Raw genomic sequence first — 111,080 nt, forward strand, 5'->3', positions numbered from 1 at the left:
ACTCTGTAACGGCCGCGTAGCGGGCGTAGCGGCGGCGGGGCAATCTTGCCGACTCCAACGCCACCTTCCAATGAGTGCCGAGAATGGTATTATCCGCATCGAAGAACCACGATTGCTCTGATAGTGGAAATACCAGCTACTACCAGGGCATATCGTTAACCGAGACGCTTACCGGAAATGCATTGATCGACAGCCTATGAGAATGTTAGATTATCTATCTTATGGTCAGGTTTGGCTCACTTTGGCTACCGGAACCGAAGGGTGGCTGTCGTGATCGAACACGCTGACGGCACCAGCACACCGCTCATCGACGCGAGCGTGCACATCTTCTTCCCGTCCAACAAGGCGCTGCGCAAGACCCTGCGGGAGCCGTTCAAAAGCCGCGGGTTCCCCGACTACGAGATGGACTGGTATGGCGCCCCGGGCGGCGAGTACGTACCCGACGCCGAGGGCCCGGACGGTCAATACCCCGGTTCGGATCCAGAATTCGTTGGCAACGAGCTGTTTTCGAAGCGCGGCGTCGACGTCGCGGTCCTGCACCCGATGGCGCGCGGCATCATGCCGGACCGCCACCTGGGCAGCGCGCTGCACGCCGCGCACAACGAGATGATGGTGACCAACTGGCTGGAGAACAGCCAGTACGGCGAGCGGTTTCGCGGCACCGTCCGGGTCAACCCCGACGACATCGCCGGCGCGCTTCGCGAGATCGAGAAATGGCGCGGGCACCCACGCGTGGTCCAGATCGGCGTTCCCCTGCAATCCCGCGAGGTCTACGGCAAGCCGCAGTTCTGGCCCCTGTGGGAGGCCGCGGTCGACGCCGGCCTGCCCGTTGCCGCGCACATCGAGGTCGGCTCGGGCATAGCCTTTCCGCCGACGCCGTCCGGGAACACCCGCACCTACGAGCAGTACGTCAGCTTCATGGCGCTGAACTACCTCTATCACCTGATGAACATGATCGCCGAGGGCGTGTTCGAGCGCTTCGACGGCCTCAAGTTCGTCTGGGGCGACGGTGCCGCGGACTTCATCACGCCTTTCATCTGGCGGATGGACACGTTCGGCCGGCCGCACCTCGAGCAAACCCCGTGGGCGCCGCGGATCCCCAGCGATTACCTGCCCGGCCACGTCTATTTCGTGCAGGGCAGCCTCGACGGACCCGGTGACACCGAGTTCGCCGGTCAATGGTTCAGCTTCACCGGCAAGGACGACATGGTGATGTTCGGCTCGAGTTACCCGCACTGGCAATGCGGCGATGTCAAGAAGCTGCCCGTCGCGCTGTCCGCCGAACAGCGCGACAAGCTGTGCTGGCGAAACGCAGCGCAGCTCTACGGCATAGACATCCCCGCCGGCGTAGGCGCACAGTAGAAGTTGAAGCGGGCAGACCTAAAAGGGCTAGGAGACCCAGATGACGTTGACCCATTCGCAGGAGCGGGTTCCCGCTACCGAGCGCATAGCCGTGCGATGCGTCGATTCGGATGTCCACCCGGCGCCCAAGCGCGGCGAGCTGGTGCCGTACATCCCCGAGCCCTGGCGCAGCAAGTACTTCCTCACCCGCACCGTGGGTGAGCAGATCTACTACGACGCCCCCGACTACGCCCACTCCTACGCGATGCGCGTGGACGCCTTCCCTCCCAACGGTGAATTCCCCTGCAGCGACCCGGACATGGCGTTCCGCCAGCTGATCATGGAGGCCGGCTCCGACATCGCGATCCTGGAGCCCGCCGCCTACCCGGCGCGGCTGCCCGAAGCGCAGCACGCGATGTCGGCCGCGCTGAACGACTGGCAGGCCAATCACTGGCTGGACAGCCACAACAACTGGCACGAGCGGTGGCGCGGTTCGATTTGCTGCGCCATCGAGGAGCCCGAAGAGTCCGCGCGCGAGATCGAGAAGTGGGCCGGACACCCGTTCATGGCGCAGATCCTGATCAAGGCCGAGCCGCGGCCGTCCTGGGGCCACCCGAAGTACGACCCGATCTGGGCAGCCGCCACCAAGCACGACATCACCGTGAGTTGCCACCTGTCGCGCAGCCAGTTCGACGAATTGCCGATCCCGCCGGTCGGATTCCCCAGCTACAACCACGATTTCATGGTGACCTACTCGCTGCTGGCCGCTAACCAGGTGATGAGCCTGATCTTCGACGGCGTCTTCGACCGGTTCCCGAAGCTGCGGGTCGTCTTCGTCGAGCACGCGTTCACCTGGATCCTGCCGCTGATGTGGCGGATGGACGCGATCTACGAGGCGCGCAAGTCGTGGGTGGACATCAAGCGTAAGCCGTCGGAGTACGTCAAGGACCACATCAAGTTCACCACCCAGCCGCTGGACTACCCGGAAGACAAGACCGAGCTGACCCGTGCGCTGGAATGGATGGAGTGCGAGAAGATCCTGCTGTTCTCGTCGGACTACCCGCACTGGACGTTCGATGACCCGCGCTGGTTGGTCAAGCATCTGCCCAAGCACGCCCGCGACGCGATCATGTACAAGAACGGCATCGCGACCTATCACCTGCCGGAGACTGTTCCGGTGCTCGAGGGTCAGGTCCGGGTGCTCTGAATTGTCAGAAGAAACGAAACGGCCTGAGCCACGCCTCGCCCAGGGCCGCGAGCACGTCGTCGCCACCGTAGACGAGATTCCGCCGGGCAAGCACAAGCTGGTACCGATCGGGCGTCACGGTGTCGGTGTCTACAACGTCAACGGCACCTTCTACGCGATCGCGAATTACTGCCCGCACGAAGGCGGTCCGCTGTGTTCGGGACGTGCCCGGGGACGCACGATCGTCGACGAATCCGTGCCGGGCGACGCCGTGATGGTGCGCGACCTGGAGTTCATCTACTGCCCGTGGCACCAATGGGGTTTCGAGCTGGCGACCGGCACCACCGCGGTCAAGCCGGAGTGGAGTATTCGCACCTACCCGGTGCGGGTCGTCGGCAACGACGTTCTGGTTCAGGCCTAACTACAGGAGAATCGCGTGCCATCAATTGAGATCAACGGGGGAAATGTCGTCTACGAAATCCTCGGTGACTCAGGCGATCTCATTGCTCTGACCCCCGGCGGGCGGTTCAGTAAGGAAATCGAAGGTCTGCGTCCACTCGCGGATGCACTCGCCGCGGGCGGTTACCGGGTGCTGCTGTGGGACCGGCCCAACTGTGGGGCGTCCGATGTGCAGTTCTACGGCCAGAGCGAGTCGCACATGCGCGCCGAGACCCTGCACAAACTGGTGACCGGACTGGGTTTCGAACGCTGCATTCTTGCCGGAGGATCCGGCGGGGCAAGGGATTCCATGCTGACCACGATGCTCTATCCGGAGATGGTCACCAAGCTCGTGGTGTGGAACATCGTCGGCGGCATCTACGGCTCGTTCGTGCTCGGCTCCTTCTACATCATCCCCAGCATCCTCGCGGTGCGCGGCACCGGCATGGATGGCGTGATCAACGTGACCGAGTGGAAAGAGCGCATAGCGCAGAACCCGGCCAACAAGCAACGGTTCCTCGACTTCGACTCCGACGAATTCCTCAAGCTGATGCTGCGCTGGCTCAACGCGTTCGTCTCCAAGCCGGGGCAGACCATTCCCGGTGTCGAGGACGAAATGTTCGACCGGATAAAGGTTCCCACGCTGATCATCCGTGGCGGCGAGAACGACATGGATCACCCCAAGCGGACGTCGCTGGAAGTCAGCTGCCTGATCAAGGGATCGACGCTCATCGACCCGCCGTGGCCCGAGGACGCCTGGGAGCGTGCGTCCGAGGACCGCGCGGCGGGCCGGGTGAAGCACTTCAACATGTTCGACACCTGGGTGCAGGCAGCACCCCCGATCCTCGAATTTCTGGCCTCGTAATGGCGTCACACGGTACGAATGTGGACCTCGCAGTTGAGCGACGCTTCCAGCGCCGTATGGACCCGGCTTTCCGGAATCCGTTCGAGATCCGCCTCGCGCACCGTGACGTAGACGATGTCGAATCCCTCGTCGCCGGGCGTGCGCACGATGTCACCGGTGAGCCCGAACCCGGACAGTACGCCGCGGGCGTCGTCATCGGTTCCGCGGCTGACAAAGGTGACCACACCCGGGACGGGCTTATTGCTGAAAACTTTGGCGCACAACCCGATTGCGGCCTCTTTGGCCATGTCGCCGTTTTCGGCCGCGATGAGCAATTCGACTTCACGGCGACTTTCGGGCATGGCCGCGAGGTCGTTCTCGACCACGCCGGCACCGGCGTGACCCACGAGCTCCTGGAGCGCTGCCATGCCGTCACGTAATTGGGCCGGCGTCAGCTCACCTTCCGGGTCGACGTTGACACGCACCACCGCAGTTCGCATGGGCGCAAGCCTAACTAAGACGATGGCAGGCCAGCTTTGAACACCACCCAGTCCACCACGATCACTACCGCAACGTTTCCCGGCTGCACACCTCGGCTGCTGAGCGCGCAAGCCGGTCGGGAAGACCTGGCTGCATACCGACAGCTCGGCGGCTACCGTCCGCTCGCCGACGCCCAGGCATTGCTCGGTGAAATCGAAGCCAGCGGACTTGTCGGCCGCGGCGGTGCCGCCTTCCCGCTGGCGGTCAAGTTGCGCACAGTGCGCGACAACGGCCTTCTGATCACCGCTGCGCCCGTCGTCATCGCGAATGGCGAAGAGGGAGAACCGGCTTCGGTCAAGGACCGCTGGCTGCTGCGCAGCCGCCCGCATCTGGTGCTGGACGGACTGCGACTGGCCGCGGCGGTGGTGGCCGCGGACCGTGCCTACGTGTACGTGTCCGACCCCGAGTCGGCCCACAGCGTCGAAACCGCGCTCGGCGAGCTTGATTCCGGCGCCCTCGGTGTCACGGTCCACGTGTTGACCGTCCAGCCCGGATACGTGGCCGGCGAGGAGACCGCCGCGGTTCGGGTGATCAACGGGGGTCTGGCCAAGCCGACCGACAAGCCGCCACGCCCATTCGAAGCGGGCGTCGATGAGCTGCCCACGCTGGTCAGCAATGTTGAGACGCTGGCCAATCTGCCTTACGTACAGGGCAACGGATCGGCGGCGTTCCGCTCGCAGGGCACGTCGCTGTCGACCGGCACGTTCTTGGCCACGATCACCGGCGCCGGCAAGCCGCCGGTGCTGTACGAGCTGCCCCATGGTCTGGCGTTCACCGAACTGCTTGCCCTGCATGGGATTTCCCCCGAGAACGTGCGGGGTGCGCTGATGGGTGGATACTTCGCGGGTCTGCTCAACCGTGCGGTGCTGGAGACCACGCTGGACCACGAGACGATGCGGCGCCTGGGCAGCGGCCTGGGCTGCGGCGCGGTCTCGGTGATCACCGATGATTGCCCCGTCGCGGTCGCGGCCGCCGTGCTGGCCTATTTCGACCGCGAGAATGCCGGCCAATGCGGTTCCTGCTTCAACGGGACGGCGGCGATGGCGGCCGCCGCCGGGGCGCTGCGCGACGGCGCCGCAACCAAAGAGGACGTCGACCGGTTGCGCCGCTGGTCGGTGCTGCTGCGCGGGCGCGGCGCCTGCGCCACACTTGATGCCGCCACCAATGTGGCCGCGAGCCTGCTCGACCAGTTCCCCGCCGAGGTCGCCGCGCATCTCGACAAAACCTGTCCGGATTGCGCCGGCGGCGCATTCCGCGCCGAACGTCCCTACGAGGCGCAAGCTCTGAGGCAAGCATGAAAATCCGTCTGGACCGCACCATTTGCGACGGGTTCGGAGTTTGCGCCAAGTACGCGCCCGGATATTTCTCACTGGACGACTGGGGTTATGCATCGCTGATCGGTGACGGCACCGTGGCCGAAGCGGATCGCGACGCCGTGATGCGCGCACTGATGGATTGCCCGGTGCATGCCATCACCGAGATCGGTGAACGCATCTTTCCCGCCGCCTCGCTACCGCTCACCGAGGCAGACGATCCGGCCGAGCATCTCAAAACCGACGAGAACGAAGCCGAATGGGGCTTCACCCGTTGAACCTTCCCGGCTCTGACTCGTAGCCGTCCAGGTAACTCGCCTTCGACGCCGTCGGCTGCGAAGAGGACGGAATAAACTGAGGCCAGCCGAGGCCAGGACACTCCAAAGAGGAGGACCGTCATGGGGTGGTTTATTCGTCGCCTGACCGCCGTCATTGCGATCGTTTTCGGGGCAATGGCGACGGCGGTGATCGCGACGCCGGGAATCAGCTGGGCGCAGTGCGATTCGAACATGTCGTGGAATCAGGCGACCTTCGAGTGCAAACCGCCGCCGCCGGTGCCCGCGTGGTACGTGGCCCCGCCGGCGTATGCGCCGTCGTTCGCCGGGCTTGACGTGCCGCCCCCACCGCCACGGCCGTGGTGGTCACCGAACGATCCGATGTGGAGCGTCGGCTTTCACCAATGGGGTGCCTATTTCAACGGCGTCTGGGTCCCGTACTGACGCCGGCGGTCGTCGTCCCAATCCTTGACGCCTTCTGGATCACGCCCGCTTGGCAGTGATAACGTAATTCTCCGATTCGTATAACGGGCCTACCACGTTGAACCCACGGGCCGTTCGACTCGCGGAGGTGACGTGTCAGCAGCACCGGGACGCCCATTGCCCCAGGTCACGCCGGAGAACGAGTTTTTCTGGACCTCGGGCGCCGACGGCAAGCTACGGCTGCAGCAATGTCAGGCCTGCCAATCCCTGATCCACCCGCCGGCGCCGGTGTGCCGTTATTGCCGGTCGCTGGATATCGGAGTGCGCACGGTTTCCGGCAAGGCGACGCTGGCCGGCTTCACCATCAACGAGCGGTTCAGCTTGCCCGGGCTGGTGGCGCCGTATGTGATCGCGCAGGTTGCGATCGCCGAAGACCCGCGGGTGCGATTGACGACCAACATCGTGGATTGCGAGCCCGATCAGCTCGAGCTCGGCCAACAGGTCGAGGTCGTCTTCGAGCAGGTCGAGAACGTGTGGTTTCCGCTGTTTCGGCCCAGCCCGGATGCCGAGCCCGCTGCGCTGCCGGTCGACGAGATCCCACCGGAACGCTTCGGCGAATACGTGCGCCCGATGCTCACCACCGACAAGTTCGAAGACAAGGTGGCCCTGACCGGGATCGGCATGTCACCTATCGGCCGGCGGCTGATGCAACCGCCGCTGGCGCTGACGGTGCAGGCGTGCGAGGCCGCGATCGCCGACGCCGGCCTGACCTACGCCGACATCGACGGCCTGTCCACCTACCCCGGCGCGATCAATGTCGGCGGATTCGGGGAGGGCGGCACCACCGCTCTCGAGGGGGCGCTGGGTATTCGGCCGACGTGGCACAACGGCGCGATGGAGACGTTCGGCCCAGGCGGCTCGGTAATCGCGGCGATGCTCGCGGTTGCCTGCGGGCTGGCGCGTCACGTGCTCTGCTTCCGGACGCTATGGGAAGCCACCAACGGCGAGCTGATGAAGCAGGGCAAGATCGCCCCGGCCGGTGCTTCAGCGGGCCGAATGCCGGGCTGGCAGATGCCATTTGGTGCCACCTCCGCGGCACACACGTTGGCGATGAACGCGCAGCGGCACTTTCATCGATACGGCACCACCAAAGAAACGCTGGGCTGGATCGCGCTGAACCAGCGGGCGAACGCCGAACTCAACCCGACGGCCATCTACCGAACCCCGATGACCATGGATGACTATCTCAACGCGCGGCCCATCACGACGCCGTTCGGCCTGTACGACTGCGACGTACCGTGCGACGGCGCGATCGCGGTGATCGTCTCCGCCATCGACGTGGCCCGCGATATGGCCCAGCCCCCGGTCCTGGTCGAGGCGGTCGGAACGCAGATCGTCGAGCGACTCGACTGGGACCAGAGCACGCTGACCCACGAGCCGCAGGTGCTCGGCCAGTCCGCGCATGTGTGGACGCGCACCACGCTGCGGCCCGCCGACGTCGACGTCGCCGAGCTGTACGACGGCTTTTCGTTCAACTGCCTGTCGTGGATCGAGGCGCTGGGCTTCTGCGGAATCGGTGAGGCCAAGGAGTTTTTGGACGGCGGCAAGAACATCGCCCGCGACGGCCAGCTGCCGCTCAATACGCACGGCGGCCAACTATCGCACGGCCGCACCCACGGCATGGGCTTGCTGCACGAGGCCATCACCCAATTGCGGGGCACGGCGGGCGACCGTCAGGTCGCCGATGCCCGGGTCGGGGTGGTCAGCAGCGGCGGCCTCACCCCCAGCGGCGTGCTTCTGCTGCGGATCCCGGAATGAGGCGAGCATGAGCACTGCCGCGCCGACTCCGCGACCCCGGCTGGTGATCGTCGACGGGGTACCGATGTCGGCGGTGGTTTGCGAAGCCGCTGACCCCAAGGCCGTGATCGTGGCCATCCACGGCGGCGGCACCACCGCGGTCTATTTCGACTGCCCCGGCCATCCGTCGTATTCGTTCCTACGCACCGGCGCGGCAGCGGGATTCACCGTGGTGGCGCTCGACCGGCCCGGCTACGGCAGTTCGGCGCCCTACCCCGAGGCGATGGCCGAGGGCGACCAGCGCGTCAACCTGGCATACGGCGCGGTCGAACGCATCATCGGCGAACGACCAAGCGGCGCAGGTCTGTTCGTGATGGGCCATTCGGGCGGCTGCGAGCTGACGATGCGGATGGCCGCCGACGAACGCGGCGCCGAGCTGCTCGGCATCGAATTGGCCGGCACCGGCCGGCACTATCACCCGGCAGCCAAAGAAATACTCAAAACAGCGACCCGCGAACGCCGCCCGCCGGGCATGCGCGACCTGCTGTGGAGCCCGCAGGAGATGTATCCGACCGAGGTGCTCGGCGGAGCGACGGTATCCCCCTCGGCTCCCTCCTACGAGGACCAGATGGTGTCGGACTGGGCCCGTCAAACCTTCCCAACGCTAGCCCCCGCCGTGCGGGTGCCGGTGCACTTCAGTATCGCCGAGCACGAAAAGGTATGGCAGACTGACGATTCGGCGGTGCAGGAGATAGTCTCGATGTTCACCGGCGTGCCGCGTTTCGCTCTGCACCGGCAACCTGACGCCGGGCACAACATCAGCCTCGGCCACTCCGCCCCGGAATACCACGCAAAGGTTCTGGGGTTCGTCGACGAGTGCTTGGCCGTGCGTCCAACCGACGAAGAGGCCGTCGGATGAGAGTTGGATTCATCGGATTAGGCAGCCAGGGTGGCCCCATGGCCCGGCGGATCGTCGAGGGCGGATTCGCGACCACGCTGTGGGCGCGCCGGCCCGCATCGGTCGAGCAGTTCGCCGACACCCCGGCGGAAATCGCGTCCTCACCCGCTGAGCTCGCCGCCGTCAGCGATCTGGTCTGCCTCTGTGTGGTCGGCGAGGCCGACATCGAGGAAATCGCCACCGGCGACCAGGGGCTGCTCGCGGGCCTGCAGCCGGACAGTGTGATCGCGGTGCACAGCACCGTGCACCCCAACACCTGCAAATCGCTGGCGAAAAAGGTTGCCAGTAGCGGTGTTTCGGTGCTCGACGCCCCAGTCAGCGGCGGCGGTCCGGCCGCCGCGCAGGGACGCTTGATGGTGATGGTCGGCGGCGAAACCGGCGTCGTCGAGCGCTGCCGTCCCGTCTTCGAAACCTATGGCGATCCCGTCGTCCACCTCGGCGAACTGGGCACCGGCCAAACCACCAAGCTGCTCAACAACCTGTTGTTCACCGCGCACCTGGGAACCGCGGCCACCGCCCTTTCGCTGGCGCAGTCCCTCGGCGTCGCACCGGAGCGGCTCGTCGAAGTCGTCTCACGCGGCAGCGGAAACAGCTTCGCGCTCAATGTCATCGGCGGAACAGGTGGCCTGGACCGGCTGGCCGGTGTGGCGGGCACGTTGCTGCAGAAGGACGTGCGGCTGATCGTCGACCTCGCCGAGGCGGCCGCCGCTCGCGGGGGTGCCGTCCTCGACGCGGCCGACGCCGCGCTGGCAATGATGGGTAATGCCCGATGAAGGCGCAGTGAAAGTCGGGTTCGTCGGGGCCGGGCGGATGGGCCGTCCGATGGTGGCGCGCCTCGCCGCGGCCGGCCACAACGTCGCGGTCGTGGTGCGCGACGCGACGGATGACGCCCGGCGTCACGACCTCGAGCAGCTGGGCGTAGCCGTGGTGAACGCGGCGGCCGACGCCGCCTCGCGGGCCGACGTAGTGGTGCTCTGCGTGTTCACCGACGAGCAGGTGCGACAGGTCTGCCTGGGCGGCCCACTGCTGTCGGCCATGCCGACGGGTTCGACGCTGGTGGTGCACACCACCACCCGCCCCGAGACGATCGAGGCCATCGCGGCCCAGGCGGGCCATGTGGACGTCGTCGACGCCGCCGTCAGCGGCGGCCCGCACGATATCGCGGCGGGCACCCTCACGCTGTTCGTCGGCGGTCCGGATGCCACCGTGGCCCGACTGCAAACGGTATTGGGCTGCTACGGCGACCCGGTACTGCACGTCGGCCCACGCGGCGCCGGTCAGACGGTGAAGCTGGTCAACAATGCACTGTTCGCCGGCCACCTCGGGCTGCTTGCCGAGTCAATCCGGCTGGGCGAGCGCCTCGGCGTTGCGGAACCGACCCTGCTGGGCGCGTTGGCGCACGGCAGCGCCACCAGCCGGGTACTGGACATCGTGGCCGCAACGGGCTCGATCGCGGGGTTCATCGAGGTGGCCGGGGAATTCATCGGAAAAGACGTCGCGGCCGTGCGCGCCATCGCCGCGGACCTCGGTGCCCTCGACGACGTCATCGAAGTCCTCAATGTCGGCGGAAAGGTTTGACATATCGGCACTTCGGTTCTTCCCGGTTCGCGACGAAAGCGCTACCGTTAGCGTTACAGTCAGGCATTCAACCGTAACGGTTCCAGCCCGCCCTAACCCTCGCCGCTGAGGAGCATGTCAGTGACAAAGCCGAAAGTTCTCTTTGATCCGTACTCCGACGACTTTTACAACAATCCGTTCGAGATCTATGCGCGGATGCGTGAAGACGCGCCGTTGTACTACGACGAGAAAGAGGACTTCTACGCGCTGACCCGCCACGAAGACGTGTCGGCGGCTTTCAAGGACTTCGAGACGTACTCCTCGGCACGCGGGTGCGACCTGGCGATGGTGCGCCGGGGTGTCTCGCCTGAGCAGCGGTCGATCATCTTCATGGACCCGCCGGACCACCGCCACATGCGCAGCCTGCTCAACAAGGCGTTCACGCCTCGGGCCGTTCAATCGCAGCGCGAAACGATCATCGAGGTGATCGACAAGTACCTGGACGCCTGCGATCCGGAGAACTTCGACGTGGTGCAGGACTTCTCCGGGCCGTTCCCGGTGGAGGTCATCACCCGGATGGCCGGTGTGCCAGAGGAATACCGCCAGCAGGTGCGGCACTGGATCGACACCAGCCTGCATCACGAACCCGGACAGATCGAGATCAGCGAGGCCGGAATGCAGGCCAACATCGAGACCGCGATGTATTACTACGGTCTGATTCAACAGCGGCGTGCGGACCCGCAGGACGACATGATCAGCAGGTTGATCGCGGCCGAGATCCCCACCGAAGACGGTCAGCCCCGCAAACTCGACGACATCGAGATCTGCGGTTTCGCAACCCTTCTGGGCGGTGCCGGCGCCGAGACCGTCACCAAACTGATGGGCAACGCGGCGGTCATCTTCGCCCGGCACCCCGACCAGTGGCAGAAGCTACAGGACGACCGCGAGAAGATCCCGGGGGCCGTCGAAGAGTTGTTGCGCTACGAGGGGCCGGTGCAGTACAACGTCCGCTACACCCTCAAAGAGGCACACGTCAGCGGCGGCGTAATTCCCCCCTTCAAGCCGGTATTCCTATGCGGCGCAGCGGCTAACCGCGACAGCGATGCGTTCACCGACGCCGACACGTTCGACATCGAGCGCGACCAGACCGAGGCGCAACATCTCGGCCTGGGATACGGCATTCACAGCTGCCTCGGTGCCGCTCTCGCCCGCTTGGAAAGCAGGATCGCACTGGAGCGACTGCTGGACTTCATGCCTCGCTACGAGGTGGACTGGTCGAGGTGCAAGCGGGTAACCATGCAAAACGTGGCGGGTTGGAAGAGCGTGCCCGTCAAAGTGCTTCGATGAGGGGGCCACGATGACGAGGAAGATTGAGGTCGATTGGGGACTCTGCGAGAGCAACGGTGTCTGCATGGGCATCAACCCCGACATCTTCGAGCTCGGTGATGACGACATGCTGACCGTTCACACCGAAGAAGTCACCCCGGAGAACGAGGCCGACGTGCGTGAGGCCGTCCGTCAATGCCCTCGGCAGGCAATCGCGATCGTCGGAGAATAGCGGTCAGAATCCGGACAAGATGACCGCGTTGCAGTCGGCGGCCGCCTGGCGCAGTTTGGCCGCCTTCTGGTAGCCCTCGGATTCGTACCAGGCGCGGGCGGCATCGACGGATTCGAACTCCAGCAAGACAGTCTGATCGCCGTGCCAGTTGCCCTCAATGACTTCCGGCGCGGTATCCACCGCGAGAATGGTGGCCCCGCTCATCGCCGAGCCGGCAGCCTTGCCGTAAGCCTTCATGCCCTCTGGGTCCCTGATGGCCTCGGTGAGGATGACGTAGCCTTTTGGCCCGTTAGGCACTGTGGTCTCCTTATCCGCCGGTCTATTTCGTTACTTCTCGCTGATCGCCTGTTCTGGACAGCACTCGATGGCTTCCTGGGTGGCGGCTTCCAATTCCGTTGGGACATCGGAATCTATCGCCTCTGCGTAACCGTCGTCGGTCAGGCTGAACACATCCGGACAGAGCGTGAGACACATACCGTGGCCGCGACAGCGTTGGTCGTCTACCCAGACTTTCATGCCAGCGTGAACTCCAAATGCAATTCGGTCAGGCCACGCAGAATGTACGTCGGAACATATTGGTAGCGGCGGTCATTCGCCAGCCCGTGCATCTGCTCGTTGATCCTGATGTCGGTCGTGCGATCCAGCAGCCGCTCGATCGCGACACGGGTTTCGGCTCGCGCCAACGGCGCACCCGGGCAGCTGTGGATGCCGCGCCCGAACGAGATGTGCTGGCGGGCGTTCTTGCGGGCGGGATCGAACGTGGTGGGGTCTTCGAACCGGCGCGGGTCGCGGTTGGCCGCCGCCTGCACGATCATCACGGTGGTGCCGGTCGGCAGGTCGACGCCGCCGACATTGACGGGCCGCCGGTTCATCCGGAAATCGCCCTTGACCGGGCTCTCGTGGCGAAGCGACTCCTCGATGAAGTTGGGCAGCAGGCTGCGGTCCTTGCGCAACTGCGCCTGGATGTCGGGGCGCTCGCCCAGCGTCTGCAACGCCGCGCCCAGCAGCCGAACCGTGGTCTCCTGGCCTGCGGAGAAGACGTTGGCCGCAACGCGCGCGACGTCTTCGACCTCCGGTGTCGAACCGTCGGGGAAGGTTGCCGTCGCCAGGCCGGTCAGCACGTCGTCGCGGGGGTTCTGCCGTCGGTCGCGGACATAGTCGGAGAACAGGCCGTACAGGAATTCCAGCGGGCTGTGTGACAGCGATTCCTTGCCGGTGCCGCCGATCCCGCCGCCCGCGTGTTCGGCGATGCCCTTGACGAACTTGTCGCGATCTTCCATCGGCACGCCCAGCAAGTCGGCGATTACCAGCAGGGTGAACGGGCCGGCGAAGCCCTTGATCCATTCGCCGTACCCGGGTGCCAGGAAGTCGTCGAGGGCCTGGTCGGCGAGCGCCCACATCGCGTCCTCGTTCTCCTTGAGGCGCTTGGGGGTGATCAGCCGCATCAGCAGCGAGCGGTGATTGGTGTGGGTGGGCGGGTCGAGGGTGGGCAGCTGGTCGCTGAACGGCAGCTCGTCGCGATGCTGTTCGATCAGGTCGGTGATGTCACTGTCTTCCAAACCCGCGAGGCTCACCGGGAAGCCGGGAAACGGCCCGGTCACCGAAATGCACGAGGACCAGGTGTCCGCGTCGTTCAGCACGGCGCAGGCCTCGTCCCAGCCGGTCACCATCGTGACCCCGTGGTGCTCTTCGCGGGCCACCGGGCACTGCTCACGCAGCGACTCGTAGTAGGGGTATGGGTCCGCGATGAGCTCTTTGCCTCGGAAGAAGTCCATCTTGGAGAAGTCGTTCGTCATCTTGCTCCGTTCGAATCTCAGCAATGAGAATGAGCCTCTCAGAGATGAGTATTAGATTTCCACACGGCGTGATCGTCGTCAACGACGGGTGCCGCTAAGCGGTAATGACGCTCCGAATCAGCGCTGGGTCGGGACCTAGCCGGCCGGGACCAGATCGGCGGCTACCGACGGACAGGCCAGCAGCCCGCTGCGGAAGTTCTCGGTGTGACCGATCGAGTATTCGGGCATCGCCGCGGCGGCCAGCGCCTTGGCCTTGAACTTCTGGGCGGCCACGCTCAGCCGGTGTTGCACCAGGCCGACGCTGCCATCGAGCTCCGCGGGCCAGGTGTCACCCCACAGCGTGACCTCGGTGACGCCGTGATCGAGGGCCCGCAAAACGCCCTGGCGCACCCGCGAGTCGCAACCCACCAGATCGGCCGCGGCCGCCAGCGCCTGCGGACGGGGACGGTCGTCGACCGACTCCAGCGCGCGGTCGAGGTCGAGGGGGCGGGCCCCGATGATCTGCAGCGGCCGAAGATCGGAGTGGTCGGCCAGGTCGGTGAGCAGGACGGTGACGTCCCATCCGGCCATCGACCGGTCGAACAGCCACCCCCCGGCGAACCGCACCACGTCGAGGACGCTGGAGGCGACGACGTCGAGTCGGTACCGCATGTCGTGCTCAGTGGCCTTGTCGGTGGCTTTTCCTAAGGCGCGAAGTCCCGCGCGAGCGTCTCGGCGTACTGCTTGAACACCTCGGTCAGCGGTATCGAAGGATCGAGCAACCATGTGGTTTCCATTCCGTGCACGAAGGCGAGTATCTCCACTGCCTTGATGGTGGGGTCGATGTCGGCGCGGTACCGGCCGTCGGCCTGACCGGTGCGGATGAGATCGGCGACGATGTCGACGGCTTGCCGGTGCCGGTCGAGCATCCGGTCGTGTAACGGGGCGTCGGGTTGGATGTTCTCGACCAACAGCACCGTGAACGTGCCGACCAATTCGGGCGCGCGGTGGAATCGATCGGCGACGGCGGAGATCTGGGCCATCAGGTCGCCGGCGCGGTCGGCGTGCGAATCGTCGTCCTGATCGCGGGCGTCCAGGACCGCGTGCAGCAGCTGTTCCTTGGACTCGAAGTGATGCAGCAGCCCCGCGGGGGTGACGCCGGCCTCGCCGGCGATCTGGGCCAGCGTGGTGTTTCGCCAGCCGTTGCGAATCAGCAGGCTCTGGGCGACCGCGAGGATCCGCTGCTTACGGTCCTCGCCTTTGGCGAGAAGCGTGTCGTAACGCCGTGCGTCTGGCACCGGGCTCCTTTGACCGATCGGCGGCTCAACCAACCTTCTGAACACACAGTAGGTAGGTTTGCCGCCTGTGACAACCGTCTCAGGCGGACTCATAGAAAAACCGCTGGTCGGTGTCAGGCGACCAATTCGACCAGGGTGGCATTGGCCGTGCCGCCGCCCTCGCACATGGTCTGCAGCCCGTAGCGAATGCCGTTGTCGCGCATATGGTGCGCCAACCGGGTCATCAGCACCGCCCCCGACGCGCCCAGCGGGTGGCCCAGTGCGATCGCGCCGCCCAGCGGATTGACCAGGCCGGGCTGGGCGCCGGTCTCGGCGATCCAGGCCAGCGGGACCGGCGCGAAGGCCTCGTTGACCTCGAATGCACCGACCTCTGCCAGCGGAACACCCGCCTTCTTCAGCACCTTTTCGGTGGCCGGAATGGGACCGGTGAGCATCAGCACCGGGTCCGCCCCGGTGACGGCTCCGGCACGGTACCGCACGATCGGTGTCAGCCCCAGCTCGACCGCCATTTCCGATGTCGTCACCAGCAGCGCGGCGGCACCATCGGAGATCTGGGAGGAATTGCCGGCGTGAATAACGCCGTCGTCGGCAAAGGCGGGCTTGAGCGCGCCCAGCTTCTCCACCGTGCTCCCCCGCCGCACACCCTCGTCAGCGGTGACGACGGCCTCGTCGTCGGTGATGACCGGGATCATCTGATTGGTGAAGGCGCCGCTGTCCTGCGCGGCCGCGGCCCGTTCATGGGATTGGACGGAGAATTCGTCGAGTTGGGTGCGCGAGAAGCCCCACTTCTTGGCGATCATCTCCGCGGACAGACCCTGGTTGAAGGAGAAGTCGTCATAGCGGGCGAGGACTCTCGGGCCGTAGGGCATGCCGGTCGCCCGCGCCGAACCCAGCGGTACGCGGCTCATGACCTCGACCCCGCCTGCCACGACGACGTCTTGCTGGCCCGACATCACCGCCTGCACCGCGAAGTCCAGGGCCTGCTGACTGGAACCGCAGGCCCGGTTGACGGTCGTCCCGGGGATGCTCTCGGGCCAGCCGGCGGCCAGTACCGCGTAGCGCCCGATGTTGCTGGACTGGTCGCCGACCTGAGACACGCACCCCCAGATCACGTCGTCGACGATCTCTGGCCCCACTCCGGCGCGTTCCAGCACCTCGTTGAGGACGATGGCGGACAGGTCCGCGGCGTGCATGCCCGACAGCCCGCCATTGCGTTTCCCGACCGGCGTGCGCACCGCCTCGACGATGACCGTCTCCCGCATGTCTCTACTCCGATTCCTGGTCCGATTTCGATAACGCCCACCGGCCAGTAAACGACGGTTCCCGTCGCTCGCTGAAGGCGGCATAGGCCGCGGCCGCATCCGCGGTCGCGAAGTTGCCGATCTGCGCGCGTGCTTCGTTGGCCAGCGCGTCGCGCAGGGTGCGGTCGGCGCCCTCGTTCAGCAGGGCTTTGGTCTGGGCCAATGCAATCGGCGGACCAGCCGCCAGCCGCCCGGCCAAATCCTGAACGAAAGTGTCGATCTCTTCAGCCGACACGACCCAGGTGACTAGGTTCAGCGCGAAGGCTTCCGCGGCGTCGATGGTGTCGGCCAGCAGTGCCAGCCGCTTAGCCTGTTGCAGGCCAGCGAGTTTCGGCAGCAGCCAGGAGCCGCCGAGGTCGATTGACAAACCCCGTTTCGAAAAGATCTGCGAGAATGTCGAATCGGGAGTTGCGACCACCAGATCGCAGCCCAGCGCCAGGTTCCATCCGGCGCCGACCGCGACGCCCGTCACCTTGGCCACCGTCGGCTTTGGCAACTCGTGCAGCGCCAGCGCGACGTCGGTGAGCCGTTGCAGCTTGTACTTCGGGTGGATGTCGTCGGGAATACCGATGTCGGCGCCGGAGCAAAACGCTCCGCCCGCACCGGTGATCACCAGCGCACGCACGCTGGGGTCACGGCCCGCCTCGAGCAGCGCGTCGCGCAATGCGATCCACAGCTCGGGGCTGATGGCATTCTTGCGGCGCGGACGGTTGAGAGTCAGCGTGCGCACCCCATCGTCGTCCGCGGACAGCAGCACGGCTTCGTCGGTCGTGGTCATCGAGGTCGAACGTACGTCAGGTCACCATGCCGCCGTCCACCGGCAGCACCTGCCATCAATAACTCCTCGGCAGTTTCAGCACATTGGCGCCCAAGAAGTTCAGGATCATCTCCTGGCTGACCGGAGCGATCTTCATCAGCCGGGACTCACGGAAGTAGCGGGTGATGTGGTATTCCTCGGCGTAACCCATGCCGCCGTGGGTTTGCAACGCCCGGTCGGCGGCGGCGAAGCCCGCATCGGCACAGAGGTACTTTGCGGTATTCGCTTCGCGCCCACAGGGTTTGCCGTTGTCGTACAGCCAGGTGGCCTTGCGCAGCATCAGTTCGGCGGCGTCGAGACGGGCCAGCGAATCCGCGAGCGGGAATTGCAGGCCCTGGTTCATGCCGATCGGCCGGCCGAAGACCTCACGCTCGCTGCCGTACTTCACCGCTTTTTCCAGCGCCACCCGGCCGATGCCGAGTGCCTCCGCCGCGATCAGCATCCGCTCGGGATTCAGGCCATCGAGGATGTACTGAAATCCCTTGCCCTCCTCACCAACTCGGTCCTCGACTGGCACCTCTAGGTTGTCGATGAACAATTCGTTGGAGCTGACGGCATTGCGGCCCATTTTGCGGATCGGGCGGACGTCGACGCGGCTGCGATCGAGATCGGTGAGGAACAGCGTCATCCCGTCGGTCTTCTTGGTGACCTCGTCATAGCTCTGGGTTCGGGTCAGCAACAGGATCTTGGAGGATTCCATCGCCTTGGAGATCCACACCTTGCGGCCGTTGACGACGTACTTGTCTCCGTCGCGCTTGGCGAACGTGGTGATGCGTGAGGTATCAAGTCCGGCACCGGGTTCGGTCACACCGAAGCAGACGTGCACCTCGCCCGTCGCCACCGACGGCAGGGTGCGCGCCTTGAGGTCGTCCGAACCGTGCACGACGACGGGCTGCATGCCGAAGATGGACAGGTGGATCGCGCTGGCCGCGTTCATCGCACCGCCGGCCTTGGCTACCTCCTCGAGCAGGATGGTCGCCTCGGTGATTCCGAGTCCATGGCCGCCGTACTCGGTCGGGATCGTCATACCCAGCCAGCCGCCGTCGGCTATCGCCTGGTAGAACTCGGCCGGAAACTCGTGCGCGAGATCCTTTTCCATCCAGTACTGGTCGTCGAACTTGCGAGCGAGCTCTGCGACCGACCTTCGGATCAGCTCCTGGTCATCGGTCAGCTCGAAATTCATTCCACCGCCGGGCACTGCCAGATCTCCTTCAAGTCGGTTCATGCACCGGCGCACCAGCGATCCGGTGGAGCGTCAATCCTTATTGCCGGTAAGGGCTTTCGCGTTGGCCGCGAAGTCCGCGAAGGACGAGCCGCCCCTGGTGTCCTTCGCGTGGCCCGCCGCCTTGATCGACACGTCGTGTCCCTGGGCCGCCTTGCGCAATGCGCCCACGGTGGCCTGCTCGCGCGAAATGTGACTGAACGGGTCGAACGAGTACCACCGCATCGCGTTCTCGTAGGTCATCTTGTTGATCTCGTCGTCGGGAACATTGTTGAGGCTCAACACATCCCACAGCTCCTCGGGCGCACCCGGCCACATCGAGTCGCTGTGCGGGTAGTCAGCCTCCCAGCAGATGTTGTCGATGCCGATCATGTTGCGCAGCGCCACACCGACCTTGTCGCTGATGAAGCAGGTCAGGAAGTGGTCGCGGAAGACCTCGCTGGGCAGTTTGCCCTTGAAGTCCTGGTGCGTCCAGGCGGAGTGCATCTCGAAGGTCCGGTCCGCGCGCTCCAGGAAGTAGGGAATCCAGCCGGTCCCACCCTCGGAGAGGGCGACCTTGAGGTCCGGGTATTCCTTGATCGGCCGCGACCACAACAGGTCCGCGGCAGCCTGCACGATGTTCATCGGCTGCAGCGTGATCATCACGTCCATCGGCGCGTCCGGCGCCGTGATGGCCAGCCGGCCCGACGAACCGATGTGCACGTTCATCACGGTGTCGGTGTCCACCAGAGCTTTCCACAGCGGGTTCCAGTACTCGTCGTGGAAGCTGGGATAACCCATCGCGGCGGGGTTTTCGGTGAAGGTCAGCGCGTGCACGCCCTTCTTCGACACCCTTCGCACCTCGGCGGCGCACGCCTCGGCGTCCCAGATCACCGGGATCGCCATCGGGATGAAGCGCGCGGGGTAGGCGCCGCACCACTCGTCGATGTGCCAGTCGTTGTAGGCCTGCACCAGCGCGATCGAGAAGTCGTGGTCGTCGGTCGCGAACAGCCGCCCGGCGAAACCCGGGAACGACGGGAAGCAAATGGAGGCCAGGATGCCGCCGGCGTTCATGTCCTTGACGCGCTCGTCGACGTTGTAACAACCGGGCCGGATCTCGTCGAGCCCGGTCGGCTCGATGCCGTACTCCTCCTTGGGCCGGCCGGCGACGGCGTTCAGCGCGACGTTGGGGATGACCGTGTCGCGGAACTTCCACATGTCCGAACCATCATCGTTGTGCACCAGCCGCGGTGCGTCGTCCTGGTACTTCTTCGGCAGGTGGTTCTTGAACATGTCGGGCGGTTCGACGGTGTGGTCGTCGACGCTGATCAGCATCATGTCTTCTTTGTTCATGAGCTTCCCTCTCCATCGGATCCACGTGCAGTCTGCTCCAAGGGCATCGGCTGTCGTCTCGCCCCGCTACCTCTGAAAACTAGCTTCTCGCCAGGCGAGAATCAACATCCACAGGACTGGACGAGCAATCGAGGGCCTGTTCCGGCACACCCCATTCGAGCCCCGATTGACCTCTCACGTGCGACTACGCCATCACAGAAAGGCCAGCACCGGCCCTGACTCCAAAGAATGAACCAAAACTTTGTTCAGCTGCGCCCGCAGCGGTGTCGCCCGGCACTCCCGACATACCGGTGTGCGGCGGCGAGGTTCTCGGCCGGCTGCGGTGCACTACCCGTTGGCATTGACCAACCGAGCGAATCGTGCAAGTCTGTTGGTTGTAAATGAGAATATGATTCTCTTTCACCGAGAGGAAGCCGTTGATGCGCTTGTCGCCGCTGCCCGCGGATCAGTGGGACGAGGCTACCCAGCAGGCACTCTCGGCGATGCGGGGCGCGGACACCAATAACGCACTGTCCACGCTGGCCCACCACCCGCCCCTGGCCAAGGCGTTCCTCCGATTCAACGTCCATCTGCTGATGACATCGACGCTGCCGGCCCGCATCCGCGAACTGGCCATCCTGCGCGTCGCCCATCGCCGCGAGTGCGCCTACGAGTGGTCGCACCACGTCAGCATGGCCAAGGCGGAGGGCATCACCGACGAGCAGATCGACGACGTCCGCCGGGGCGAGGCCACAGATCAGTTCGACCGCACGGTGCTGACCGCGGTCGACGAACTCGAGGAACAGTCCCAGCTGTCCGACCAAACCTGGGCGGCGCTCGGTGAACGCCTCAACGACCAGCAGCGCATGGATTTCGTCTTCACTGTCGGCTGCTATGGCCTGCTGGCCATGGCTTTCAACACTTTTGGCGTAGAGCTCGAACAGGCCGCCGAATCCGGCGGCAAGACCTAGACAAGAGAGGTTGATAACGTGGCCCACTTCCCCAAGCCGGCCGCCGGCAGCTGGACAGAAAACTACCCCGAGCTGGGGACCGCGCCGGTCGACTACACCGACTCGATCGACCCGGCGTTCTTCGAAGCCGAGCGCGACGCGATCTTCAAAAAGACCTGGCTCAACGTCGGCCGGGTCGAGCGGCTGCCCAAGACGGGCAGCTACTTCACCAGGGAACTGCCGTCGGTCGGCAAGGGCACCTCGGTGATCATCACCAAGACCAAGGACGGAACGGTCAAGGCCTACCACAACGTCTGCCGGCACCGCGGAAACAAGTTGGTGTGGAACGACTTTCCCAACGAGGAGACCTCCGGCACCTGTCGGCAGTTCACCTGCAAGTACCACGCCTGGCGCTACAGCCTGGACGGCGATCTGACCTTCGTCCAACAAGAAGACGAGTTCTTCAACCTCGACAAGAGTCAGTACGGTCTGGCACCGGTTCGCTGCGAGGTGTGGGAAGGCTTCATCTTCATCAACTTCGACGACAACGCGGCGCCGCTCACCGACTACCTCGGGCCGCTGGCCAAGAGCATCGAGGGCTACCCCTTCAGCGAGATGACCGAAACGTACTCGTACCGGGCCGAGGTCGGCAGCAACTGGAAGCTGTTCATCGACGCGTTCGTCGAGTTCTACCACGCGCCGATCCTGCACCAGGGGCAGTACACCAAGGAGGAGGCCGCCAAGATCCAGAAGTACGGCTACGAGGCACTGCACTACGAAGTGGCCGGCCCGCACAGCCTGCAGTCGACCTGGGGTGGTCAGGCGCCGCCGGCGGACATGAGCATGGTCAAGCCCCTGGACCAGGTGCTGCGCAGCGGTTTGTTCGGCCCGTGGGACAAGCCCGAGCTGATGCAGAATTTCGAGCTGCCGCCGGGCGTCAACGTGAAGAGGGTCCCGCAGTGGGGCATCGACTCGTGGCTGTTCTACCCGAACTTCATGCTGCTGATCTGGGAACCTGGCTGGTATCTGACCTACCACTACTGGCCTACCGCGGTGGACAAGCACATCTTCGAGTCGTCGCTGTATTTCGTTCCGCCGCGCAATGCGCGGGAGCGCCTGGCTCAGGAGTTGGCCGCCGTAACCTTCAAGGAGTATGCGTTGCAGGACGCCAACACCTTGGAGGCAACCCAGACCATGATCGGCACCCGCGCCGTCAAGGAGTTCTTGCTGTGCGACCAGGAAGTCCTGATCCGCCACCTGCACAAGACCACCGGTGACTACGTGAAGGAGTACCAGCGCAATGGCGTTACCGTCTGAATTCGCTGCCCTGGAGCCGTTTTTGGAGTGGGATCTGGCCACCGAGCCCGAGCGCTACGCCAAGCGGCTGGCCTCGACGATGCCCGAGATGCAGGCGTTCTATGACGTCGCGTTCCCGAAGCTCAACGACGCCATCGCGTACTGCGACAAGTTCCCGCTCAACGACCTGCCCGACGACGCGAAAAGCCTGATGCACATCATGCAGTCGTTGGTCATGGTGTCCTTCCCGATCGAGGCATGGAAGCAGCCGCGCGTTCCCGACAGCGGCGCCGCGTGGGTCGAAGTCATTCGGGAACCGGTGATCTGAGCGGTGCAGACGCTCAAGGCCGCCGGACTGCTTGACGTCGACGCCGGCGAAATCGTCTCGCCCGGCATCGTGAAGATCGAGGAAGACCGGATCGTCGGCGTCGGTGGCGAACCCGAAGGCGAGATAATCGATCTCGGCGATCAGATCCTGCTGCCCGGCCTGATGGACATGGAGGTCAACCTCCTGATGGGCGGGCGCGGTGAGACGCCGGGGCTGTCCCAGGTGCAAGACGATCCCCCGACGCGAGTGCTGCGTGCGGTCGGCAACGCCCGGCGCACCCTGCGTGCGGGTTTCACCACCGTGCGCAACCTGGGCCTGTTCGTGAAAACCGGCGGCTACCTGCTCGACGTCGCGCTGAGTAAGGCCATCGACGCGGGGTGGATCGACGGACCCCGAATCGTCCCGGCCGGACACGCGATCACGCCCACCGGCGGGCACCTGGACCCGACGATGTTCGCCGCCTTCATGCCGGGTGCGTTACAGCTCACGGTCGAAGAGGGCATCGCCAACGGCGTCGACGAGATCCGCAAGGCGGTGCGCTACCAGATCAAGCACGGTGCCCAGCTGATCAAGGTTTGTGTCTCCGGCGGTGTCATGTCGTTGACCGGTGAGGCCGGCGCACAACACTATTCGGACGAAGAACTGCGCGCGATCGTCGACGAGGCGCACCGGCGCGGGTTGCGCGTCGCGGCACACACGCACGGCGCGGAGGCGGTCAAGCACGCGGTCGCGTGCGGTATCGACTGCATCGAACACGGCTTCCTGATGGACGACGAGGCGATTCAGATGCTGGTCGACAACGACCGGTTCCTGGTGACCACCCGCAGACTCGCTCAGGCGATGGATGTGTCCCGCGCTCCGAAGGAATTGCAGGACAAGGCCGCCGAGATGTTCCCCAAGGCAGAGACATCGATCAAGGCCGCCTATGAAGCCGGGGTCAAGATCGCGGTTGGCACCGATGCGCCCGCGATTCCCCACGGCCGAAACGCCGACGAACTTGTCACGCTGGTCGAATGGGGCATGCCGCCGCTGGCGGTGCTGCGGGCCGCAACCACCACCGCCGCAGAGCTGATCAACAAGACCGACCGGGGCCGGCTGGCGTCGGGTCAGCTCGCGGATATCATCGCGGTACCGGGAAACCCGTTGGAAGACATCACCGTTACCCAACGCGTCAGCTTTGTCATGAAAGGCGGCAAGGTCTATGCCAACACAGCCAACCAGAACTGACGATCTGGTCGAGATTCAGCAGCTGCTCGCCCGCTACGCCGTCACCATCACCCAAGAAGACATCGACGGCCTGATCGGCGTCTTCACCCCGGACGGGACCTACAGCGCGTTCGGCTCCACCTATCAGCTGGACAGGTTTCCCGAGCTGGTGGCCGCCGCACCAAAGGGCTTGTTCCTCACCGGAACTGCCTTGGTCGAGAATCTCGACGGCGACTCGGCGAGTGGCACCCAGCCGTTGTGCTTCATCGACGGCTCGACGCATGACATGCGGATCGGCTATTACCGCGACACCTACCTGCGGACCGCGGAAGGCTGGCGACTCAAGACCCGCGCCATGACGTTCATTCGCCGCAGCGGTGTGCACGACTCCGGACGTCCGCACGCCATCGGCCGTCCGCAGCCCTGAAAGCCGAGCCGTGAATGTCGAGGAGTTCCGGTCGGGTCTGCGTAAGTGGCTCGACGAGAACGACTTAACGCCCGGACCCGACCACTCGCTGCAGGGGCACATGCTGCAGTTCCGCCGCGTCAGCCGGGCGTTGTACGACGCCGGCTGGATGCGCTACGGCTGGGCGGAGGAGGTCGGCGGGCTGGGCGGGCCGGCGCTGCTGCGCGCGATCGTCGGCGAAGAGGTGGTGGGCCGGCGGTTGGCCGAGCCCGGCCCGTATTCGATGCTCGAGGTGTTGACACCCACTATGATCGACTACGCCCCTCCCGAACTGGCCGCGGCGATGGTGCCGCGGCTGCTGCGCGGCGAAGAACAATGGTGCCAAGGCTTTTCCGAACCCGGTTCCGGCAGCGACTTGGCCTCGCTGACCACTCGGGCTGTTCCGGACGGCGACAACTGGATCGTCAACGGGCAGAAGGTCTGGACCAGCTTCGCCCAGTTCTCCACCCGCTGCGTTCTGCTGACTCGCACCGGGCCCGGCCATGACGGCATCACCGCATTCTTCGTCGATCTCGACACCCCCGGGATCACCATCCGCCCGCTGCGCACCATGCACGGCGTCGACGAGTTCTGCGAGGTGTACTACGACGACGTGGTGATCCCGTCGAGCCGGATGCTCGGCCAGCCGGGCGACGGCTGGAAACTCGCGATGGATCTGCTCCCCTTCGAGCGGTCCACCTGCTTCTGGCAGCGCATCGCCTACCTCTACTCGCGCTTCGATGCGCTCATCGCCGAGGTCTCCGGCGGCAGCCAGCACGGCGGCCACGACGAATATGATTTGGGTGCAGCTTATCTCGCGCTGCACACGCTGCGGTGCCGCTCGCGTGCCACCCAGTACCGGCTGCGCGACGGCGCCCGCTTGGGCCCCGACACCTCCATCGACAAGGTGCTGCTGGCCTCCGCCGAACAACGGCTGTACGACACCGTGCGCGACCTGCTGCCCGGCGACCTCGAGCTCGACGACACGCCGTGGCGCGCGGAGTACCTGTACTCGCGTGCCTCGACCATTTACGGCGGGACCGCCGAGATTCAGCGCAACATCATCGCCCGCCGGCTCCTCGACCTCGGAAAGGAGTGATCATGGACCACTCCGAGGAACTGCGGTTACTGGCCGAGTCGGTGCGCACCGCGATGGGCTCGTCTTCCGGCGCCATGCTCGATGCGGCGCTGACGGACCTCGGCTGGCACGACATGTTGGACGAAATCCCAGATATCGCAATACCGTTGGTGTTCCGCCTGCTCGGCGAGACCGGCGCGCACGCGCCCGTGCTTAACGACGTGGTGCTGCGCGCGGCCGGACGGTCCCCCGGCGGCCTCACCCCGCTCCCGTTCGCCGGAGATTCCTGGGTGGTGTGGAAGCGCGACGACATCCCAAGTTCGGCTATCGACAACGACTTGCCGATACATCCTGTCGCAGAAGGTGATTCAGCTGCGCAAGCGGGGCTGGCCGCCGGCAGGCAAGCACTGGGCTGGTGGCTGGTGGGTACCAGCCGCGCGATGCTCGCACTAGCGCGCCAGCACGCCCTGGACCGAGTGCAGTTCGGCCGCCACATCAGCTCGTTTCAGGCGATCCGGCACCGGCTGGCCGAGACACTGGTCGCGATCGAAGGCGCCGAGGCGACCCTGCACGCCGCCACCGCCGCATCCGACGACCCCGACGACCTGGCCAGCTTGCTGGCCAAAGCGGCGGCCGGTCAGGCCGCGCTGACCGCGGCGCGCCACTGTCAGCAAGTGCTCGGCGGGATCGGTTTCACGGCCGAACACCGACTTCACCACCACATCAAACGGTCGCTGATTCTGGACAACCTGCTCGGCAGCGCCCGGGAACTGACCTCACAGGCCGGAGTAGCCTTGCGGGCCAAGGGATCTGCGCCGCGGCTGGTGCAGCTGTAGCGCCTGCGAGTCGCGCGCGGGCGCGCATTGCCTAGTATTAGCGCACATGCGCTATCACGTGGAACCTCGAAATCAGGCCGGCGTCGCCGCGGTGGTCCTGGGCGGGTTGGCACTCGCCACCTGCTGGTTGCTGATCGGGGTGCCGTTGGGTATCGCGGCGCTGATCACGGGCGACATCGCCCGCCGGCGGGCGGGCCGCGGTGAGGCCACCAATCCCCGGGCCGCGGTAGCCGGCATGGTGTTAGGCACGGTGGCGATCGTCGCCGGGCTCATCGCCATCGGCTACTACTCGTGGCTGGACACCCAGGATCCGGACCGTTTGCAGCGATGCCTGGACAACCCCGCCACCACTAACTGCTAGCCCCGGGGCAGTCCCAGGACTCGTTCGGCGATGATGTTGCGCTGAACTTCGGACGTGCCGCCGGCGATGGTCGCGGCGAAGGTGCGCGTGTAGCGGTCAAACCAGCTGCCGTAATGGCTGTCCAGGTTGAGTGGGGCGAATCCAGCGGTGACCCCGCGCAACACCAGCCCGTCGCCCCCCTTGGCGTTCAGGGCGTCCTCGCACGCGCGTTGCATGGCCTCCGAACCGAGCAGCTTGAGCACCGACTGCGCGGGCACATCTTCGTGGCCACGCGCGGCTTTGGCCAAGGTCGCCGACCCCAGCAATCGCATCGCGTAAAAGTCCATCACCAGCGTGGCGTAGCGATCCCGCTGCACGGGTCCGGTAGGGCTGGACTCGACGGTCAGCGCGTGCAGCATGTCGGCGTAGTCCAGCCACAGCATGGCGCGTTCGTGGCCGAGTGAACCGGTCGCGACGCGCCAGCCCGCATTGAGCTCGCCGACCAAGTTCTCGGCCGGCACTCGCACGTCGGTGAAGAAGACCTCGTTGAAGTCGACGTCTTCGATGTCGGCCACCGAGGCGAACGGACGACGCACCACACCGGGTGTGTCGGTCGGAATCAGTAAAGCGCTGATTCCCTTGTGTTTTGGCGCATCGGGGTCGGTGCGCACGAACGTCAGCAGCACGTCGGCGTGATGGGCACCCGACGTCCACACCTTCTGCCCGTTGACGACGAACTGGTCACCGTCAAGCACCGCGCGCGTCTTCAGCGAGGCGAGATCGGAGCCCGCGCCGGGCTCGCTCATTCCCAGCGATGCCGTCATCTCCGCGCGCAGAATCGGCACTGCCCAGCGCTGCTTTTGTTCCGGCGTCCCGAATGACAGCAATGACGCCGCGATGATGCCCACGCCCTGCGGATTGAAACTTTGATAGATCCGCCGCCGCGACAACTCCTCGAGGTACACGTATTGCTGCAGCAGCGTGGCATTCCGACCGCCGAACTCCGGGGGGTTCCCGGGTACCAGCCACCCGTTGTCGAACAGCAACCGCTGCCAGCGGCGGGCCCACTGCGGAATGTCCGAACTCGATTGCGGCCGTTCGCCCGTCTGCGCCGCGTCGAGCGGATTCGCGTCCAGGAAGGCCGCGAACTCCGCGCGGAAATCCTCGACGTCGCTGTCAAAGGTCAGCTGCACAGCGCTCCCTTGAGATTCGCTAGCGCGCGGATTATCGGTAGATCCGGGTTTCCGCCGATGGCGCGGTTCACTCTTGCGATTCCGCTTCTATACACACGTCTAGGAGAATAGTATTCTCGTGTCGAGAAAGTTACAATCTCCGCCATATGGTCCGAGAGGGGGTCGAGCGCAGCGATGTCACGGCGTTCTCCGGTAGAGTCCAACCATGTTCTCCCCTCGCGGCAATCGTCCGAGCCTTCCGTGACCAACCCAAGCGAAGAGCCGGCCTGGAAACAGCGCGCCGTCGAGCGATCAATCAAAACGGCGAAACTGCGTGCGGCGCAGCGCGTTCAGCGCTTCCTCGACGCGGCGCAGGCCATCATCATCGAAAAGGGCAGCACAGACTTTACCGTCCAGGAGGTCGTGGACCGCTCCCGCCAGTCACTGCGGAGCTTTTACCTGCAGTTTGACGGCAAGCACGAGCTGTTGCTCGCGTTGTTCGAGGATGCGCTGAGCCGGTCGGCCGACCAGATCCGGGCCGCTACCGAAAGCCACTCCGACCCGCTCGAGCGGCTCAAGGTAGCCGTGGAGCTGTTGTACGAGGCCTCACGTCCGGACCCCACGGCCAAACGCCCGCTGTTCACCGACTTTGCCCCGCGGTTGCTGGTAACACACCCCGCTGAGGTCAAGATCGCCCATGCACCGCTGCTGGCATTGCTGACCGAGCTCATGGAAGCGGCTTGCGACGCAGGCAAGTTGCGCGAAGGGCTCAATCCTCGCCGCATTGCTGCGATGACGATGCAGACGGTGATGTTCATCGCTCAGTCCAGCGGCGGCTCCGACGATGCGACGATTCATCCGATCACCGCTGACGAGGTCTGGGACTTCTGCTCTGCCGGATTCGTCGCCTGACACCTGCCGCGAAACGCGTCGGCCATCGCCTGACCTGAGCAAATAGCGCACCTGATTTGCTTGGCGAGAATCAGGTTCTCTAATATCTAGAACTACAAGTAGCCGAAACGGATTCGCCGTTGACACCCGTTCCCGGGTGATGACAGAGTTCAGTGGCGGCGCCCTCCCGCCCCTGGGAGCGGGTGTACGTGGTTCCTGCGAGAGGCGATTGATTACCCGTGACAGTCAGCGCGACCAGCGATGTCTACTTCGACCCGTACGACGTGGGGCTGATCGCCGCCAGGGGCGCGATCCTGGATATGGTCAAAGCCAACATCGAAATCCCGCCGGGGACGGTCATTTTCGAGGATCCGCCGATCCAGGACATTCGCCGTAAGTTGTTGTCCCGCATGTTTACTCCGCGCAAGGTCAATGCACTTGAGCGCAAGATCCGCGGATTCTGTCAAAGAAATCAATTCAGGAATTGAGGTAGTGATGACCGGACGTGTTGAAGGCAAAGTTGCTTTCGTCACCGGGGCGGCGCGTGGCCAGGGCCGTGCACATGCGGTGCGGTTGGCCCAGGAGGGCGCCGACATCATCGCGGTGGACATCTGCAAGAAGATCGATACCGTCGATCTGATCGCCGCCTCCACGCCGGAGGATCTGGCCGAGACCGCGGACCTGGTGAAGGCACAGAACCGGCGGATCTACACCGCCGAGGTCGATGTCCGGGATTACGACGCGCTGAAGTCCGCCGTGGACACCGGAGTCGAGCAGCTCGGCAAGCTCGACATCATCGTCGCCAACGCGGGCATCGGCAACGGTGGCCAGACGCTGGACAAGACCAGCGAAGCCGACTGGACCGCGATGATCGACATCAACCTCGCCGGCGTGTGGAAGACGGTGAAAGCCGGTGTGCCGCATATCCTCGCGGGCGGCAACGGTGGTTCGATCATCCTGACCAGCTCGGTCGGCGGTCTCAAGGCCTATCCGCACACCGGGCACTATGTCGCCGCCAAGCACGGTGTGGTGGGCTTGATGCGTACCTTCGCCGTCGAGCTCGGCGCGCAGAACATCCGCGTCAACTCCGTGCACCCGACCAACGTGAACACTCCGCTGTTCATGAACGAGGGCACGATGAAGCTGTTCCGTCCCGATCTGGAGAACCCGGGGCCCGACGACATGAAGGTGGTCGGCCAGCTGATGCACACCCTGCCGATCGGCTGGGTCGAGCCCGAGGACATCGCCAACGCGGTGCTGTTCCTGGCATCCGACGAGGCCCGGTACATCACCGGCGTCACGCTGCCCGTCGACGGTGGCAGCTGCCTCAAGTAGCCGCTAGAACGGGCTGCTGTTGGCCTGCCATTCGGCCTCGGCTGGCCGCGGCCCGTAACGGCGGGCGTAGTCCTCATGCATCCGGGCCTGTTTCTGACGGTTGATCACGTCGACCAGGTTCGGATCCAAACCATGGACCGCCAACCGGTGACGGCGCCAAACCTTGTTCAGCGCAAAGTTAACCACCAACGCCCACGCGTACAGGGGCACGGTCATCTCCGTGTGCACATAGAGCGAGGCCGGCAGCAGCCAGAAGGGGGCGAGCACGAGCAGGGGAGGTATCGCCCACCTGATCATGTGCCGGCGGATGGCTCCCGGGCCGGCCAGATCGTTGGCGACCCAGCTGCGCATCGAATCCGGCAGGCGCCGGCCGTAGGCATAGCCGATGCGTTGCCACAGATTGGGTTTCGTGGCGGTCATGGTGACTCCTCAGGATTGCAATGCGCCCGCCGCCACGGCGGCCGCGTTGATTCGGGTCAGGACTTGGTGCAGGTTCTCGAGTTCGGTCAATTCGACACCCAGCCGTTCGACGACGGCGGGCGGAATCTCAAGTGCGCGCTCGCGCAGGGCGATTCCGCGCTCGGTGAGCGTGACATCGGTACTGCGCTCGTCGACGACGTTCTTGGCGCGGGTGATCAAGCCAAGTCCCTCCAACCGTTTGAGCATCGGCGACAGCGTGGCCGACTCCATCTGCAAGGCGGTCGCGATCTGCTTGACCGACAGCGGGGACTCGTTCGCCGCCTTCCGATGATCCCACAGCGCCAGCATCACCAGATATTGCGGATGGGTCAGACCCAGCGGCTCCAATAGCGGTCGGTACACCGCCAGCACCGCGCGATTTGTGGTCGCCAACGCGAAGCACACCTGGTGTTCTAGGGCGAGCGGATCGATCTCGCGGGTGGTCAGCGTGGTCATGTTTACATCGTAGCCTAATAGTTAGTGCCCTATCTATATGGGGGTCCCTCACACCCTCGATGAGACCGCGGTCAGGCGGCCGGAGCGGCAGGAATACCCTCGGATTCCATGGACGGATTCGAGGGACGCGGGGCAGTGATCACCGGCGGTGCAAGCGGAATCGGCTTGGCCACCGCTACCGAGTTCGCCCGTCGCGGCGCCCGCATCGTGCTGGCCGATGTCGACAAGTCCACGCTGGAACATGCCGTGGCACACCTCAAGAGCGAGGGCGCCGACGCGCACGGCGTGGAGTGCGACGTGCGGCACGTCGAGGAGATGGTTCACCTCGCGGACGAGGCGTTCCGACTGCTCGGCCAGGTCGACATCGTCTTCAGTAATGCCGGCATCGTCGTCGCGGGCCCGCTCGCCGCCATGACCCACGAGGACTGGCGCTGGGTGATCGACATCGATTTGTGGGGTTCGATCCACGCCGTCGAGGCGTTCGTTCCGAGGCTGATCGAGCAGGGCAAGGGCGGTCACATCGCCTTCACCGCATCCTTCGCCGGGCTGGTGCCCAACGCCGGCCTCGGGGCGTACGGTGTCGCCAAGTATGGCGTTGTCGGCCTGGCCGAAACGCTGGCTCGCGAGGTCAAGGACGACGGGATCGGCGTTTCGGTGCTGTGCCCGATGGTCATCGAAACGAAGCTGGTCTCCAACTCCGAACGCATTCGCGGCGCGGACTATGGACTCGCCTCGACGCCTGATCTGACGGAGAGCTTTGGGCCGCTGCCGCCGACGCAGGATCAAGGCGTGACGGTCGGCGAAGTCGCGCGGTTGACCGCCGATGCGATTCTGGCGAACCGGTTGTACATCCTGCCGCACGAGGCGGCTCGGGCCTCGGTCAAGCGCCGGTTCGAACGCATCGACCACACCTTCGACGACCAGGCCGCCGAAGGCTGGAAGCACTAGCCCGACCGCATTGCGGGCGTTACGCCGATGACTCCGGCGGCTTCCAGGTCCGCGATATCCGTCGGGTTCAAGCCCAACTCAGCGAGCACCTCATGGTTGTGTTGCCCGAGTGTGGGTGCGGGACGAGCGTGAAACACCCGGGGCCCGTCGGAAAATCTCATCGGCACGGTGCTCAGCCTCGCCCGACCGTTCACCGGATGATCGGCTTCTTCGAAGAAACCGCGAAATGTCAGCTGTTCCAGCTCGGTCTGCCGATGTGGTTGCATGACCTTGGCCACCGGGACACCGGCGTCCCACAACGTTGCCACAATGTCGTCGCGGGTACGGTTCTCGCACCAGGCGGCCAGGTGTTCGTCGACGCAATCCTGGTGCGCCCGCCGGCCGGCCTCAGTCGATAACGCGGGATCGGTTGCCCAGGAGGGTGATCCGAGCGCCCGGGATAAACTTTCCCACTGCCCGTCGGTGGCCACCGCAACGGCGACCCAGCTGTCGAGCCGGCCGAACTCGTCGATGTCGGCACTGCGGTAGAGATTCTGGGGCACCGCCGCCGGACCGTGGTTGCCGTCGCGCTCCAGCAGCGCCCCGTACGCCGAGTACTCGATGACCTGCTCGGCGGAAATGCTCAGCGCCGCATCGACCATCGCCGCTTCCACGAACACACCCTCGCCGGTGCGGCGGCGATGCTCGAGCGCCAGCAATATCGCGTTGAGCGCGTGCACACCGGCGTTGGGATCGCCGATCGAATACGGGTCATACGGCGTGCGGTCCGGGTAGCCGGTGAGCCAGCTGACCCCGGATGCGGCTTCGATCACGTACGCGAAGGCAGGGTTGTCGCGCCACGGCCCGTCGAGGCCGAAACCGGGCATCCGCACCATCACCACATCCGGCCGAATCGATTGAACGGCAGCAAAATCCAGACCGATCTGGTCCAGCACCCGAGGCGTGAAGTTTTCCACGATCACGTCGCAGGTAGCGATCAGATCCCGCAGCAGCTCCCGGCCCCGCGAGCTCTGCAGGTCCAGCGTCAGGCTCTTCTTGTTGGTGTTCAGCGCCTCGAAGATCGGCGACTTCTCCCACCACTGCTCCTCGGTGACCGGTATGCCGGCGATCAGCCGGGTGCCATCCGGACGACGGGTGGACTCGACGTGGATGACTTCGGCACCGAGCATGGCCAGAAAGTGGGTGCCGCAGGGACCCGCCCAGAACGTCGTCATGTCCAGCACCCGAAGTCCAATGAACGGCAACGGCTTTGCCGTTCCGGTCGGCGCGGGCCGCGGTGGCAGGTTCGCGGCGCGGTAGTGCTCGGTGTGCTCCCCGAGCCGCGGCGCCGGTTGCGGGCTGCGCAGTTGTGCGGGCCGCATCCGATACGGGTGAGTCGGCTGCCAGAAGCCGCCCGGATTGCGCACGAACGAACCGCGCTCCACGAATTGATCGAACGAGGTGACATTCGCGCCGTTGGCGACCGGCGCGTTGGGAATCCGGAACGCCGAGGCCAGTTCCCGGATTTCGTCGACCGGGGTGGCGGCCACCCATTCGAAGATCTCGTCGGCGTAGACGTTGGCCAGCTCGGTGATCGACAGCGGCGACTCCTCGTCGATCCACTCCGGATGACCCACCATCGCGCACAAGTCGAACCACTGCTGCGCCGTGCCACACCCGAGATCCACCAGGCCGTCCTTCGCCTGAGCCACCCCCGGAATGGTGGGCCGCCGCGTGTCCCGCCACGGTCGGCCAAGCAGTTCGAAGTAGGTCACCGGGTAGTAGGTCAGACACAGGACCTGGGTTTCCAGCATCGACAGGTCGAGCAATTCGCCGGCACCGCCGTCGTTCCGGCGCCATCGCGACGTCAGGGTGGCCACACTCGCATAGACTCCGGCCAGGTACTCGCCGGCCTGCCCGCCGACGAAGACGGGCGCCCGCTCCTGCTCGCCACGTCCGAGCCCGACGATCCCGCCCGACCACGCCTGCAGCGTGAACTCGGTCGCGGCGCGGTCTCGCCAAGGGCCTTCCAGCCCGAACGGTGTGATCGCGGTGACGGTGAGATGCGGATGGCGGCGATGCAGGGCCTGCGGCGAAAACTCCGGGTCCTCAGCGACTTTCGAACCAGCCGACCAGATCACCGCGTCCGCCGACGCCAGCAGCCGGTTCACCAGTTCGGCGTCCTGGGCGACGTCGGCGACCACGCTGTGTTTCGCACCGGCCAGGAAACGGAACAACGCGCCGTCACCGTCGGGCGAAACGGGAGCGCCGGACGCCGACCACCCGCGCAGCGGGTCACCTTCTGGCGCTTCGACTTTGACAACGACGGCACCGCCGTCGGCCAGCAGTTTGGTGCAATAGGCACCGGCGATGCCGGTGGACAGATCGACGACGGTATACCCGGTCAGCGGCGGTTCGACGGGCGCCACTATTTCTTTTTCTTCGCTTTGGTGGCCTTTGCGGCACGTGCCTTCTTGCGGGCTTTCTTGCTCAGCGCCCAGTCGTCGGGGAACTTGGTGTCGTTGTCTCTGACCGCCTCGCCCAACCCCTGTTTGATGGCGTCATCGATCGTCAGCTCGTCGCCACTGTCCGGACGGACGCTGCCGCCCATCGATTCGAAGACGCCGCTGAGCATGCTGCCCAGGTACTCGCCCTGGAACTGCTTCATGATTTCGAAGAAGACCTTCTGCATGAAGACGGTGTCGGTGGGGCGATTGCGGGCGCACGCCTGCGCGTACTTCGCGACTTCTGCCTCGAGTTCGTCCCGGGGCACCACACTGTTGAGAAAGTTGCAGTCGTACATCTCATCCGCGGTGAAAGCCCGTCCGGTGAACACCATTTCCTGGAACTTGCGGATGCCCATCGTCTGCGCCCACCACCACATGCGGGGGCCCCAGCCGTAGTACCGGAACGACGGATGCCCGAACAACGCGTCGTCGCTGGAAATGACCAGATCGGCGTCGGCCGCCTGGTAAAAGTGCCAGCCGTAGCAGTAGCCCTTGGCCTCGAGGATGCTGATTTTCTTGAAGTCCTGCAGGCCGCGGATGCCGGAGTTCGGGTTGGCGTACCACTGGCCCAGGGTCGCGCCGTTGCGAAACGACCCTTGCGGCGGATATCTGACATCGTCGGGGCTGATCCGGTATTCGGCAAGTCGTGGGCCTTGGTCGGCCGCATCGCGGACCCGCAGCACCTCGGTCAGGTCCGCGCCCGAGCCGAGATCGTCGCCGGCTCCGCGAATCACCAGGACTTTGACGTCGTCGTCAATGCCGGCCTGGTGCAACAACTCCGCGTAGCGCAGCCGCGCGGCGATCGTCGGCGCGTTGAGATAGTCCGGCCGGTCGAACGTGATCGTCGCGATCCGCGTCGTCGCGTCTTTGCGGTACCGGACGATCTCTTCGGCCGCCGGCTCCGAGGGCTCAGGCACGGCTACGGCTGCCAGGACGGGCTCGCGGTAAGCACTTCGGGACCGTCGGCGGTGATCAGGACCGCTTCCCGCCCGAATACCGCGCCGACTCCTTCGGCCCAGACGTAGCCGGTCACTGCGAGCACCATCCCCGGCTCCAACCGCTCCTCGGCCGCGGTCGAGGGCAGGTGTTTGGAGACGACGGGTGGGTCGAAGCCCATGCCGAGGCCGCGGGCCACCGGCATCGGCGGCTCCGGCTCCCCGGCAGCCCGGTAAGCGGCCAGCAGTTCGCCGGCTCCGGCACCGGGCTGGCAGGCGGCAATCAGCCTGCCCCACAGGCCTTCCCAGCGCGCGTATAATGCGGCGGCGCCGTTGGGTGCATGCTTGCGATCAGCCGGCCAGGTCCGTCCGACCTCGCCGACATAGCCGCCGGCCAGCACTCCGGCGGAGAATGCCACCAGATCGCCGTCCTGGATACGGCCGTCACCGTCGGCCCGGCGCCACGGGTGCGTGCGCGAAGTCACCCATGCGACATCTTGATTCGAGGGCGTGCTCACTCCGCCGGCCGCCGAGGCCTCCAGCAGGACTCCGGCCAGAGCTTGTTCGCTGACCCCCGGCCGCAACTCCGATACCGCAGCCGCAAGAGCCGACTCGACGACCGCGACGGAGTGCCGCAGCGCGGCAATCTCCTCGGCCGTCTTGATCCGGCGCGCGGCCCGCATCGCCAGCTCGCCGTCCACCAGTTGCGCATTGGGGAACGCCGTCGGCAACAGTTGCGCGAAAACCGGTGAAAGCGCGTCGGTTCCGACCCGCCGAGCGGTTGCCGCACCCGGGATGCGCTCTAGCGCCGACATCGTGTTCATCGGATTCCACGAGATGCCGTAGAGGTTCTCGTGCGGGATGTCCTCGGGGATGCCCTCGTCCCACGTGCTCAGTAGGTGCACCGCACCGGTCTCGCGCACCAGCACGCAGCTCGGGCCGAACGGTCGCGTGCCCGCGACCCAGAGTTGCGGCGCGCCCGTTACATAGCGAACGTTGGCCTGCCGCCCGAGGACCAGGACATCGAGATCATGGGCGGCCATTTGGTCCAGCGCCCGCTGCCGACGGCCCGATCGCAGCGTGCGCTCGTCGGGCAGGACTTCAGTTGCCATAAGGGTCATACGGGTAGTTGGTCAAACGAATCCAGCCTTCCTCGGTAATCACCAGGACCTCCTCGCTGCGGTAGCCGCCGGTGCCGTCTTCCCACACCACGGGCTCCAGGACCAGCACCATCCCGGACTTGAGCACGAAATTCTCGTCGAACTCTTGGCCGAGATCCGTTCCGATCATTGGCATTTCGGCGGCGTTGACGCCGATGCCGTGGCCCAGATAGAAGTGCGGCAGCCACGGTTTGGTGCCACCGTTGGCCTTGATCGCGGCCCGTCCCAGGTCGGCGGCGGTGGCGCCGGCCTTGGCGACGCTCAGCACCGCGCTCATGATTTCGAACCATTTGTCGAACTGCGCCTGCTGGCGCGGCGACGGGTCGCGGCCGACGAGCCAGGTGCGTCCGAAGTCGGAGCAGTAACCCTGGTAGGTGATGCTAACGTCGGTCCACAACACGTCACCTTCGACCAGCTCGCGCTCGGTGCTCAGCAGTGGCAGCGCCAGGTCTCCGTGCGTGGTCCATACGCCCTCGGCCTTGCTCGGCGGCATCACCTGCCAGATCGGCTCCAGCATGCTGGCCGTGGCCCCCAGCTCGAACGCGCGGCGCAAAAAGCTTGCCGACAAATCGATCTGACGGATTCCGGGGGCCAGCCGTTTCTGGACTTCCACCATGGCTTCGTCGGTGATCCGTATCGCGGTGCGCATGCACGACAATTCGTCCGGGGTCTTGACCGACTTGGCCGCGCTGACGATCGCCGCTGCGTCCACGGGAGCACCACCGGGGAACAATAGGTTTGCGGCACGAGACATCGCGCCCGTGCACTCGTCGACCGCGATCACCGCGCCGGGCGGAATCAGGTCGGCAATCGTCCTCGCGAAATCGGCGACGCCTTCTTCGAATTCGAGGTAGACCGGCCCGTGCAAGTGATCGGCGGGCAGGTCGGATTCGTGCGACGCTCCCTCGCGGAAGGGCAGGAACAGATGCGGCCATTCGTCGCCGGCGACCACGACGGCCACCGGTCGCTCGACGTAGGACAGGCCGGCGTCGCCGAGTGGCCAGCTGGCGCCGGTGGCGTAGACGACGGCATTGTTGCCCAGCAGGATCATCGCGTCCACGCCGCGTTCGGCCATCGCCGACCGCAGCCGGGCCCCGGTCTCGCGACGCAGGCGGGCCAGATCGGCTGTTTCGGGAATCACCAGTCCGTTACCGGTGCTGGTGCCCAGTTGCGCGAAGGTCGTCACTACAGGCCCAGGAACTTCGTGATGTTGTCGCTGACGATCTTCTTCGCGTTCGCCGGGCCGACGGCCTCGACGACAGACTTCAGCGACTTCTCGGAATAGCCGTATGTGCTTTCGTTGTGCGGGTAGTCGCTGGACCACATCACCCTGTCCACCCCGATCTCGTCGATCAGCCGCAAGCCCAGCGGGTCGACCATGAACGACGCGGTCATGTGGGTGTCCCAGTAGTAGCGCACGTCGTGCTCGAGCGGCCGGTTGAACATGTGCTGATAGGACGCCACCAGATGCTCGGCATCTTGCAACGCCCAAGGCACCCAGGCGATCCCGCCCTCGAACCAGCCGATCCGCAGCCCGGGGTGGTCGTCGAGAATTCCGGTGAAGAGGTACTTGGCGAACTGCTCGCGGAAGCCGTCGACGTTGATCATCATGCCGACCACCACGCTGTTGAACTGGCATGGGGTTTTCGGCGGGGTTTCGCCGATGTGATGGGTCACCGGCAGGCCGGCCGCTTCGATCTCGTCCCAGACCGGCTTCATCGCGGTGCTGCCGTAGTCGATCACGTTGCCGTCATCGTCCTTGCCCGGGTTCAGCGGCAGCAGGAACGTCTTGAGTCCCAACGACTTCAATTCGGCCAGCGTGCGCTTGGCACCTTCGGGTTCCCACCAGTTGATCAGGCCCGCGCCGTAGAAGTGGCCGTTGGACCGCTCCTGCAACTCGGCGATGTACTCGTTGTAGATGCGGAAGGCCAGTTCACGAAGTTTCTTGTCCGGGTAGTGGAAGAGCGCCAAGATCGCGTTGGGGAACGCCAGTTCCTTCTCGACGCCGTCCTCGCGCAGCTCCTGGATCCGTGCCTCGATGTTGGTGCTTGCGGCGCCGGGCAGGTCGTCGTACTGCATCAGGACGGCGCTGAAGTCTCCCGGCAGGAACGACTGTCCTTTGCGCCCGACTTGGTAGGCACCGTCCTCGTACCAGATCCGCGGCGCCTTGTCCTTCAGGTCATCCGGGAAGCGGTCGAAGAAGATGTCGTCGGCCAGCGAGATGTGGTTGTCGGCCGAGAAGACGACGGTCCCCTCGGGAAGCCCGACATCGCTGCCCACGGCGTGGCCACGCCGATCCTTGGGAGCGCCGTAGCCTCCGGGCGGGTAGAGCGAGGCGGTGGTTGTCGACGTTGACATTATTGACCCTCCATTCGGATCTGCTTGGAAGTGATCATCTCGGGCTGGTGCTCAATGGATTTCGTTTACCAGGTCACCGGGAGTTCGTAGACGCCGTAGGCGAGCCGGTCGTGCTTGAACGGGATCTCGTCGAACGGCACGGCCAGTTTCATGGTCGGGATGCGACGCAAGAGCGTCTGGAACACGATCTGCAGTTCCGCCCGCGCGAGCTGCTGGCCCACGCACTGATGGCGGCCGTAACCGAAGGCGACGTTGCGGTCGGCCCCGGCACGGTGCACGTAAAGCCGATCGGGCTCGGGAAAGACGTCGGGATCCCAGTTCGCGGGAGCCAGGTCGATGATGATGCCTTCGCCGGCGCGGATTGTCTCGCCGGCGATGTGGATGTCGTCGACGGCAACGCGACGCTGCCCATTCTGGATGATGCTCAGGTACCGCAGCAGCTCCTCCACCGCGCTGGCCAGAACCTTCGGGTCCTCGGCATCGCGGACCACGGCAAGTTGATCGGGATTCTCAAGCAGCGCAAGCACTCCGAGCCCAATCATGTTCGCGGTCGTCTCGTGCCCGGCGATCAGCAATCCGGTACCGAGCTGTGCGGCCTCCTTGACGCTGAGCTCGCCGGCCTTGACGCGTTCGGCCAGATCCGAGATCGCGTCCTCCGCCGGTTTCTCCATCTTGGTTTCGACCAGCTGGGCCAGATACTTGTGCAGGCTCATCGCACCCTTGGCGGTGTCGGCGCCAGTGGCATAGCGCGCCAGCCCCATCGAGGCGTGCTCCTGGAACATCTCGGCGTCCTCGTAAGGCACGCCGAGCATCTGGCTGATCACCAGGGACGGGACCGGAAGCGCAATGGCGGCAACGACATCCGCGGGCTGCGGTCCGGCCAGCATCGTGTCGATGTGGTCATCGGTGATCTGCTGAATCGTGGGCCGCAGGCCTTCCACGCGCCGGAAGGTGAACGGTTTCGACAGCATCCGCCGGTAGCGGGTGTGCTCGTCACCGTCGGCGGTGAACACCGACCGGGGCCGCTTGTGCACGGTCGACAGCATGCCTTCGTTCCAATGCGGGAAGCCGGGCACCCGGTCGTCAACGCTGACCCGGGAATCGGAGAACAGCTCGCGCACCTGCTCGTAGCCCGTGATGAGCCACGGGGTGCTGCCGTCCCAGATCCGGACCCGCGACAGTGGCCGCTCGTGGGCCAGGGCCATGACGTCCGGGGGTGGGGCGAACGGGCAGCGCTCATCGCGGGCCATCGGGTAGTCGGGAATCTCTGACACGGCCTCGGCCGTGCTGCTCGTCAGTGCGTCTGACATGTCAATCCTCGATGTAGATTGCCTGGGCTGGGCACGCCGAGGCGGCCTGACGGGCCCCTTCGGTCTGCTCGGCGGACGGGTGCTCGTTGAGCAGGATGACCACTCCGTCCTCGTCGCGCTGGTCGAACACCTCGGGTGCATTCATCACGCAGTTTCCCGAGGACGCGCAAATGTTCTGGTCGACAGTAACTTTCATCAGCTTGCTCTTCATTCGTACGGAGTGACCGGCGCCAGCCACAGGCCCACGATTGCGTCGATGAGGCCGAACGCGGCTGCGCGCCAAGAGGGCTGAGCCATCGGGGCGCCTGCGGCAAGCGCACGCTCGCGATCGGCGCAGGTGTGCATCAAGAGGTTTCGGGCCATGACGTTGCGTTCGAAATGCACATCGGCCGGCAGGTTGGGCAAGCAGCGGTTGACACCGTCGACCACCTCGACGAGCGACGGAGAGCTGAGCGCACCCTTGACCACGATGTTGTAGTAGGCCGGATCGGTCATCGCTTGCGCCGCGAAACGCGCGTACCAGGTCGGGTTGCCGAGATCCTCGAGGTGGTCGGTGAGTGGGCGCACCAGACACGCCACCCAGGCGCGTAGCTCACCGGAGTCGCCCGACGCCCGCAGGTCGACCACCATTTGCTCGCGCAGCTCCTCGACGGGTCCGCGGTGCTTCTCCTCGATGGCACGCACCAGGTCGGCCTTGGTACCGAAGTGGTAGCCCACCGCGGCGTTGTTACCCTGCCCCGCGGCCTCGCTGACCTGGCGGTTGGACACCGCGAACATCCCGTGCTCGGCATACAGTCGCTCGGCCGCCACCAGGATCGCCTCCTGGGTGGAGCTGGCCCGTTCGGTGCGAACGGCCCTGCCTGCCGCGGTCATTGGCCCAGTCAACCGCTTGGAACGGTTTAAGTCAAGCGCTTGATTTAAATGATTTCGGGTCTGCCCGGCGGCCTTCGGCGTGACGCTGCGGTCGTGCTCGGCGCCGGACGTGACGGCACCGGCGCGCTCGGGCCGAGACCTCATCCCTCGCGCCTCTTCGAAGGCATCACCTTGCCGGCCGAGGTTCCGCCGTCCACCGGCAGCACGGTTCCGGTGACATAGAGCGAGCGATCGCCCGCGAAATACAACGCGGCCTGGGCGACGTCGTCGGTCGTTCCCTCACGCTTGAGCGGCCGGTCGTCTCGCATGCCCTGGCGGATCTTCGCCTCGAACTGGGCCAGCTGCTCCGCGTCCATCCCGGCCGCCGACTTCCCCAGGATCGGCGTGGGGATGCTGCCCGGCGCGATCGCGTTGACGCGAATCTCATAGCGCGCCAGCTCAATTGCCGCGGACTTCGTGAATTGGATGACGGCCGCTTTCGACGCCCGATAGATCATCACCCCGCCGCCGGCCTGGATCCCGCCGATCGAAGTGAGGTTGATGATCGATCCGCCGCCGCTTTCGGCCATGTGCCGGGCGGCGTCTCGGGTACCGGCCATCACGCCGAGGACGTTCACGCCCATGATCCGGTGGAAGTCCGACAGGTCGTCGTCGAGTAATCGACGCAAGGGGCTGGACACCGCCGCGTTGTTCACCATGACGTGCAGCCCGCCGAACTTCTCGACGGTGGTCGCGACCAGCGCCTGCACCTGTTCGGGATCCGAGACGTCGGTCCGGATGAACAGCGCACCGGGGCCCAGGGTGGCAGCCAGCTGCTCGCCCATCTCGGCCTCGACGTCCGCGACGACGACCCGGGCGCCCTCGGCAAGAAACCGTTCCACGATGCCGCGACCGATGCCCGACGCCCCGCCGGTGACGATGGCGACCTTGCCATCCAGTTCGTTGACCACCCGACGAGTTAATCGGGCACGCGACTGTTAAGTCAAGCAGTTGATTTAAGTCTTTCCCGGAATTGGCCTGCCACTGCTGGATTAGTGTTTGCTGCGTGAACGAACGGATCCTGGCCAACGGATTGCGGCGTCGATGAATCCCGATACTTTCTGCACCTCCGACCAATGGAGCATGATCGCGTCGGCGGCGTCGACGTCACAGCTCGCCGGTGTGCTCGGCGGATTCCTCATCACCGCAATCGCTTTGCTGTTCGACCGCAACAGCCGAGAAGGCGTGCACACCCTGGCACTGTTCGCGTCGGCGGTGCTGATCCTGATGTTGGACAGCTTTCTGTTCAGCCTCATCAGCGGCACCCACCCGCCCGACAACGGCGACCGGCAGGGCATCTGCGCGATCGCCTGGACCCAGGGCGACCTGGCGACCGGGATGCTCGCGGCCGGCACCACCGGACTGTTCGCCGGCCTGGGCTGGATGCTGGCCAGCCACGCGGTGAACAAGGTGCCCGCCGAAGATCCAGCGGACATCCGCGCCTACTGTTTCCTCGCCGACCTCGGCGGGTGGCTGACCTTCGGCGCCGCGATGGCGACGACGTTGATCATGAGCGAGACAAGCATCGACTACCTGCATTTCGTGCTCGGGCACCCGCCCGCGCTGTGGCTGACGGGGTCGATCGTGACGTTCTGCGCGCTGGCCATCCTGCTCGATTTCGTGGTGGTCTACTTCCGTACGAAGGCCCTGAACCGCTCGCTGGCCAACACCGCCGAGCCGACCCAATTGGCATTGCGGTCGATCAAGGTCGCCACGGTGGGAACGCTGTTCCTCGCCGTCGCCGGCTCATGGCTTGCCGTCAGCCTGGCGCGCCTTCCGATCGGCTGGCTGACGACCCCCAACCGCGCGTTCGTCATATTCGTCTTCGTGCTCGCGCTGATCGTGCCGACGATCATCTCGACCGCGGCCTGCTATTCGGTCGCGAGCACCGACGACGGTTTCCGTCCACGCGTGCGTTAACGGCCTCATAGGGGTTCCGGACGGGCCGCGCGCCAGCCATGCTGGGTACGGCAGTTCATCGGAAAACTGGGAGGGCGTACTCATGAAGGTTTTGGTTATCGGTGGCAGCGGGCTGATCGGATCCCAGGTTGTCACCATGCTCACCGACCTGGGCCACGAAGCCGTTCCCGCCTCGCCGCGCTCGGGTGTCAACGCCATCACCGGCGAAGGCCTCACCGAGGCCGTCGCCGGTGTCCACACCGTGGTGGACGTGTCCAATTCCCCGTCTTGGGCCGACGACGACGTGCTCGAGTTTTTCACCACCTCGACCCGCAACCTCCTCGAAGCGGAGCGAGCCGCCGGCGTACAGCACCACGTCGCGCTCTCGATCGTGGGCGCCGACCGATTGCCCGACAGCGGCTACATGCGGGCCAAGGTCGCACAGGAGAAGGTGATCGAGGACTCGGAATTCCCGAACACGATCGTGCGCGCGACGCAGTTCTTCGAATTCGTTGGCGGCATTGCGGATTCGATGGCCGACGGCGACACTGTTCGCGCGCCGCACGGAGCGTTCCAGCCCATCGCCTCCGCAGACGTCGCGACGGCCGTCACCCGCGCGGCGATCGACGATCCGGCCGGGCTGATCAACATCGCCGGCCCCGACAAGCAGGGGATGGACGACTTCATCCGGACGTGGTTCGCCGCAACCGGCGATGCGCGCGAGGTGGTCACCGACCCGCAGGCCCGCTACTACGGTGCGCTGCTCGACGACCGCGGCATCGTTCCTATCGACGGAGAGCAAGTCACGATCTACCCGACCAACTTCAGCAACTGGGCGGATTCCCGGCAGCAGGCCGGCTGATAGCGGCCGAAAAATCTTCGGCAATGGTTGCGTTCTGGCTAACTCCCTAGCACGGTATAACTCGCCGGGCCCGTATCGACCGACGACGAGGAGCGATCAATGCCGCTGCTACCCACCAGTGGGGTTACCTTCGACGGGGCGCAGCTGACCCGGCGCGGCTTCATGGCGGCCAGCATCGCGGGTGGATTGACACTGGCGGCGTGCGGCCATTCCAAGTCGCAGGACCTGAGCAGTGCCGACAAGATGGCCGCCGCGATCGCTGCTGCCGAGGCGGCACGGCCGCACAGCGGACGCACGGTCAACGTCAGCTTGACCCAGCAGCTGACCCAGATCGATTTGGGCGGACCGGTCGTGCGGACGCTGGCCTTCGGCGACACGATCCCCGGCCCGCTGATCCGGGCCAACGTCGGCGACGAACTCGTGGTCAAGGTCTCGAACAAACTCGACCACATGACCTCGGTGCATTGGCACGGTATCGCGTTGCGCAACAACATGGATGGCGCGGAACCGGCCACCCCGAACATCGAAGCCGGCCAGGAATTCACGTATCAGTTCTCCGTACCGAATTCGGGCACCTACTGGGCACATCCGCACACCGGCCTCGACGAAGACACCGGGCTGTACCTGCCGGTCATCATCGATGACCCCACCGAAAGCAACTACGACGCCGAATGGGTTGTCGTCCTTGATGACTGGACCGATGGCGTGGGAAAGAGTCCGCAGCAGCTCTACGAGGAACTCACGAACCCCAACAAACCCAGCATGTCCAACATGCCGGCCGCACCCTCGACAACCCCGACCACGTCGACAACCCCTACCACCTCGACCAGCGAGACCACTTCGACCAGCCCGACGACGTCGACCACTCCCACGTCGACGTCGACATCAGCGTCGGCAACGCCGACTGCCCGGGTCGGAAACAGCGACCTGCTTGGCGGCGACGCCGGAGACATCGCCTATCCGTACTATCTGATCAACGGGCGAATTCCCGCGGCTCCCACCACCTTCAATGCCAAGCCGGGCCAGCGCATCCGGATCCGCTTCATCAACACCGGCTCCGACACCACCTTCCGCGTCGCGCTGACCGGCCACCCCATGACGGTCACCCACACCGATGGCTACGCCGTGGTGCCCAGACAGGTCGACGCCCTGCTGATCGGGATGGCCGAACGATACGACGTCATCGTGACCGCCGCCGACGGCGTCTTCCCGCTGGTCGCCTTGGCCGAGGGCAAGGGGGCGCTGGCGCGGGCGCTGCTGTCCACCGGCAAGGGCAGCCCGCCCGATCCGCAGTTCCAACCAGCCGAATTGAACCGGCGCGTAGGAACGATCGAGATGTTCACCGCCGCAACGTCGGTCATGTTGAGCCGACCCGAACCGGGGCTCAACCTTCCCGTCGTGCTGGGCGGCAACATGGTCCAGTACGACTGGACGATCAACGGCGAGCCATACAGCAAGACCAATCCGCTGCACGTTCAGCAGGGCCAGCGGCCGACCATCACCTTCGACAACTCGACGATGATGTATCATCCAATCCACCTGCACGGGCACACATTCCAGCTGATCAACCCCGACGGATCGCTGGGCGCCCGCAAGGACACCGTGATGGTGCTGCCCAAGCAGAAGATCCTGGCCGTTCTGGTGGCCGATAATCCCGGCGTGTGGCAGATGCACTGCCACAACACCTATCACCAGGTCGCCGGAATGATGACCCGGCTGGAATACGTCTTCTAAGAAGCCAGGAATTCCAGCAGCAATTCGTTGACCGTCGACGGCTGCTCGATCTGCGGACAGTGACCGGCGCCGACGACCACCGTCGAGCGGGCGCCGTCGATCTGCTCGGCGATCTCGGCGGCCCAACCTCGCGGCAACAGCTTGTCCTCTCCCCCTTCGACCACCAGCGTCGGCACGCCGACGCGCTCGTAGGCTCGGGTGGTCGACGGGGTCGGCGGCCGCGAGGAACCGGGGCGGCGGAATCGGGCCGCGGCCACCGCTTCCCACGCCCCCGGCGCGGTGCTCGATGCGTAGCGGCGCCCCACGTATTCCTCGTCGGCCGGATAGCTGGGATCGTGAAACAGGGCTTCCACGATGCGGCGCATCGCCTCCAGGCTGGCGTCGTAGTCCTGCAGCGCCTCAAAGTGCTTGTTCTGCTGAATTTCTCCGCCGCCGCAGATGATCGTCAGGCTACGGACCGGCAACCGCGGCGCTTCGGACGTGGTGTCGTTGAGCAGGTTGATCGCGCCCATCGAGTTGCCGACGAAATGCGCGGAGTCGATACCGAGCAGCTCGCAGAAGCGAGCCACATGCCGTATCCGCATCCCCCGGCCGTCCACGAAGTCGATCACCTTCGCCGAGTTTCCATACCCCAGCATGTCCGGAGCCAGCACCCGGTAGTGTGCGGCCAGCGCGGAAACGTTGCGTTCCCAACCCAGTTCGGCGCTGGCGCCGAACTCGCCGCCGTGTAGCAGCACTATCGGATCGCCGTTGCCGGCATCCAGGTAACCCGTGGTAAGACCGTCGACCAGCATGGTCCGGCGCGCAAAGTCCATCACTTGATCGCAATCGGGTTCACGGGAGAGCCGACCGCGCCGACCACCCGCAGCGGCGGGGCGACGAGCTGGAACTCGTAGACGCCGTCCGCGGCGCAATCCTGCGCCAGCGCGGCGAGATCCCAGTATTCGCCGAAGATCATGCCCATGTCGCGCAGGCAGAGTAGATGCAGGGGGAAGGTGACGCCGTCGACTCCGGAAACCAGGTCTTCGACCTGAAGGTTATCCGCGGCCACGGCCGCGATCTCGTGATCATGCAGCCACTGGGCACATCGCCAGTCCAGGCCGGAATAGCCCTCGGTCCTGTTACCGGTCATCAGAAACCTTGTCCACCAGCCGGTCCGGATCAGCACGATGTCACCCCGCCCGACGGTCACACCCTGGGCGCGAACCACGTCGTCGAGTTCTTCCGGCGAGATCGGGTTTCCGGCCTCGAGGAATACCTCCGCTTTGCGATGGCGGACCAAGTCCAGCAGCACACCGCGGGACGTGATGCCCTTGACGTCAACCTTGTCGATGCCGCAGTGGTAGGCGCCCATGCTGGTGACCGAATCCGCCGCGAAGCCGTTGTAGAGCTGATCGTCGTAGTAGACGTGGGACAACGCATCCCACTGGCTTGCCGCCTGCAGCGGCATGATGATGATGTCGTCGTTGAAGCGGAACGGATTGTCGGGCGTCATGTAGCCGCTGAGCTGCTGAGCCACCGGGTTACGCGGCCAGCTCGGCCCGTACTTGGCCAGCGTGTTCACATCGCCGCCGTCGACGGTCATGATGTGCACCGGGTTGTGCCGAAACGCGAAGGCGCCCTGCGGACCCGAGGCGCCGAAGTCGACCCCGAGCGGAAATACCTTGCCGTGCTTGACCAGACCGGCGGCCTGCGCGACCTTGTCCGCGGTGATGAAGTTCAGAGTGCCGAGCTCGTCGGCGTCGCCCCAGCGTCCCCAATTGGAGACGTCCCTTGCCACCCGACGGAAATCAGTCAAGTCCGCTCGGCTCATCTGGCGGGGCTCCTTTCTCGAGTTCACGAGCGATCGCCGCGCCCACGTTTCCACCGTCGACCCAGATGATCTGTCCCGTGATGTAGCTGGCCGCACCACTATTCAAGAAGAGCAGCACTGCCGCCTGCTCGGCGGGGTCGCAAACGCGCCCCAGCGGCTTGGGAATGTCGTCGAGGAATGCGTGCCCGTACGCCGTTCGCAGCTGATCGAGTATCGGCGTCTCGGTGACCCCGGGGCCGGAGCAGTTGATGCGGATACCTTTGGCGCCCAGGGGCGTAGCACTGCGCATCGTGTAGAAGATGATCGCTTCCTTGGACAGTTGGTAACCGTTGCCCACCACGTCGGGATTCGCCTCGCACCAGTCGATGCCCTCTTGCATCGTCGCGGTATTCAACAATGGCGCCACCGCCGCCGCGTGCTCTCGGTAGGCGGCGGCCGCGAGCGAGGACACGCTGACGATCGACGATCCCGCGGCCATCCTCGAAACCAGCGCCTCGGTGATCTGGCGGGTGCCCAGGAAGTTGATCGTGGCGACCAGTGCCGGGTTGCCGATCCCGGAGGAGACACCGGCGACGTTGAACAGCGTGTCGACCCGCCCACCGATGGACGCTACCGCACCATCGATCGATTCCGGGTCGGCGAGGTCGACCTCATGAAACTCGTTGAGCTCGAACGACGGTCGCCGCTTATCCAGCCCGACGACTTCGGCCCCGAGTTCGGTGAGCTGGCGCACCACATGCTCGCCAATGCCCGACGCACATCCGGTGACCACCGCACGGCGGCCGTCATAGCGCCACAACCCGTCGATCTCGCCCACGGCTCGATTATCTTCCGGCGCTACTTCTTTTTCTGCTCTTCCTTCGCGCGCTGCGCCGCCTGCACCCGGCCCTCGTTGATCTCCGCCATGGCCTCGGGGATCTCGCTGGCGGTGAATTTGTCGCGCCCGGTGGGCAAGCCGCCGAACGCGTAGGTTTCGTCGAACAACGGGGCGCTCGGCTTCGGCCGCCGCGCCTCGACCTTCTCGATCACCGGTGCCAGCCGCTTGGCCTTCTCCGCCACCGCTTTCTGGTCACGTTCGATGAACTCGGGCAGTACCTCTTTGCCCATCAGCTCAATGGATTCCATGGTGCCTTCGTGGCTGCGCGGGTTGAGCAGCAGGATGATCTCGTCGACGCCGCTCTCCTCGTACCCGCGCAGGAACTCGCGCACGGTGTCCGGGGATCCGATCGCGCCGCGGCCGGGTCCGTAGGCCAGCGTCGGGTCCTTTTCCACCTCTTCGAGATAGCGCTTCCACACTCCGGTGCGGCCCGGGCTGTGCATTCCGGTCAGGTAGTAGTGCATGATCCCGAACGAGAAGAATCCACCGCCCTGCCCCAGCCGTTGCAGCGCCTCTTCTTCGGTCTTGGCGACCATCATCGACAAGTCACCGCCGATGGCCAGGATGTTCGGGTTGATCTGCGGCGTGATCGGCACGCCGTTCTCCTCGAATTCTTTGTAGTAGCCGTTGACCCGGTCGGTCAGCGGACCGGGTCCGGTGTAGGCGAAACTCAGTGCCCCAATGCACTTTTGGGCAGCCATCTGCACGCTTGCCGGCCGGGTGCAGGCGACCCAGACGGGCGGGTGCGGCTTTTGCAACGGTTTGGGGATGACGTTGCGAGGCGGCATCTGGATCTGCTCACCCTTGAAACCCGTGAACGGCTCCTCGATCATGCATCGGATCGCGACCTCCAGGGACTCCTCCCACTGGGCGCGCTTGTCGGCGGGGTCGACGTCGAATCCGCCGAGTTCGCCGACCGAGGAACCTTCCCCGGTGCCGAACTCGACACGCCCGTTGGAAAGCAGGTCGATGGTCGCGACGCGTTCGGCCACCCGGGCGGGGTGATTGACCGCGGGCAGCAGATGCATGATGCCGAACCCGAGCCGAATGTTCTTGGTTCGCTGGCTGGCCGCGGCCAGGAAGATCTCCGGCGCGGTGGAGTGGCAGTACTCCTCGAGGAAGTGGTGCTCGGTCAGCCAGACGGTGGAGAATCCCGCCTTGTCGGCGGCCTCCACCTCGTTCAGGCAGTCCTGCAACAGGACATGTTCGTCGTCGGGCGCCCACGGACGGGGCAGAGCGAACTCGTAGAACAGTGAAATTTTCATTGTTACCTCCTCAAGAGACTAGGCCTGGCTGGCAAGGTGTTTGGCGGCGACAAAGCCGAAGGTCATGGCGGGACCGATGGTCGCCCCGGCGCCCGCATAGCTGCGACCCATTACCGGCGCGGACGTGTTGCCCACCGCGTACAACCCCGGCACGATGGACGCGTCAGGCCGCAGCACACGGGCGTATTCGTCGGTGAGCAGACCACCCGAAGTGCCGAGGTCGCCGAGCACGATTCGGAACGCATAGTAGGGCGGATCGCCCAACGGGTACAGATTGGGGTTGGGCAAGGTCGGGTCGCCGTAGTAGTTGTCGTAAACGCTGTCTCCTCGGTTGAAATCGTCGTCGTGGCCGTTGTGCGCGAGTTCGTTGAAACGTGCTGCAGTGGACCGCAATTCGACTGCCGGAACTCCGATTTTGGTCGCCATTTCGTCCCAGCTGGTCGCCGCCTTGACCACACCGGATTCCAGCCACGCCTTCGGAATCTTGCGGCCGGTGGGCACCGGAGCACCCGGAATCTTCGGTAGCGGCAGGTGACCACCGACGACGTAGCGATTCCACGACCGATGATCGGTGATCAGCCAGCACGGAATGTGGGTGACACCGGACTTCTGCCCATCGATCATCGCGTGGCCGAAGTCCATGTAAGGAGCCGCCTCGTTGATGAACCGCTTACCTTCGCCGTTGACAATGAATTGCGACGGCATCATCCGCTCGTTGAGCATGAATTGCATTCGGCCGTCCGGCCATTGGATCGCCGGGAACCACCACGCCTCGTCGAGCAGGTCGGTCGCGGCGCCCACCTTTTCGCCCGCGCGAATGCCGTCACCCATCGCGACGGGGTTACCGAAGCTCCAGTCCTGGTCCACAACGGGCATCTGCTCCTTGCGCCAGGCAAGGTCGTGATCGAATCCCCCGGACGCCAGGATGACGCCGCGGCGCGCACCGATCCGCTGCCTGGCGCCGTCACGTTCGATCACCGCCCCGGTCACCGATCCGTCGGCGTTGGTGAGCAGCTCGGTCATCGGCGCGTCCAGCCACAGCGGAATGCCGCTGTCCCGCAGCGCCAACCGCAACCGCGCGACCAGCGACTGGCCGATCGCGGCCATCCGCTCGTTGAAGGCTCTCGCCTTGAACATCCGCCAGAGGAGTTTCAACAGCACGCCCTTGCCGGCCCACGTCTGCCTGATCCGGTAGAAGGTCCGAAGATCTTTGGGGCCCAACCAGATTCCCCGGGGAGCTAGTGCCAGCGGCTTGAGCATAAGGTGCTCGTCGGCGCCCAGCTTCCGCAGGTCGATGGCCGGCACGTTGATGGTGCTGCCCAGCTCCGAGGCGCCCGGCAGTTCCGGGTAGTAGTCGGCATAGTCGGGCTTCCAGACGAATTCGAACCACCCGGACAGCCCTTCGAGGAACTCCAGCATTTTCGGCGCCGATTCGACGTACTGCCGGATGCGCGCCTCGCTGACCAGTCCCTCGGTGATCCTGAGCAGGTATTCGACCACGCCCTCGGGATCCGGACAGTAGCCCTCCCGGCGTTGCGCGGGCGCACCGGGGACCCAGATGCCGCCACCCGACAATGCGGTGGAGCCGCCGAAATACGATGCCTTTTCGATCACCAACGCGTCGAGGCCGGACGCGCGCGCGGTCAGGGCGGCGGCCATGCCGCCACCGCCGGAGCCGACGATCAACACGTCGACGACATGATCGAAGCCGTTCATCTTCGCGCTCGTCATGCCGGCATCGCCGTTCTGATCGCGAACCCGGCGATCAGTTCTTCGGCCGATTTGTAGTAGCGCAACGCCGTCTCATACGGGCCCACGGTCTCCAGCACGGCGAAAGCCGCTATCCAGGTACGGACTTCGTGTGCGGAGCTGCCGCCCTCGTAGAGCACGAAGGCGTTCGACCAGAGGTTGAACTCTTCAAGCCGGCCGGCGTCGATGATCTCCAGGAAGCGGTGATCCCACGCCGGATTCAGCGGTTGCAGGTCACTCTCGCCGCCGGCGAAGGCCCTGGCCGCCTCGATGACGGCGACCTGCCGGGCTTGTCGCTGCTCCGGCGTCATCGGCCGGCCCCCCACGATGCGCTCCAGCACCGGTTCCGGCGCCGTCGCCAGGGTCGGTACCGGCGGGCTGTGGGACAGCCCACCGGACCCGATCACCAAGACCCGTTTGTCGAGGGTGGCCAGATACTTGCCGACGGCCGCGCCCAGCGCGCGGCATCGATGCAACGGTCCCAGCGGCACCGCGACGGCGTTGACGAAGATCGGTATCACCGGACGCGACAGGGCGTCGCCGAAGAGTTTTTCCAGCGGCTGGACGGTCCCGTGATCCACGTCCATGCTGGCCGATACCGCCACGTCGATGCTCGCCTCGAGCACTGCCTCCGCGCACTGTGAAGCCAGGTCGGCCGGGACGTCGAGTGGACCGGCGTGGGTGCCGTAGTCACCGACTCCGTTGGCGTTCAAGCCGATACAGAACGGTGGCATCGCCTTGTAGAAGAATCCGTTGTAGTGATCCGGCGAAAAGATGACGACGAGTTCGGGATCGTAATCGCGGACGAATTCGGCAGCCTGCGCGATGGCCCCTTCGACGTCGTCAAGCAGGTCCCGCGACGGCCCCGGAAGATTCAGGAGCGGGCTGTGGGACATACAGCACAGAGCCATTGCCACTGTCGACATCACCCCCTCCCGGGATGAGCGTGAGGGCATCGAGCAGCGATGCGCTCAGATCGGGCGAGAGCTGGGCGATGCAAGCTCCCGCGATGCAACGATCGGGGCGCAGGAACACCACCGATTCGGAGTGCACGTCGAACCAGGACTTGAGCCCCCCGGTGCGGTCGCCCACGATGACGACATCCGGGTCGTCGTGTCCGGGCCAGTGCAGCTGAGTCTGCGGTCGCAACGCAACAAACCGCGCGCCCAACGCTTTCCACTTCGCGAAGGCCGCGTCACCGAGAATCTTGCGCGGGTTGTTGTTCCAGCACAGCACGGCGAACCACGGGCCCAGCACATCGTCCAGTAAGACATCCTGCTGAGTCCGGGTATCGACCCGCGGCTGAATGAACAGCGTGCCGACCGGCGACTGCGCGCCGTGCGGGGCGGAGTGCACGACGGCCCCGTGCTCGTAGCGTGGCATCGGCTTGAACCGCATCTCGAGCACATATCGCTTGAGTGTCGGCACAATTGACGCCGAACGCACCAGCAGGTCGCGCGCGGTGGCGACGCGCCGGTTGGTCGGCGAGATGACCCTGCCCACCATCGTGGAAAGGTCGATCATGGCCCGCGCGTGCTTGCGGCGCTCCACGTCGTAGGTGTCGAGCAATGTGTCGTGGGCGCGGCCGTTGACCACCGCGGCCAGCTTCCAGCCCAGGTTGGCCGCATCCCGGATGCCGCTGTTGTAGCCCTGCCCCTGCCACACCGGCATCAGGTGCGCGGCGTCGCCGGCCAGCAGCAGCCGGCCGCTGCGGAACGCCCCGGCGATGCGCGAGTGGTGGGTGTACACGCGGCGACGGATCACGTCGACCCGGTCGGGCCGCGGCACCATCCGGGCCAGCATCTGCTCGAGGAACGCCGGATCCTCGGCCTGCTCGTCGGTCTCGTCGGCATGAATCATGAACTCAAAGCGGCGAATTCCGTGCGCGATCGAAATCGAGGCATAGGGACGTTCGGGGTCCGCGCCCACCTCACTGTTCGGGTGACCCAGCGGATCGTTGGCGATGTCGACCACCAGCCAGCGCGTCGAGGACGTCGTCCCGTCGAACGACACGCCCATCATCCGGCGGGTCATGCTGCGGCCGCCGTCGCAGCCCACGAGGTAGCGGGCCCGCACGGTGGCGCCTTCGCCGCCGAGATCGACCGTGACGCCGTCGGCGTTTTGCCGGCAGGCCGTCATCGGCCGGCTCCAGCGCACCTCGACGCAATCGAATCGGTCCAGCCCGGCCAGCAATTCGGCGTCGACGAGTGGCTGGACGAACCCGTTGCGCTTCGGCCAGCCGAAACGCGAATCGGGCGGCGCCATTTCGGCCAGCACCCGGCGATTGCCGTCGAAGAAACGCAGAATCTGGTTCGGCACCGTGTGCGGCAGCACCCGATCGACCAGGCCGATCGACTGGAAGGTGCGCAACGACTCGTCGTCCAGGCCGACCCCGCGGGGGTAGTCGATCAGCGTGTCCCGCTCGTCGACCAACAGGGTCCGGACACCTTGCAGGCCAAGGATATTGGCCAATGTCAAGCCGACCGGACCCGCGCCGACGATGACCACGTCGACATCGTGGCCCGGCGTCTGGTGCCCGTCGCTCGCCATCAGCGCCCCAGCAGGAAGTCGAGATGCAACTGGTTGAACGTTTTGGCGTCCTCGTACTGCGGCCAGTGACCACAGCCGGGCATCACCTCGAACCGCGCGCCCGGGATCATCGACGCCATTCGGCGCCCCTCGGTCACGTCGGCGGTGGGGTCGTCACTGGTCCACAGCACCAGGGTCGGCGCGATGATCGCTCCGTATTCGGCCGGGCCGAGAATGTTGCGCGCGCGAATCTCGGGGTCTTGCAACGCCATGATGTCGCTCATCGCGGACACGAATCCCGGTTGCCGGTATACCCGTTGCCGGCTGGCAACCAGATCGTCGTAGTCCTTCGACTTGTCGGCCATCAGCCATTTGATGCGCGCTTGCACCGTCTCCCAGGTCGGGTTCTCGGCGGCCGCCATCGACAGGGTGATGATCCGTTGCATCACGACCGGATCGGCCTGGGAACCGCCAGCGGTGTTAAGGACCAGTCGCTCAACCACATCCGGATGATCGACCGCGGCGCGCGCGGCCACCCAGCCGCCGAGCGATTCGCCGCTGATGTAGGCGCGGTTCGCGCCGATGGTGCGCAGCACGGCCATCAGGTGCCCGACGTAATGGCTGACCTCCAGCGGATGACCCGGCTTGTCTGTGTACCCGTGACCCAGCATGTCGATCGACCAGGTCCAGAAATGCTCGGCGTGGGCGGCAAGGTTGCGCACGTACGCCTCGGCGTGGCCGCCGGATCCGTGGAGCAGCATCAGGACCGGCTTGGCGGGATCACCGGCACGCAAGTAGCGGGTCCGGACGCCCCCGGCGTTGAGATAGCCCTGCTCAAACGCGACACCCTGCAGGTCGCTCCAGATGCTCTCGAACTCCGCCACGGTTCCTCTCCGGCTGGTACTGGTGGAAATCTGGTTCTCGTTTTAGACTAAGCCCGTGTGCGAATATCGCACACCGGCGTGCGTTATAAGTTAGAGCTTCGCTCTCGTATGGAGGTATGTCAAGGCTGTGACGAGTTCGGGTAGCGGCTCGCAAACGCTCGCGAGGGGAATCACCGCGCTGCAGATAGTGGCGGATTCCCCGACCGGCCTGACCGTCCAACAGCTCGCTGACCAGGTCGGCGTGCACCGGACCATCGCCTACCGATTGCTCTCGACACTGTCCCAATTCCGCTTGGTGGCCAAGGGCGACGACGGGCGATACCGGCCGGCCGCCGGCCTCGCCGTGCTCGGTGCCTCATTCGACCGCAACGTGCGCCAGCTGAGTCTGCCGACGCTGCGGGCCTTGGCCGACGAGCTGGGTACCACCGTGTCCTTACTGGTCGCCGAGGGCGATCAACAGGTGGCGATCGCGGTGATCGTGCCGAGCCACGTGGCCTACCAACTGTCCTTCCACGAGGGCAGCCGGTACCCGCTGGACCGCGGCGCCGCCGGAATCGCCTTGCTGGCAAGCCTGCCGCCACGCCCAGGTGAACGGGAACTGGTGTCGAGGGCACGCGAGCGCGGCTGGGTGACGACCTATGGCGAGATCGAGCCCAACACCTACGGCCTGGCCGTGGCGGTCCACCGTCCGGCGCCGTCCCCGCCGACGTGCATCAACCTCATCTCCCATCGGGAGGACGTCGTGATGCGCGGCAGGGAAGCGGTCGTCAAAGCCGCGAAGCAGTTGTCCGAGCTGCTGAGCTGAAGGGATTGCAGTTGATGTCTTGGGATTCCGAAGTCGATGTCGTCGTGCTCGGCACTGGCGGGGCCGGGCTCACCGCCGCGCTGTCCGCGGTGGCCGCCGGCGCCTCCGTCGAGGTGTTCGAGAAGGCCCCGACCGTGGGCGGGACCACCGCGGTGTCGGGTGGCATCATCTGGATCCCCGCCCATAACCGTTGTCCCGAGGGCGAATTGACGCAAGCCGACGCGTTGCGGTACCTGCGTGCGCAGTCCCTCGGGCAGATGGACGATGCCCTGCTCGAAACGTTCGTGCGAACCGGTCCGACCATGCTGGAATTCGTGGAGGAGCACAGCGCCCTGCGCTTCGACGTCGCCGCCGGTTTCCCCGATTACCGGCCGGAGCTGCCCGGCGGACAGCCGACCGGCGGCCGGTCCCTGAGTGCGGGGCCGTTCGACCTCAACAACATCGGCGAGTGGGGCCAACGGATTACCTCGTTTCCCGCCGACTGGTCCAACGTCGGTATCGACGCCGAAACCCGAGCACGGCTACACGTGCAGATCGAGGAAGGCAGCGACCTGTGCGTCGCCGGCACCGCGCTGATCGCGGGACTGCTCAAGGGTTTACTGGATGCCGGGGTGACCCCGCACACCAACGCTCGCGCCGAGGAACTCATCGCCGAGGGCGGGGAGATCACCGGCGTGCGAATTGCCTTGGCCAGCAGGCAGATCAACGTGCACGCGCGCCGCGGGGTCGTCCTCGCCGTCGGCGGCTTCGAGTGGGACCCCGGCCTGGTGCAGGCATTCCTGCGCGGCCCGATGCACGGTCCGGTCTCGCCGCCGAATAACACCGGCGACGGGCTGCGGATGGCGATGGCACATGGTGCGGATCTGGCCAACATGGGCGAGGCATGGTGGGTCCCGATTGTGCAGATCCCCGGCGACACCATCGAAGGCAAGCAGCGCAGCCGCAGCGTGCGACTGGAGCGGACCCGGCCGAGAAGCATCATCGTCAACCAAGCCGGACACCGCTTCGTCAACGAGGCATGCGATTACAACTCGATGGCCGGCGCGTTCCAGTACCTGGATCCCCACGGGGGCTATGTCAATGATCGCGGCTGGATAGTGTTCGACTCAGTTCACCTGCAGCGCTACGGATTTCTGGGTGTCGCTCCCGGCGAGCCGGTTCCGGACTGGTTCTGCGAGTCCGCGGACCTGAACGAATTGGGAGCCAAGACCGGTATCGACGCCGAAGGTCTGATCCGCACGATCGACGACTGGAACCGCCATGTCGCCGCGGGGGCGGATCCGGACTTCGGCCGCGGTTCCAGTGCGTACGACGGCTATTGGGGTGATGACAGCGCCACCACGGCTGCCGGCAAGACGCTCGGCCCGATCGACACCGCGCCGTACTACGCCGTGCCGGTGTCGATCGGGGCGATGGGCACTAAGGGCGGGCCGCGTACCGACCACGACGGCCGCGTCCTGCATGTCAATGGGGAACCGATCCCGGGCCTGTTCGCCGCGGGCAACGCGATGGCCGGGGCGACCGGCCGCGCCTACGGAGGTGCCGGCGGAACCCTGGGTCCGGCAATGGTTTTCGGCTATCGGGCGGGTTACGCCGCCGCCACCGGAAAGTCTGTCGACCTGAAGTAGGAGTTCATCCCTTCAGTGGCACTTCGACGCAGATATGAGTGCCCACCGGGGCGTCGAGGATCGCAAAGATGCCACCGGCCGCGTCCACCCGGGTCCGGTGTGACTCCAATCCGATGTGGCCCTCGCCGAGGCGGCGCGCCATGGTCTCGGCGTTGAAGCCCACGCCATCGTCGGTCACGTTCAACACACATTTGCCGTCGGTCACCCCCAGCGTGACCGATGCGTGCCGGGCCTTCGAGTGGTGCACGACATTGGACAGCAGTTCGCGCACGGCGCCGAAGACGATCCGGTCGATCTCGTCGCGGATCGGATAATCGATGTCGGTACTGACCTCGATGCCCGACCGTCGCTGGGTGTAAGCGGCCAGTTCCTGCACCGCGGCACCCAACCCGGCCTGCTCCAGCACCGCCGGATGTAACTCAAAAGTCGCCTGCCGCAAGCTCTGCGAGGCGATCTGAAGACCGGAGAGCGCACGCTCGACACGTTCATCGCCGGGATAGGCGGCCCTGAGTTCGACGACCTCCTGCCGCACGGCCAGCACGTCTTGCAGGGGTCCGTCGTGAATGGATTCCGAAATGCGGCGCTGTAGCACGTCGGACGCGGTCATCGTCTGAGCCAGCAATTCCTCCCGCAACGCGCTCAGCCCAGCGATCGCGCGTGTATGCCGCTCCTCCATCCGCACCGCCATATAGGCCGTGCCGCAGAGGCAGGCGTAAAGGGTGAACCGGAACAAGCACTCGGCAAGTCCGAATTCTTCTCGCATGAACGGATCTTCCAGCACCGCAACAAGAAACCCGGCCATCGAGCAGGCCAATACCACGGCCGCCCGCCGCGACGAGGTATCCAGGCCGATGAAGATGGGCAGCAGCATCATGATCAGCAATGGATCGATGCGGTCTGTGGACAACACCTGAAAGACCGTCAACGTTGCGACGTCCACGATGGTGAATGCGAATGGCTCGAGTCGGCCTATCCCGATCAAGCGCCCCCGCTGGAGCCATTGAAAGGGAGAAAACGCCCGGGCCAAAGCAAACTGTGCGACAAGTGCGTACAGAACAATCAATAGGGCCTGTTGCGGCCATTCATACCGCGGGGTGCCGATAATCATGGCCGCGATCATCAGCCCCACCACGCCGATCCGAATCACCGACGCGATCCGATACGAGCGCAGCTGGTGAATCCTGCGTACCCGGTGCAGCTCTGCGTCGCTGGTATCCGCCACGCGAACACAGTACTCATCTGTGCGCGCCCCTCCCGGGCTAAGCGGCAAAACCCCCATCAGGTTCTCCGCGGCGACAATCTGCGCTGGTGCGGCAAACCGCTACACTGACCGCCATGGCCGGCGCAGCAACGCCCGAGAAGGTCAGCGTCGTTGTCGGCGATGACCACCCGCTCTTTCGGGAGGGGGTGGTGCGCGCACTCGCGCTCAGCGGTGAGGTGAACGTCGTCGGCGAGGCGGACGACGGCACGCAAGCGCTGGAATTGATCAAGGAGCACCGGCCCGACGTCGCGTTGCTCGACTTCCGGATGCCCGGCATGGACGGGGCCCAGGTGGCCGCCGCGGTGCGAAGCAACGACTTGCCCACCCGCGTGCTGCTGCTGTCCGCCCATGACGAGGCGGCCATCGTGTACCAAGCGCTGCAGCAGGGCGCGGCCGGCTTCCTGCTCAAGGATTCGACACGCACCGAGATCGTCAAAGCCGTGCTCGATTGCGCGAACGGGAACGACGTGGTGGCGCCCTCTCTTGCCGGAGGCCTCGCCGCGCAGATTCGGCAACGAGCCGAACCGTCGGCTCCTGTCCTGTCCGCTCGCGAGCGCGAGGTGCTCAATCGGATTGCGCGCGGTCAAAGCATCCCCGCGATCGCCGGCGAGCTGTTCGTCGCGCCGTCCACAGTGAAAACCCACGTGCAGCGGCTATACGAGAAGCTCGGGGTCAGCGACCGGGCGGCAGCTGTCGCCGAGGCGATGCGCCAAGGTCTGCTCAACTAGCGGCCGGCCAGACCTCGGGCTCCCGAATCGGCTCCGGCTGCTCTTCGGCCAGCATCGCTTTGGCGTGGGCTTCGGCCTCGGCGACCAGGTGCCGAGCCCGGCGCTCCAGCTCGTAGAGGTGGCCGGCGCTGATGCCGGCGCCGATCAGGCGCTGCCTTTCGAAGACCAGGGGGTCGACCGAGGAGACGCCGTTCGTACGCTTTGTCATCGCCTGAACCAGAACGGGACCCCCGCCCTCGCCCGCGCGTCGCACTGCCTCGGCGACCGAGTCACGAACCGCCTCAACGTCGTTGCCGTCGACAGAGAGCACCGGGATGCCGTGGCACTCGGCCGCGTAGTTGTCCTGACGGGCGTTCTCGACGACGAACACCACCGGAAGCTGCCAGGACACCGCGATGTGCGCGGCCTCGGCGAAGTCCGCGGACTTCACGTCACGAGTTTCCATGGCGCACACCGTAACCCGGCCATCGTCGAGCAATTGCTTGCCGTAGGCATGTCCGACGGCCAGCAGCGGGGACTGCTGCAAAGCACTTTGGGTTGCCGACAACCCGCGAACCGACGCCGCGAACGAAGCGTCCTCGTCATCGTCCGGACCGAAGCCCGGCCCGGACAGCGCGGCGATGGCCGGGCCCAGCGGGAGCGCGCAAGCGACCTGCTGAGCGTGCTGCAGATGAACGATGCCGGTGGTCATGACGTCACCCGGGCGAAGTGCCGCCGCGGTTCCGATGGCAACGGCCTCCTGGCCGAATGCGGCCTGGACGGGCTGGTTGAGGCGACCGTCGATGCGCAACTCCTCCACCGCCATGTCGAGCAGGCGCAGGACCCACATTTGGCGGTACATCTCCACCTGGTCACGCAACCGTGCCGCGGACAGTTCGGGTGTGCGAGTCATCTTGCGGGTCTCCTTAACTCGTCGTGGATACAAGAGTTAAGTTAGGCCGCTCCAGCTGGCTAAACCTCCGCTGATCGGGCCGGAATCCGGATGAAAGCCCGTTCCCCCGATCGGGGGACATGCAAGCCTCAATCCTGGCCCTGACCTGCGCGTAACAGCAGTCGCGCGGCGGCTGAGTACGGGTCGTCCTGGCCGTCGACCACCGACTGGGCGAGCGCGTCGAGGCCCGCCCGGGTCCTCAACTGGCTTTGGGCCAGGGACAGGATTTGAGCGCGGGCTCGCGCCACCCGACGCTCACGGTTGTCGGTGCGGTGGTGGTCGTCGATGACGGCGACGAGGTCGGCGACACCCTCACCTCGTGCGGCGATCAGGCTGACGATGGGCGCCTTGGTTTCAGCGCGCAGGTCCCGCACGGTCTGTTCGGCACCTTCGCGGTCGGCCTTGTTGACCGCGACGATGTCGGCGACTTCGAGCACCCCGGCCTTGGCGGCCTGGACGGCGTCTCCCGCTCCGGGGTTGAGGATCACGATGGTGGGGTCGGCGACGGCGGCGATCTCGATCTCCGACTGCCCCACCCCCACGGTTTCCAGCAGCACCAAGTCGTACCCGATCGCACCCAGCAGGCGGATGGCCGCCGGTACCGCGGCCGCCAAGCCTCCGAGATGTCCGCGACTTGCCACCGAGCGGATCAGCACGTCAGAGTCATTGATATGCGCGGCCATCCGAATGCGGTCACCCAGTAGCGCCCCGCCGCTGAACGGCGACGACGGGTCGACGGCCAACACGGCCACCCGGGAGCCCCGCTCGCGATACGCGCCGACGAGGGCCGCAACCGTCGTCGACTTACCCGCGCCGGGCGGACCGGTAATTCCGACCACACGCACGGTGAGAGCGCTTGCCGGACCGATGCCGGCCAGCACCTCGTCGCGCTGGTCGCCCTCCACGAGGCTGAGCAGCCGACCCGCCGCGCGCTGAGATCCGTTGCGCGCTGCGGCAATTAGATCGGCGATCGTCATGAAGACATTATGGAGCCGGTACCTCGATGACTGCTTCGGGCACGGGTTTCTCCAATTCGGCCGGCACAGTGCGCGGCTTCGAGAGCCGCCCACAGTTAATGAGAACGGTATTCTCTCATTACGAGAGTGCCAGTTGCAAGGCGTTCGCCGGACTCGAACCCTTCGCGGACCCGCGAGATTGCAACCACCGACGATGCCACTAGGCAAATGCGGCGCTAGTTGCAGCCTCGCGGCGGCGTTTCCGGGCGGACTACGATTTCGTGCCATCGGCGGACACTGCTCTTTCGGATGTATGGAGGCGGCGGGCAGCCATGACGCAATCAGAGGGGACCATCGCGGTTCCGGGCGGAAAAGTGTGGTTCAAGCGCGTCGGCGGTGGGGCGGGTCTTCCGCTGCTGGCGATTCACGGTGGGCCCGGCGTACCGCACAACTATTTGCTGTCGCTGGAACGCCTGGCCGATGAACGCGAGGTCATCTTCTGGGACCAGCTTGGCTGCGGGAATTCGGAGTGCCCGTCGGACACCACACTTTGGACGATGGACCGCTCGGTCGCCGAGGTGTCCGCCGTCGTCGGCGCGCTTGGCCTGGAACGCTTCCACGTCTTCGGCAACTCGTGGGGCGGAATGCTGGCGCAGCAGTACCTGCTCGACGTCCCGTCGACCGCGGCCAGCCTGACCATCTCGAACAGCATCGCGTCCATCCCCGCGTTCTCGGAGATGGTGGCCCGGCTCAAGCGCGACTTGGACCCGGACACTCAATCCGCCATCGACCGACACGAGGCCGCCGGCACGACGCACTCGCCCGAATACCAGGACGCGATCCGCACCTGGAATGAGACGTATCTCTGCCGCGTCCGGCCGTGGCCACCAGAACTTCAGGATGCGTTCATCCGCATGGGCGCCGAAGTCTTCGAAACGATGTTCGGCCCCAGCGACTTTCGCATCGTCGGCAACGTCGGCAACTGGGACGTATTCGACCGATTGACCGAGCTCGACCTGCCGACCCTCGTAGTAGCGGGCAGGTACGACGAATGCGACCACGAGCACATGTACGCCATGCATCGGCGCATCAAAGACTCGCGGTTCGAGTTGTTCGAGTCGAGCTCACACATGCCGTTCATCGAGGAACCCGCGTTGTTCGACGAGGTGATGCGCGACTTCCTGGGCCACCACGACGTTTGAGACCGGACTCGAAGGCCGTTGTCGCTGGTGAACGGAGAAGGTGACCGACACCACACCCGACGCGCCGATTAAAACGTTGTCCCGCCGGTCTCTTCGGGTACGGGACATTAGACCAATAACTTCTCACGAAGGGGGTTCCATCATGACTGAGCGCGACAATGGAATCGTGGAAGGCATCAAGGGCGTCATCGAGGACGCGATCGGCAAGACCAAGGAAATCCTTGGCATCCTTGTCAACCACGAGGGTCTTCGTAAGGAAGGCCGCGCCCAGCAGGACAAGGCCAAGGCGCAGCGCGACGTGGCCAAGAAAGAGGCTCAGGCCGAGGCCGCCCGCGGGGCGGAGAAGACGGCCGAGGCCCGCGAAAAGGCTGCGGCCAAGAGCTGATCACGCCTGTCGAAGAGCTGAGTCGCGTTGCGCGGCTCAGTTCTTCGCGGCGTTGAACTTCGCGACGTTGGCCCGGAAGTCTTCGGTCAGAAACGATTGGCTTTCGGCCGAGAGGGCGTAGTCGAGACTGGCCAGCACCGCCCGCTCCAGGTGAATGTTGAGCACTCGCTTGGTGCTCTCGACCGCTTGCTGCGGCAGCTTTAAAATCTTTTCGGCGCAGGCGATCGCCTCGGCGAGCGGGTCGGCGGCCACGTGGTTGGCCAGCCCGATTTCTACGGCGCGCTGCGCTTTGATACGGGTGCCGGTCAGCGCGTACTCCTTGGCCAGCAGCAGGCTGATGTGCAGCGGCCAGGTCAGCGGCCCACCGTCGGCGGCGACCAAGCCGACCTGCACGTGCGGGTCGGCGAGGTAGGCATCTTCGGCTATATAGACGAGGTCGCTCAGGGCGACCAGGCTGCAGCCCAATCCGACGGCCGGTCCATTTACGGCCGCTACCACCGGAATTCGGCATCGCGCCATACCCAGTACAATTTCGCGTCCGTCGCGAATGGTCTTGGCCCGCAGGTCCGCATCGTTCGCGAGCTCTTCGAGGTACCCGAAGTCACCGCCGGCCGAGAATGCCCTGCCGGCACCGGTGATCACCGCGGCGCGGGCGCCCGCGTCGTCGGTCAGCCGCTGCCATATCCGGGCCAGCCCGGAGTGCAGGTCGTCGTTGACCGAGTTCAGCGAGTCCGGCCGGTTCAGCGTGATGATCCGCAGCGCACCGTCGGCACGGACGTCGATTTCAGCAGGCATGTCGTACACGTCAGACTCCCAATCCCAAGATGCGCGAAGCGATGATGTTTTTCTGGATCTGTGATGTCCCGCCCATGACGCTCTGTGCGCGGCTGTACAGGTAGGCGCTCAGCAGGTCTGGGTCGCGGGTTCCGGCGACCGCCAGCGCGGCGTGGCCCACGGATTGTTCCACCCAGGTCATCAGCAGCTTGTCCAGCGAGCCTTCCGAGCCGTGCGACACCCCGTCCAGCTGCTCGGACAGCCGGCGTCGCACGTGGTGGGTCAACATGTCCGACTGAACAGCAGCCCAGGCCAGCTCTTCAGGAACCGAACCTTCGCGATCAACCCAGTGCGCCAACAGTTCTCGGACAAGCTTGCCGTATCGCGCTGCGTAGCCGAGGGTCGAGGGCTCACGTTCGTGTCCGACCACGGTCATCGCAACGGCCCAGCCGTCACCGGGAGCACCGACCATCCGATCCGCCGGCACCGTGGCGCCGTCGAAGAACACCTGGCCGAATTCGTTGGTGACGCCGTTCATCATCTGCAATGGGCGTTGTTGCACGCCAGGCTGTTTCATCGCGATCACAAACGCCGACAAACCCCGGTGCCGCTTCGCGTCGGGATCGGTGCGGGCCAGCAGCAGACACCAGTCCGCGACGTCGGAGTAGCTGGTCCAGATCTTGTGTCCGTGGATGACGTAGTTGTCGCCGTCGCGGGTGGCGGTGGTGGTCAGCGACGCCAGATCCGAGCCGGCTCCGGGTTCGCTGAAGCCCTGACACCAGCGTTCGGTGCCGTTGATGATGCCGGGCAGGAAGCGCTTGCGGACCTCATCGCTGGCGTGCTCACCGATGCCGTACACCAGATAGCCGACGCTGGGCCGCGGCGGAGCGCCCGCCCGCACCAGCTCCTCGTCGACGATGACGTCGTACACCGGCGCCAAGTCCTGACCGCCCCAATCGCGTGGCCACGACAGGCCGAAAAAGCCGTTCTCGTACAGGGCACGATGCCAGTCGGCCATCCGCGCCCAGTACTCGTCGCCCGATCCCGAGAATTCCCTGGCGTGCACCGAAAGCCAGCTGCGCAGTCGCTCGCGGAAGGCGGCCTCGTCGGGTGAGTCACGAAAGTCCAAGATCGATCTCCTTCAACGGGACGGGCCACAGCTCCGTCGATGTCAGGGCGCGGCGCAGGTAGACGTGCACAATGCACTCCCACGTGTTGCCGATGCCGCCGTGCACCTGAACCGCGGTCTCACACACGGTTCGGGTGGCCCGCGCGCAGTAGACCTTCGCGATCTGCGCGGCCCGAATGGCTTCGGCCGGCTCGAGTTCGTCGACTCCCCACGCGGCATGGCGCAGCACGCTGACCGAACCCTCAATCAGGGCAAGGCTTTCCGCCAGCAGGTGGGCGATGGCCTGATACGAGCCGATCTGTTTGCCGTACTGTTCACGAATTTTGGCGTAGTCACACGCGACGGCATGTGCGCCCCGGGCGATTCCGACCAGGTCTGCCGTCGTGGTGACCAGCGCGAGCGCGTACCACCGGGCCGCGGCATCGTCCGCCAGCTCGCCGAGCTTCTCGGCAGAGCCACCCAATTCGGCCTCGGCCCTGGTCAAGTCGGCACCGGCGCGCGCGCCATCGGAGTCTGCGGCCAGCACGGTGGTGCCCGACAGCGATAGCACGCGCCGGGCGCCGCGCGCGTCGATCGCGCGGTCGTCGACGGCCACCGTCGCGTCGGCGGCGCCGGCCCCGATGCGGTGGGCCAGGTCGTCGGCCAGCACCGGTCCGAGAAACGGGGTGTCGACCAGCCGTCGGCCGAATTCCTCGGCGACGATCGCGACTTCGACACCGGAGGCCCCGTCGGAGCGCAGCGACCTCCAGCCGGTCGCCGCAATCTGCTTGTCCAGCCTGGCGATTCGGCTGTCGTCGGCGAGGTCGGCAACCGTGGCCGGCCCGAGATCATCGGCCAGCTTCGCAGCGGCATCACGCAACTGTTGCTGTTCAGCTGTCAGACGTACATCCATAGCGCTCCTTCAGCACTCGGCGCAGCACCTTGCCCGACGGCAGGCGGGGAATATCGGGGACGAACACGACTCGGCTCAGATGTTTGTAGGACGCCAGCTTCTCATCCACCCGGGCGGTGAGATCGGCGGCGTCGACCGGGACCCGAGTGGCGACCGCGGCGACGACGGCCTCCCCGTTGATCCCGTCCGGAATACCAAACACCGCACAGTCTTTGACGGCGGGATGCCCTTGCAACACCGTCTCGATTTCGGCCGGCGCGACCTGGAAGCCGCGCACCTTGATCATCTCCTTGAGGCGGTCGGTGATCCGCAGCCAACGGTCGGCGTCGAGCCAGCCGACGTCCCCGGTGCGATACCAGCCGTCGCACACCGCCTCACCGGTCGCCGCGGCCGGCAGGTAGCCGGCCATCAACATGCTTGACCGCGCCTGGATCTCACCGACCTCGCCCACGCCGACGGGCTGGCCGGTCTCCAGCGAGACCACCCGCAGCTCCACCCCCGGCACCGGCCGCCCGACCGTGTCGAGCCGGGCACTGTCGAGCGGATTACAGGCAATGACAGGCAATTCCGTGGTGCCATAGGCCGGGACCCATCCGACGCCGGTGCGCCGTGTCACGGTCTCGGCGACGCTGCTGCTGACCGGCGTCGCGCCCCACATGATGTAGCGCAGCGACGACAGGTCGTATGACTCGAGCCTGGGGTGCGAGGCGATGGCCAGTGAGATTGGCGCAACTGCCATTTCGATTGTGATGCGGTCTTTTTCGATGTGATGGAGCATCGAGTCGATGTTGAAGCGGCGATGCAGGCGCAGCCAGGCGCCGGTGCGCAGCGCGGTGACGATGTTGAGCAGACCGAGGATGTGCGACGGCGGCGTGGCAATTTGGATGCGGTCCTGGCGGGTGAGTTGCAGAGCGTCGCGCCAATGCCGCACGGCCGCGGTCAATGTGGCATGGGTATGCCGGACGGCCTTCGGCAGGCCGGTGGTACCCGAGCTGAACACCAGCACCGCATCGGCGCGCGGCAGAGACGACATCGGCATCGGCTCGGCGGGAGCGACCGGATCGTCCAGGTGCAGCATCGGCATCAACCCGGCCAGCACCGGATGGTCCCCGACGGCGTGGCCGGGATCGGTCAGCGACAACGCGTGATCGACCTCGTCGTGCTTCCACGCGGGACTGATCAGCACCGCCGTGGCGCCCAGCCGCCAGATCCCGAGCAGGACGGCGACGAACTCCGGACGGTTCGACGACATGACGGCCACCCGCCGGCCCGCGGCGACACCGCTTTTGCCCAGCGCCGCGGCCAGACTGTTGGCCATCGCGTCGAGCTCGGGCAGGCTGAACTGCCGGTCTTCAAACACGAGCGCGGCCGGCTCGGTCACGTCCTGTCCTTCCCCGCAGGCCAGGTTGACCCGACTTCGGCGCAGTAGAGAAGATGCTATCGGCTTGTGAGAATAGTATTCTCTATACTGAAGAACGCAAGTACGGACGGGGCGGCAAAGTTGGAACCCGAAGCGTTCCAGCGCGCGGCGGTCGCCGCGACGATCGAGGAGACTCCAAGGGTGCCAGATCCCACTTCAAACGGTGCCGAGCCCGGCACGGTGACGATCTTCTTGGAACGCAGGAAGGCGTCGGTGCCGCTGGTTCCCGGCGAGACGCTCCTGGAAAGCGCGCGGCGGGCCGGCCTGGATCCCCCGTTCAACTGCGAGGCCGGCAACTGTGGCACCTGCATGGCTCGCCTCGAGAGCGGGCACGCGACGATGCGGATCAACGACGCTCTCGACGACGACGAAGTGGACGAAGGCTACATTTTGACGTGCCAGGGCATACCCGATTCGGATTCGGTTACGGTGCGCTACGAATAGTCACGAAAGAGGTGGCGACAATGGCCAAGGGCATCATTCTGGTGGAGAGTCGACCCAGTTCGCCCGAACGCGACCAGGAGTACAACACCTGGTACGACGAAGTCCATCTGCCTGAGCTCGTCGCTCTCGAGGGATTCGTCTCGGCGCGGCGGTTGCGTCCGGTCAACGCCGACGGCCCCTATGTGGCCATCTACGAGATCGAGGGCGACGACCTACAGGCCGTGCTGGACAACATGATCGCCAGTGCCGGGCAGCTGACGATGTCGGATGCATTGCTGCTTGATCCCGCGCCGATCCCCCGGCTGCTGTTGACGACGACCGAGTGCGGTGGCTAGCCGCTTGTCCGAGAAGGAATTTCGCATGGATGTCGATGACCTGATCCTGGTGAGCATTGACGACCACGTCGTCGAGCCGCCGGACATGTTCCTGCGCCACGTGCCCGCCAAGTACAAGCCCGAGGCGCCGATCGTCGTGGTCGACGACAAGGGCGTCGACCAGTGGATGTACCAGGGCAGGCCGCAGGGCGTGAGCGGTCTCAACGCCGTGGTGTCCTGGCCGGCCGAGGAATGGGGCCGCGATCCGGCCGGTTTCGCGGAGATGCGTCCCGGCGTCTACGACGTCCACGAACGCGTTCGGGACATGAACCGCAACGGCATTCTCGCGTCGATGTGCTTCCCGACGTTCACCGGCTTCTCTGCGCGGCATCTCAACATGCACCGCGAGGAGGCGACGCTGGTGATGGTGTCGGCCTACAACGACTGGCACATCGACGAATGGGCCGGCTCCTACCCGGACCGGTTCATCCCGATCGCCATCTTGCCGACGTGGAACCCGGAGGCCATGTGCGCCGAGATCCGCCGGGTGGCGGCCAAGGGCTGCCGGGCGGTGACGATGCCGGAATTGCCGCACCTGGAAGGGCTTCCGAGCTACCACGACGAGGACTACTGGGGCCCGGTGTTCCGCACCCTGTCCGAAGAGAACGTGGTGATGTGCCTGCACATCGGCACCGGATTCGGGGCGATCAGCATGGCCCCCAACGCTCCGATCGACAACATGATCATTCTGGCCACCCAGGTGTCGGCGATGTGCGCGCAGGATCTGCTGTGGGGCCCCGCGATGCGCAATTATCCCGACCTGAAGTTCGCCTTCTCCGAGGGCGGCATCGGCTGGATCCCGTTCTACCTGGACCGCAGCGACCGCCACTACACCAACCAGAAGTGGCTGCGCCGCGACTTCGGCGACAAGCTGCCCAGCGATGTGTTCCGCGAGCATTCGCTGGCCTGCTACGTCACCGACAAGACGTCACTGAAGCTGCGCCACGAGATCGGCATCGACATCATCGCCTGGGAGTGCGACTACCCGCACTCGGACTGCTTCTGGCCCGACGCGCCGGAGCAGGTGCTGGCCGAGCTGAACGCCGCCGGCGCCGACGACTCCGACATCAACAAGATCACCTGGGCCAACGCTTGCAAGTTCTTCAGCTGGGACCCGTTCGCCCGCACCGCCCGCGACCAGGCGACCGTTAAGGCTTTGCGCGCCAAGGCGACTGACGTCGACGTGTCCATCCGGCCGCGGGCCGAGTGGGCGCGGCTCTATGAGCAAAAGCAGGCCGCCGTAGCGCGGTAGATCCAAGGGCAGTCGGCGCCGAGTGTGAATACCTTATGCCCGAGTCGAATTCGATCCATCGACAGCAGCAGCGGCAAGCAGTACCAGGACGTCCTTTCCTGATGACCTCGTCGGTCCACACCGCGCGGAATCCGGTTCACTCCAACCTGCCCACCGCTGCCGGTCGATGGACAACGCGTCGGCGAGGGAGACCGGCAGGCAGCCGCCCACCGGTCCAACGCTTTTCGGAAGTCCTCGACGATCGAGTCAGCCATGGTGTCGCTCATTCGCCGAAGTAGTGGCCGGCGTCCAGGTCTTCGAGCAGGCCCGCCCGTTCCGGCTGCCAGCCGAGCACCTTCTGCGTCAAGGCGCTCGACGTCGGATTGTCCAGAGCCGCAAACAACGCGAGGAAACCGAAATGGCCGGCTTCATCGGCCGGGATGCTGACCACCGGGACGTTCAGGTGGCGGCCGATCACCGCGGCGATGTCCCGGAATGGCACCCCCTCATCGGCGACACCGTGCAAACGCGTTCCCGGAGGCGCCTTTTCGAGTGCCAGCCGGTAGAGGTGGGCGGCGTCCAGCGTGTGGACCGCCGGCCAGCGGTTGGCCCCGTCGCCGATGTAAGCGGACTTGCCGGCGTCGCGGGCCGTGCCGATGAGGTGGTGGGCGAAGCCGTGGTGGTCCAAGTCGCTGTGGACCAACGGAGAAAGCCGGATCACGGACGATCGCACCCCCGCATCGGCCAGCGCGATTACCGCGTTCTCCGAGTCGACCCGCGGTCCGCTGGGCAGTGTGTCCTGCTCGGTGCCGAAACCACCCTGCCCCAACATCGAGAGCAGCAGCGTGCCCGAGGTGCTGACGAAGGGCCGGTCGGACCCGATGAGCGCCTCCCCGATTGCCCGCACAGCGCGCAGGTCGGTCTCGGCCGCACCCAGGAAGTCGTCGAAGTCATGTTTGAACGCGAGGTGAATGACGCCGTCGGAGGCCGCGGCGGCGTCTCGCAAGCCGTCGAGGTCGTCGAGGTCACCCCGGTGCACCCTGACGCCCTTCGCCGCGAGCGCGGCGGCGGACTGGTCGGAGCGCGCCAGTCCAGTGACTTGATGCCCGGCTTGCGCGAGTTCGTCGACGACGGCCGAACCGATGTGTCCGCTCGCGCCGGTCACAAAGACATGCATGGATATCCCTTCGTTGCTCCATATTCGCGACTTCAAGTCAAGGAGCGCGCGGACTTCCTGTCCAAGGCCTGTTTCATATGGCGCGATACCGAATCAGCATCACCGCACGTTATGGGGCTAATAGGTGCAAAGTTCTTTCGCGTCGATGGCTACACTTCACGCATGACCGATTCGGTGTCGCCGGTGATCGATCTCGACCTGCGGCTGGTCGGATACTTCGTCGTGGTCGCAGAACAGCGACACTTCGGCCGGGCCGCGAGCGCGCTGCGGGTCGCCCAGCCGTCGTTGAGCCGTCAGATCCGCCGACTCGAGCAGCAGCTGGGAGTTCGTCTGCTGGACCGCACGCCGCAGGGCACCCGGCTGACGGGGGCCGGGGAGGTGTTCCTGCCGCGAGCCAAGGCCCTACTGCGTTCGGCCACGCAAGCCGCCGCGCAAGCCCGGGCCGCCGCCCAGCCCCTCCGCATTGCGATCGGATACACAACCGGGATGATCGTCACCCCCGCGGTGCGCGAGATGCGCCGCGAACATCCCGATGCCGACGTGCAAGTGTCGCACCTGGATTGGGGCCAGGCCCTTGACGCCCTGCTCGGTCATCGGGTGGACGCCGTCGTCACCCGGTTACCGTTTCCGACCGACGGGCTGCACGTGACGATCCTCTATGACGAGCCACGGGTACTGGCGGTGCCCATCGACCACCGCCTGGCGGGCCGCGATTTCGTGACCCTCGACGACATCGCCGACGAGCCGATGCCGCGGGTGCGCAACTCCGACCCGGCCTGGAGCGCTTACTGGCGGATCGATCCCCGTCCCGACGGGCGGCGGGCGCCCGATGGACCATTCATCGATGCGCTCGAGGACAAGTTCGAAGTCATCGCCTCCGGACAGGCGGTGGCCATCACGGCCGGCTTCCACAGCAACGCGCTGCGACCCGACATCACCACGGTGCCACTGCAAGGCGTCGAGCCCTGCCGCGTCGTCTTGGCGACGCGCGCCGGGGATCGCAACCGGCTGGTGGCGGCGTTCCGCAAGCTGGCCGAAGCGCACCTCACCGCCCCGGCCCAGGCGTAACTGCGCTCACTCCGGCAGCGCCGGGGGCGGCCGATAGTCGGGCCGGTACCCGGAAACGTGGATCGGGCTGCCGACGAGGCGGAAATCCCCTGCCGTCACAACCACTTCCGGTGCCGCCTCGAGCGCCTCGGGCAAGGTCCGTACGGCCGCTGCCGGAACACCCAGCGGGCGCAGTCGACGTTCCCATCCGGCGGCGGTGTCGGTTGCCAGCATCGCCGTGACCACCGCCAGCACTTCGTCGCGGCGAGCGACTCGCTCGGCCATCGTTTCGAACCCGCCGATGCCGGCTTCGGTGGCAAACGACTTCCAGAAGCCGTCGTGTGTGATGAACAGCGCCAGATACCCCTCGGCGGTCGGAAACAGCTGGGCCGGAACGTAATACGAGTGAGCCCCGTACGGTCGGCGCTGCGGCTCGACGCCACTGTTGAGATAGGCCGACGCGTGATAGTTCAGTTGTGACAGCATCACGTCGCGCAGCGACACATCGACCTGCCCACCGGTTCCGGAGATGATCTTGGCCAAAAGTCCCAGCGCCGCGGCCATTCCGGTGGAGTTGTCGGCCGAGGAGTAGCCGGGCAGCGTCGGCGGGCCATCCGGGTCGCCGGTCAGCGCGGCGGTGCCGACGCCGGCCTGCACCACGTAGTCGAAGGCGGGGTCGTCGCCGCCGTACAGGCCGAAGCCGGTGATCGCGACGCAGACGATCCGCTCGTTGTGCCGTCGCAACGCGTCATAGGTGAGCCCCAGCCGACGGATGGCCGAAGGTTTCAGGTTTACCAGCAACGCATGCGCCTGACCGACCAGCTCACCCAGCCGTTGCTGTCCCGCAGCGGAATTCAGGTCCAGCGTGATGCTGGACTTGTTGCGGTTGATGCTGGCGAAGTAGGTGGTACCGACGCTGCGGGAGATCTCGCCACCGGCGGGCTCGATCTTGGTGACCTCGGCACCGAGGTCGGCGAGCAGCATGGTGGCGTACGGACCGGCCAACATCGTGCCGACTTCCAGGATGCGTATCCCTGCCAGCGGCCCGGCGTTGTTGTCGGTCAACGCAATTCCGCTGCGAGTGAGGCGATCACTTCGCGGGTTCGGCGCTTGGATGCGACCAGCTCGTCGCGGTTGTCACCGATCGGGAGCAGCCGCACCGACAGGTCGGTTACACCGGCGTCGGCGAACCGCCGCATCCGGGCGAGGATCGCTTCCTCGTCGCCGGCCGCACACAGATCGCCGACATCGCGCGCGTCGCCGCGATCGAGCAGGCGCTGGTAGTTGGGCGACACCTCGGCCTCGCCCAGGATCCGGTTGGCCCGCTCTTTGGCCTCGTCGACGCGTGAAGGCGCACAAAGGCATACCGGGATACCCGCGATGATCCGCGGCGCGGGACGACCGGCGTCCGCGGCGGCCTTGGTGATCTTCGGTGCGATGTGATCACCGATCGCGCGCTCGTCGGCCATCCACAGCACGGTGCCGTCGGCCAGTTCACCGGCGATCTGCAGCATCACCGGCCCCAGCGCGGCGACCAGGACCGGCATCGGGGTATCGGCTCCGATCGCCATCGGGTTGTGCACGGTGAACGAGTCATTCTCGATGTCAACCGATCCGGGCCCGGCGGTCGCGGCGTTGAGCACCTGCAGGTAGTCGCGGGTGTAAGCGGCCGGCTTCTCATACGGCAAACCGAGCATGTCACGGATGATCCAGTGGTGCGACGGTCCCACGCCCAGTGCCAGCCGCCCGCCGGCCACCGCATGCGTCGAAAGCGCTTGACGGGCAAGGGCAATCGGATGCTGGGCCTGCAGCGGCACCACTGCGGTACCCAGCTCGATGCGTGAGCTGTGCGCGGCCATCAACGACACCATAGTCAGGCAGTCGAAGTCGTTGGGCACCTGCGGCATCCACGCGGTGTCCAGACCCGCGGATTCGGCCCATTCGATATCCGAGACCAGCCTGTCCACCTTGCGGGCCATATCGCCACGCTCGGCGCCGATCATCACTCCGACGCGCATGTTTCCTCCGTGGCAGTGCCGGTCAGTGAGCGGATTTCGCGTACCAGGTTGTCGAGCGGTGTGCCGGTAGGGAATACGGCGGCAGCGCCGGCGGAGATCAGCTTGGGCACGTCGGCGTGCGGGATGGTTCCCCCGACGACGACGGCGATGTCTGCGGCGTCGGCGGCGCGCAAAGCCTCGACGGTCCGGGCGGTGAGAGCCAGGTGCGCACCCGACAAGATACTCAGGCCGACGACGGCGACGTCCTCCTGCACCGCGATCGACGCGATGTCTTCGATGCGCTGTCGGATGCCGGTGTAGATGACCTCGAACCCGGCATCACGCAGGGTACGGGCGACGATCTTGGCGCCGCGGTCGTGTCCGTCGAGGCCCGGTTTCGCGACCAGAATTCTTACCGCCATTTAGAACACCACCGGTTGCTGGAATTCGCCCCAGACCGCCTTGAGTGCGGAAACCATTTCCCCGACCGTGCAGTAGGCGTTGGCACAGTCGATCAACGTGTGCATCAGGTTGTCGTCTCCTTCGGCGGCACGCGACAAGTCTGCAAGGCAGGATTGCACTGCGGCCGAGTCTCTTTCGGCCTTGACCTTGGACAGCCGCTTGAGCTGCAAATCACGCCCTTCGGCGTCGAGTTCGTAGGTGACGACATCGTGTTCGGGCTCCTCGGTCACGAACCGGTTGACCCCGACGACCGGTCGCGTACCGGCTTCGATGTCGCGATGCAGGTTGAAGGCTTCGTCAGCGATCAGGCCCTGTAGGTACCCGTCCTCGATGGCCTGGACCATTCCGCCGTGCCGCTCGAGGTCGGACATGATCTCGATGATGCGTTCCTCGGTGGCGTCGGTCAGCGCCTCGACGAAATACGAGCCGCCCAGCGGGTCGGCGACGCTGGCGACGCCGGTTTCGTGCGCCAGGATCTGCTGGGTGCGCAGCGCCAGCGTCGTGGTCTCCTCGGTGGGCAGGGCGAACGGCTCGTCCCAGGCCGCGGTGAACATCGACTGGACCCCGCCTAGTACCGCGGCCATCGCCTCGTAGGCCACTCGCACGATGTTGTTGTGGGCCTGCGGCGCGTACAGCGATGCGCCACCGCAGACGCAACCGAAACGGAACATCGCCGCCTTGGCGGTCGTCGCTCCGTAACGTTCTTGCACGATGGTCGCCCAACGGCGGCGTCCCGCGCGGTATTTGGCGATCTCTTCGAAGAAATCACCGTGGGTGTAGAAGAAAAACGAGATCTGCGGGGCGAACTGGTCGATCGACATCCGGCCGCGCTCCACGACGGTGTCGCAATAGGTCACCCCGTCGGCCAGGGTGAAGGCCATCTCCTGCACCGCGTTGGCGCCGGCGTCGCGGAAGTGCGCTCCGGCCACCGAAATGGCGTTGAACCGCGGCACCTCGGCCGCACAGAACTCGATGGTGTCGGCGATCAGCCGCAGCGACGGCTCGGGCGGCCAGATCCACGTTCCGCGCGAGGCGTACTCCTTGAGGATGTCGTTCTGAATGGTGCCGGTGAGCTTCGCCCGCGGAATCCCTTTTTTCTCCGCGGCAGCGACGTAGAACGCCAGCAGGATCGCCGCCGTCCCGTTGATCGTCATGCTTGTGCTGAGCGTGTCCAGCGGGATCCCGTCGAACAGGATCTCGAAGTCGGCCAGGGTGTCGACCGCGACGCCGACCCGGCCGACCTCCTCGCCGAACTCGGGGTCGTCGGAGTCGTATCCGCATTGAGTGGGCAGGTCGAGTGCCACCGACAGCCCGGTCCCGCCTTGTTCCAGCAGGTAGCGGTAGCGACGGTTGGATTCCTCGGCGGTGCCGAAGCCGGAGTACTGGCGGAAAGTCCACAACTTGCCGCGGTAGCCGGACGCGAAGTTGCCCCGGGTGAAGGGGAACTCTCCGGGCGCCGGAGGCTCCGCGCTCCTATCCGCCGGCCCGTATACGGGCTGCAGCGGGATGCCAGAGGGAGTGTGGGCCGTATTATCCATCGATGAATAACGTACTTGCAAAAAAAGAGAATGCCAATACCACGCGCTGACCAGGTCAAATACCTGACTGGGCTGCACAGAGGAGGCGAATGGCCGACAACAGGCTCGCCGACCGCACGGTGGTGATATCCGGCGGCAGCCGGGGCATCGGACTCGCCATCGGAATCGGCGCGGCCCGCCGGGGCGCCAACGTGGTGCTGCTGGCCAAGACCGACACCCCGCATCCCCGCCTGCCGGGGACGGTGCACACCGCGGCCGCCGAGATCGAGGCCGCCGGCGCTAAGGCGCTCGCGGTCGTCGGCGACGTCCGCCGTGAAGAGGATGTGGAGCGCGCGGTCGACTCCGCTGTGCTGAAATCCGCCCGTGTCACCGACCTCTGTCGCTATGGCGGCGGCGAGCAGCCGATACCCGACCTTTTCCTCGATTAACAACTAAGCTGCTGGGCGCACCGACCGCCGACTACCCCGACGAGGTCGAAATGACGGTTTCCCGGCCATCGGCAGCCGATATCGACGCTGCTGCACAGTATTTCGGCTTTCACCTTAACGCCGAGGAACGACCGGGTTACCTGGCAGCCGTTGAGCAGACACTGGCCTCTTACGACGTGGTCGACGCGCTCTACGAGAAATTCGCACGTCCGCAAGTGCCGGAACGCGCATACCACTTCCCGCAACCGGCCGATAACCCGCTGGGCGCCTGGTACGTGACCACCGAGATCACATCCGGCGCGGATGGCCCGTTGTCGGGACGATCGGTGGCGATCAAGGACAACATCGCGGTCGCCGGGATTCCGATGATGAACGGGTCGCGGGCGCTGGAGGGTTACCTGCCCGGGCGCGACGCGACGGTGGTCGAGCGGCTGCTGGCAGCGGGGGCCACGATCGCGGGCAAGAGCGTCTGCGAAGACCTGTGCTGTTCGGGCTCCAGCTTCACACCGGCCTCCGGTCCAGTGCGCAATCCCTGGGATACCGATCGCGAGGCAGGCGGATCATCCTGTGGCAGTGCAGCATTGGTTGCCAGTGGCCAAGTCGACCTGGCCCTCGGTGGCGACCAGGGCGGCTCCATCCGCATCCCCGCCTCGCTGTGCGGCATCGTCGGGCACAAGCCGACGCACGGATTGGTCCCCTACACCGGCGCGTTCCCGATCGAGCGAACGGTCGATCACCTCGGCCCCATGACACGCACCGTCGCCGACGCTGCGCTGTTGCTCACGGTGCTGGCCGGAGCCGACGGAAACGACCCGCGCCAGTGCACGGAGCCGGTGGCGGTCGACTACCGGGCCGCGCTCACCGGCGACGTGACCGGTTTGCGGGTGGGCATCCTGCTGGAAGGATTCGGATGGCCCGGTTCGCCGCCGGCGGTCGACGACGCAGTACGATCCGCAGTCCAGCGATTCGGCGAAATAGGCTGCAGTATTGGCGAAGTCAGCGTGCCTTGGCACCTGACCGCCCTGCACATACTTGCCGTCATCCTCACCGACGGCGGCACGGCGCAGATGTTGGACGGCAACGGGTACGGGTCCGGCGTAAAGGGGCGCTATGACCCAGAACTCGTGGCGCACTTCGCAACACAGCGAGTTGCCAAGGCCGATGAACTCGCCAGCACGGTCAAGGTCGCCGCGCTGACCGGCCACTATGGGCTACACACGCTGGGTGGAGCGTCGTATGCCAAGGCGCGCAATCTGATACCGCGGGTCAGTGCCGCCTACGACGAGGCGCTGGCGCGTTACGATGTGCTGGCCATGCCGACCGTGCCGGGTCTCGCCGATCTGCTGCCACAGGGCGGACCGCGAGACGTCGCCCTGATCCCACGGGCCATGGGTAAGGCCTTCAACACCGGGCCGATGGATATCACCGGTCATCCGGCGATATCGGTGCCGGCCGGCCTGGTCGACGGGCTGCCAGTAGGAATGATGCTGGTGGGCAAGCTCTTCGACGACGCGACCGTGCTCAGGCTCGCCGACGCGTTCGAATCGCTGTGCGGCGGCTTTCCGGTGGCACCGGGTTGAGATCATAAATTCATGCGCGGCAGATGATTTCGCCGTGCGGGATCGCCAACCAACCGTCTTTGGCGGCGGCCCACTGTCGCCATGCCGCCGAGATCTCCTCGAGCTGCGCGGTGGTCGCCAGGCCGAACCGTAGTATGTCGCCGGCGATGCCGGAGTGCAGGACGCGGTCGGCCCACATGCCACCCCACCATTGGCGGGTCTCGGCCGTGGCATAGCACCAGAGGCTTCCCGCGGGCCTGACGTCGTCGAAGCCCGCTTCCAGCGCCCACGACAACAGCCGTCGGCCCGCGTCCGGCTCACCGCCGTTGGCACGCGCGGCCTGCTGGTAGATATCGCGCCAAAAGTCCAGTGCCGCAAGGCATGGATACCAGCTGAACCCCGCATAGTCAGCATCTCGAGCAGCCACTATGCCGCCCGGCACACACACCCGGCGCATCTCGCGTAGCGCCCGTACCGGATCGGCGACGTGCTGCAACACCTGGTGCGCGTGCACGACATCGAACGTGTCGTCGGCGATGTCGAGCCGCTCGACGTCGGCGGTCGCGAACGAGACGTTGGACAGGTTGTGTCGCTGCGCCTCCGCGCGGGCCACGTCGAGGACGTCGGCGAATTGGTCGATGGCCGTGACCGGTCCGGGCGCCACGATGTCGGCGAGGTCGGCGGTGATCGTGCCGGGGCCGCAGCCGACGTCGAGCAACGACTGCCCGGGCTTCAGGTACGCCAGCAGGTAGCCCGCGGAATCCTGCGCCGTGCGTCGCTGATGACTGCGCAGCACCGACTCGTGATGTCCGTGCGTGTAAGTGGCCCGGTCGTGCATGCCGCAAGCCTACCGGCGTGCGGTCACATTATGAAACTACCGTCTCGCTATATGAGACGGTTAGTCGACCGGGACATCGAGGATCGGGCGGTCGACGCCGGCCCCGGGACCGTCGAAATGCCACCACTCACCCGCGTACGGGGACAATCCGCCATACTTCATCGCGTCGCGTAACCGGGCCCGATTCGCCTGGGCGTCCGCGCTGACTCCCTGAGTGGCGAATGCCGTTGCGCGCGGGGTGAAATCGTCGAAGTCGGTGCCCATGTCGGCCAGGCACAGCCCGCCGGCGTGACGCTCCGGTGGGCACTGTGGCTGCACGCTGGTGAATGTCACGTCCACCGAACGTCCCGACTCATGGCTGTGCGCGTACGGACCCGGCCGTGCCACCCAGGCCGGGTTGGGAACCACATTGAACATCCGGACCTGGACGTCGTGCGGACGGTAGCAATCCCAGAACACCAGTAGATGCCCTTGCGGGCGTAGTGCCGACGCGGCGGTCGCTAGGCCCGCAGACATGGACTGATGCACAAGACATCGGGCGTCGGAGGGATACAGCTGCGTGCCGGTGAAATTGTTGGTCGTCGCGTAGCGTAGATCGATGATCGCGTCGGGAACGACGGTGCGAACGTCGACGAAACCGGCCGCGCGCGCCGCGTCGCTGACGGGCGGCACGTCGGGACTCGCGTGTCCGGTTACGACTCCGAACAGCGCGATAAAACCGTCGGCTAGCGCAACCGCGAGGACCAGGCGCACACATCGCATCAAGCCATTGTCGCGGCCGGCCGTCGATTAGCCCGGTAGGACGGCGGAAATCTCCGGCGATCACCCGTTTCGGCCCGAAGGCGCGGAGGCGGGTATCGAGCCGCAGGGTTTACGAACGTTCCATGTCGGGATGCTGAGACACGAAATCCCGAACGAGATTTCGGCGGCGGTGGCAATGTCATTTAACTGCCGACATCTTTAACAAAAAGTCGCGCGCGCATCGACGGTGTGAGCTGGATTGCACCCGACGCGGCGTGTGATTTGCCTAACTGTCTGCTAATTATAGGCGCCGTCGTTCACTAATCTTGATACGTTCTGGGCTGTATCTTTGGCAGGAATTTAGCGTCAGGAAGTAAATGCGAAGAAGTATCGCGCTGTTGTTCGTTGGCGCCAATATGGCTGCGACGGCGACATTCTGGGGCGCAACGGGAGTTGCGACGGCGGATGCCAGTTCGGGTGGCACGCTGGTGCCCTTGACCCCGAAATTCCGGGCGTGCGACTTCACCTGGGCGGTCAATGTACCGACGATGGGCAAGGGCAGCGGCCAGGCCGTCATCAGCAGAGCCGCGTCCAACACGGTCGTCGCGCAGGTGCAACTGATTGCGGCCGAGCCAGGAGCCCATTACAACGTCAGGATGATTCAGTCACCCCGGACTTCGGCAGGCTGCGGAGCCGGCGACGTCGGAGTCAGCGCCGGCGGCCTGGACACCGACGGCAGCGGGGCGGGCACGACGACACTGGAAGGCCCGCTCGCCGCAAATTCCACCGGCGTATGGGTTTTCGTTGACCGCCCTTCGCCGCACTCGCAGACACCGATTGACTTCTACACCTCGGAAATTGTCACGCCGATCTAGTGGCCTCTAATTCGCCGCGGTGAATTCGATATGCAACTCGGTGAGCCCGCGCAGCAAGAACGTGGGCGTGTACCCGTAGCGCCGGTTGGATGGCGCCCCATGCTTGGCCTCGCTGATCGCGATGCTGCGGGTGCGATCGAGTAGCCGGTTGACCGTGACGTGTCCTTCCACCCGCGCGAGCGGTGCACCCGCGCAGGTGTGGATCCCCCGGCCGAAGGCGATGTGCTCACGCACGTTTTTCCGGTCGATCTGAAACTCGTTGGGACTGTCAAACTTCCGCGGATCGCGGTTGGCCGCGCCCAGGCACAGCATCAGCACCGTGCCCGCCGGAATGTGCACACCACCGAGCGTGGTGGTCTTGCGCGCCAGACGAAAGTCGACCTTCGTCGGGCTCTGCATGCGCAACGCCTCCTCGATGAATGTGGCGACGAGGTCTCTGTCTTCGCGCAACCGCTGCTGCAATTCCGGCTGATCACCGAGCACCTGTACGGCCGAACTCAGCAGCTTGGTCACCGTCTCCTGTCCCGCGGCGAACAGGAAGGTGGCCGGCCTGACCACCTCCAGCAACGGCGGGGTCGACCCGTCGGGGTAGGTGGCGGTGGCCAGTCCGGTGAGCACGTCCTCGCGCGGACGTTCGCGACGCTCGGCGATGTAACCGCTGAACAAGTCGTCGAGGTATTGCAGTGGATTGCTCCCCACCGGCTCGTGGTCCAGCGCGCCCACCCGGGTGCCCGGTGCGGTGCCCGCCCCGAGATTGCGGCGAATCTCCGCGCGATCCTCGTCCGGAACGCCGAGCAGATCGGCGATCGCCAGCGTCGCGAACGGCTTCGCGTACTCGCCGAGGAACTCGCAGCGACCGTTGGCGATGAACTCGTCGATCTGCCGATCCGCCAGCTGCCAGATGTAGTCCTTGTTTTCCTGCAGCCGGCGCGGTGTCAGCAGCCGCCCCAACAGCGAACGCGCCTTTTCGTGTTCGGGCGGGTCCATGACGACCATGTGCTCGAAGATCGGGAACCCGTGGCGATGCGCTTCGATCTGCTCGCTGATGTCGTCGCCCTCCGGGGTGAACGGCAGCGGCGGGAAGGGGCCGCCGATCGCGTTGACCGCGGAGAACGAATCGACGTCTTTGAACGCGGTGTGGACTTCCTGGTAGCCGGTGACGGCGACGACGCCGTGATGCGGCTCCCGGTACACCGGACCCTGCTCCCGCAGATAGTCCCAGTACGCGTAGGGATCCTGGGCGGTGGCGGCGTCGGTGAAGTAGTCGACGTCGGCGAGATCGGTCATCGGTTCGAATCCTTTCCGGGAACTACAGATCCGGCGCATCTTCGGCGACCACGCTGATGGCTTGGCGCGGACAAGCGGCTACCGCGGCTTCCACGCTGTGCCGCAACGACTCGGCCGGCCGCTCGTCGCAGGTCGCGACGTCGTCGCCAAGGTCGAAAACTTCGGGCGCGATCTCCAGGCAGAGCGCGTGCGCCTCACACAGGCGTGGATCCACCCGAACACGCATCTGCGCCTCCGTCTCGTGTCTGCGCCTCAAATAACTGATCGATCGATCAAATTGTTAGGATGCGGTATGCCTACCACGCGCGGCACAGACCGGTCAAGCAAAACCTCGGCGCCAGCGGCGCGGCGCAACGACGCCGGCGCGCGCGCTAAACTGATCGAGGCGACCGCCCGCATCATGCGCGAGGAAGGTTATGCCGCAGCCACTTCCCGGCGGGTCGCCGCGACGGCCGGCGTCAAGCAGGCCCTGGTCTATTACTACTTTCCGACGATGGACGACCTATTCGTCGAAGTGTTGCGCACCGGGGCGGAAGTCGCCCTGAGCCGCATGCGCGCCTTGCTGTCCGACGACGATCCACTGCAGGCGCTGTGGCTGATCAACAGTGATTCGGCATTCACGACGCTCAACGCCGAATTTATGGCATTAGCCAACCATCGCAAGGTAATTGGAGCCGAGCTGAAGGCGTATGCCGAACGTGTCCGCGACATCGAAACGGCCGCGGTCACGATGGTGCTCCGCGCCAACGGCGTCGACCTCGACGACTATCCGCCGATGGCGATTTCGATGCTGATCGCGCAGACCGCCCGCAGCCTGTGCAACGAGAGCGCCGTGGGTGTCACTCAGGGGCACGATGAATTGCGGTCATTCGTAGCACGTTTGATGGGTCTACTCAAAACGCCCGCGCCGACACGGCGCGGCTAGCATCGGCCGCTGCACGGCAGTGCTGTTGACAAGAGCGGACGATTGGTGCCAGGCTCCTGATCGATCGATCAGTATCAACCGAGCAACGAGGGTGCGGTCATGAGTGGACGAGTCGAGGGCAAGGTCGCGTTGATCACCGGCGCGGCTCGCGGGCAGGGACGCAGCCACGCGATGCGCCTGGCGGCCGAAGGCGCCGACATCATCGCTGTCGACATCTGCACGGCGGTCAGCAGCAACAGCGTGATCCCGCCGTCGACACCGGATGACCTGGCCGAAACCGCCGATCTGATCAAAGGCCTCAACCGTCGCGTGGTCACCGCCGCAGTCGACGTGCGCGACTTTGCGGCGCTGAAAGCCGCGGTGGACGGCGGCGTCGAGCAACTTGGCCGGCTGGACATCATCTGCGCCAACGCCGGCATCGGAAACGGTGGACAGACACTCGACAAGACCAGTGAAGACGACTGGAACGACATGATCGACGTCAACCTCTCGGGCGTCTGGAAGACGGTCAAAGCTGGCGTGCCACACTTGATTTCACAAGGTCAAGGAGGCTCGATCATCCTCACCAGCTCGGTCGGCGGACTGAAGGCGTATCCGCACACTGGTCATTACATCGCCGCCAAGCACGGCGTCGTAGGCCTGATGCGTACCTTCGCCGTCGAACTCGGTCAGCACTTCATCCGGGTCAACTCCGTGCACCCCACCAACGTGAACACGCCGATGTTCATGAACGAGGGCACGATGAAACTGTTTCGTCCGGATCTGGAAAACCCCGGTCCTGACGATCTGAAGGTTGCCGCGCAGTTCATGCACGTCCTTCCGATCGGGTGGGTGGAGCCGGTGGACATCAGCAACGCGGTGCTGTTCCTGGCCTCCGATGAATCCCGTTACATCACAGGTCTTCCCGTCACCGTCGATGCCGGGAGCATGCTCAAGTAGGCGCCCGGTGGCTACCCTGGACTTCATGGCTCCCAAAGTGGCGACCGCGGACGTGGTCAGTCTTCCCGACCTTCTCGAGTTCATTCGGCCGCGACACAAGATGCTGCTGACCACCTTCCGTTCGGACGGGTCGCTGCACAGCTCCCCGGTGACCGGTGGTGTGGACGAGCAGGGCCGCATCGTGATCGCCACCTATCCGCAGCGCGCCAAAAGCGCGAACATCCGCCGCAGGCCGTCGGCGAGTGTGCTGGTGCTCTCCGACGACTTCAACGGGCCCTACGTGCAAGTCGATGGGGACGCCGAAGTCATCGACGTACCCGACGCAGTGGAATTGCTTGTCGACTACTTCCGGGTGATCGCCGGAGAACACCCGGACTGGGACGACTACCGCCGCGCCATGGTCGATCAGGGCAAGTGTCTGATCCGCGTGACCCCGCGCCGCTGGGGTCCGGTGGCCACCGGCGGTTTCCCGCCGAAGTAGGGACTCAAGCCGACTCTGGTACGTAGATGCCTTGTCCCTGGGCCAATTTTTCCAGGGTGTCGTAGGCCATCCAGACGAATCCCTTCTGGCCCCAGTGTCTTCCCCAGCTGTTCTGAATCCGGACCGCGCCGGTGCTATTCGGATATGCGTCGTCGTAGCCGACGATGAGCATCACATGACCGGATTTCTTACCGTTGCGGTCCCGACTCACCTTTCCATTCCCGACATACGGCGACGGTTGGCCGCGGTAATGCGGAAAGTCCGTGTAGAGCGAGGTGCCGAAGGCGATCGGCACGCCGGACGCGATGACCGTACGAAGATTGTTCAATCCGTCGGCCCCGGTGATGTGCGTCAACTTGTACTCGGGGATGCGGAAGCTGGCATCCGGCGGGATTGGCTGCGAGCCGTACTGCGACCATTCCACTCCGCAGGTTGCCTTGGATCCCGGCTTGCGGTTCGGGGCGGCAGCCAGGGACGGAGTGCCGCCGTTAGATTGAAGCCATTCCAGGCACTTGGTGATTTGGCCACCGTGACAGGTGTTTTCGGGCGTTTTGTTCGCGATCTCGTATCGAATGTAGGCGTAGTCGGGTCCGGCCAGCCGGTCGGGACGGGTTGGTGCGATGCGGCTTTTGCGGGCCGCGTAGAACGTCGCGAGGCCGTATACAGAAGCCCACACGAAGCAATTCGGCATGGTTTGCCGCCCCACCGGGGGCAGCCACTCGTCCGGGACATGCGCGGCCGGCGGCACTTCGCCGCGGTGCGTGGGCTTTTCCGTTTTCCCGGGTTCTCCGGAATCCGGATCGTATCCATAGGAGGTGAGATCGGCCGGTTCTTCGCTGTAATTTTCGACTTTCTCGGCGGCTTGCTCGTGTCCGCTGCACGAGGACAACGCCACGGCCAAGGCGCCGGCCGCCGACAAGCTCAGCATCGAACGCCTGCTGATCCTTGGATCCACGGGTTCTCCCTAGGTGAAGGCGGCGGAGTTTGCCGACGACGCCTCATAACCTAATTGCGCCGGCCCGTGCTCGCCCGGCGTTACAGAACCCGGCTTGATGGAGTGCGTCGATCGAAGGTGGCCAGGGCCGGGATCTGATGGCCGCTCCGTAGGCGCGGCGTGTTGGGTAGGTCACTATGTGTTCGGCCGGGCAGTGCGGGGAACCGCCACGAACCGCCCTATCACGTCTCCGGCTTTGAGTCGTTCAATCGCATCGGGAATCTCCTCAAAGCCGACAAGATTGGTTGGGATGCGCAGGTCCCCGGATGCCATTTGCGCGAGCACGGCGTCGAGGTGGCGTGGGTCTGTCCCGCCTCTTGATCCGCGCAGCGTGACCGCTTTATAAACCAGCGAGGCCGTGGAGATGGTGGCTTCGAGCTGGCCGAGGCCGACTTGTACGACGCGTCCTCCGATGCGGACGGCGTTGACGGCTCCGCTGGTGGTGGTGCCGAAGCCGGCGAAGTCGACGATCAGGTCGAGGTTGAGAGGTGTGAGTTCGTTGACGTCGTCGACGACCGTGGTGACTCCGTGGGTCTTTGCAATGTCCCACACATCGTGTTTGGGTTCGGCGGCGTGAACTTCGGCGCCTTGTAGTTTGGCGATTTGCACCCCGGTAAGTCCGAGTCCGCCTAACCCGACGATGCCGACTCGGTCACCAGGTCGGACCTCTCCGGCAGCTACGATTGCGCCGTAAGCGGTTTGGCCGGCGTCGGTGGCAGTGGCGGCTTGGTCAAATGCAACGGTGTCGGGCAATTTGATGAGCCCGCTAGCTTTGGTGAGGCATTTCTCGGCGAAGCCGCCGTCAACGGCCCAGCCAGGGGCGAAATCCTCGGGACCGCCGACGACGACGCGGTCACCGATGGTGAATCCTTTTACGTCTTGCCCTATTTCGGACACGTAGCCCGCGACTTCATGGCCCAGGGTCATAGGCAATCTAGGCAGTAGCGGGGTCAAAGTTCCGTCGAGGAAGCCGACGTCGCTATGGCATAGGCCCGCTGCGGCTACGTCGATGACGACTTCACCGGGCCCGGGGCACGGGTCGTCGAGTTCGACCAGCCGCAGAGGTTCGTTGGCAGCGGTGAGTTGCCAGGCTTTCATGCAATAACCTTTCAGTTCCTGTACGCAGTGTGCGCATCTGGGCCGATCTACCGAGTGGGTCGTGGTGCCTGTTGATGTCGGCGCACGATCGTGGTCGTAGACGAGATCGTCGCGGTTAGATGGCGGACAGCTGGCGCAGATACTCGATGTTGCCGGCTGCCGCGGCGCTGTGCAGGCTGCCGAGCACGATCACCGCAGTCGGATCGGTCGCGGCGTCCGGAGCGCCCATGACTTTGGGATTTCCTTTGGACCACACCATGGTGCAGGTGCGCTGAGTAATCCACCATGCCGCACCGCGGCGTGAAAGACGGTCGTCGTACCAGCCCGCGGACTCAAATTCGTTGCCGCCCTGGGTTTTCTTGACGAACAGACCGTGGACATAGCTGAGGCAGTGGGCGGTATCGCCCTGGACGCTCACAACGTGGTTAGTGGTGACATGTAGGGTCGCCTCGTAGTCAGCGTGCACGGCGGCGAACGCCTTCTTGAGATCGGCGCGGTTACTCCACCGGGCGCCGCGACCGAAATCAATGTCGGCTTCGGTGTCGAAGACTTGATCCAACAGGTCCCACTGTCGAGTGTCGACGGCCAGCGCATAGCGGTTGACCACATCGATCACAGCGGTTCTATCGTCAATCATTGCGTGCGCGCCTCCCTTAGCGGTGGTGGAGCTGTTTATGGTCACGACTGGCAAGCGATGAGGTACTTGCCAGCGGTGGCTTGCCGGCAATATCCGAGCATCGCTTCGCGAGTGAGCGCTTGGGTGAGGGGAACCGTCCGCGCATAGGTCGTGGCGAACGTCGTGTCGGATTCGGCGATGATCCTTTGACGCAACTCCGCATTGCGTTGCGGTGTGAGGCGAGCCAAGGCGTGCGCCATGGTCCATCCGCTGATCCCCCACAGCATGCCGTTGCCGGTGGCGTGCACCAGGGTCGGTCCGGGGTCCAGGTGGCCGTAGATGTAGACGTGTTTGGGCTCGACGGAGCCATACGGAGTGGGGTGCGTCATGCGGGCGGCGGCCGCATACTCCATGGCGACGAGCAGATCGGCGCTCATGGTGCCGCCGCCGATGGCGTCGAACGCCGCGGTCGCGCCGGTGGCCGCGACCGCGGCGACCAGCGCCTCGGAGAAGGTGCGGTTGGCGGAGTTGCAGACATATTCGGCACCCAAAGCCTGCAACGTGCGAACGTGTTCTTCTCGCCGCACGATGTTTACCAACGCGATGTTGTCCTGGCGGCAGAGTTTCACCAGCATTTGGCCAAGGCTCGATGCCGCGGCCGTATTTATAAGCGCTCGATGGCCTTTGCGCACAACAGTTTCCACCATCGCCAATGCCGTCAAGGGGTTGACCATGAGTGCGGCAGCGTGGGTTGCCTCGATGTGATCGGGAACCGCGACGCATTCACCGGCCGACACGGTGAGGTATTGGCCAAACGTTCCCCCGGTTCGTGGCATCAGGGCAACACGACGTCCCCGCCAGTCCGCGCAGTCCGGTGCCGTCATAATGACGGTTCCTGCACCCTCTTGACCGACGGCCAGCGCCGCCGCGCCGCGTGCGACAAGCGCTGCGCGCGCCGATCCCGGCACCGGAATCCGCACATTGGGATACCTTGCGGTGTCGTCGAATTCGGCGTTCGCCAGGTCAGCGGGACCGAGCATGGTCATCAGATCCGACGGGTTGATCGGCGCTGCCTCCATCCGAACGACGACCTGCCCTGGCTTGGGTGAACGCACCACCACATCGGCAACCTCGAGCCGAATTGCTCCGTCAGAAACCGACGAGCTGATCCGTAGCCCGCGAAGCAGTGCTCCAGCGGCCTTGCCGGACGGGTCATTAGATGACGTGGTAGATCCCGGGCGTCCCGCTTGCGCGGCTGACATATCGGCCTCTTTCCTGTGCGGCCCTGCGGAGGATTGCATGCCGAATCAGGACACGAACACCGGAAGTGATGCCCAGCCGCGCGCCAGCGAAGTGGTGGTGTATCGGGCGCCAGATTCATCGATGCGCCAATCGGGAAAGCGGTTGAGTATTTCGTCGAGGGCAACGCGGCCCTCGAGCCGTGCTAACGCATTCCCGAGGCAATAGTGGGTGCCCACACCAAAACCGAGATGCTGGCGCGGTTTTCGGTGCACGTCGAAGGTGTCGCCGTTGACGAACCGGCGATTGTCCCGGTTGGCCGAGGCGAGCAACAAGATCACCACACTGCCCGCTTGCACCGTCTGCCCGTGCAATTCGATATCGCGGGTGACGTAGCGAGCCACGTGCACCGCGGGCGGTTCGAATCGCACGATTTCTTCGACGGCCTGCCCTATTAGTGAGCGGTCATCGACCAGATCGCGGCGCTGATCGGGGTGATCGGCCAAAAGCTTTCCAGCCGCACCAATCAGCCGCGTAGTCGTATCGGCGCCGGCCGTCGCCACGACGGTCAGGTAGAGCAGCAGCTCCTCGCCGGACAGTCGGCGCACGACGCCAGACTCGTCGGTGAATTCCGCGTTCATCAACTCGGTCAGCAAGTCGTCGGAAGGGTTCTTGGCACGCCAGTCCACATAGTCAGCGAAAACTTCACCGTTTGCCAGGCCGACGAGTGGCTGGCCGGGTTCGTTATCGAGCGTCGATAGGCTCTTTTGGAATAGGCGGTCTTGCTCGCCTTCCGGGATGCCGAACAGTTTTCCCACCACCCGGACCGGAAGAAGCAGCCCCACGTCGGTGACGAAATCGAATCCACCGTTTTGCACCGCGGGCGCGAGGATTTCCGCGCACATCTGGCGGATCTGTGGTTCCAGCGCGCCGATACGACGGGGGGTGAACACCCGCGACAACAGGTTGCGGTGGATGTCGTGGACTGGAGGATCCTCGAAAATCAGCAATCCGGAGGGGATCGACATGTCGGCCCGGATGATCTCCAGGATGGCACCGCGTGCCGAACTGAAAACCTCGTGATTGACGAGCGCGGCACTCACGTCGTCGAACCGGCTCAACGCATAGAAATCGTGGTGGGCGTTGTAGTACAGCGGCGCCTCCTCGCGCAGCCGCCGAAACATTGCGAACGGATCGGTGTTCAGCGCGACGTCGTACGGGTCGTAGTAGAGCTCGCCGGCGGTGCTAGCAGTCATCAAACCCCTCAACTTCGTGCTGTGTGCGACGGAATACTCACTACGGCGACGAACGCTATCACATTAAGTAAAACGTTTGACTTAGTTCAGAGAAGGTTGTTCACTGGGTAGCGCGCTAGGCACGACCCGGGTTGTCGAAGGAGCCGAGAGTGACGTCAGCAGTTGGTGAATCGCGTTCTGACCGTGGGGAATCCACCCGCGCGGCGATCCTCACAGCGGCCGAACAGCTGTTCGCCGAGCACGGGGTGAACAATGTCTCTCACCGGCAGATTGTGGCCAGCGCACGGCAGGGCAATAACGCCGCGGTCGCCTACCACTTCGGCAACAAAGCCGAGTTGGTCCGCGCCATCGAACGCAAGCATGCCGATCATGTCGAGCGCCGCCTGGCTGAGCACGTCCGGCGAGTGGCCGGGTCCACCAGTCTCACCGACTGGATTGGGTGTCTGGTTCGGTCATACACCGATCACCTCGCCTCGCTGGGCACCCCGTGCTGGTATGCACGGTTCTGCGCCCAAACCATGACTGATCCGGTCTATGCAAAGGTCATGACGTCAGGCGCTCTAACCTCCTCAGCGTTGCAGCAAGTGCTCGACGGCATCGGGAAATGCCTACCCGAGCTGCCCGGCCACGTGCGCAGCGAGCGACACCTTTACACACGCCTGTTGCTCAACCATGTTTGCGCCGAGTACGAAACCAGCTTCGCTGAAGGTCGACCGATGCCCCGAACCACTTGGGACGGCATCGGTTCCGGCCTGATCGACGCGATGGTAGGCCTGTGGCGAGCACCGGTTTCTCCCGACACCGAAGCGCCGGGAGACTAGCCCGCGTCTCCGCCACCCACTGACGTACCGACATCGCGCAGCCTGCAAGGAGATTCGATGACAGAGTTCGCCGACACCACCACGATCGACTCTGCAGAACTGCCGGGATATCCGATGGTGCGCGATGGGCGCTGCCCATTCAATCCACCACAGCACCTTCTCGATCTGAACGCCGACGGGCCCCTGCACCGTGTCCGGATTTGGAACGGTGCCGCGCCGTGGCTGGTCACCGGCTACGACGAGGCACGGGCCCTATTCGCCGATCCGCGCGTCAGTGTCGACGATCACCAAGATGGGTTCCCGTATTGGAACGAGGGTATGCAGGTCATGGCCCGCAAGCGGGCCGCCTCACTGGTCACCGCCGACGGCGAACACCACACCCGATTTCGCCGCATGCTTTCCAAGCCATTCACGGTCAAACGCATCGAAGCGATGCGCCCGCTGATCCAGCAGATCACCGACGACCATATCGACGCCATGCTGGCCGGCCCCAAACCGGCCGATATCGTCACCGCGCTGGCCCTGCCGATCCCGTCGCTGGTGATCAGCAAGCTGCTCGGCGTCCCCTACGAAGACGCCGAATTCTTTCAGGAATCAGCTACCAACGGCCTGGCCCGTTACGCCACCGCCGACGACGCCGCCAAAAGCGGGCGCAGCCTGTTCACCTACCTGCGGCAGCTCGTCGAATCGAAAATCGAGCAACCCGCCGAAGACGCGGTCTCCGACATCGCCGAACGCGTCAAAATCGGCGAGCTGACATTGAAAGAAGCCGCGCAAGCCGCCAACACATTGCTCATCGGCGGCCACGAAACCACTGGCAACATGATCAGCCTGGGCGTGCTGGCCCTGCTGGAACATCCACGCCAAATGGCGATATTGCGCGACACCACCGACCCGAAGATCATCTCCTCGGCAGTGGAAGAGTTGTTGCGATACTTGAGCATCATCCACAACGGCCAGCGTCGCGTCGCCACCGAGGACATCGCGATCGCCGGCGAAGTGATTCGCCGCGGCGAGGGCATCATCATTGACCTTGTCCCGGCGAACTGGGATCCCACAGTGTTCGACGACCCCGGCCAACTGAACCTGCAGCGCCCAGAAGTTAACAAACACATGGGTTTTGGCTACGGCCGGCACCAATGTATCGGACAAAGCCTGGCCCGAGTCGAACTGCAGATCGTATTCTCCACCTTGCTCAAGCGCATCCCCACGCTGCAACTAGCCGTCCCGCTCGACCAGGTGCCCCTCAAGCACGACCGGCTGGCCTACGGCGCCTACGAACTCCCAGTCAGCTGGTAAGGGACCATGACCGCACTTCAACTGGGCGTGCTGCACAACACGATCAACTCCCGCTTCGGACCCGGGCCGCTGGTCCGGGCCGACCACATCATGGCCCTTGTTACCGGATCCGACTCGCTATGGGTGGGTGATCACCTCAACGGCGTGCTCCCGCGTTCCATGTGGACACCCAAACACACCGGCCTGGCCAAGATCATCCCCAACATCGACGCCCACCTCGAACCCTGGACCATGCTCGGACACTTGGCCTCCCTGAGCCGGATCGGCCGACTTCGACTCGGAATCTCGGTCACGGATCCTGGTCGACGCAACCCCGCCGTCACTGCCCAGGCCGCCGCGACACTGCATCTGCTCACCAAGGGGCGTGCCATCTTGGGAATCGGGACCGGCGAACGTGAAGGCAACGAACCCTACGGCGTGGACTGGTCAAAACCCGTGGCGCGCTTTGAAGAAGCCCTAGCCACCATCCGGGCGCTGTGGGATTCCCGCGGCGAACTCATCAACCGAGACTCGCCCTTCTTCCCGCTACACAACGCCACCTTCAACGTGCCTCCGTACAAAGGTGCATGGCCGCCCGTCTGGATCGCCGCCAACGGGCCACGAATGATCCGCGCCGCCGGGAAATACGCCGATGGCTGGTTCCCCGCCAATATCACTCAACCCAAGACCTATGGTGAGAAACTCACCGCTTTACGGGCCGCGGCCTCCGACGCCGGCCGCAACCCTGACCACATCACCCCAGCCGCCATACGATTCGTTATCACCGGCCGCAACTGGGACGACATCAACGAAATCCTCGACTCCGACATCGCTAAGATCTTCATGCTCGCCTCACCCGCCGAAGCGTGGGCCCGCCACGGCAGCCAACACCCGATGGGCGCCGAGTTCACCGGCGTGCAAGATCTCGTCCCGCAGACCATCGACGAAGTGACCGCACTGCGCTACGCCACCAAAGTGCCCAAAAGCCTTCTGCAAGAACAATTCGCCGTCGGCACACCCGACGAAGTCGTCGAACAATTCGCGGAATGGCGCGACCAGGGGCTGCGCTACCTGGTCGTCGGCAACGCCAGCGCTATCCAACCCAGCATGACCAAAGGCATGGCAACCACCCGACCGTACTTAAAAGTCATCCGCGGACTCAAAAAGCTCTGATGACCACACCGCTGACAAAACTGCACTGCGCCAACCGATCGGAAGACTTCGCACATTCCGCCCGCTACCGCCTCGACGTTGTCGCGACCGAAGCGGTCGAAATGGTCAGCGGCATCGGGGGGTGGCTTTTCGACCTTGTCAAGGCCGGGTGGGATGTCAAGGCACTTGCGCCCAAATGTGCTGAGCTGCGCGGATTATCGATCCTTGGAGTCGACGTCGGCAATTTCGAGCACTCACTGCGAAACCCTGACGCCCTCGCGTTGCCCCGCGCCATCGCGGTAGCGACCCAGGCTTACGACACCGACGACCGGATCCGACGTGGGGTACATCTCGCGCTCGACGACAGTCGCATCGCGGTCATCCTCTGGGGCGGCACTTGCCCGCATGATTTGCGTTCATTCCTAACACCAGCCAGCCACCAACCGAGCGCCGCCGCAAACGTCTTCAGGGACCATGCGCTCAAGGCGATCCGGACAGCTCATAAAACCCGCGCACTCACTGAGACCTTCCACACCACTCAGGGCACAGAACGAGCCTTGCTGTTCGCATAACTGCCCCGCTCCGGGCGGTGCACACCGCGCCGGGACACCGCCAGCTGCCATGATGGTGCGCGGTGCGGTTAGGGAGGTAGCGGTGCAGAACACGGGCGCACGCAGGCCGGTGACTAGTGCCGACGTCGCGCGCCGCGCAGGGGTGTCTACGGCAACGGTCAGCTATGTGCTCAATGGTGCTCCCGGCCAGTCGATCTCGGCGCAGACTAAGGCAGCCGTCCTGGGTGCGGCGAAGGACCTGGGTTACCGGCCCAACCTGGTGGCCCGCCACCTACGCACCGGCGGCAGCGGACTGGTGCTCTACGTGGTGCCGCGCATCCCTCTGGGCGAGGTCCTCATCGAGGTGGCCAGCCGGCTGACAGCCGCGTTGTCGCAACGTGGACTGGTGCTGTCATTGCAGGTGGAGACCACTGATGCGCAAGACGTCATCGATGCGATTCACAATCTGCGGCCGATGGCGGTGACCAGCGTGTTCCCCCTCGGCGGTCGGGTACGTGACGCCGTGGAAGCCGCTGGACTGCCGCAGGTCTATCTGGGTAGCGCGAACCTGCAGACATTGGAATCGCTCAATGACAGCCTCGGCCGGGTCTGGGTCGAGCATCTAGTCAGCCGTGGACATCGCCAACTGGCCTTCGCCTACTCGGGCGACGAGAAACTACGGGCGCAAGGCGACTACTGGCTGAGCGGGCTTCGCGCCGCCGCGTCGCAGGCTGGTCTGCCCGACGTGGCGGCGGCAACAGTACCGACGACCGGGGGCAGCGCCGCCGCCGTCGTGGAGGACTGGAAACAGTCGGGTGTCACAGCGGTCTGTGCGCAAACCGATCTGACCGCGCTGATGGTCCTACGCGGCATCCACAAACTGGGCTTGCGATGCCCTGGCGACGTGGCGGTGATCGGCGCCGATGCGGGAGAACTCGGCCACGTCAGCGACCCGCTTCTCACGTCGGTGTCGTTCAACATCGAGGCGATCGCCAGACAGGCCGTCACGGCCCTGATGACACAACTGGGTTTAGACGTAGATTTCGATGTCGACGACAGTCCCGCTCCCGGTGCGACGGAATTCGTCGCCCTGATCCAACGCGAATCCACCTAGCCCCGGATTGGCGCCCTGCCTCCAGGGTTGACTTAATCGTGTAACTAGCTTAATCGTGTAAGCGACCTCGTACGAAAGGACGGGCCCATGACTGTCAGCAATCCGACCCGGGCGTACTACGACCCCTACGATTCGGCACTGAACACCGACCCGTATCCGATGTTCGCGCGGCTGCGTGAGGAAGCGCCGCTGTACTACAACGCCGACCACGACTTCTATGCACTGAGTCGCTTCAGCGACGTCGCCGCCGCACTGGTCGATCACGAGACCTACAGTTCCGCGCGAACCGCGATTGTCGAGTTGATCAAGGCCGACATCACTATTCCGCCCGGTGTCCTGATCTTCGAGGATCCGCCGCTGCACGACGTGCATCGAAAGCTGTTGTCGCGGATGTTCACGCCCCGCAAAGTGATGGCGCTGGAGCCACAAATCCGAAGATTCTGCGCCGAGAGCCTCGATCCGCTGGTCGGGACCGGACGCTTCGACTTCGTCCAGGATCTCGGCGCGCAGATGCCGATGAAGACCATCAGCATGCTGGTCGGAATCCCCGAGGCCGACCGGGAGGCGATTCGCGATCACTCCAACGCCCAGATGCGCACCGACGACGGTAAGCCGATCAGGGCGGCGTCGGAGGGGCTGGTGCTGGGCGAGATGTTCGGCGAGTACCTGGACTGGCGCGCCCAGCATCCCGCTGACGACATCATGACGGAGTTGCTCAACGCGGAGTTTGTCGACGAAACCGGCATCACGCGCCGCCTGACCCGAGAAGAGATCCTCAACTACGTCAACGTCGTCGCCGGCGCGGGCAACGAAACCACCGTGCGGCTGATCGGGTGGATTGGCAAGGTCCTCGCCGACCACCCCGACCAACGTCGCGAACTCGCCGAACGCCCGGAGCTGATCCCGCAGGCGATAGAGGAATTGCTGCGGTTCGAGACCCCGGCTCCGCATGTCGCTCGCTACGTCACCCGCGAGGTCCAGTTGCACGGACAGACCGTGCCCGAAGGGAGCATCATGCTGTTGCTGCTGGCCGCCGCGACCCGCGACCATCGTCAGCATCCGCCCAACGGTGACGTGTTCGACATTCACCGCCCAGTGCATCAGCATGCGGTCTTCGGCGTCGGCGCGCACTATTGCCTGGGGTCGGCGTTGGCGCGACTGGAAGGCCGGATTGCCCTCGAGGAAGTCCTCAAGCGATTCCCCGAATGGGATGTCGACGTGACTAACGCCCGGTTCTCCACCACATCAACGGGTCGAGGCTGGGACGCCCTTCCCGCCCACACCCATCCGGCGAAACACTCCATCGGGCCAGGCGCGCACGCGTGAAGACGATTGTGATCACCGGTGCGACGGCTGGTATCGGGTTGCACAGCGCCGAGCAACTCGGCGCTGCGGGGCATCACCTGGTGCTGATTGCCCGCAGCGAAGCCAAGCTCGCCACCGCGGCCGCACGAGTCCGCGCCGCCGGCGCAGTTCACGTCGACACCGTTGTCGCCGACTTCCAATCACTGCGTGCGGTCGATGCGGCGGCACGAGTGGTGCTCGACAGCTGCGACCGACTCGACGTCTTGATCAACAACGCCGGCGGGCTGTTCGGCCACCGCACCGTGACACGCGACGGCTACGAGGCCACCTTCGGCGTGAACCACCTGGCGGGTTATCTGCTGACCGAACGTCTCAAACCGTTGCTGATACACAGTGCCCCGGCCCGCGTCGTCATCACCGCCTCTTCCGGGCACTCACACGGTTCCATCGACTTCGACGACCTGCATTTCCAGCATCACTACGACAGCTTCAAGGCCTACTACCGATCCAAACTGGCCAACGTCCTCTACATGCGCGCCCTGGCCGCCGAGCTGGACGGCAAAGGGGTCACCGCGAATGCGCTACACCCGGGCATGGTGGCCACCGACATCTGGGACAGCACACCCGCTTTGGCGCGCCCGCTGGTCGCGGCGGTCAAACGAGTCGCGATGCTGACTCCCGCCCAAGGAGGCGCCCGCATCACCCACGTCGCTGTCGAACCGCGGCTCGACAACGTCACCGGCGCCTACTTCAACCGAAATCGCATCAAGCAACCCTCCAAGCTGGCTCGCGACGCGGCGCTGGGCGCCCAGCTGTGCCGCGTCAGCGACCAACTCACCGGCATCGACCGCAACCCCATTCGCTGATCCCCCGCCGCAACTCATCGAGGAGCAAGTACCTATGAAAGCCTGGCACCTGATCGCAGCCAACCAGCCGTTGCAGCGCGTGGAATGCGACGACCCCGAGCCCGGGCCGGGTCAAGTCGTTGTCGACGTCCGCGCCGCCGGGTTGTGCCACAGCGACGTCGGTTTCCTCGACGGCACTCTGACCCCGTTGCTCCCCAAGCTGCCGATCATTCCCGGACACGAAGTGTCCGGCGTCATCGCCGAACTGGGCCCCGACGTCGAGGATCTTGCCGTCGGCGACCGCGTCGTCATCGAATTGAGCGAACATGGCGCCCCCGGCTGGTCAGCCGACGGCGGCTTCGCCGACAAGTGCCTGGCCTCCGCCAAGGGCGTCATCAAGCTGGCCGATCAGATCAGCTTCGCCCAAGCAGCTACCGCCACTGACGCGGGCCAAACCGCCTACGGAGCCGTCATGGGAGTCGGCGCGCTACAAGCCGGGGAACGTGTGGGAATCGTCGGTCTGGGCGGATTAGGCCTCACCGGTGCGCGCATCGCGGTGGTGGCCGGAGCCGAGGTCTTCGCCGCCGAACCCAAACGCGAGATCTGGGAACTGGCGACGCAAAACGGCGTCACCCAGATCTTCGAGGACGTTCGCGACCTGGCGCCCCTGCAACTGGACGTCATCGTCGACTTCGCCGGATTCGGGACCACCACCGCTGGCGCCGTCAGCGCGGTCCGACCAGAAGGACGGGTCATCCAGGTGGGCCTTGGGGTCGACGAAGCGACCATCCCAACCACCGAACTCGTCTTCAAAGAAGTGGTCCTGCGCGGCGCGCGTGGCGGTCACCCCGGCGACCTGAAAGCCGTCCTGGGCCTGATGGCCGCCGGCCAGCTGTCGATCCACACCGAAACCATCGGATTTGATGACATCCCTGAAGCCATCGAACGACTCAAGTCTGGTGACACCCGAGGACGCCTGGTCGCCGAAACCGGCTGAGTCAAAGCGCCTCCGCTAGGAGAATGCCGAAATGCTCAAGGCACGTGCGATTTTGAAGAAGGCTCGGGATTCTTCGCGGCCGAGCTCGACCGGCCAGTACGTTCGACAGTTGTGGCCAGGGCCGGGATCGAACCGGCGACCTTCCGCTTTTCAGGTGGATGGAACGGCCGCTGGCCTGCGGTTTAATGACTCCCATACGTCAAATACGCCGCGCTGAGCGCGTCTGACGCAGGCTGCTCGTCCGGCGATCGGACACAGACCGGACACGGTGACAGCACTCCCGACAAGGGACCCTTCATCGCCCGTCACTCAGTGATGCGCGCTGGGGGCTCCCGGGGAGCAGGTACCCGATGCCCGGCATCACGAGGTCGAGCGCGCATTCAACGAGCTCGATTGCGGAGCGACTCACCCTTCGGCCGGACACAACCCGAACGGCCAGCCGGAACACGGACGGAGCGGCGGACGCCGGTAGACCGCGAGTGCCCGAGGCCGGCAAGGCCGCAGGGCGCGAGAGCGGTAGCGGTCGGTCGGACGGCGGGAGCGGCGTAGACCGTGTTCCGGCTGGGACCAACGGGCTTGTTATATGCGCCAAAAGTGTCCGCGACACCGTCGACGGCATTGTTGATGCGGAACTGTCGGCCTCGGATGCCTTGGGGCTGCGGTTCCCGAGGCCCAACATGGTGGCCTCGGCAGCGGCGCTGTTCGAACCGGCCGAACCATGGGCGCATGGACGGGACCGGCTGGATGTCGAACCTGAGTGCGGGCGATTCCGGATCACGATCGGCCCGGGCGTCGTCCGTCTCGGCTGGACCAATCCCGTTCGCGCGGAGAAGGCATCTGAGCGGACCGTGGGCCAGCACATGCAGGACGTAGCGGGCGAGGTAGACCGCATAAAGGCCGGTCGTGATGTGCCTGACCCGTCGGGCCGTGCGATCACCGAATGGTCCCGCAAGTCGCGTGCGGCGATGTGCCGCACCTTCGCCGAGCTGGACTACACGCCGATGGTGGAAAGCGGACGGGTACCCGCGATGGTCACGCTGACCTACCCCGGCGACTGGGAATCGGTCGCACCCGATGGAGCCAGCGTAAAGCGACATATGATGCTGTGGCGCAAACGATTTCAGCGCGAATGGGGTGAACCAGCGCGCTACATCTGGAAGATGGAATTTCAACGCCGCGGCGCACCACACATTCACCTATGGATGGCTCCCCCGTATACCGTCGGTCGATCAGGCCGTAGGTTCAGCGAATGGTTGTCGCAGGAATGGGCGGAAGTCGTCGCCCATCCCGACCCTGAACAACGCACACGCCACTTGCGCGCCGGTACGGCTATCGACAGCCTCAACGGATTGCGTGCTTGCGACCCCAAACGCTTGGCGATCTACTTCACGAAGCACTCATCACCGAATAGATTGGGCGACAAGGAATACCAGCACATCGTTCCGGAGGCCTGGCGGCGGCCGGGCCGCGGACCGGGTCGCTTTTGGGGGGTCCACGGGTTGGAACGAGCAACCGCAGTCGTTGAGATCGCCCAGGACGCATACCTGACGGCCCGAAGGATCATCCGTCGGTGGTCTCGCTCACAGGCCATTCATAGCGATTGCACCCACTGCTTCCCCACCGCACTCGTTCCGCGAATGACCCGCGTCGCAGTTCAACGAACAAACTCCAAGACTGGCAAAGTACGCCACCGCAACGTCTGTCGGAGGCGACTTCTCTGCCGCCAAGGCGGCTTCGCGGGTGGCTACGCCCTTGTGAACGACGGACCAGCGTTCGCATCCCAGCTCGCGGCAGCGTTATCGGCGGATCGGGCGAAGGCGGTGCGCGACGAACAACTCGCGGGCCGTAAGTGATCTAACGCAATTCACCTCTGACCGTCGCATTGCAGCAACCGGCTACATACGCTTAGCACGTGACCATCGAACTGTCGCCGCGCCTGCCGGATGGTGAGCGGCCGAGGAATCATCAGGAATTGGCCGCTGAGCAGATGGACCTGGACAACGTGATCAACGAGCTACTCCTGCGGCTGGAGGATCATAAATATCGTTGGGAGCTTTATGAATTCGGACTTTCCGACACTGAAGAGCGACGTCAGGTGCACACAGTCATTGAGCAGCTGCGGCTGGCGGTGCATACGGGTGGGCCAGCCGTACTTCATCCGCTGCGTCACGCGCTGTCTGTAGCTCACTCCGACGACCCCGCGTCGCCTGGATGCTCCGGATAGTCCGAGTCGCGGGCCATGCTCAGCTGCGCACTACCGTCCACGCGGTGCGGGGGACGGCTAGCGCGGTCGTAAACCGACAAAAACGAGGTCGTGAATTGTTCTGGCAATTCGATCTTCGTCGAGCGCATCGTCAAGCACTAGGTAGGTCAGTGCGCTGGTCGTGACGGCACCGAATAGCGCGATCGCGGCAACTGCTGGGTTGTCGAGGGTCACGAGTGAGCCGTCGCCGGCGCCAGCGCGAAGTAACGTCTCGACGGGTGCGAAGTATGCGGCGCTGATCATGTCGGCGATGACGGGCATGCGGGCGGCGCGGCCCAGTTCCCCGATGAGAGCGCGGCAGACGGCGGGTCTCTGTGCCATCACGCGCAGCTGGGCACTGATGACTGCGTGCAGGCGCTGAGCGGCGGAGCCTTCTGCCTCCACGACTGCGGCGACCTCGTGCGCGACTTGCTGTAGGACGTCTTCGAGGAGGAAGGCGAGTATTTCCTCTTTGCCGGCGAAGTAGTAGTAAAGGGTGGCCTTGGCGATGCCGGTGGTGGCGGCGACGTCTTCGATCTTGGTGTCGTTGAGCCCGCGGTCTGCGAAAAGTGCCGCCGCCGGCGGCAGGCGGTCGGCAATTTTTCGCGGAACCTCGCGCATTGACGCTCCTCTCGGTTGGACTTACAGTCTAAACTACTGGATTAGACAGCCGTATAATTAGATTCACAGCGGTAGGAGCTCAGATGACGACGGTGCAACTTCGCTACGACCCGTTCGATGCGACGATTCAGGACGATCTCTACCCCATCTACCGGCAGCTGCGCGACAAAGCCCCGCTGTATCGCGCAGCCGATTCCAACACGTGGGTTTTCAGTCGCCACGAAGATGTCGTCAGCGCGCTGCTTGACCATCACACCTACTCATCCGTGGACGGCATATTTCCAACTCCACCGGGCTCAGATTTCCACGCATCGTTCTTGCCCATGATGATTTTGATGGATCCCCCGCGACACGATCAGCTGCGCGCGTTGGTAAGCAAGGCGTTCACCCCGCGGCGCATCGCGGCGTTAAGTAGTGGGATTGAGGACCTGGCGGAGGATTTATCAGATTGCCTTGACCGGGGCGCAGGGTCGGTTGACTTTGCCGCCGACTTTGCCGCCGTCCTGCCGGCCATGGTGATCGCTGATTTGCTCGGCATTCCTCGCGAGGACCGCGCACAGTTTCGGCAGTGGTCAACCACGATGGTCCAGTCCAATCCGGCGCGCGGTGAGATGGGCGAGGGGCTGGCCGCGGCTGCGGCCGTCTATGCCTACTTCACCGACTTCCTCGCCGAGCGTCGACGCGAACCGCGCGGCGACTTGATGTCGGCCTTGGTGTCCGCCGAGATCGACGGAAAGCGTCTTACTGACGAGGACCTCCTTGGCTTTTGCCTGTTGCTGCTCATCGCAGGCCATGAGACCACCTCGAACCTGCTCAGCAACGCCGCAGTAGTGCTTGCGAGCGATCCCGACATTCGCCGACGACTAGTCGCCGATGACAACTTGCTTGGTCCCGCAGTTGAGGAGCTCCTCCGGTATGACTCACCGGTGCAAGGACTTTCACGAACTCTGACCCGCGACGTCACGCTGCATGGCGTCACGATGTCCGTCGGTGATTCAGTGCTGCTGTTGTTCGGCTCGGCTAACCGTGACGAACGAGTGTTTGCTGATCCCGACGTGTTCGATATCGGGCGCAAACCCGAACATCAAGTGGCGTTCGGCCGAGGTATCCACTTCTGTCTCGGTGCGTCATTAGCGCGGATGGAGGCCCGGATAGCGTTGCGCGCCCTGCTGGCCCGAGTGCCCAACTGGGAAGTCGACCTAGAGAACGCGCAGCGCCTGCGGTCGGGCCTCATCCGGGGCTATATGTCTTTGCCTATCTCGTGGTCGGCAAATTAGCCGAACTGCGCGTCAGGCAGAGCGGCTGGGGCGGCGCCATTCCCGCGGAGCGGGATCACTACGATGCGGGCTCGTCGACCTTGCGGCGGTGCGCGGCGAGGAAGTCATCGACGATGCGCTCACAGTCTTGACGATCGATGGCACGCAGCCCGGTGAGGCGCGCGAAGGCGACCGGCCCCACGAGTTGGCACAGGATCAGCTCGGGGTCGAATTCATCGAGGTCGGCGCAGGCTTCGGGGCTTTGCAAAAGTAGATCGAACGGCTGGCGATACTGCTCGATGATCCGGGTCCGCAGCGCGTGCCGATCGTAGGTCTCCTGAGTGCTGTTTGATGTTGGGCCAAGCGCGACCCAAGCCAGTGTGGTGACGTGCAGCGGCGCCTCCTGGAACAGCGTGGCCTGTCGGCTCAACAGTTCGATGAGTTGGTCGCGCAACGATCCCGTCGCCGGCGGAAGGTGAACCTGCGGCAGCAGCCGTTCAAATGTGGCGGCCAGTAGTTGAGTGGAGCTGCTGAAGTGGCGATAGAGGGTCGTGCGCGCAACTTTAGAGGCCTTGGTGACCGCGTCTATGGTGACGGCTTCAATCCCGCCGGCGCTGAGGAGTTTGGTGGCTGCATCTAATAGCCGGGTCCGGGAGCGCACCAGGCGCGGATCGACATCGTCGTCGACCGGCATGTCAAAACCGTCGCGCTCCATATGGTCACCGTAAACCCTACGCATACCTGGCCCGCACCGAATCGCATCTGCATTGGCGATTGATCCAGCCACTACCCAACTAACGCTACTGTTGGTAGCATAGCGCTACCAATAGTACAGTTATTCGTAGGGGTTTGTGCGTAGTAGGGGGATTCGTGATCAGGCAACGGCTCGAACAACCCGTGGTCCAAAAGGCCACCAATGCACGGCTGGCATGTCGGTTCATGAGGCCATCCCACGAACCCTCCCAACTTGTGCGGCAGGGACTCGCACACGCCGAGGATGGCGTTCTGCGATGAATGCGCTGCTTGCGCTAACCAGGACCCAAGTGTGGATGAGTGCGGCTCGCGGTTTCAGGCTCAGCGGCCGCACCATTACCAGTGACATCCACCGAACGCCGCCGGACCAAGACCGCGTTCGTCCTCGGCATTACCCGCCTCGCTACTGCTCATACCTGGACGACAATTTGATGAACCGGGAAATGTACAACCACGTGCACGACGATCCCACCAGGCTAACTTCCCGGCTGGCTTTTCGTCTGCGGCGTTCATGAACCTTTCAGAATTTCGGCGACGGTGCGTCGTCACGGTCAATCAACCTGCGCGCCGAGGGGCACGTCGCGCCAGGCGCGAAATGCTGGTCCGTCGCCTGCGGGGTGCTCTCGGGCCAATCCAGGTGAGTAGTGCGGTAGCGGTCGACGGGTGCACGCCTGTCGCGGTTTCGGCGACGAAGCGAAAGGGTACTAGCGGTACTGTTCCGACACCGTTAGTTTCTTTTGGGATAACGGAGGTGGGGGATGGCGGACAACGGGTGGGTTTCCTCGGGGGTGGCGACGCTGAGTCGCCCAGTTCGGGAGCAACTTCGCAAGGTCGCGGCGGGCGAGGGCGCATACAGTGATCGACTAGCTCGCCTGGCGGGGTTCAGCATCCGACATAAGGTGCTGGTCATCGGGGCGTGGGTGGTGACCGCCGGCGTCCTGGCGATGCTGTTCCCCCAGCTGGAAACCGTTGTGAAACAGCAGTCGGTGAATCTGGTCCCCCCTGATGCTCCATCGCTGCAGACGGTTGACCGGATGGGCACGGCATTCGGCGAGCAGGGGTCCAAGACCACCGTCTTTGTTGCATTCGAGGACCCGACGGGCCTGACTGCGCCGGTGCGTCAGCGCTACAAAACGATGGTTTCGCGGTTGCGTGCCGACTCCCAGCACGTGCGACTGGTTCAGGATCTGTTAGCCGACCCCGTTACTGCGGGTCAGGCGATGAGCCAGGATGGCAAGGCGTGGTATGTGCCGGTCGGGGTAGCTGGCACGCTCGGCGATCCTAGAGCGGCGGAATCCGTTCGGGCGGTGCGCGCTATTGTCGCCGAGTCGTTTAGCGGTACGTCCACGATCGTTCGTGTAACCGGACCTCCCGCGACATTCAGCGATCTAATCGATTCGGCTGAGCAGGATTTGATTGGCATCTCCATCGTGACAGCCGGTCTGATCGCGGTGATTTTGCTGGTCATCTATCGGTCACTAGTTACCGCGTTGCTGCCATTGCTCGTGATCGGTGTGAGCCTGGCGGTCGGGCGCGGGGTGCTCTCGGCGCTGGGCGAATCAGGAATGCCGGTGTCGCAATTCACGATTGCGTTCATGACTGCCATCTTGTTGGGTGCCGGCACCGATTATTCCGTGTTTCTGATCAGCCGGTATCACGAGCAGCGCCGCCAGATGATTTCGGCTGACCTGGCTGTGATTAACGCAACCGCCACCATCGGGCGGGTGATCATGGCTTCCGCCGCGACTGTGGCGTTTGCGTTTCTATCCTTGGTCTTTGCGAAGCTGAGCGTATTTAGCGCATTAGGCCCGGCGTGCGCGATCGCTGTCTTTGTCGGAGTCGCAGCTACAGTAACGTTGTTTCCTCCGGTATTGGCGCTTGCCGCGAAACATGGCATTGGCGAACCCAAAGCTGACCGCACGCGCCGATACTGGAACTGGATCGCCGTGGCCGTGGTCCGCCGACCCGCCCCACTGCTGGCCGCCAGCCTGGCACTTGTATTAGGCCTCGCGGCTGTCGCGCTGACTATGCACATCAGCTACGACGATCGGCAAGGACAGCCGGCGACGACCACCAGCAATGAGGGCTATCGCTTGCTGGATAGGCATTTCCGCAAAGATATCGTCATCACACAGTTCATGGTCGTCGAATCACCCACAGATATGCGCACCAGTAAAGGCCTAGCCGACCTAGATGAAATGGCGTCTCGAGTGTCGCAATTGCCGGGCGTCACCAAGGTTTCCGGTGTCACTCGGCCCACCGGTGCACGCCTCGATCAGGCACAGCTCTCGTGGCAAAACGGCCAGATCGGCAACAAGATGGCCGGCGCGGTCGCCAAGGGAGACGCCCATAAGGACGACCTGGCCAAACTCACCAGTGGCGCCGACCAACTCGCCGGCGGCCTGGCGCAACTTGACACCACCCTGCGCACGGCATTGACACCGCTGACCGCGGTCCTTACCCAAGCCCAGTCCAGCGGATCGCAATTTCAACACTTTCGCCCTCTGCTGCAGCAACTTTCGGCTACCACACCAACCATCGATCAAGCGATCCGAACCGGGCCGGGACTGCGTCAAGAAGCTCAACAAGCCCAAAACGCGATCGCCACGATCGATCCGCTGGTTGGTGCGCTCAACACCTCCCCGTGGTGTGCCACCACACCCGAGTGTGCCCAGATCCGCGATCAGGTGCAGATTCTGGTGACCTTGCGCGATGGCGGCTTTTTCAGCCAGCTCGCCAACCTGGGCGACATGTACCAGCCGGGCAGCGACAATGCGGCGGGCACCGTAGCAGATCTGCAGAGCACGGTCACCTCGCTGAACAAGGCTTTCGGAGCACTCGGCGATCCCGCCGACATGGCCGGCAATATCCGCCGCCTCCAAAACGGCATCAGCCAGCTCGCGTCGGGTGCACAAGCCCTGGCCACCGGCGTGCACACCCTTGCCGACAGCAACATCGAAATGTTGTCCGGCATGAGTCAGGTCGCCACCCAATTACAAAATTCCGCGCGGTCCAGCGCCGGTTCGGACAACGCCAGCGGCTTTTACCTGCCCGCCAACACCTTCGAGAATCGCCAGTTCGCCGATGTGGCAAAACATTTTATGTCGGCCGATGGCAAGACCGCCCGCTTCGCGATCGAATCGAGCTACAACCCCTACAGCAGCCAAGCGATGGATCTCGCTCAGAAAATCACCGAAGTTGCCGGGGCCGCACGCCCGAACACCTCCCTGGCCAACGCCACGATATCGATGGCCGGTTTCCCCGCCGTCAACTCCGATATTCAGCGCCTGCTGTCGGCCGACTTTCATCTGCTGGCGATCGCCACGCTCGTCATCGTCGGAGTGATCCTTGTCCTTCTCCTGCGTGCCTTGCTGGCCCCGCTCTACCTCCTCGGTACGGTCGTACTCAACTATGGCGCGGCACTGGGCATTGGGACGCTCGTCTTCCAATACGGCCTGGGTAAGGAAATCGCCTGGCCCGTACCGCTTGTGGCGTTCATCATCCTGGTCGCCGTCGGCGCCGACTACAACATGCTGCTGATCTCGCGGTTACGCGAAGAATCCGCTCACAACATTCGCGTCGGCGTGCTACGCACGGTCGCAAACACCGGTTCAGTCATCACCTCAGCCGGGCTCATCTTCGCCGCGAGTATGTTCGGCCTGATGGTCGGCTCTGTCGGAATCATGATCCAAGTCGGATTCATCGTCGGCTGCGGCCTACTACTCGACACCTTCGTCGTTCGCACCCTCACGGTGCCCGCGATCGCTACGCTCCTGCGCGAGGCCAGCTGGTGGCCGCAACGGAAATCCTCGACTCACAACGGCCGACCACACCGGACCACATGACAATTGGCCGAGAGCGCATCCGCACCAGCGACGGGATCACTCTCGTGGCCGATTGCTACCGGCACGCCGCGACTCACCCCGTCGTGTTGCTGCTCCATGGCGGCGGCCAGAACCGTCACGCGTGGGCCACCACCGCCCGTCGACTCTATTCCCACGGCTACACCGTCGTCGCCTACGACACACGAGGTCACGGCGACAGCGACTGGGACCCGAGCGGACAATATGACATCGAACGGTTTGTGTCCGATCTGATCTCGGTACGAGGACACGTCAGCGCCGACAGTCCCCCCGCCGTCGTCGGCGCGTCGCTGGGTGGGCTGATCATCCTCGCTACCCATCTGCTGGCCCCACCCGACCTCTGGGCAGCCGTTGTCCTGGTCGACATCACCCCGCGAATGGAATTTCATGGGGCCCGTCGCATCCTGTCATTCATGGCCGGACACCCCGACGGATTCGGCACGCTCAATGATGCCGCCGATGTCATCGCCGAATACAACCCACGCCGCGCGCGACCCGAAAATCTCGACGGCCTGCACAAGGTTCTGCGCCAACGTAGCGATGGCCGATGGATCTGGCGCTGGGACCCGGCCTTCATCAGCTCCAACTTCGATGTCCTCCAAGGCAATCTCATGACGGGCAGCGAGGAGTTCGACGCCATCAGCGGATTCCTCGCCGAAGGAGCACGTCGAATCACGGCCCCAACGCTGTTGGTACGCGGGGCACTTTCAGACGTAGTCTCCCAGGAAACCGTCAGCGAATTCCGCCAGCTCGTCAGGCACGCCGAAACGACGGACGTCACCGGCACCGGTCACATGGTTGCCGGCGACAACAACGACGCGTTCACCGCCGCGGTTACCGACTTCCTCGACCGCGCCATGAGGACCCTGACATAAGCATCCAGCGAGTCTTCAGCCACCCGGGCTACTGATGTGCCATGGCTTTGGGTTGTGTTGCGTCTGAGTCATTCTCGTCGACAGGAAGGTCGTGCCGAATCGCTCGGACGCGACCTCGCGGCAGACACGCCACGTATCCGTGACACTTGCCATAGAGTTCCCACGAGGTCGCCGCTACATCCGGGTCGACGTCGATGCGGTGGCCGGGGGAGAAACAGAGATGTAAGGCCCCGTCGTCGTCGCACCAGGCGCGCGTGCAGATCGCTCCGGCAAGGTCCAACAGTGGCCGCTCCTCGGGCGAAAGGTTGATGGGGTCGATCAACACTTCATCCGACGGCCAGGCTCCTGCCGGCGGGAGGGTCAGTCGCAGCGGTCGGGAAATCACCAATTCGTTGTAACCGTCGAGGTCGAGTATGAGCCCTTCGTGCAGCGAGACTCGCTGAACGGTGCATTGCTCAATCCATTGCGTGTGCATAACCGCCCCCTTCGACGCGTCGGTGAGTCCCATCTATGCTACCGATAGTAGCGCAACGATACTATTAGTATTCCTATGCGCTATCGCGGGCGTTCCATGCATCAAGAATGCGCTGCAAACCTCGATCAATGCGCTCGCGCGCCTCCCCTGCCGTGCGGCTCTGGTGTGGCTGCGGTCGGTTGACCTGCCGTATGCATGCAGTCGTCGGAATGCGAACACTACGGACCGATCTGAGTTGTCATCCCCAAGTGCGACCATCCCAATATGGCGATCACCATCCCATCCGGCCGGCCCAACTGGCGCTTCATGCGCTACGTTCGGCCGCCGACGAGAGACTCGAAGTTGGAGCCTCTGTACCCATTGAGGCCGGCAACGCGCCCGGTGCGGCTGGGCATTGATGTCGGGACCATCGCGGAGCCGCCGGAGGAGGGCTACATCACCGGGTTCCTGACGCGCGACGAGATCGAGGTGCACCTATTGATCCCGGCGGCAACGGAAGCTCCGAGCGGGTGGACCGAGTTGCTCGATGAACCGCCTTGCCACACCGTCAATTTCACGAACGTAGCTGACGCAGGCAAGTTCTGCGACGCGGCCGAGTTCTCCGTCAGCACCGCTCGTGGCGAGAGCTACCGTGCCTGGTCCAAGGCTCGGTTCTTCGCCGCGTACCAGCAGCTCGATGAGCACGATGCGCCGGACGGCCTCCCCCCGTTGACGCTCGATCAGCGACATCGTGCAGCTGCCTATGCTGCCGCCGCCGGGGCTGTTGGCATCGATGCCATCGTCACCACCGCCCCCACTGCGGGACGAACAGATGTCGCCGACAACGATGTGGTCGTCAGCGTGACACCCGACGCGGCTGTACCACTCATCGGTCACTACTTGCGGGTGACTAGCAATCCGGTTGTGACGGTCGAGCGCGGCATGTTGGTGGGTGGCGGAAGCTGGGAGACGACGGAGTCGACTGCGACCATCGTCAATCTTTACGACTGGGGCACGGTCAGCGGATTGCCATACTTCGATGCCGCTTCAATGTTTGCGGCTGCCGCTAAAGGTGGACCTGAGGCCGCAGAGGCATTCACGTCGGTTCGCATCCGCCTGAGACGTGCAGCGCGCGCGTTCGACGATCTGCTGGCCGCGCTGTCGAACCCGCTGGACGGGAAGCGGAACGAAGATGTTGCCGAGGCTACCGCTGAAGCTTTTGACCGTGAATTACTCTATCTTGCAGCAGTTTTCGATATTTTCGGGCGTGCTTACCAAGCGATGGTCGACCCGTCAGTTGATCGGAAAAAGGCTCGGGGATCACTCGACTCGCGGACCTTCATCGACAAGGAAGTGCGAACGCAGTACGACCAGTCACTTTTGGGTGACGTGACGCGCCTGCGGGTGTATGCGTGGCTCTGCAAGCAGTTGAGGAATCACATCCACGATGGCGTTCTTGCCGTCGACACCCACCCTGGCCGCAGCTACGGCAACACGATGAACGTGGCGCTGAATCTCAGTGTGATTCCCGAGTTAGCCCTCGGTGCCGACAATGAGATGACTCAGCACCACTACGACGCGCTGGGAGTGTGGCAGACCGAACCTGTTTCGCCCTTTACCGGTTCGTCAATGGTGGCCGACCTTGCGACAACCGGTTTCACCCTCATCCGAGCGGCGCTCGAGTACATCGAAGCGTTCACGAAACTTATCGTCCGGAACAAACCGGCGAATGCGCCGTCGTCTAGTGCGTTCCTGGGATGCGTGCAGGCTCGTCCGGGCGAGGTCGAGCCAGCGCCCCCAAAGCGAGCAGTGTTCTATCAAGCACTGTTCGGATTACATCCGGACAGCGTGTAGTGGACCCCTAGCAGCCCGACACGAGGTTGACGCCGTCATGGACCCGCGAATGAGTTTCTTCGTCGAACGCGTCCAGTACACGCACCGCGAATGCAGGATTCATCGCTGACTGAACTTCCTCCCTTGTCATCCAACGAACCTCGCGGGCTTCCGCAGTGGGGTGAGTGTCCCCATCGGCCGGATGGCAGCGGTAGACCAGAGCGACAATCCCATGGGTCAGGTTCTTGTAAACGCCGGTGAGACGTTCTACCTTCACCGTCAATCCGGTTTCCTCAAGGACTTCGCGCCGAACACCGTCCTCAAAAGATTCGCCTAGTTCGAGTACACCACCAGGGGCTTCCCAGTGGCCGTTGTCGTCCCGCCTGATCACGAGAACGCGATCATCGTCACGCACTACGATGCCGGCGACACTGACCGAGTGCTTAGGCGAGGTTGCCATTTCTGGGGTCCTCCTTGTTCGATGCCGGCAGAAGAGACACGGGTTGACTGGCTTCCTAGACTAGTCGTCTAGACATGTGATGGAAGGCCAGCGGGTGCTGCAACTTGGACAAATCGACAGAGCCGATGACAAGCCGCCATATCGGCAGATCGCGGGCATGTTGCGAGAAGCGATCCGTTCCAACCGGCTAGCTCCCGGGGAACGACTGCCGTCTGAGACGGAACTTATCGAGCATTTCGGTGTGGCACGCATGACGGTAAGACAAGCTGTGCAGGAGCTTCGTTCCGAGGGACTGGTCGTCTCGCAGCATGGCCGCGGGGTGTTTATTCGCCCGACGCCCCCCATCCGCCGGCTCGCGTCGGATCGATTCGCGCGACAGCATCGCGCGGCAGGCAAGGCGGCGTTTACCGTCGAGGCCGAGAAATCGGGTTACTCGCCGCAAGTCGACAATATTGCGGTGAGCCGCGAGAAGCCGAATTCGTTTGTAGCGGAACGACTTCGATTATCACCGGACGATGACATCGTCGTGCGATCGCGCCGCTACCTGGCGAATGGCCGACCGGTTGAAACGGCGGTCTCCTTCATCCCGGCTGCTTTCGCCGAAGGCACGAGGATCGAGCAGGTGGACACTGGGCCCGGGGGCATCTACGCCCGACTGGAAGAGAATGGCCACGTACTCGGTCACTTCACCGAGGAGGTCGCAGCCCGAATGCCCACTCCCGAAGAACGGCGGCAACTGGAACTCGAACCAGGCGTTCCCGTATTGACAGTGCTGCGAACCGCATATGACGCGAATGACGTGGCGGTTGAGGTCTGCGACACGGTGAAAGTTGCTTCCGCCTACCTGCTCGAATACGAGTTCCCGGCCCGCTGAGCCCAAAGTCTTCGATCAACTGGGCGTCGACCGTTGCACTCCTCTAGACGACTATGTAACCTCAACTTGTCTAGAGCAGTTCTCATGAAAGGTCGACAAATGTCTGTGCCGAAATGGCTCAAGGTGTCACACCAGCAGGTTTTCCCACGCAAAGCGTTTGTGGTGTCCGACGTGACGGCGGTGATCGATTACGAGCGGTCGACGAAGGACAACAAGGTCCAGGCGACTGATCGAGAATCAGGCGCTCCGTTGTGGCAGGTCGAAGTCCTCGACGGCGACCCGACAGCTAGTAAGCGAGCGCGCACTCTCACCGTCAAGTTCGCAACGCCCAAGCAGCCTGTGTGCCCACCGAACACTGCCGGAATGCCCTTCACACCAGTGATTTTCGAGGAACTATACATATTGCCGTACGTAGACCGTTCGAGCGAATCCGGCCGCATCGCGTGGTCGTTTCGGGCCTCGGGTATGACTGCGGACACCGGCAAGGCGGGGTCCTCAGCGGGAGACCGGGTGTCAGCATGAGTCCGTACGACCCCGTAGTACCTAGCGATCCGTATTCGATTCCAGATCCCGACGCCGGCATCGACTTCTTTGACCTCACGCACCTGCTGGCGGTCGGCGCCATGTGGCTCATTGCGGTGATCGGCGTGGTCGCCGTTTCGCTCGTCGTTTGGAGAGTGCGTTCCCCCGCCACATTTGGGCGTTATGTTGCAACACCAGCATGTCGGGCCCGATGGCTGATCTGGGCATCGATCTCCTGGCCACGGGTTGCCAAGGCCTGCGGGTTGTCGACTCCCGAGCACGTCACACGCACGGACGCACAGGGCAAGAGCAGGACGAGGACAGTTTGGACTCATCCTCGCCTTCTCGGGGTGAGCATGTTCGGCGACTGCCTACGGATGACAGTCCGAACACGGACCGGCCAGACGGTGGACGACCTCGAAAACGCGGTCCCCGCAATTCGTGACGCTGTCGGGGCGCATTCCGCCCGCTCGACACTGATCGGCCCCGGCACGGTTCGCGTGGAATTCGTTATGAAACAATGCCTTTCAGAGGCAGAGACCGCTGCATTCCCAACCAGCGTCGAGCCGACGGGCGTCGAGGTCGGCCGGCGTGAGAATGGGTCGGCATGGACTCTGCGCGTCGCCGGCCTGCACACCCTCACTGTTGGGTGCTCGGGTGCGGGCAAGGGCTCCGTTTTTTGGGGCATTGCAGGCGGATTAGGCCCAGCCATCAAGGCGGGAACCGTGCGGCTGTTCGCCGTGGATCTCAAGTACGGGATCGAAGTGTCAGTCGGGTCTGCACTATTCAGCGGCATTGCGACGACCGAGGCCAACGCCGCGAGACTGCTGACCAACTTGGAGGAGCTACTAGACAGCCGCGGTCGCAGGATGGCCGGCCGAGCGCGTTCGCACACACCGAGCACCGCCGAACCGCTCGTCGTGCTGCTCATCGATGAATTCGCGGGCTTGACCGCATACATGACGGACGCGGCACTGAGGAAGCAAGTTGCGGGCTCACTCTCACGCATCCTGACAAAGGGTAGGGCTGTAGGCATCGTGGTCGCCGCATTCATGCAGGACCCTCGCAAGGAGATTCTGCCCATGCGCGGGTTGTTCACCCAAACCGTCGCACTGCGGCTGCGCTCACGCGACGAAGTCG

113 protein-coding genes and 2 pseudogenes (1 of these 115 running past the window's edge) are annotated in these 111,080 nt (G+C 64.7%); 60 read left to right on the plus strand and 55 right to left on the minus strand.

From position 1 onward, the window contains the following. The first annotated feature begins 270 nt into the window (after nucleotides 1-270). Genes AC5Y5O_RS13005 through AC5Y5O_RS13020 form a run of 4 tightly spaced genes read left to right on the plus strand, consistent with a single transcriptional unit; the run spans nucleotide 271 to nucleotide 3,830 of the window. The gene (locus tag AC5Y5O_RS13005; protein ID WP_096290064.1) at nucleotides 271-1,362 is read left to right on the plus strand and encodes an amidohydrolase family protein; all 1,092 of its coding nucleotides are present in this window, start codon (nucleotides 271-273) and stop codon (nucleotides 1,360-1,362) included. Between the two features lie 40 nt (nucleotides 1,363-1,402). Continuing rightward, nucleotides 1,403-2,548 (plus strand): amidohydrolase family protein, encoded by a 1,146-nt coding sequence (locus AC5Y5O_RS13010; RefSeq protein WP_096290065.1) that lies wholly within the window; start codon nucleotides 1,403-1,405, stop codon nucleotides 2,546-2,548. A 1-nt stretch (nucleotide 2,549) separates the two neighbouring features. Beyond that, the gene (locus tag AC5Y5O_RS13015) at nucleotides 2,550-2,948 is read left to right on the plus strand and encodes a Rieske (2Fe-2S) protein (protein WP_090606541.1); all 399 of its coding nucleotides are present in this window, start codon (nucleotides 2,550-2,552) and stop codon (nucleotides 2,946-2,948) included. Between the two features lie 15 nt (nucleotides 2,949-2,963). Further along, complete coding sequence (locus AC5Y5O_RS13020; protein WP_096290066.1) at nucleotides 2,964-3,830, plus strand: alpha/beta fold hydrolase; 867 nt, start codon at nucleotides 2,964-2,966, stop codon at nucleotides 3,828-3,830. Between the two features lie 5 nt (nucleotides 3,831-3,835). Here AC5Y5O_RS13020 and AC5Y5O_RS13025 read toward each other — a convergent pair whose 3' ends face one another. Further along, a complete protein-coding gene (locus tag AC5Y5O_RS13025; RefSeq protein ID WP_096290067.1) occupies nucleotides 3,836-4,309 on the minus strand; it encodes a hypothetical protein in 474 nt (157 codons plus the stop codon). Nucleotides 4,310-4,345: 36 nt separating this feature from the next. Here AC5Y5O_RS13025 and AC5Y5O_RS13030 point away from each other — a divergent pair, with 36 nt between their 5' ends. The 9 genes from AC5Y5O_RS13030 (at nucleotide 4,346) to AC5Y5O_RS13070 (ending at nucleotide 12,230) form a co-directional block, all read left to right on the plus strand. Continuing rightward, nucleotides 4,346-5,647, plus strand: a complete 1,302-nt coding sequence (locus AC5Y5O_RS13030) for an NADH-ubiquinone oxidoreductase-F iron-sulfur binding region domain-containing protein (RefSeq protein WP_096290068.1) — start codon at nucleotides 4,346-4,348, stop codon at nucleotides 5,645-5,647. Next, nucleotides 5,644-5,940, plus strand: a complete 297-nt coding sequence (locus AC5Y5O_RS13035; protein ID WP_096290069.1) for a ferredoxin — start codon at nucleotides 5,644-5,646, stop codon at nucleotides 5,938-5,940. The genes AC5Y5O_RS13030 and AC5Y5O_RS13035 overlap by 4 nt, the downstream gene beginning before the upstream one ends. A gap of 120 nt (nucleotides 5,941-6,060) precedes the next feature. Continuing rightward, the gene (locus AC5Y5O_RS13040; RefSeq protein ID WP_096290070.1) at nucleotides 6,061-6,381 is read left to right on the plus strand and encodes a hypothetical protein; all 321 of its coding nucleotides are present in this window, start codon (nucleotides 6,061-6,063) and stop codon (nucleotides 6,379-6,381) included. A gap of 132 nt (nucleotides 6,382-6,513) precedes the next feature. Beyond that, nucleotides 6,514-8,178: a thiolase C-terminal domain-containing protein gene (locus AC5Y5O_RS13045; RefSeq protein WP_500025553.1), complete on the plus strand. Its 1,665-nt coding sequence runs from the start codon at nucleotides 6,514-6,516 to the stop codon at nucleotides 8,176-8,178. Between the two features lie 7 nt (nucleotides 8,179-8,185). After that, nucleotides 8,186-9,076, plus strand: a complete 891-nt coding sequence (locus tag AC5Y5O_RS13050; RefSeq protein ID WP_096290072.1) for an alpha/beta hydrolase — start codon at nucleotides 8,186-8,188, stop codon at nucleotides 9,074-9,076. Beyond that, on the plus strand, nucleotides 9,073-9,888 hold the full coding sequence (locus AC5Y5O_RS13055; protein ID WP_096290073.1) for an NAD(P)-dependent oxidoreductase: 816 nt from the start codon (nucleotides 9,073-9,075) through the stop codon (nucleotides 9,886-9,888). Before AC5Y5O_RS13050 ends, AC5Y5O_RS13055 begins: the two co-directional genes overlap by 4 nt. Continuing rightward, nucleotides 9,878-10,693, plus strand: a complete 816-nt coding sequence (locus AC5Y5O_RS13060) for an NAD(P)-dependent oxidoreductase (protein ID WP_096290074.1) — start codon at nucleotides 9,878-9,880, stop codon at nucleotides 10,691-10,693. Before AC5Y5O_RS13055 ends, AC5Y5O_RS13060 begins: the two co-directional genes overlap by 11 nt. Before the next feature lie 120 nt (nucleotides 10,694-10,813). Continuing rightward, nucleotides 10,814-12,019, plus strand: a complete 1,206-nt coding sequence (locus AC5Y5O_RS13065) for a cytochrome P450 (protein WP_096290075.1) — start codon at nucleotides 10,814-10,816, stop codon at nucleotides 12,017-12,019. Between the two features lie 10 nt (nucleotides 12,020-12,029). Then, nucleotides 12,030-12,230 (plus strand): ferredoxin, encoded by a 201-nt coding sequence (locus tag AC5Y5O_RS13070; RefSeq protein WP_090606577.1) that lies wholly within the window; start codon nucleotides 12,030-12,032, stop codon nucleotides 12,228-12,230. Between the two features lie 3 nt (nucleotides 12,231-12,233). Here AC5Y5O_RS13070 and AC5Y5O_RS13075 read toward each other — a convergent pair whose 3' ends face one another. The 9 genes from AC5Y5O_RS13075 to AC5Y5O_RS13115 form a co-directional block, all read right to left on the minus strand. Beyond that, the gene (locus AC5Y5O_RS13075; protein ID WP_096290076.1) at nucleotides 12,234-12,527 is read right to left on the minus strand and encodes a DUF1330 domain-containing protein; all 294 of its coding nucleotides are present in this window, start codon (nucleotides 12,525-12,527) and stop codon (nucleotides 12,234-12,236) included. Between the two features lie 30 nt (nucleotides 12,528-12,557). Then, complete coding sequence (locus AC5Y5O_RS13080) at nucleotides 12,558-12,746, minus strand: ferredoxin (RefSeq protein ID WP_085223765.1); 189 nt, start codon at nucleotides 12,744-12,746, stop codon at nucleotides 12,558-12,560. Further along, entirely contained in the window at nucleotides 12,743-14,026 is a 1,284-nt protein-coding gene (locus tag AC5Y5O_RS13085) for a cytochrome P450 (RefSeq protein WP_500025554.1), read from the minus strand. The genes AC5Y5O_RS13080 and AC5Y5O_RS13085 overlap by 4 nt, the downstream gene beginning before the upstream one ends. A 135-nt stretch (nucleotides 14,027-14,161) precedes the next feature. Continuing rightward, nucleotides 14,162-14,677 carry a hypothetical protein gene (locus AC5Y5O_RS13090; RefSeq protein WP_500025555.1) on the minus strand — a complete coding sequence of 172 codons (516 nt, stop codon included), beginning with the start codon at nucleotides 14,675-14,677 and terminating at the stop codon, nucleotides 14,162-14,164. 32 nt (nucleotides 14,678-14,709) lie between these two features. Further along, on the minus strand, nucleotides 14,710-15,303 hold the full coding sequence (locus AC5Y5O_RS13095; protein WP_096290078.1) for a TetR/AcrR family transcriptional regulator: 594 nt from the start codon (nucleotides 15,301-15,303) through the stop codon (nucleotides 14,710-14,712). A 113-nt stretch (nucleotides 15,304-15,416) separates the two neighbouring features. Further along, a complete protein-coding gene (locus tag AC5Y5O_RS13100) occupies nucleotides 15,417-16,565 on the minus strand; it encodes a thiolase family protein (protein ID WP_096290079.1) in 1,149 nt (382 codons plus the stop codon). A 4-nt stretch (nucleotides 16,566-16,569) separates the two neighbouring features. Further along, on the minus strand, nucleotides 16,570-17,382 hold the full coding sequence (locus AC5Y5O_RS13105; protein ID WP_096290080.1) for an enoyl-CoA hydratase/isomerase family protein: 813 nt from the start codon (nucleotides 17,380-17,382) through the stop codon (nucleotides 16,570-16,572). Between the two features lie 55 nt (nucleotides 17,383-17,437). Continuing rightward, complete coding sequence (locus tag AC5Y5O_RS13110) at nucleotides 17,438-18,604, minus strand: acyl-CoA dehydrogenase family protein (RefSeq protein ID WP_500025599.1); 1,167 nt, start codon at nucleotides 18,602-18,604, stop codon at nucleotides 17,438-17,440. Nucleotides 18,605-18,676: 72 nt separating this feature from the next. Further along, nucleotides 18,677-19,975, minus strand: a complete 1,299-nt coding sequence (locus tag AC5Y5O_RS13115; RefSeq protein WP_096290081.1) for an amidohydrolase family protein — start codon at nucleotides 19,973-19,975, stop codon at nucleotides 18,677-18,679. A 419-nt stretch (nucleotides 19,976-20,394) separates the two neighbouring features. On the opposite strand from AC5Y5O_RS13115, the gene AC5Y5O_RS13120 reads away from it, so the two are divergent. Genes AC5Y5O_RS13120 through AC5Y5O_RS13155 form a run of 8 tightly spaced genes read left to right on the plus strand, consistent with a single transcriptional unit; the run spans nucleotide 20,395 to nucleotide 26,454 of the window. After that, nucleotides 20,395-20,925 carry a carboxymuconolactone decarboxylase family protein gene (locus AC5Y5O_RS13120; RefSeq protein WP_096290082.1) on the plus strand — a complete coding sequence of 177 codons (531 nt, stop codon included), beginning with the start codon at nucleotides 20,395-20,397 and terminating at the stop codon, nucleotides 20,923-20,925. Nucleotides 20,926-20,943: 18 nt separating this feature from the next. Further along, nucleotides 20,944-22,221 carry an aromatic ring-hydroxylating oxygenase subunit alpha gene (locus AC5Y5O_RS13125; RefSeq protein WP_096290083.1) on the plus strand — a complete coding sequence of 426 codons (1,278 nt, stop codon included), beginning with the start codon at nucleotides 20,944-20,946 and terminating at the stop codon, nucleotides 22,219-22,221. After that, complete coding sequence (locus AC5Y5O_RS13130; RefSeq protein WP_096290084.1) at nucleotides 22,205-22,528, plus strand: hypothetical protein; 324 nt, start codon at nucleotides 22,205-22,207, stop codon at nucleotides 22,526-22,528. Before AC5Y5O_RS13125 ends, AC5Y5O_RS13130 begins: the two co-directional genes overlap by 17 nt. A gap of 3 nt (nucleotides 22,529-22,531) precedes the next feature. Beyond that, a complete protein-coding gene (locus tag AC5Y5O_RS13135; RefSeq protein ID WP_096290085.1) occupies nucleotides 22,532-23,755 on the plus strand; it encodes a metal-dependent hydrolase family protein in 1,224 nt (407 codons plus the stop codon). Next, nucleotides 23,730-24,161 (plus strand): nuclear transport factor 2 family protein, encoded by a 432-nt coding sequence (locus AC5Y5O_RS13140; RefSeq protein WP_096290086.1) that lies wholly within the window; start codon nucleotides 23,730-23,732, stop codon nucleotides 24,159-24,161. Before AC5Y5O_RS13135 ends, AC5Y5O_RS13140 begins: the two co-directional genes overlap by 26 nt. A gap of 10 nt (nucleotides 24,162-24,171) precedes the next feature. Continuing rightward, complete coding sequence (locus AC5Y5O_RS13145) at nucleotides 24,172-25,278, plus strand: acyl-CoA dehydrogenase family protein (protein ID WP_096290087.1); 1,107 nt, start codon at nucleotides 24,172-24,174, stop codon at nucleotides 25,276-25,278. 2 nt (nucleotides 25,279-25,280) lie between these two features. Beyond that, complete coding sequence (locus AC5Y5O_RS13150; protein WP_500025556.1) at nucleotides 25,281-26,093, plus strand: acyl-CoA dehydrogenase family protein; 813 nt, start codon at nucleotides 25,281-25,283, stop codon at nucleotides 26,091-26,093. Nucleotides 26,094-26,139: 46 nt separating this feature from the next. Continuing rightward, the gene (locus AC5Y5O_RS13155; protein ID WP_096290089.1) at nucleotides 26,140-26,454 is read left to right on the plus strand and encodes a DUF4190 domain-containing protein; all 315 of its coding nucleotides are present in this window, start codon (nucleotides 26,140-26,142) and stop codon (nucleotides 26,452-26,454) included. Here the strand turns inward: AC5Y5O_RS13155 and AC5Y5O_RS13160 are convergent. Next, nucleotides 26,451-27,626 (minus strand): acyl-CoA dehydrogenase family protein, encoded by a 1,176-nt coding sequence (locus tag AC5Y5O_RS13160; RefSeq protein WP_096290090.1) that lies wholly within the window; start codon nucleotides 27,624-27,626, stop codon nucleotides 26,451-26,453. The two genes, AC5Y5O_RS13155 and AC5Y5O_RS13160, sit on opposite strands and share 4 nt — an antisense overlap. Nucleotides 27,627-27,866: 240 nt before the next feature. On the opposite strand from AC5Y5O_RS13160, the gene AC5Y5O_RS13165 reads away from it, so the two are divergent. The 3 genes and pseudogenes from AC5Y5O_RS13165 to AC5Y5O_RS13175 all read left to right on the plus strand — a co-directional run bounded on the left by AC5Y5O_RS13165 (nucleotide 27,867) and on the right by AC5Y5O_RS13175 (nucleotide 29,831). Continuing rightward, entirely contained in the window at nucleotides 27,867-28,517 is a 651-nt protein-coding gene (locus AC5Y5O_RS13165; RefSeq protein WP_096290091.1) for a TetR/AcrR family transcriptional regulator, read from the plus strand. A gap of 218 nt (nucleotides 28,518-28,735) precedes the next feature. Then, a pseudogene (locus AC5Y5O_RS13170) lies at nucleotides 28,736-28,960 on the plus strand (cytochrome P450); the annotation flags it as partial. Nucleotides 28,961-28,991: 31 nt separating this feature from the next. Further along, nucleotides 28,992-29,831 carry a mycofactocin-coupled SDR family oxidoreductase gene (locus AC5Y5O_RS13175; RefSeq protein WP_096290092.1) on the plus strand — a complete coding sequence of 280 codons (840 nt, stop codon included), beginning with the start codon at nucleotides 28,992-28,994 and terminating at the stop codon, nucleotides 29,829-29,831. A 3-nt stretch (nucleotides 29,832-29,834) separates the two neighbouring features. Here the strand turns inward: AC5Y5O_RS13175 and AC5Y5O_RS13180 are convergent, their stop codons facing one another. Next, nucleotides 29,835-30,251: a DUF5313 domain-containing protein gene (locus AC5Y5O_RS13180; protein WP_096290093.1), complete on the minus strand. Its 417-nt coding sequence runs from the start codon at nucleotides 30,249-30,251 to the stop codon at nucleotides 29,835-29,837. 9 nt (nucleotides 30,252-30,260) lie between these two features. After that, nucleotides 30,261-30,746, minus strand: coding sequence for a MarR family winged helix-turn-helix transcriptional regulator (locus AC5Y5O_RS13185; RefSeq protein ID WP_096290094.1), 486 nt, complete (start codon nucleotides 30,744-30,746; stop codon nucleotides 30,261-30,263). Between the two features lie 108 nt (nucleotides 30,747-30,854). On the opposite strand from AC5Y5O_RS13185, the gene AC5Y5O_RS13190 reads away from it, so the two are divergent. Beyond that, nucleotides 30,855-31,694 (plus strand): SDR family NAD(P)-dependent oxidoreductase, encoded by an 840-nt coding sequence (locus AC5Y5O_RS13190; protein ID WP_500025557.1) that lies wholly within the window; start codon nucleotides 30,855-30,857, stop codon nucleotides 31,692-31,694. Here AC5Y5O_RS13190 and AC5Y5O_RS13195 read toward each other — a convergent pair. The 9 genes from AC5Y5O_RS13195 to AC5Y5O_RS13235 all read right to left on the minus strand — a co-directional run bounded on the left by AC5Y5O_RS13195 (nucleotide 31,691) and on the right by AC5Y5O_RS13235 (nucleotide 41,766). Then, entirely contained in the window at nucleotides 31,691-34,105 is a 2,415-nt protein-coding gene (locus AC5Y5O_RS13195) for a CaiB/BaiF CoA transferase family protein (protein WP_500025600.1), read from the minus strand. The two genes, AC5Y5O_RS13190 and AC5Y5O_RS13195, sit on opposite strands and share 4 nt — an antisense overlap. Continuing rightward, nucleotides 34,102-35,097, minus strand: coding sequence for an enoyl-CoA hydratase/isomerase family protein (locus AC5Y5O_RS13200; protein WP_500025558.1), 996 nt, complete (start codon nucleotides 35,095-35,097; stop codon nucleotides 34,102-34,104). The genes AC5Y5O_RS13195 and AC5Y5O_RS13200 overlap by 4 nt, the downstream gene beginning before the upstream one ends. Before the next feature lie 2 nt (nucleotides 35,098-35,099). Then, nucleotides 35,100-36,227, minus strand: coding sequence for a M24 family metallopeptidase (locus tag AC5Y5O_RS13205; RefSeq protein WP_096290098.1), 1,128 nt, complete (start codon nucleotides 36,225-36,227; stop codon nucleotides 35,100-35,102). Beyond that, nucleotides 36,217-37,461, minus strand: a complete 1,245-nt coding sequence (locus tag AC5Y5O_RS13210) for a M24 family metallopeptidase (protein ID WP_096290099.1) — start codon at nucleotides 37,459-37,461, stop codon at nucleotides 36,217-36,219. The genes AC5Y5O_RS13205 and AC5Y5O_RS13210 overlap by 11 nt, the downstream gene beginning before the upstream one ends. Then, nucleotides 37,461-38,633: an amidohydrolase family protein gene (locus AC5Y5O_RS13215; RefSeq protein WP_096290100.1), complete on the minus strand. Its 1,173-nt coding sequence runs from the start codon at nucleotides 38,631-38,633 to the stop codon at nucleotides 37,461-37,463. Before AC5Y5O_RS13215 ends, AC5Y5O_RS13210 begins: the two co-directional genes overlap by 1 nt. A gap of 65 nt (nucleotides 38,634-38,698) precedes the next feature. Then, nucleotides 38,699-39,943, minus strand: a complete 1,245-nt coding sequence (locus AC5Y5O_RS13220) for a cytochrome P450 (RefSeq protein ID WP_500025559.1) — start codon at nucleotides 39,941-39,943, stop codon at nucleotides 38,699-38,701. 1 nt (nucleotide 39,944) lies between these two features. Beyond that, nucleotides 39,945-40,139: a ferredoxin gene (locus tag AC5Y5O_RS13225; protein WP_096291365.1), complete on the minus strand. Its 195-nt coding sequence runs from the start codon at nucleotides 40,137-40,139 to the stop codon at nucleotides 39,945-39,947. Nucleotides 40,140-40,150: 11 nt separating this feature from the next. Next, a complete protein-coding gene (locus AC5Y5O_RS13230; protein ID WP_096290102.1) occupies nucleotides 40,151-40,816 on the minus strand; it encodes a TetR/AcrR family transcriptional regulator in 666 nt (221 codons plus the stop codon). Nucleotides 40,817-40,956: 140 nt separating this feature from the next. Then, nucleotides 40,957-41,766, minus strand: a complete 810-nt coding sequence (locus tag AC5Y5O_RS13235) for an SDR family NAD(P)-dependent oxidoreductase (RefSeq protein WP_096290103.1) — start codon at nucleotides 41,764-41,766, stop codon at nucleotides 40,957-40,959. 133 nt (nucleotides 41,767-41,899) lie between these two features. Between AC5Y5O_RS13235 and AC5Y5O_RS13240 the strand changes: the two genes are divergently transcribed. The 3 genes from AC5Y5O_RS13240 to AC5Y5O_RS13250 all read left to right on the plus strand — a co-directional run bounded on the left by AC5Y5O_RS13240 (nucleotide 41,900) and on the right by AC5Y5O_RS13250 (nucleotide 45,350). After that, nucleotides 41,900-42,775: a hypothetical protein gene (locus tag AC5Y5O_RS13240; RefSeq protein WP_096290104.1), complete on the plus strand. Its 876-nt coding sequence runs from the start codon at nucleotides 41,900-41,902 to the stop codon at nucleotides 42,773-42,775. Nucleotides 42,776-42,857: 82 nt separating this feature from the next. Continuing rightward, the gene (locus tag AC5Y5O_RS13245) at nucleotides 42,858-43,616 is read left to right on the plus strand and encodes an SDR family oxidoreductase (protein WP_096290105.1); all 759 of its coding nucleotides are present in this window, start codon (nucleotides 42,858-42,860) and stop codon (nucleotides 43,614-43,616) included. Nucleotides 43,617-43,715: 99 nt separating this feature from the next. Next, nucleotides 43,716-45,350, plus strand: coding sequence for a multicopper oxidase family protein (locus AC5Y5O_RS13250; protein WP_096290106.1), 1,635 nt, complete (start codon nucleotides 43,716-43,718; stop codon nucleotides 45,348-45,350). Here the strand turns inward: AC5Y5O_RS13250 and AC5Y5O_RS13255 are convergent. The 8 genes from AC5Y5O_RS13255 to AC5Y5O_RS13290 are packed head-to-tail and all read right to left on the minus strand — an operon-like array spanning nucleotide 45,347 to nucleotide 54,467. After that, nucleotides 45,347-46,165, minus strand: a complete 819-nt coding sequence (locus tag AC5Y5O_RS13255; RefSeq protein ID WP_096290107.1) for an alpha/beta fold hydrolase — start codon at nucleotides 46,163-46,165, stop codon at nucleotides 45,347-45,349. The genes AC5Y5O_RS13250 and AC5Y5O_RS13255 overlap by 4 nt on opposite strands. Further along, on the minus strand, nucleotides 46,165-47,163 hold the full coding sequence (locus tag AC5Y5O_RS13260; RefSeq protein ID WP_500025560.1) for a cyclase family protein: 999 nt from the start codon (nucleotides 47,161-47,163) through the stop codon (nucleotides 46,165-46,167). Before AC5Y5O_RS13260 ends, AC5Y5O_RS13255 begins: the two co-directional genes overlap by 1 nt. After that, complete coding sequence (locus AC5Y5O_RS13265; RefSeq protein ID WP_500025561.1) at nucleotides 47,141-47,980, minus strand: coniferyl-alcohol dehydrogenase; 840 nt, start codon at nucleotides 47,978-47,980, stop codon at nucleotides 47,141-47,143. Before AC5Y5O_RS13265 ends, AC5Y5O_RS13260 begins: the two co-directional genes overlap by 23 nt. A gap of 20 nt (nucleotides 47,981-48,000) precedes the next feature. Beyond that, the gene (locus AC5Y5O_RS13270; protein WP_500025562.1) at nucleotides 48,001-49,305 is read right to left on the minus strand and encodes an LLM class flavin-dependent oxidoreductase; all 1,305 of its coding nucleotides are present in this window, start codon (nucleotides 49,303-49,305) and stop codon (nucleotides 48,001-48,003) included. Between the two features lie 18 nt (nucleotides 49,306-49,323). Next, entirely contained in the window at nucleotides 49,324-51,021 is a 1,698-nt protein-coding gene (locus AC5Y5O_RS13275) for an FAD-binding protein (protein ID WP_500025601.1), read from the minus strand. A gap of 11 nt (nucleotides 51,022-51,032) precedes the next feature. Next, nucleotides 51,033-51,950, minus strand: a complete 918-nt coding sequence (locus AC5Y5O_RS13280) for a 3-carboxyethylcatechol 2,3-dioxygenase (protein WP_243394183.1) — start codon at nucleotides 51,948-51,950, stop codon at nucleotides 51,033-51,035. Beyond that, entirely contained in the window at nucleotides 51,898-53,604 is a 1,707-nt protein-coding gene (locus AC5Y5O_RS13285) for a bifunctional 3-(3-hydroxy-phenyl)propionate/3-hydroxycinnamic acid hydroxylase (RefSeq protein WP_500025563.1), read from the minus strand. The genes AC5Y5O_RS13280 and AC5Y5O_RS13285 overlap by 53 nt, the downstream gene beginning before the upstream one ends. Continuing rightward, nucleotides 53,604-54,467: an alpha/beta fold hydrolase gene (locus tag AC5Y5O_RS13290; protein WP_096290113.1), complete on the minus strand. Its 864-nt coding sequence runs from the start codon at nucleotides 54,465-54,467 to the stop codon at nucleotides 53,604-53,606. The genes AC5Y5O_RS13285 and AC5Y5O_RS13290 overlap by 1 nt, the downstream gene beginning before the upstream one ends. Before the next feature lie 127 nt (nucleotides 54,468-54,594). On the opposite strand from AC5Y5O_RS13290, the gene AC5Y5O_RS13295 reads away from it, so the two are divergent. Continuing rightward, nucleotides 54,595-55,272 carry an IclR family transcriptional regulator gene (locus AC5Y5O_RS13295; RefSeq protein ID WP_096290114.1) on the plus strand — a complete coding sequence of 226 codons (678 nt, stop codon included), beginning with the start codon at nucleotides 54,595-54,597 and terminating at the stop codon, nucleotides 55,270-55,272. Nucleotides 55,273-55,286: 14 nt separating this feature from the next. Next, nucleotides 55,287-56,900: an FAD-dependent oxidoreductase gene (locus AC5Y5O_RS13300; protein ID WP_500025564.1), complete on the plus strand. Its 1,614-nt coding sequence runs from the start codon at nucleotides 55,287-55,289 to the stop codon at nucleotides 56,898-56,900. A 4-nt stretch (nucleotides 56,901-56,904) separates the two neighbouring features. On the opposite strand, the gene AC5Y5O_RS13305 is transcribed toward AC5Y5O_RS13300, so the two are convergent. Beyond that, complete coding sequence (locus AC5Y5O_RS13305; RefSeq protein WP_165796480.1) at nucleotides 56,905-58,122, minus strand: sensor histidine kinase; 1,218 nt, start codon at nucleotides 58,120-58,122, stop codon at nucleotides 56,905-56,907. 113 nt (nucleotides 58,123-58,235) lie between these two features. Between AC5Y5O_RS13305 and AC5Y5O_RS13310 the strand changes: the two genes are divergently transcribed. Then, nucleotides 58,236-58,889: a response regulator gene (locus AC5Y5O_RS13310; RefSeq protein ID WP_096290117.1), complete on the plus strand. Its 654-nt coding sequence runs from the start codon at nucleotides 58,236-58,238 to the stop codon at nucleotides 58,887-58,889. Here AC5Y5O_RS13310 and AC5Y5O_RS13315 read toward each other — a convergent pair. Further along, on the minus strand, nucleotides 58,882-59,781 hold the full coding sequence (locus AC5Y5O_RS13315; protein ID WP_207768601.1) for a thiamine pyrophosphate-dependent enzyme: 900 nt from the start codon (nucleotides 59,779-59,781) through the stop codon (nucleotides 58,882-58,884). The two genes, AC5Y5O_RS13310 and AC5Y5O_RS13315, sit on opposite strands and share 8 nt — an antisense overlap. Nucleotides 59,782-59,909: 128 nt before the next feature. Next, nucleotides 59,910-60,797, minus strand: a complete 888-nt coding sequence (meaB, locus tag AC5Y5O_RS13320) for a methylmalonyl Co-A mutase-associated GTPase MeaB (RefSeq protein ID WP_096290118.1) — start codon at nucleotides 60,795-60,797, stop codon at nucleotides 59,910-59,912. A gap of 311 nt (nucleotides 60,798-61,108) precedes the next feature. On the opposite strand from meaB, the gene AC5Y5O_RS13325 reads away from it, so the two are divergent. Together AC5Y5O_RS13325 and mbp1 are read left to right on the plus strand one after the other, a co-directional pair. Beyond that, on the plus strand, nucleotides 61,109-61,978 hold the full coding sequence (locus AC5Y5O_RS13325) for a proline iminopeptidase-family hydrolase (protein WP_096290119.1): 870 nt from the start codon (nucleotides 61,109-61,111) through the stop codon (nucleotides 61,976-61,978). 142 nt (nucleotides 61,979-62,120) lie between these two features. Beyond that, nucleotides 62,121-62,363 (plus strand): microaggregate-binding protein 1, encoded by a 243-nt coding sequence (mbp1, locus tag AC5Y5O_RS13330; RefSeq protein WP_096290120.1) that lies wholly within the window; start codon nucleotides 62,121-62,123, stop codon nucleotides 62,361-62,363. 36 nt (nucleotides 62,364-62,399) lie between these two features. On the opposite strand, the gene AC5Y5O_RS13335 is transcribed toward mbp1, so the two are convergent. Genes AC5Y5O_RS13335 through AC5Y5O_RS13350 form a run of 4 tightly spaced genes read right to left on the minus strand, consistent with a single transcriptional unit; the run spans nucleotide 62,400 to nucleotide 66,539 of the window. After that, nucleotides 62,400-63,167, minus strand: a complete 768-nt coding sequence (locus AC5Y5O_RS13335; RefSeq protein ID WP_096290121.1) for an enoyl-CoA hydratase/isomerase family protein — start codon at nucleotides 63,165-63,167, stop codon at nucleotides 62,400-62,402. Nucleotide 63,168: 1 nt separating this feature from the next. Continuing rightward, nucleotides 63,169-64,266 (minus strand): acyl-CoA dehydrogenase family protein, encoded by a 1,098-nt coding sequence (locus AC5Y5O_RS13340; protein ID WP_096290122.1) that lies wholly within the window; start codon nucleotides 64,264-64,266, stop codon nucleotides 63,169-63,171. After that, complete coding sequence (locus AC5Y5O_RS13345; protein ID WP_096290123.1) at nucleotides 64,253-65,158, minus strand: acyl-CoA dehydrogenase family protein; 906 nt, start codon at nucleotides 65,156-65,158, stop codon at nucleotides 64,253-64,255. Before AC5Y5O_RS13345 ends, AC5Y5O_RS13340 begins: the two co-directional genes overlap by 14 nt. Beyond that, nucleotides 65,136-66,539, minus strand: coding sequence for a class I adenylate-forming enzyme family protein (locus AC5Y5O_RS13350; protein WP_500025565.1), 1,404 nt, complete (start codon nucleotides 66,537-66,539; stop codon nucleotides 65,136-65,138). The genes AC5Y5O_RS13345 and AC5Y5O_RS13350 overlap by 23 nt, the downstream gene beginning before the upstream one ends. Nucleotides 66,540-66,719: 180 nt before the next feature. Between AC5Y5O_RS13350 and AC5Y5O_RS13355 the strand changes: the two genes are divergently transcribed. Genes AC5Y5O_RS13355 through AC5Y5O_RS13365 form a run of 3 tightly spaced genes read left to right on the plus strand, consistent with a single transcriptional unit; the run spans nucleotide 66,720 to nucleotide 68,648 of the window. Next, nucleotides 66,720-67,022: a 2Fe-2S iron-sulfur cluster-binding protein gene (locus AC5Y5O_RS13355; protein ID WP_423790938.1), complete on the plus strand. Its 303-nt coding sequence runs from the start codon at nucleotides 66,720-66,722 to the stop codon at nucleotides 67,020-67,022. Between the two features lie 20 nt (nucleotides 67,023-67,042). After that, complete coding sequence (locus AC5Y5O_RS13360) at nucleotides 67,043-67,357, plus strand: hypothetical protein (RefSeq protein ID WP_500025566.1); 315 nt, start codon at nucleotides 67,043-67,045, stop codon at nucleotides 67,355-67,357. 25 nt (nucleotides 67,358-67,382) lie between these two features. Next, on the plus strand, nucleotides 67,383-68,648 hold the full coding sequence (locus AC5Y5O_RS13365) for an amidohydrolase family protein (RefSeq protein ID WP_370494896.1): 1,266 nt from the start codon (nucleotides 67,383-67,385) through the stop codon (nucleotides 68,646-68,648). Nucleotides 68,649-68,910: 262 nt separating this feature from the next. Here AC5Y5O_RS13365 and AC5Y5O_RS13370 read toward each other — a convergent pair whose 3' ends face one another. Then, the gene (locus AC5Y5O_RS13370) at nucleotides 68,911-69,804 is read right to left on the minus strand and encodes an SDR family oxidoreductase (protein ID WP_500025567.1); all 894 of its coding nucleotides are present in this window, start codon (nucleotides 69,802-69,804) and stop codon (nucleotides 68,911-68,913) included. A gap of 162 nt (nucleotides 69,805-69,966) precedes the next feature. Here AC5Y5O_RS13370 and AC5Y5O_RS13375 point away from each other — a divergent pair, with 162 nt between their 5' ends. Beyond that, nucleotides 69,967-70,872: a LysR family transcriptional regulator gene (locus AC5Y5O_RS13375; RefSeq protein ID WP_500025568.1), complete on the plus strand. Its 906-nt coding sequence runs from the start codon at nucleotides 69,967-69,969 to the stop codon at nucleotides 70,870-70,872. 6 nt (nucleotides 70,873-70,878) lie between these two features. Here AC5Y5O_RS13375 and AC5Y5O_RS13380 read toward each other — a convergent pair whose 3' ends face one another. From AC5Y5O_RS13380 to AC5Y5O_RS13395, 4 genes are read right to left on the minus strand one after another with little or no spacing between them, the layout of a single operon-like run. After that, nucleotides 70,879-71,916 carry a CaiB/BaiF CoA transferase family protein gene (locus tag AC5Y5O_RS13380; protein WP_500025569.1) on the minus strand — a complete coding sequence of 346 codons (1,038 nt, stop codon included), beginning with the start codon at nucleotides 71,914-71,916 and terminating at the stop codon, nucleotides 70,879-70,881. After that, complete coding sequence (locus AC5Y5O_RS13385) at nucleotides 71,913-72,869, minus strand: LLM class F420-dependent oxidoreductase (protein WP_500025570.1); 957 nt, start codon at nucleotides 72,867-72,869, stop codon at nucleotides 71,913-71,915. Before AC5Y5O_RS13385 ends, AC5Y5O_RS13380 begins: the two co-directional genes overlap by 4 nt. Further along, nucleotides 72,854-73,270, minus strand: coding sequence for a cobalamin-dependent protein (locus AC5Y5O_RS13390; protein ID WP_370494891.1), 417 nt, complete (start codon nucleotides 73,268-73,270; stop codon nucleotides 72,854-72,856). The genes AC5Y5O_RS13385 and AC5Y5O_RS13390 overlap by 16 nt, the downstream gene beginning before the upstream one ends. Continuing rightward, nucleotides 73,271-74,848: a methylmalonyl-CoA mutase family protein gene (locus AC5Y5O_RS13395; RefSeq protein ID WP_500025571.1), complete on the minus strand. Its 1,578-nt coding sequence runs from the start codon at nucleotides 74,846-74,848 to the stop codon at nucleotides 73,271-73,273. Between the two features lie 89 nt (nucleotides 74,849-74,937). Between AC5Y5O_RS13395 and AC5Y5O_RS13400 the strand changes: the two are divergent. Both AC5Y5O_RS13400 and AC5Y5O_RS13405 read left to right on the plus strand, forming a co-directional pair. After that, nucleotides 74,938-75,228 (plus strand): annotated as a pseudogene (locus tag AC5Y5O_RS13400) (SDR family NAD(P)-dependent oxidoreductase); the annotation flags it as partial. Between the two features lie 98 nt (nucleotides 75,229-75,326). Beyond that, a complete protein-coding gene (locus tag AC5Y5O_RS13405) occupies nucleotides 75,327-76,856 on the plus strand; it encodes an amidase (RefSeq protein WP_500025572.1) in 1,530 nt (509 codons plus the stop codon). A 10-nt stretch (nucleotides 76,857-76,866) separates the two neighbouring features. On the opposite strand, the gene AC5Y5O_RS13410 is transcribed toward AC5Y5O_RS13405, so the two are convergent. Both AC5Y5O_RS13410 and AC5Y5O_RS13415 read right to left on the minus strand, forming a co-directional pair. After that, the gene (locus AC5Y5O_RS13410; protein WP_500025573.1) at nucleotides 76,867-77,673 is read right to left on the minus strand and encodes a class I SAM-dependent methyltransferase; all 807 of its coding nucleotides are present in this window, start codon (nucleotides 77,671-77,673) and stop codon (nucleotides 76,867-76,869) included. A gap of 60 nt (nucleotides 77,674-77,733) precedes the next feature. After that, nucleotides 77,734-78,426 (minus strand): M15 family metallopeptidase, encoded by a 693-nt coding sequence (locus tag AC5Y5O_RS13415; RefSeq protein WP_500025602.1) that lies wholly within the window; start codon nucleotides 78,424-78,426, stop codon nucleotides 77,734-77,736. 365 nt (nucleotides 78,427-78,791) lie between these two features. On the opposite strand from AC5Y5O_RS13415, the gene AC5Y5O_RS13420 reads away from it, so the two are divergent. Beyond that, a complete protein-coding gene (locus tag AC5Y5O_RS13420; RefSeq protein ID WP_096290132.1) occupies nucleotides 78,792-79,289 on the plus strand; it encodes a hypothetical protein in 498 nt (165 codons plus the stop codon). 6 nt (nucleotides 79,290-79,295) lie between these two features. Here the strand turns inward: AC5Y5O_RS13420 and AC5Y5O_RS13425 are convergent, their stop codons facing one another. Beyond that, complete coding sequence (locus tag AC5Y5O_RS13425) at nucleotides 79,296-80,576, minus strand: cytochrome P450 (protein ID WP_500025574.1); 1,281 nt, start codon at nucleotides 80,574-80,576, stop codon at nucleotides 79,296-79,298. Between the two features lie 22 nt (nucleotides 80,577-80,598). Further along, nucleotides 80,599-80,802, minus strand: coding sequence for a ferredoxin (locus AC5Y5O_RS13430; RefSeq protein ID WP_096290134.1), 204 nt, complete (start codon nucleotides 80,800-80,802; stop codon nucleotides 80,599-80,601). 150 nt (nucleotides 80,803-80,952) lie between these two features. Here AC5Y5O_RS13430 and AC5Y5O_RS13435 point away from each other — a divergent pair, with 150 nt between their 5' ends. The 3 genes from AC5Y5O_RS13435 to AC5Y5O_RS13445 all read left to right on the plus strand — a co-directional run bounded on the left by AC5Y5O_RS13435 (nucleotide 80,953) and on the right by AC5Y5O_RS13445 (nucleotide 82,921). Further along, nucleotides 80,953-81,501 carry a TetR/AcrR family transcriptional regulator gene (locus AC5Y5O_RS13435; RefSeq protein WP_500025603.1) on the plus strand — a complete coding sequence of 183 codons (549 nt, stop codon included), beginning with the start codon at nucleotides 80,953-80,955 and terminating at the stop codon, nucleotides 81,499-81,501. Between the two features lie 99 nt (nucleotides 81,502-81,600). Further along, entirely contained in the window at nucleotides 81,601-82,440 is an 840-nt protein-coding gene (locus AC5Y5O_RS13440; protein ID WP_500025575.1) for a mycofactocin-coupled SDR family oxidoreductase, read from the plus strand. 25 nt (nucleotides 82,441-82,465) lie between these two features. Continuing rightward, nucleotides 82,466-82,921: a PPOX class F420-dependent oxidoreductase gene (locus AC5Y5O_RS13445; RefSeq protein WP_096291371.1), complete on the plus strand. Its 456-nt coding sequence runs from the start codon at nucleotides 82,466-82,468 to the stop codon at nucleotides 82,919-82,921. A 4-nt stretch (nucleotides 82,922-82,925) separates the two neighbouring features. Here the strand turns inward: AC5Y5O_RS13445 and AC5Y5O_RS13450 are convergent, their stop codons facing one another. The 5 genes from AC5Y5O_RS13450 to AC5Y5O_RS13470 all read right to left on the minus strand — a co-directional run bounded on the left by AC5Y5O_RS13450 (nucleotide 82,926) and on the right by AC5Y5O_RS13470 (nucleotide 88,124). Continuing rightward, nucleotides 82,926-83,876 (minus strand): C1 family peptidase, encoded by a 951-nt coding sequence (locus AC5Y5O_RS13450; RefSeq protein WP_133160887.1) that lies wholly within the window; start codon nucleotides 83,874-83,876, stop codon nucleotides 82,926-82,928. A gap of 174 nt (nucleotides 83,877-84,050) precedes the next feature. Further along, entirely contained in the window at nucleotides 84,051-85,013 is a 963-nt protein-coding gene (locus tag AC5Y5O_RS13455) for a zinc-binding dehydrogenase (protein WP_096290138.1), read from the minus strand. 115 nt (nucleotides 85,014-85,128) lie between these two features. Continuing rightward, the gene (locus AC5Y5O_RS13460) at nucleotides 85,129-85,650 is read right to left on the minus strand and encodes a nuclear transport factor 2 family protein (RefSeq protein WP_500025576.1); all 522 of its coding nucleotides are present in this window, start codon (nucleotides 85,648-85,650) and stop codon (nucleotides 85,129-85,131) included. 41 nt (nucleotides 85,651-85,691) lie between these two features. Beyond that, a complete protein-coding gene (locus AC5Y5O_RS13465; RefSeq protein WP_500025577.1) occupies nucleotides 85,692-86,891 on the minus strand; it encodes an alcohol dehydrogenase catalytic domain-containing protein in 1,200 nt (399 codons plus the stop codon). Nucleotides 86,892-86,936: 45 nt separating this feature from the next. Continuing rightward, the gene (locus AC5Y5O_RS13470; RefSeq protein WP_500025578.1) at nucleotides 86,937-88,124 is read right to left on the minus strand and encodes a cytochrome P450; all 1,188 of its coding nucleotides are present in this window, start codon (nucleotides 88,122-88,124) and stop codon (nucleotides 86,937-86,939) included. Between the two features lie 149 nt (nucleotides 88,125-88,273). Between AC5Y5O_RS13470 and AC5Y5O_RS13475 the strand changes: the two genes are divergently transcribed. From AC5Y5O_RS13475 to AC5Y5O_RS13520, 10 genes are all read left to right on the plus strand, one after another. After that, entirely contained in the window at nucleotides 88,274-88,945 is a 672-nt protein-coding gene (locus tag AC5Y5O_RS13475; RefSeq protein WP_243394184.1) for a TetR/AcrR family transcriptional regulator, read from the plus strand. A 57-nt stretch (nucleotides 88,946-89,002) separates the two neighbouring features. Further along, on the plus strand, nucleotides 89,003-90,244 hold the full coding sequence (locus tag AC5Y5O_RS13480; RefSeq protein ID WP_096290141.1) for a cytochrome P450: 1,242 nt from the start codon (nucleotides 89,003-89,005) through the stop codon (nucleotides 90,242-90,244). A 6-nt stretch (nucleotides 90,245-90,250) separates the two neighbouring features. Continuing rightward, complete coding sequence (locus AC5Y5O_RS13485) at nucleotides 90,251-91,396, plus strand: LLM class flavin-dependent oxidoreductase (RefSeq protein WP_096290142.1); 1,146 nt, start codon at nucleotides 90,251-90,253, stop codon at nucleotides 91,394-91,396. After that, nucleotides 91,396-91,947, plus strand: coding sequence for a hypothetical protein (locus AC5Y5O_RS13490; RefSeq protein ID WP_096290143.1), 552 nt, complete (start codon nucleotides 91,396-91,398; stop codon nucleotides 91,945-91,947). The genes AC5Y5O_RS13485 and AC5Y5O_RS13490 overlap by 1 nt, the downstream gene beginning before the upstream one ends. Nucleotides 91,948-91,999: 52 nt before the next feature. Beyond that, nucleotides 92,000-93,040 carry a LacI family DNA-binding transcriptional regulator gene (locus AC5Y5O_RS13495; protein WP_500025604.1) on the plus strand — a complete coding sequence of 347 codons (1,041 nt, stop codon included), beginning with the start codon at nucleotides 92,000-92,002 and terminating at the stop codon, nucleotides 93,038-93,040. Nucleotides 93,041-93,127: 87 nt separating this feature from the next. Then, the gene (locus AC5Y5O_RS13500) at nucleotides 93,128-94,366 is read left to right on the plus strand and encodes a cytochrome P450 (RefSeq protein ID WP_096290144.1); all 1,239 of its coding nucleotides are present in this window, start codon (nucleotides 93,128-93,130) and stop codon (nucleotides 94,364-94,366) included. After that, complete coding sequence (locus tag AC5Y5O_RS13505; protein ID WP_096290145.1) at nucleotides 94,363-95,211, plus strand: SDR family NAD(P)-dependent oxidoreductase; 849 nt, start codon at nucleotides 94,363-94,365, stop codon at nucleotides 95,209-95,211. Before AC5Y5O_RS13500 ends, AC5Y5O_RS13505 begins: the two co-directional genes overlap by 4 nt. 34 nt (nucleotides 95,212-95,245) lie before the next feature. Beyond that, nucleotides 95,246-96,187 carry a zinc-binding dehydrogenase gene (locus AC5Y5O_RS13510; RefSeq protein WP_096290146.1) on the plus strand — a complete coding sequence of 314 codons (942 nt, stop codon included), beginning with the start codon at nucleotides 95,246-95,248 and terminating at the stop codon, nucleotides 96,185-96,187. A 479-nt stretch (nucleotides 96,188-96,666) separates the two neighbouring features. Continuing rightward, complete coding sequence (locus tag AC5Y5O_RS13515) at nucleotides 96,667-98,040, plus strand: rolling circle replication-associated protein (RefSeq protein WP_224097131.1); 1,374 nt, start codon at nucleotides 96,667-96,669, stop codon at nucleotides 98,038-98,040. A gap of 59 nt (nucleotides 98,041-98,099) precedes the next feature. Further along, a complete protein-coding gene (locus AC5Y5O_RS13520; protein ID WP_131806047.1) occupies nucleotides 98,100-98,411 on the plus strand; it encodes a hypothetical protein in 312 nt (103 codons plus the stop codon). 57 nt (nucleotides 98,412-98,468) lie between these two features. Here AC5Y5O_RS13520 and AC5Y5O_RS13525 read toward each other — a convergent pair whose 3' ends face one another. Continuing rightward, the gene (locus AC5Y5O_RS13525; protein ID WP_014710943.1) at nucleotides 98,469-99,050 is read right to left on the minus strand and encodes a TetR/AcrR family transcriptional regulator; all 582 of its coding nucleotides are present in this window, start codon (nucleotides 99,048-99,050) and stop codon (nucleotides 98,469-98,471) included. An 83-nt stretch (nucleotides 99,051-99,133) separates the two neighbouring features. On the opposite strand from AC5Y5O_RS13525, the gene AC5Y5O_RS13530 reads away from it, so the two are divergent. After that, nucleotides 99,134-100,327 (plus strand): cytochrome P450, encoded by a 1,194-nt coding sequence (locus AC5Y5O_RS13530; protein WP_014710942.1) that lies wholly within the window; start codon nucleotides 99,134-99,136, stop codon nucleotides 100,325-100,327. Nucleotides 100,328-100,385: 58 nt separating this feature from the next. On the opposite strand, the gene AC5Y5O_RS13535 is transcribed toward AC5Y5O_RS13530, so the two are convergent. Next, entirely contained in the window at nucleotides 100,386-101,021 is a 636-nt protein-coding gene (locus AC5Y5O_RS13535; RefSeq protein ID WP_014710941.1) for a TetR/AcrR family transcriptional regulator, read from the minus strand. Between the two features lie 796 nt (nucleotides 101,022-101,817). On the opposite strand from AC5Y5O_RS13535, the gene AC5Y5O_RS13540 reads away from it, so the two are divergent. Both AC5Y5O_RS13540 and AC5Y5O_RS13545 read left to right on the plus strand, forming a co-directional pair. Continuing rightward, on the plus strand, nucleotides 101,818-104,904 hold the full coding sequence (locus tag AC5Y5O_RS13540; protein ID WP_024636820.1) for an MMPL/RND family transporter: 3,087 nt from the start codon (nucleotides 101,818-101,820) through the stop codon (nucleotides 104,902-104,904). After that, nucleotides 104,901-105,797 (plus strand): alpha/beta fold hydrolase, encoded by an 897-nt coding sequence (locus AC5Y5O_RS13545; protein WP_014710939.1) that lies wholly within the window; start codon nucleotides 104,901-104,903, stop codon nucleotides 105,795-105,797. The genes AC5Y5O_RS13540 and AC5Y5O_RS13545 overlap by 4 nt, the downstream gene beginning before the upstream one ends. A 28-nt stretch (nucleotides 105,798-105,825) precedes the next feature. Here AC5Y5O_RS13545 and AC5Y5O_RS13550 read toward each other — a convergent pair whose 3' ends face one another. After that, the gene (locus AC5Y5O_RS13550; RefSeq protein WP_014710938.1) at nucleotides 105,826-106,272 is read right to left on the minus strand and encodes a DUF6188 family protein; all 447 of its coding nucleotides are present in this window, start codon (nucleotides 106,270-106,272) and stop codon (nucleotides 105,826-105,828) included. 264 nt (nucleotides 106,273-106,536) lie between these two features. Here AC5Y5O_RS13550 and AC5Y5O_RS13555 point away from each other — a divergent pair, with 264 nt between their 5' ends. Further along, a complete protein-coding gene (locus AC5Y5O_RS13555) occupies nucleotides 106,537-108,105 on the plus strand; it encodes a hypothetical protein (RefSeq protein ID WP_224097130.1) in 1,569 nt (522 codons plus the stop codon). Between the two features lie 7 nt (nucleotides 108,106-108,112). Here AC5Y5O_RS13555 and AC5Y5O_RS13560 read toward each other — a convergent pair whose 3' ends face one another. After that, complete coding sequence (locus AC5Y5O_RS13560; protein WP_008263949.1) at nucleotides 108,113-108,544, minus strand: NUDIX hydrolase; 432 nt, start codon at nucleotides 108,542-108,544, stop codon at nucleotides 108,113-108,115. 79 nt (nucleotides 108,545-108,623) lie between these two features. Between AC5Y5O_RS13560 and AC5Y5O_RS13565 the strand changes: the two genes are divergently transcribed. The 3 genes from AC5Y5O_RS13565 to AC5Y5O_RS13575 form a co-directional block, all read left to right on the plus strand. Beyond that, entirely contained in the window at nucleotides 108,624-109,418 is a 795-nt protein-coding gene (locus AC5Y5O_RS13565; RefSeq protein ID WP_020821582.1) for a GntR family transcriptional regulator, read from the plus strand. Between the two features lie 99 nt (nucleotides 109,419-109,517). Beyond that, nucleotides 109,518-109,940: a hypothetical protein gene (locus AC5Y5O_RS13570; protein WP_008263947.1), complete on the plus strand. Its 423-nt coding sequence runs from the start codon at nucleotides 109,518-109,520 to the stop codon at nucleotides 109,938-109,940. Beyond that, nucleotides 109,937-111,080: the 5' portion of a hypothetical protein gene (locus AC5Y5O_RS13575; RefSeq protein WP_020821580.1), read on the plus strand. The gene runs 203 nt beyond the window's last position; 1,144 of the gene's 1,347 nt are visible here — the first part of the coding sequence; the start codon lies at nucleotides 109,937-109,939; its stop codon lies off the right edge, out of view. Before AC5Y5O_RS13570 ends, AC5Y5O_RS13575 begins: the two co-directional genes overlap by 4 nt.

It is taken from the genome of Mycobacterium sp. NGS40 (assembly GCF_059812735.1).

Excerpts from the sequence above, each read along its gene's own strand:
- AC5Y5O_RS13260 (WP_500025560.1), bottom strand. The coding sequence starts at position 47,163 with ATGAGCCGAGCGGACTTGACTGATTTCCGTCGGGTGGCAAGGGACGTC.
- AC5Y5O_RS13420 (WP_096290132.1), top strand. The coding sequence starts at position 78,792 with ATGCGAAGAAGTATCGCGCTGTTGTTCGTTGGCGCCAATATGGCTGCG.
- AC5Y5O_RS13150 (WP_500025556.1), top strand. The coding sequence starts at position 25,281 with ATGGACCACTCCGAGGAACTGCGGTTACTGGCCGAGTCGGTGCGCACC.
- AC5Y5O_RS13310 (WP_096290117.1), top strand. The coding sequence starts at position 58,236 with ATGGCCGGCGCAGCAACGCCCGAGAAGGTCAGCGTCGTTGTCGGCGAT.
- AC5Y5O_RS13570 (WP_008263947.1), top strand. The coding sequence starts at position 109,518 with ATGTCTGTGCCGAAATGGCTCAAGGTGTCACACCAGCAGGTTTTCCCA.
- AC5Y5O_RS13395 (WP_500025571.1), bottom strand. The coding sequence starts at position 74,848 with ATGGATAATACGGCCCACACTCCCTCTGGCATCCCGCTGCAGCCCGTA.
- AC5Y5O_RS13425 (WP_500025574.1), bottom strand. The coding sequence starts at position 80,576 with ATGACCGATCTCGCCGACGTCGACTACTTCACCGACGCCGCCACCGCC.
- AC5Y5O_RS13120 (WP_096290082.1), top strand. The coding sequence starts at position 20,395 with ATGCGCTTGTCGCCGCTGCCCGCGGATCAGTGGGACGAGGCTACCCAG.
- AC5Y5O_RS13105 (WP_096290080.1), bottom strand. The coding sequence starts at position 17,382 with ATGACCACGACCGACGAAGCCGTGCTGCTGTCCGCGGACGACGATGGG.
- AC5Y5O_RS13245 (WP_096290105.1), top strand. The coding sequence starts at position 42,858 with ATGAAGGTTTTGGTTATCGGTGGCAGCGGGCTGATCGGATCCCAGGTT.
- AC5Y5O_RS13485 (WP_096290142.1), top strand. The coding sequence starts at position 90,251 with ATGACCGCACTTCAACTGGGCGTGCTGCACAACACGATCAACTCCCGC.
- AC5Y5O_RS13495 (WP_500025604.1), top strand. The coding sequence starts at position 92,000 with ATGGTGCGCGGTGCGGTTAGGGAGGTAGCGGTGCAGAACACGGGCGCA.
- AC5Y5O_RS13375 (WP_500025568.1), top strand. The coding sequence starts at position 69,967 with ATGACCGATTCGGTGTCGCCGGTGATCGATCTCGACCTGCGGCTGGTC.
- AC5Y5O_RS13190 (WP_500025557.1), top strand. The coding sequence starts at position 30,855 with ATGGACGGATTCGAGGGACGCGGGGCAGTGATCACCGGCGGTGCAAGC.
- AC5Y5O_RS13540 (WP_024636820.1), top strand. The coding sequence starts at position 101,818 with ATGGCGGACAACGGGTGGGTTTCCTCGGGGGTGGCGACGCTGAGTCGC.
- AC5Y5O_RS13050 (WP_096290072.1), top strand. The coding sequence starts at position 8,186 with ATGAGCACTGCCGCGCCGACTCCGCGACCCCGGCTGGTGATCGTCGAC.
- AC5Y5O_RS13545 (WP_014710939.1), top strand. The coding sequence starts at position 104,901 with ATGACAATTGGCCGAGAGCGCATCCGCACCAGCGACGGGATCACTCTC.
- AC5Y5O_RS13365 (WP_370494896.1), top strand. The coding sequence starts at position 67,383 with ATGGATGTCGATGACCTGATCCTGGTGAGCATTGACGACCACGTCGTC.
- AC5Y5O_RS13440 (WP_500025575.1), top strand. The coding sequence starts at position 81,601 with ATGAGTGGACGAGTCGAGGGCAAGGTCGCGTTGATCACCGGCGCGGCT.
- AC5Y5O_RS13055 (WP_096290073.1), top strand. The coding sequence starts at position 9,073 with ATGAGAGTTGGATTCATCGGATTAGGCAGCCAGGGTGGCCCCATGGCC.
- AC5Y5O_RS13035 (WP_096290069.1), top strand. The coding sequence starts at position 5,644 with ATGAAAATCCGTCTGGACCGCACCATTTGCGACGGGTTCGGAGTTTGC.
- AC5Y5O_RS13360 (WP_500025566.1), top strand. The coding sequence starts at position 67,043 with ATGGCCAAGGGCATCATTCTGGTGGAGAGTCGACCCAGTTCGCCCGAA.
- AC5Y5O_RS13230 (WP_096290102.1), bottom strand. The coding sequence starts at position 40,816 with ATGACCGCGGCAGGCAGGGCCGTTCGCACCGAACGGGCCAGCTCCACC.
- AC5Y5O_RS13430 (WP_096290134.1), bottom strand. The coding sequence starts at position 80,802 with ATGCGTGTTCGGGTGGATCCACGCCTGTGTGAGGCGCACGCGCTCTGC.
- AC5Y5O_RS13140 (WP_096290086.1), top strand. The coding sequence starts at position 23,730 with ATGCCAACACAGCCAACCAGAACTGACGATCTGGTCGAGATTCAGCAG.
- AC5Y5O_RS13280 (WP_243394183.1), bottom strand. The coding sequence starts at position 51,950 with ATGTCCCACAGCCCGCTCCTGAATCTTCCGGGGCCGTCGCGGGACCTG.
- AC5Y5O_RS13550 (WP_014710938.1), bottom strand. The coding sequence starts at position 106,272 with ATGCACACGCAATGGATTGAGCAATGCACCGTTCAGCGAGTCTCGCTG.
- AC5Y5O_RS13460 (WP_500025576.1), bottom strand. The coding sequence starts at position 85,650 with ATGATTGACGATAGAACCGCTGTGATCGATGTGGTCAACCGCTATGCG.
- AC5Y5O_RS13345 (WP_096290123.1), bottom strand. The coding sequence starts at position 65,158 with ATGGATGTACGTCTGACAGCTGAACAGCAACAGTTGCGTGATGCCGCT.
- AC5Y5O_RS13130 (WP_096290084.1), top strand. The coding sequence starts at position 22,205 with ATGGCGTTACCGTCTGAATTCGCTGCCCTGGAGCCGTTTTTGGAGTGG.
- AC5Y5O_RS13175 (WP_096290092.1), top strand. The coding sequence starts at position 28,992 with ATGACCGGACGTGTTGAAGGCAAAGTTGCTTTCGTCACCGGGGCGGCG.
- AC5Y5O_RS13385 (WP_500025570.1), bottom strand. The coding sequence starts at position 72,869 with ATGCGCGTCGGAGTGATGATCGGCGCCGAGCGTGGCGATATGGCCCGC.
- AC5Y5O_RS13565 (WP_020821582.1), top strand. The coding sequence starts at position 108,624 with ATGGAAGGCCAGCGGGTGCTGCAACTTGGACAAATCGACAGAGCCGAT.
- AC5Y5O_RS13180 (WP_096290093.1), bottom strand. The coding sequence starts at position 30,251 with ATGACCGCCACGAAACCCAATCTGTGGCAACGCATCGGCTATGCCTAC.
- AC5Y5O_RS13085 (WP_500025554.1), bottom strand. The coding sequence starts at position 14,026 with ATGACGAACGACTTCTCCAAGATGGACTTCTTCCGAGGCAAAGAGCTC.
- AC5Y5O_RS13205 (WP_096290098.1), bottom strand. The coding sequence starts at position 36,227 with ATGGCAACTGAAGTCCTGCCCGACGAGCGCACGCTGCGATCGGGCCGT.
- AC5Y5O_RS13325 (WP_096290119.1), top strand. The coding sequence starts at position 61,109 with ATGACGCAATCAGAGGGGACCATCGCGGTTCCGGGCGGAAAAGTGTGG.
- AC5Y5O_RS13040 (WP_096290070.1), top strand. The coding sequence starts at position 6,061 with ATGGGGTGGTTTATTCGTCGCCTGACCGCCGTCATTGCGATCGTTTTC.
- mbp1 (WP_096290120.1), top strand. The coding sequence starts at position 62,121 with ATGACTGAGCGCGACAATGGAATCGTGGAAGGCATCAAGGGCGTCATC.
- AC5Y5O_RS13270 (WP_500025562.1), bottom strand. The coding sequence starts at position 49,305 with ATGAAAATTTCACTGTTCTACGAGTTCGCTCTGCCCCGTCCGTGGGCG.
- AC5Y5O_RS13285 (WP_500025563.1), bottom strand. The coding sequence starts at position 53,604 with ATGGCGAGCGACGGGCACCAGACGCCGGGCCACGATGTCGACGTGGTC.
- AC5Y5O_RS13525 (WP_014710943.1), bottom strand. The coding sequence starts at position 99,050 with ATGCGCGAGGTTCCGCGAAAAATTGCCGACCGCCTGCCGCCGGCGGCG.
- AC5Y5O_RS13510 (WP_096290146.1), top strand. The coding sequence starts at position 95,246 with ATGAAAGCCTGGCACCTGATCGCAGCCAACCAGCCGTTGCAGCGCGTG.
- AC5Y5O_RS13070 (WP_090606577.1), top strand. The coding sequence starts at position 12,030 with ATGACGAGGAAGATTGAGGTCGATTGGGGACTCTGCGAGAGCAACGGT.
- AC5Y5O_RS13155 (WP_096290089.1), top strand. The coding sequence starts at position 26,140 with ATGCGCTATCACGTGGAACCTCGAAATCAGGCCGGCGTCGCCGCGGTG.
- AC5Y5O_RS13405 (WP_500025572.1), top strand. The coding sequence starts at position 75,327 with ATGACGGTTTCCCGGCCATCGGCAGCCGATATCGACGCTGCTGCACAG.
- AC5Y5O_RS13390 (WP_370494891.1), bottom strand. The coding sequence starts at position 73,270 with ATGGCGGTAAGAATTCTGGTCGCGAAACCGGGCCTCGACGGACACGAC.
- AC5Y5O_RS13445 (WP_096291371.1), top strand. The coding sequence starts at position 82,466 with ATGGCTCCCAAAGTGGCGACCGCGGACGTGGTCAGTCTTCCCGACCTT.
- AC5Y5O_RS13370 (WP_500025567.1), bottom strand. The coding sequence starts at position 69,804 with ATGCATGTCTTTGTGACCGGCGCGAGCGGACACATCGGTTCGGCCGTC.
- AC5Y5O_RS13255 (WP_096290107.1), bottom strand. The coding sequence starts at position 46,165 with ATGGACTTTGCGCGCCGGACCATGCTGGTCGACGGTCTTACCACGGGT.
- AC5Y5O_RS13300 (WP_500025564.1), top strand. The coding sequence starts at position 55,287 with ATGTCTTGGGATTCCGAAGTCGATGTCGTCGTGCTCGGCACTGGCGGG.
- AC5Y5O_RS13240 (WP_096290104.1), top strand. The coding sequence starts at position 41,900 with ATGAATCCCGATACTTTCTGCACCTCCGACCAATGGAGCATGATCGCG.
- AC5Y5O_RS13315 (WP_207768601.1), bottom strand. The coding sequence starts at position 59,781 with ATGACTCGCACACCCGAACTGTCCGCGGCACGGTTGCGTGACCAGGTG.
- AC5Y5O_RS13500 (WP_096290144.1), top strand. The coding sequence starts at position 93,128 with ATGACTGTCAGCAATCCGACCCGGGCGTACTACGACCCCTACGATTCG.
- AC5Y5O_RS13455 (WP_096290138.1), bottom strand. The coding sequence starts at position 85,013 with ATGAAAGCCTGGCAACTCACCGCTGCCAACGAACCTCTGCGGCTGGTC.
- AC5Y5O_RS13555 (WP_224097130.1), top strand. The coding sequence starts at position 106,537 with ATGGCGATCACCATCCCATCCGGCCGGCCCAACTGGCGCTTCATGCGC.
- AC5Y5O_RS13530 (WP_014710942.1), top strand. The coding sequence starts at position 99,134 with ATGACGACGGTGCAACTTCGCTACGACCCGTTCGATGCGACGATTCAG.
- AC5Y5O_RS13185 (WP_096290094.1), bottom strand. The coding sequence starts at position 30,746 with ATGACCACGCTGACCACCCGCGAGATCGATCCGCTCGCCCTAGAACAC.
- AC5Y5O_RS13060 (WP_096290074.1), top strand. The coding sequence starts at position 9,878 with ATGCCCGATGAAGGCGCAGTGAAAGTCGGGTTCGTCGGGGCCGGGCGG.
- AC5Y5O_RS13490 (WP_096290143.1), top strand. The coding sequence starts at position 91,396 with ATGACCACACCGCTGACAAAACTGCACTGCGCCAACCGATCGGAAGAC.
- AC5Y5O_RS13080 (WP_085223765.1), bottom strand. The coding sequence starts at position 12,746 with ATGAAAGTCTGGGTAGACGACCAACGCTGTCGCGGCCACGGTATGTGT.
- AC5Y5O_RS13220 (WP_500025559.1), bottom strand. The coding sequence starts at position 39,943 with ATGTCAGACGCACTGACGAGCAGCACGGCCGAGGCCGTGTCAGAGATT.
- AC5Y5O_RS13250 (WP_096290106.1), top strand. The coding sequence starts at position 43,716 with ATGCCGCTGCTACCCACCAGTGGGGTTACCTTCGACGGGGCGCAGCTG.
- AC5Y5O_RS13275 (WP_500025601.1), bottom strand. The coding sequence starts at position 51,021 with ATGAACGGCTTCGATCATGTCGTCGACGTGTTGATCGTCGGCTCCGGC.
- AC5Y5O_RS13225 (WP_096291365.1), bottom strand. The coding sequence starts at position 40,139 with ATGAAAGTTACTGTCGACCAGAACATTTGCGCGTCCTCGGGAAACTGC.
- AC5Y5O_RS13100 (WP_096290079.1), bottom strand. The coding sequence starts at position 16,565 with ATGCGGGAGACGGTCATCGTCGAGGCGGTGCGCACGCCGGTCGGGAAA.
- AC5Y5O_RS13215 (WP_096290100.1), bottom strand. The coding sequence starts at position 38,633 with ATGTCAACGTCGACAACCACCGCCTCGCTCTACCCGCCCGGAGGCTAC.
- AC5Y5O_RS13465 (WP_500025577.1), bottom strand. The coding sequence starts at position 86,891 with ATGTCAGCCGCGCAAGCGGGACGCCCGGGATCTACCACGTCATCTAAT.
- meaB (WP_096290118.1), bottom strand. The coding sequence starts at position 60,797 with ATGACGATCGCCGATCTAATTGCCGCAGCGCGCAACGGATCTCAGCGC.
- AC5Y5O_RS13410 (WP_500025573.1), bottom strand. The coding sequence starts at position 77,673 with ATGCACGACCGGGCCACTTACACGCACGGACATCACGAGTCGGTGCTG.
- AC5Y5O_RS13110 (WP_500025599.1), bottom strand. The coding sequence starts at position 18,604 with ATGAATTTCGAGCTGACCGATGACCAGGAGCTGATCCGAAGGTCGGTC.
- AC5Y5O_RS13560 (WP_008263949.1), bottom strand. The coding sequence starts at position 108,544 with ATGGCAACCTCGCCTAAGCACTCGGTCAGTGTCGCCGGCATCGTAGTG.
- AC5Y5O_RS13115 (WP_096290081.1), bottom strand. The coding sequence starts at position 19,975 with ATGAACAAAGAAGACATGATGCTGATCAGCGTCGACGACCACACCGTC.
- AC5Y5O_RS13090 (WP_500025555.1), bottom strand. The coding sequence starts at position 14,677 with ATGCGGTACCGACTCGACGTCGTCGCCTCCAGCGTCCTCGACGTGGTG.
- AC5Y5O_RS13480 (WP_096290141.1), top strand. The coding sequence starts at position 89,003 with ATGACAGAGTTCGCCGACACCACCACGATCGACTCTGCAGAACTGCCG.
- AC5Y5O_RS13470 (WP_500025578.1), bottom strand. The coding sequence starts at position 88,124 with ATGACTGCTAGCACCGCCGGCGAGCTCTACTACGACCCGTACGACGTC.
- AC5Y5O_RS13010 (WP_096290065.1), top strand. The coding sequence starts at position 1,403 with ATGACGTTGACCCATTCGCAGGAGCGGGTTCCCGCTACCGAGCGCATA.
- AC5Y5O_RS13025 (WP_096290067.1), bottom strand. The coding sequence starts at position 4,309 with ATGCGAACTGCGGTGGTGCGTGTCAACGTCGACCCGGAAGGTGAGCTG.
- AC5Y5O_RS13535 (WP_014710941.1), bottom strand. The coding sequence starts at position 101,021 with ATGGAGCGCGACGGTTTTGACATGCCGGTCGACGACGATGTCGATCCG.